This is a genomic window from Dyadobacter sp. SG02 (genome assembly GCF_900109045.1).
Taxonomy (GTDB): Bacteria; Bacteroidota; Bacteroidia; order Cytophagales; family Spirosomataceae; genus Dyadobacter.
In genome coordinates this window covers 173,014-288,356 of the sequence record NZ_FNYL01000002.1, presented here as the reverse complement: position 1 = coordinate 288,356, position 115,343 = coordinate 173,014, and the positions used below count along the sequence as shown (strand labels likewise).

At 50.0% G+C, this 115,343-nt stretch carries 75 protein-coding genes and 1 pseudogene (2 of these 76 only partly in view); 34 read left to right on the top strand and 42 right to left on the bottom strand.

Going from position 1 to position 115,343, the window contains the following annotated elements:
• The 8 genes from BMW93_RS04900 to BMW93_RS04865 form a co-directional block, all read right to left on the bottom strand.
• On the bottom strand, positions 1-1,273 hold the 5' portion of the coding sequence (locus BMW93_RS04900) for a CoA-acylating methylmalonate-semialdehyde dehydrogenase (protein ID WP_090374090.1). The gene continues 197 nt to the left of window position 1, outside the view; 1,273 of the gene's 1,470 nt are visible here — the first part of the coding sequence; it begins with the start codon at positions 1,271-1,273; its stop codon lies off the left edge, out of view.
• Positions 1,274-1,286: 13 nt separating this feature from the next.
• Positions 1,287-2,210 carry a sugar phosphate isomerase/epimerase gene (locus BMW93_RS04895; RefSeq protein ID WP_090374089.1) on the bottom strand — a complete coding sequence of 308 codons (924 nt, stop codon included), beginning with the start codon at positions 2,208-2,210 and terminating at the stop codon, positions 1,287-1,289.
• A 13-nt stretch (positions 2,211-2,223) separates the two neighbouring features.
• A complete protein-coding gene (locus BMW93_RS04890) occupies positions 2,224-2,667 on the bottom strand; it encodes a DMT family transporter (protein ID WP_090374088.1) in 444 nt (147 codons plus the stop codon).
• 30 nt (positions 2,668-2,697) lie between these two features.
• Positions 2,698-4,629, bottom strand: coding sequence for an FG-GAP-like repeat-containing protein (locus tag BMW93_RS04885; protein ID WP_090374087.1), 1,932 nt, complete (start codon positions 4,627-4,629; stop codon positions 2,698-2,700).
• A gap of 11 nt (positions 4,630-4,640) precedes the next feature.
• The gene (locus tag BMW93_RS04880) at positions 4,641-6,143 is read right to left on the bottom strand and encodes a RagB/SusD family nutrient uptake outer membrane protein (protein WP_177194010.1); all 1,503 of its coding nucleotides are present in this window, start codon (positions 6,141-6,143) and stop codon (positions 4,641-4,643) included.
• A 41-nt stretch (positions 6,144-6,184) separates the two neighbouring features.
• Positions 6,185-9,580: a TonB-dependent receptor gene (locus tag BMW93_RS04875; protein WP_177194009.1), complete on the bottom strand. Its 3,396-nt coding sequence runs from the start codon at positions 9,578-9,580 to the stop codon at positions 6,185-6,187.
• A gap of 280 nt (positions 9,581-9,860) precedes the next feature.
• Entirely contained in the window at positions 9,861-11,093 is a 1,233-nt protein-coding gene (locus BMW93_RS04870) for a FecR family protein (protein WP_090374084.1), read from the bottom strand.
• A gap of 123 nt (positions 11,094-11,216) precedes the next feature.
• Positions 11,217-11,789, bottom strand: a complete 573-nt coding sequence (locus BMW93_RS04865) for an RNA polymerase sigma-70 factor (protein WP_090374083.1) — start codon at positions 11,787-11,789, stop codon at positions 11,217-11,219.
• A gap of 432 nt (positions 11,790-12,221) precedes the next feature.
• Between BMW93_RS04865 and BMW93_RS04860 the strand changes: the two genes are divergently transcribed.
• The 7 genes from BMW93_RS04860 to BMW93_RS04830 all read left to right on the top strand — a co-directional run bounded on the left by BMW93_RS04860 (position 12,222) and on the right by BMW93_RS04830 (position 29,887).
• Positions 12,222-13,448 carry a serine hydrolase gene (locus tag BMW93_RS04860; protein ID WP_090374082.1) on the top strand — a complete coding sequence of 409 codons (1,227 nt, stop codon included), beginning with the start codon at positions 12,222-12,224 and terminating at the stop codon, positions 13,446-13,448.
• Positions 13,449-13,668: 220 nt separating this feature from the next.
• On the top strand, positions 13,669-14,313 hold the full coding sequence (locus BMW93_RS04855) for a response regulator transcription factor (RefSeq protein ID WP_177194008.1): 645 nt from the start codon (positions 13,669-13,671) through the stop codon (positions 14,311-14,313).
• A 152-nt stretch (positions 14,314-14,465) separates the two neighbouring features.
• Positions 14,466-17,636: a two-component regulator propeller domain-containing protein gene (locus BMW93_RS04850; RefSeq protein ID WP_090374080.1), complete on the top strand. Its 3,171-nt coding sequence runs from the start codon at positions 14,466-14,468 to the stop codon at positions 17,634-17,636.
• Positions 17,637-17,659: 23 nt separating this feature from the next.
• On the top strand, positions 17,660-18,292 hold the full coding sequence (locus tag BMW93_RS04845) for a response regulator transcription factor (protein ID WP_090374079.1): 633 nt from the start codon (positions 17,660-17,662) through the stop codon (positions 18,290-18,292).
• Positions 18,293-18,754: 462 nt separating this feature from the next.
• Positions 18,755-27,130 carry an SBBP repeat-containing protein gene (locus BMW93_RS04840; RefSeq protein WP_090374078.1) on the top strand — a complete coding sequence of 2,792 codons (8,376 nt, stop codon included), beginning with the start codon at positions 18,755-18,757 and terminating at the stop codon, positions 27,128-27,130.
• Between the two features lie 79 nt (positions 27,131-27,209).
• The gene (locus BMW93_RS04835) at positions 27,210-28,631 is read left to right on the top strand and encodes a hypothetical protein (protein WP_090374077.1); all 1,422 of its coding nucleotides are present in this window, start codon (positions 27,210-27,212) and stop codon (positions 28,629-28,631) included.
• Between the two features lie 35 nt (positions 28,632-28,666).
• Entirely contained in the window at positions 28,667-29,887 is a 1,221-nt protein-coding gene (locus BMW93_RS04830; protein WP_090374076.1) for a T9SS type A sorting domain-containing protein, read from the top strand.
• Positions 29,888-29,945: 58 nt separating this feature from the next.
• On the opposite strand, the gene BMW93_RS04825 is transcribed toward BMW93_RS04830, so the two are convergent.
• From BMW93_RS04825 to BMW93_RS04815, 3 genes are all read right to left on the bottom strand, one after another.
• Positions 29,946-33,269: a T9SS type A sorting domain-containing protein gene (locus tag BMW93_RS04825; RefSeq protein WP_177194007.1), complete on the bottom strand. Its 3,324-nt coding sequence runs from the start codon at positions 33,267-33,269 to the stop codon at positions 29,946-29,948.
• A 114-nt stretch (positions 33,270-33,383) separates the two neighbouring features.
• On the bottom strand, positions 33,384-34,085 hold the full coding sequence (locus BMW93_RS04820) for a uracil-DNA glycosylase family protein (protein WP_090374074.1): 702 nt from the start codon (positions 34,083-34,085) through the stop codon (positions 33,384-33,386).
• A gap of 172 nt (positions 34,086-34,257) precedes the next feature.
• Positions 34,258-36,195, bottom strand: coding sequence for a response regulator (locus tag BMW93_RS04815; protein ID WP_090374073.1), 1,938 nt, complete (start codon positions 36,193-36,195; stop codon positions 34,258-34,260).
• 394 nt (positions 36,196-36,589) lie between these two features.
• Here BMW93_RS04815 and BMW93_RS04810 point away from each other — a divergent pair, with 394 nt between their 5' ends.
• From BMW93_RS04810 to BMW93_RS04795, 4 genes are all read left to right on the top strand, one after another.
• A complete protein-coding gene (locus BMW93_RS04810; RefSeq protein ID WP_090374072.1) occupies positions 36,590-42,703 on the top strand; it encodes a DUF6923 family protein in 6,114 nt (2,037 codons plus the stop codon).
• 96 nt (positions 42,704-42,799) lie between these two features.
• Entirely contained in the window at positions 42,800-43,903 is a 1,104-nt protein-coding gene (locus tag BMW93_RS04805; protein WP_090374071.1) for a cytochrome-c peroxidase, read from the top strand.
• Entirely contained in the window at positions 43,878-45,662 is a 1,785-nt protein-coding gene (locus BMW93_RS04800) for a hypothetical protein (RefSeq protein ID WP_090374070.1), read from the top strand. The genes BMW93_RS04805 and BMW93_RS04800 overlap by 26 nt, the downstream gene beginning before the upstream one ends.
• A 16-nt stretch (positions 45,663-45,678) precedes the next feature.
• Positions 45,679-46,623: a hypothetical protein gene (locus BMW93_RS04795; RefSeq protein WP_143061592.1), complete on the top strand. Its 945-nt coding sequence runs from the start codon at positions 45,679-45,681 to the stop codon at positions 46,621-46,623.
• Between the two features lie 138 nt (positions 46,624-46,761).
• Here BMW93_RS04795 and BMW93_RS04790 read toward each other — a convergent pair whose 3' ends face one another.
• The 3 genes from BMW93_RS04790 to BMW93_RS04780 all read right to left on the bottom strand — a co-directional run bounded on the left by BMW93_RS04790 (position 46,762) and on the right by BMW93_RS04780 (position 48,753).
• A complete protein-coding gene (locus tag BMW93_RS04790) occupies positions 46,762-47,208 on the bottom strand; it encodes a hypothetical protein (protein ID WP_090374068.1) in 447 nt (148 codons plus the stop codon).
• Positions 47,209-47,489: 281 nt separating this feature from the next.
• On the bottom strand, positions 47,490-47,756 hold the full coding sequence (locus BMW93_RS04785; RefSeq protein WP_090374067.1) for a hypothetical protein: 267 nt from the start codon (positions 47,754-47,756) through the stop codon (positions 47,490-47,492).
• Between the two features lie 619 nt (positions 47,757-48,375).
• Complete coding sequence (locus BMW93_RS04780) at positions 48,376-48,753, bottom strand: hypothetical protein (RefSeq protein ID WP_090374066.1); 378 nt, start codon at positions 48,751-48,753, stop codon at positions 48,376-48,378.
• 534 nt (positions 48,754-49,287) lie between these two features.
• Here BMW93_RS04780 and BMW93_RS04775 point away from each other — a divergent pair.
• Both BMW93_RS04775 and BMW93_RS04770 read left to right on the top strand, forming a co-directional pair.
• A complete protein-coding gene (locus BMW93_RS04775) occupies positions 49,288-51,654 on the top strand; it encodes an ABC transporter permease (protein ID WP_090374065.1) in 2,367 nt (788 codons plus the stop codon).
• Positions 51,655-51,875: 221 nt separating this feature from the next.
• The gene (locus BMW93_RS04770) at positions 51,876-54,044 is read left to right on the top strand and encodes a T9SS type A sorting domain-containing protein (RefSeq protein ID WP_177194006.1); all 2,169 of its coding nucleotides are present in this window, start codon (positions 51,876-51,878) and stop codon (positions 54,042-54,044) included.
• A gap of 56 nt (positions 54,045-54,100) precedes the next feature.
• On the opposite strand, the gene BMW93_RS04765 is transcribed toward BMW93_RS04770, so the two are convergent.
• The 13 genes from BMW93_RS04765 to BMW93_RS04705 form a co-directional block, all read right to left on the bottom strand.
• Positions 54,101-54,481 carry a nuclear transport factor 2 family protein gene (locus BMW93_RS04765; RefSeq protein WP_090374494.1) on the bottom strand — a complete coding sequence of 127 codons (381 nt, stop codon included), beginning with the start codon at positions 54,479-54,481 and terminating at the stop codon, positions 54,101-54,103.
• A gap of 311 nt (positions 54,482-54,792) precedes the next feature.
• The gene (locus tag BMW93_RS35660) at positions 54,793-55,740 is read right to left on the bottom strand and encodes a GNAT family N-acetyltransferase (protein WP_218147657.1); all 948 of its coding nucleotides are present in this window, start codon (positions 55,738-55,740) and stop codon (positions 54,793-54,795) included.
• Between the two features lie 176 nt (positions 55,741-55,916).
• Positions 55,917-57,662, bottom strand: coding sequence for an ATP-binding protein (locus tag BMW93_RS04755; protein ID WP_090374063.1), 1,746 nt, complete (start codon positions 57,660-57,662; stop codon positions 55,917-55,919).
• Between the two features lie 18 nt (positions 57,663-57,680).
• On the bottom strand, positions 57,681-58,805 hold the full coding sequence (locus BMW93_RS04750) for a histidine kinase (RefSeq protein ID WP_090374062.1): 1,125 nt from the start codon (positions 58,803-58,805) through the stop codon (positions 57,681-57,683).
• Between the two features lie 102 nt (positions 58,806-58,907).
• Positions 58,908-59,993, bottom strand: a complete 1,086-nt coding sequence (locus BMW93_RS04745; RefSeq protein WP_090374061.1) for a porin — start codon at positions 59,991-59,993, stop codon at positions 58,908-58,910.
• A gap of 90 nt (positions 59,994-60,083) precedes the next feature.
• On the bottom strand, positions 60,084-60,644 hold the full coding sequence (locus tag BMW93_RS04740) for a K(+)-transporting ATPase subunit C (protein WP_090374060.1): 561 nt from the start codon (positions 60,642-60,644) through the stop codon (positions 60,084-60,086).
• Positions 60,645-60,700: 56 nt separating this feature from the next.
• Positions 60,701-62,740 (bottom strand): potassium-transporting ATPase subunit KdpB, encoded by a 2,040-nt coding sequence (kdpB, locus tag BMW93_RS04735; RefSeq protein WP_090374059.1) that lies wholly within the window; start codon positions 62,738-62,740, stop codon positions 60,701-60,703.
• A gap of 13 nt (positions 62,741-62,753) precedes the next feature.
• Positions 62,754-64,442, bottom strand: coding sequence for a potassium-transporting ATPase subunit KdpA (gene kdpA / locus BMW93_RS04730; protein WP_090374058.1), 1,689 nt, complete (start codon positions 64,440-64,442; stop codon positions 62,754-62,756).
• A gap of 59 nt (positions 64,443-64,501) precedes the next feature.
• Positions 64,502-64,579 (bottom strand): potassium-transporting ATPase subunit F, encoded by a 78-nt coding sequence (locus tag BMW93_RS36230; RefSeq protein ID WP_084599926.1) that lies wholly within the window; start codon positions 64,577-64,579, stop codon positions 64,502-64,504.
• Between the two features lie 285 nt (positions 64,580-64,864).
• On the bottom strand, positions 64,865-66,214 hold the full coding sequence (locus BMW93_RS04720; protein ID WP_090374057.1) for a sigma-54 dependent transcriptional regulator: 1,350 nt from the start codon (positions 66,212-66,214) through the stop codon (positions 64,865-64,867).
• 167 nt (positions 66,215-66,381) lie between these two features.
• Positions 66,382-67,608 carry a GTPase HflX gene (gene hflX / locus BMW93_RS04715; protein ID WP_177194005.1) on the bottom strand — a complete coding sequence of 409 codons (1,227 nt, stop codon included), beginning with the start codon at positions 67,606-67,608 and terminating at the stop codon, positions 66,382-66,384.
• A 39-nt stretch (positions 67,609-67,647) separates the two neighbouring features.
• A complete protein-coding gene (locus BMW93_RS04710) occupies positions 67,648-68,019 on the bottom strand; it encodes a hypothetical protein (protein WP_090374055.1) in 372 nt (123 codons plus the stop codon).
• A gap of 405 nt (positions 68,020-68,424) precedes the next feature.
• Positions 68,425-68,826, bottom strand: a complete 402-nt coding sequence (locus BMW93_RS04705) for a VOC family protein (protein ID WP_090374054.1) — start codon at positions 68,824-68,826, stop codon at positions 68,425-68,427.
• Positions 68,827-69,124: 298 nt separating this feature from the next.
• Here BMW93_RS04705 and BMW93_RS04700 point away from each other — a divergent pair, with 298 nt between their 5' ends.
• From BMW93_RS04700 to BMW93_RS04690, 3 genes are all read left to right on the top strand, one after another.
• Positions 69,125-70,777: a sensor histidine kinase gene (locus BMW93_RS04700; protein ID WP_177194004.1), complete on the top strand. Its 1,653-nt coding sequence runs from the start codon at positions 69,125-69,127 to the stop codon at positions 70,775-70,777.
• A complete protein-coding gene (locus tag BMW93_RS04695) occupies positions 70,774-71,526 on the top strand; it encodes a LytTR family DNA-binding domain-containing protein (RefSeq protein WP_090374052.1) in 753 nt (250 codons plus the stop codon). The genes BMW93_RS04700 and BMW93_RS04695 overlap by 4 nt, the downstream gene beginning before the upstream one ends.
• A 193-nt stretch (positions 71,527-71,719) precedes the next feature.
• Complete coding sequence (locus tag BMW93_RS04690) at positions 71,720-72,319, top strand: TetR/AcrR family transcriptional regulator (protein ID WP_090374051.1); 600 nt, start codon at positions 71,720-71,722, stop codon at positions 72,317-72,319.
• A 65-nt stretch (positions 72,320-72,384) separates the two neighbouring features.
• On the opposite strand, the gene BMW93_RS04685 is transcribed toward BMW93_RS04690, so the two are convergent.
• From BMW93_RS04685 to BMW93_RS04650, 8 genes are all read right to left on the bottom strand, one after another.
• Positions 72,385-73,215 carry a helix-turn-helix domain-containing protein gene (locus BMW93_RS04685; protein ID WP_090374050.1) on the bottom strand — a complete coding sequence of 277 codons (831 nt, stop codon included), beginning with the start codon at positions 73,213-73,215 and terminating at the stop codon, positions 72,385-72,387.
• A 69-nt stretch (positions 73,216-73,284) separates the two neighbouring features.
• Positions 73,285-74,697, bottom strand: coding sequence for an efflux transporter outer membrane subunit (locus tag BMW93_RS04680; RefSeq protein WP_090374049.1), 1,413 nt, complete (start codon positions 74,695-74,697; stop codon positions 73,285-73,287).
• A gap of 28 nt (positions 74,698-74,725) precedes the next feature.
• Positions 74,726-77,902, bottom strand: coding sequence for an efflux RND transporter permease subunit (locus BMW93_RS04675; protein WP_090374048.1), 3,177 nt, complete (start codon positions 77,900-77,902; stop codon positions 74,726-74,728).
• Positions 77,903-77,926: 24 nt separating this feature from the next.
• A complete protein-coding gene (locus BMW93_RS04670) occupies positions 77,927-79,066 on the bottom strand; it encodes an efflux RND transporter periplasmic adaptor subunit (protein WP_090374047.1) in 1,140 nt (379 codons plus the stop codon).
• 456 nt (positions 79,067-79,522) lie between these two features.
• Positions 79,523-80,146 (bottom strand): hypothetical protein, encoded by a 624-nt coding sequence (locus BMW93_RS04665; RefSeq protein WP_090374046.1) that lies wholly within the window; start codon positions 80,144-80,146, stop codon positions 79,523-79,525.
• Between the two features lie 82 nt (positions 80,147-80,228).
• Positions 80,229-80,810, bottom strand: a complete 582-nt coding sequence (locus BMW93_RS04660) for a Crp/Fnr family transcriptional regulator (protein WP_090374492.1) — start codon at positions 80,808-80,810, stop codon at positions 80,229-80,231.
• A gap of 90 nt (positions 80,811-80,900) precedes the next feature.
• On the bottom strand, positions 80,901-82,652 hold the full coding sequence (locus tag BMW93_RS04655) for an FAD/NAD(P)-binding protein (RefSeq protein ID WP_090374045.1): 1,752 nt from the start codon (positions 82,650-82,652) through the stop codon (positions 80,901-80,903).
• A 195-nt stretch (positions 82,653-82,847) separates the two neighbouring features.
• Positions 82,848-84,023, bottom strand: coding sequence for a S9 family peptidase (locus BMW93_RS04650; protein WP_229240209.1), 1,176 nt, complete (start codon positions 84,021-84,023; stop codon positions 82,848-82,850).
• Positions 84,024-84,241: 218 nt separating this feature from the next.
• Between BMW93_RS04650 and BMW93_RS04645 the strand changes: the two genes are divergently transcribed.
• On the top strand, positions 84,242-85,720 hold the full coding sequence (locus BMW93_RS04645) for a PQQ-binding-like beta-propeller repeat protein (RefSeq protein ID WP_090374044.1): 1,479 nt from the start codon (positions 84,242-84,244) through the stop codon (positions 85,718-85,720).
• A gap of 40 nt (positions 85,721-85,760) precedes the next feature.
• On the opposite strand, the gene BMW93_RS04640 is transcribed toward BMW93_RS04645, so the two are convergent.
• On the bottom strand, positions 85,761-86,417 hold the full coding sequence (locus tag BMW93_RS04640) for a hypothetical protein (protein WP_143061591.1): 657 nt from the start codon (positions 86,415-86,417) through the stop codon (positions 85,761-85,763).
• Positions 86,418-86,519: 102 nt separating this feature from the next.
• Here BMW93_RS04640 and BMW93_RS04635 point away from each other — a divergent pair, with 102 nt between their 5' ends.
• The 10 genes and pseudogenes from BMW93_RS04635 to BMW93_RS04590 all read left to right on the top strand — a co-directional run bounded on the left by BMW93_RS04635 (position 86,520) and on the right by BMW93_RS04590 (position 97,039).
• Positions 86,520-87,368 carry a hypothetical protein gene (locus BMW93_RS04635; protein WP_090374042.1) on the top strand — a complete coding sequence of 283 codons (849 nt, stop codon included), beginning with the start codon at positions 86,520-86,522 and terminating at the stop codon, positions 87,366-87,368.
• Positions 87,369-88,321: 953 nt separating this feature from the next.
• Positions 88,322-88,525: pseudogene (locus tag BMW93_RS04630) on the top strand (transposase); the annotation flags it as partial.
• 147 nt (positions 88,526-88,672) lie between these two features.
• Positions 88,673-89,023 (top strand): hypothetical protein, encoded by a 351-nt coding sequence (locus BMW93_RS04625; RefSeq protein WP_090374041.1) that lies wholly within the window; start codon positions 88,673-88,675, stop codon positions 89,021-89,023.
• A 296-nt stretch (positions 89,024-89,319) separates the two neighbouring features.
• Positions 89,320-90,099, top strand: coding sequence for an SDR family NAD(P)-dependent oxidoreductase (locus tag BMW93_RS04620; RefSeq protein ID WP_090374040.1), 780 nt, complete (start codon positions 89,320-89,322; stop codon positions 90,097-90,099).
• A gap of 99 nt (positions 90,100-90,198) precedes the next feature.
• On the top strand, positions 90,199-90,681 hold the full coding sequence (locus BMW93_RS04615) for a CinA family protein (protein ID WP_090374039.1): 483 nt from the start codon (positions 90,199-90,201) through the stop codon (positions 90,679-90,681).
• 710 nt (positions 90,682-91,391) lie between these two features.
• On the top strand, positions 91,392-92,216 hold the full coding sequence (locus BMW93_RS04610) for a hypothetical protein (RefSeq protein ID WP_143061590.1): 825 nt from the start codon (positions 91,392-91,394) through the stop codon (positions 92,214-92,216).
• 53 nt (positions 92,217-92,269) lie between these two features.
• Positions 92,270-92,755, top strand: a complete 486-nt coding sequence (locus tag BMW93_RS04605; protein ID WP_090374037.1) for a hypothetical protein — start codon at positions 92,270-92,272, stop codon at positions 92,753-92,755.
• Positions 92,752-95,133, top strand: a complete 2,382-nt coding sequence (locus BMW93_RS04600; RefSeq protein ID WP_229240208.1) for a TonB-dependent receptor — start codon at positions 92,752-92,754, stop codon at positions 95,131-95,133. The genes BMW93_RS04605 and BMW93_RS04600 overlap by 4 nt, the downstream gene beginning before the upstream one ends.
• Before the next feature lie 32 nt (positions 95,134-95,165).
• Entirely contained in the window at positions 95,166-95,996 is an 831-nt protein-coding gene (locus BMW93_RS04595) for a DUF4249 family protein (RefSeq protein WP_177194003.1), read from the top strand.
• Positions 95,997-96,232: 236 nt separating this feature from the next.
• Entirely contained in the window at positions 96,233-97,039 is an 807-nt protein-coding gene (locus tag BMW93_RS04590) for a hypothetical protein (RefSeq protein WP_090374035.1), read from the top strand.
• 141 nt (positions 97,040-97,180) lie between these two features.
• Here the strand turns inward: BMW93_RS04590 and BMW93_RS04585 are convergent, their stop codons facing one another.
• From BMW93_RS04585 to BMW93_RS04560, 6 genes are all read right to left on the bottom strand, one after another.
• Positions 97,181-97,711, bottom strand: a complete 531-nt coding sequence (locus tag BMW93_RS04585; protein WP_177194002.1) for a discoidin domain-containing protein — start codon at positions 97,709-97,711, stop codon at positions 97,181-97,183.
• Positions 97,712-97,724: 13 nt separating this feature from the next.
• Complete coding sequence (locus BMW93_RS04580; RefSeq protein ID WP_090374033.1) at positions 97,725-99,020, bottom strand: DUF3472 domain-containing protein; 1,296 nt, start codon at positions 99,018-99,020, stop codon at positions 97,725-97,727.
• A 43-nt stretch (positions 99,021-99,063) separates the two neighbouring features.
• Positions 99,064-100,566, bottom strand: a complete 1,503-nt coding sequence (locus tag BMW93_RS04575; protein WP_090374032.1) for a RagB/SusD family nutrient uptake outer membrane protein — start codon at positions 100,564-100,566, stop codon at positions 99,064-99,066.
• 12 nt (positions 100,567-100,578) lie between these two features.
• Entirely contained in the window at positions 100,579-103,845 is a 3,267-nt protein-coding gene (locus BMW93_RS04570) for a TonB-dependent receptor (protein WP_177194001.1), read from the bottom strand.
• A 242-nt stretch (positions 103,846-104,087) separates the two neighbouring features.
• Positions 104,088-105,197: a FecR family protein gene (locus tag BMW93_RS04565; RefSeq protein ID WP_090374030.1), complete on the bottom strand. Its 1,110-nt coding sequence runs from the start codon at positions 105,195-105,197 to the stop codon at positions 104,088-104,090.
• 123 nt (positions 105,198-105,320) lie between these two features.
• Positions 105,321-105,935 (bottom strand): RNA polymerase sigma factor, encoded by a 615-nt coding sequence (locus BMW93_RS04560; RefSeq protein WP_090374029.1) that lies wholly within the window; start codon positions 105,933-105,935, stop codon positions 105,321-105,323.
• Between the two features lie 449 nt (positions 105,936-106,384).
• On the opposite strand from BMW93_RS04560, the gene BMW93_RS04555 reads away from it, so the two are divergent.
• The 7 genes from BMW93_RS04555 to BMW93_RS04525 form a co-directional block, all read left to right on the top strand.
• Entirely contained in the window at positions 106,385-107,845 is a 1,461-nt protein-coding gene (locus tag BMW93_RS04555) for a BspA family leucine-rich repeat surface protein (protein WP_090374028.1), read from the top strand.
• A gap of 326 nt (positions 107,846-108,171) precedes the next feature.
• Positions 108,172-108,987 carry an AraC family transcriptional regulator gene (locus BMW93_RS04550; RefSeq protein WP_090374027.1) on the top strand — a complete coding sequence of 272 codons (816 nt, stop codon included), beginning with the start codon at positions 108,172-108,174 and terminating at the stop codon, positions 108,985-108,987.
• A gap of 38 nt (positions 108,988-109,025) precedes the next feature.
• The gene (locus BMW93_RS04545; RefSeq protein ID WP_090374026.1) at positions 109,026-109,823 is read left to right on the top strand and encodes an SDR family NAD(P)-dependent oxidoreductase; all 798 of its coding nucleotides are present in this window, start codon (positions 109,026-109,028) and stop codon (positions 109,821-109,823) included.
• A gap of 151 nt (positions 109,824-109,974) precedes the next feature.
• Positions 109,975-111,735, top strand: coding sequence for an ABC transporter permease (locus BMW93_RS04540; protein WP_229240207.1), 1,761 nt, complete (start codon positions 109,975-109,977; stop codon positions 111,733-111,735).
• A gap of 789 nt (positions 111,736-112,524) precedes the next feature.
• Positions 112,525-113,091, top strand: a complete 567-nt coding sequence (locus BMW93_RS04535) for a DUF4255 domain-containing protein (protein ID WP_090374025.1) — start codon at positions 112,525-112,527, stop codon at positions 113,089-113,091.
• A 9-nt stretch (positions 113,092-113,100) separates the two neighbouring features.
• Positions 113,101-114,162 carry a hypothetical protein gene (locus BMW93_RS04530; RefSeq protein ID WP_090374024.1) on the top strand — a complete coding sequence of 354 codons (1,062 nt, stop codon included), beginning with the start codon at positions 113,101-113,103 and terminating at the stop codon, positions 114,160-114,162.
• Between the two features lie 28 nt (positions 114,163-114,190).
• Positions 114,191-115,343, top strand: the 5' portion of a protein-coding gene (locus BMW93_RS04525) for a phage tail sheath C-terminal domain-containing protein (protein WP_090374023.1). It continues 599 nt past the right edge of the window; only the first 1,153 of its 1,752 coding nucleotides appear in the window; its start codon is at positions 114,191-114,193; its stop codon lies off the right edge, out of view.

Sequence of the window (115,343 nt, the reverse complement as noted above, 5' to 3'; positions counted from 1 at the left end):
ACTTCCGCGCATTGGCCCCGCTACCCGTAAAGAGGCAGGCCATATTGCCGTACCGGTTGCTGTTGATGAATGCGAGCACCTCGTCGACGGTGTTCAGGTGGATCAGGCTCATCACGGGACCGAAGATTTCGGTGCGGATGATTTCCCCTTCGAGCGGGAGGTTTTCCAGGATTGTCGGGTTAATGAAATTCCCATTATCAAATCCCGCTACTTTCGCATTTCGGCCATCCAGCAGCACTTTCGCGCCTTCGGCAGCGCCTTTCTGAATGAGTTGTTCGATCCGCTGACGGCTTTCCGGACTTATTACCGGCCCCATTTCATTAGTTTCGTCGAGTCCGTAACCCGTTTTGCGGCTACGGGCCGATTCGTAAAGCGCGTCGCGGATGTTACCGTTGTCGCCTACGGTAATGATATTCGAAGCAGCCAGGCAGCGTTGCCCGGCACAGCCGAACACACTGTCGGTAATGATTTTCACAGACATATCGATATCCGCGTCGGGCAATATCACCACCGGGTTTTTCGCGCCTCCCTGCGCCTGTACGCGCTTGCCGTTGGCGGCCGCGCGGCCGTAGATGTACCGGGCGACATTCGTGGAACCCACAAAACTGACCGCCTTCACGGCCGGGTGGTCGAGCAATGCATCCACCGTTTCCCTGCCGCCGTGGACGAGGTTAATGACGCCTTTCGGCAAGTCGAGGCGGTCGATGAGCGCGAAGACCTTCATCATGGTCAGCGGTACTTTCTCGGAAGGTTTGAGCACAAATGTGTTCCCGCAGGCGATTGCATAAGGCAAAAACCAGAACGGGATCATACCCGGAAAGTTGAACGGCGCAATGCAGGCGCACACGCCCAGCGGCTGGCGGATCATGAACTCGTCGATCCCCGGCGCGATATTTTCCGAAAATTCGCTTTGCATCAGCGACGGTATCCCGCAGGCGACCTCCACATTTTCGATGGCCCGCTGCAACTCCCCGCGCGATTCGGCCAGCGTCTTACCGCATTCCATCGTAATGGTCCGGGCAATGTCCTCGGCGTTTTCTTCGAGGAGTTGTTTCAATTTGTATAATGGCTGCACCCGTTTCATAGGCGGCACTTCTTTCCATTCGGCGAATGCATTTGCAGCGGCTTCCACCGCTTTTGCCACGTCCTGCGCCGTACCATTCCCGGAAGGTACCCGGGCCAGTACCTCCTGCGATGCAGGATTGACGACATCCGTAGTCCTTGTTTCGGCGCTCGGCCCCCAACCCCCGATATAATTATTCAATATTTCCATCAAGATCCATTCATTAAACTTTAAACTGATACCCCATCTTCGACAGGTAATCGCGCGATGCTTTCGCGGCTTCGAATTCCGTGAGTTTGGGTTTGTTCTTCTTGTCCGAATCGAGCTCGAACATGACCATTCCGGCCATTTTGCCTTTACGCGTTTCGAGCATAGTCAGTATCTCCTGCAAATGCACTTTCCCCGCCCCGAGTGGCGCGTAGCCGAGGTAACCGTTGTCGTTACCACCTGAGAAGTCTTTCAAATGCACATGCTCCACAAGCGAAAGGAAGTCTTTCACGACCTTCACCGGATCTCCTCCGCCCTTTTCGAGCTGGCCTACATCCGGACCGAATTTCATGTAGCGCGTATCGAGGTTTTCCATCACGAAATAGACTTCCTCTTCGGTTTCTATCGGCGTGCCCGTGTGCGGGTGCAATGCGCATACGAGGCCGTGGTCGGTCACGACTTTGGCATACTCGTTCATCGAGCTGATCAGGTTCTGTTTGTGCGCCTTGTAATCATAACCCTCTCTCTTGATTCCCGACGGACAGTATTCGATCACTTTGCCGCCGTTGGCTTTCGTCAACTCGCACCAGCGGACCAGCTTTTTCACCTCGTCCTTCGTCTTGGAAGGGTCCAGCACATCGGTATTGCAGAATGCCGAAATAATGGGCACACCGTGTTTTTGGACCAGTTCTTTAAACCCGCCCCGCTTTTCTTCCCATTCCTGGATCACATGGCCGAATGTTTCGAATGCGTGGTACCCCAGTTTGGACATGTCTTGCAGCGACGGTTCGAGGGCGTCGGCGCCGTAGCCCCACAGGATGAATGTCGCCCCGATCTCGTTCTTTTGCGCGAACCGGGCCAGCACGTGCTCCGGGTCGGAAAGCGCCAGCACGCCCGCAGCAACCCCGAGCCCGAGAAAATCCCTTCTCTTCAAATCCATAGTATTTCTGATTTTATTTTGAATACACAAAAACCGCTACTCCCGCCAGCAGCAGCGCCACTCCCGCCAGCTTGGTGAGCGTAACCGGCTGCACCGGCGACCCCAGCAGGCCGTAATGCGACATCAGCATGCCGGTAATGACCTGCCCGGCGATCATGAGCACAAATGCGGCCCCGGCGCCGATCTGCGGCATCGTCCAGGCGATACCGAATACCAGCAGGGCACCTATGGCGCCGGCGGTAAGCAGCCACCACGGCACCTCGCGGGTGCGGGAAAGTGCTTCCGGCTCGAACGATACGAGCCCCACGCAGACGGCCGTTAACGCGCCGATTACCCAGAAAACCGCATTGGCGACCTTGGGATTTTTAATGATAGCCCCTACCTGGGCATTCATGCTCAGGTGAAGCGAGAGTACGACGCCGATCAGCAGCATCAGCGCAAACAGGAATATTTTCATAAACTCTGCATTAAAGGATTAAGAATCATGCTATTTTTTCGACGGGCTTTTCCGGTGCTTGTTCCAGAAGATGAAAGTCCCGTGGTTGGTGGAAGTCAGTATTTCGACGGCACCGTCCTTGTTGATGTCCACGGCCGTGATTTCGGAACCTGCGCCGGAACGGTTATGGATCAGCTCGGGCACAAACTCTGCCCCGCCGGGCGCTTTGGGGTTTCGTACGGTGCGGTACCAGTACAGCACGGGAGCCCCGTAGGAGTCCGGGTCGAACATATTGTCGAGGTGCGTGAAGTACCGCTTGCCTACGATGTAATCCGGGATACCGTCCAAATCGACATCGGCGAAGGTTGCGCCGTGCGCCTGCGAGAATGTGACGCCGCCCTTGCTTTTAGCCGAATAATCATCGCTGATCATATGCCGCACGAAATCGATGCTGCCGTCGGGTTTCCGCTTTTGCTCGTACCACGCCAGGCCGAAGCCGTGCACATTCAGGTTGGTGACCACATCTGCCAGGCCATCGCCGTTCGCGTCGTAGACGGCCATCAGCGAGCCACCGATGTTGCTGCCGCGGCGGCCATACCGCCCGAATGCGACGGGGTGGTATTTCCATTGCGTCTGCTCGTCGAGCGGTCCGGCGGGCTGTTCCCACCAGCCATAGGCATTCAGGAGGTCAATCCGGCCGTCGCCGTTGATATCGCCCGTACCGATACCGTGCGCCAGCGCATAGCCTTTTCCTGAAATGGTATAGGCTTTCCAGGGTTTTCCGGGGTCGTTTTTATCGAATTTGGCATAGCGCATGTAGCCTTCCGCGCCATACACGAGCTCGGGCACGCCGTCGCGGTCGATGTCGGTGAAATGCGTGATCTCGCTCTGCACCGAGGGAAGGATATTGTAGCTTTTCCAGCGCCGGTTTTCACCCTTTGGATTGATAAAAAGCACTGCCGCCGAAGGACTCGTGAGCACATCGGGCCAGCCGTCGCCGTTAAAATCGTAGGTAAACTGGACATTGGTACTCGTAAATTCCTTCGAAGGCCCCACGGCCACGGCGGTAAAGATCTCCCGGTGCCGGGTAAAACCAGGTCCATAGTAAATCAACGGCCCGGCGACGATATCGAGGTGGCCGTCGCGGTTAAAATCCGCCGCGTCGGCACCCCAGGAATAATACATATCGCTGATACGCTGCATACTGAAATGCTCCGAAACCTTTTCCTTAGGCGTCACCCGCACGGCAATGTCTTTGAACATCAGCTCCCTGAACGCCACCTCGCCGGTACCGCCCACGTACAATGCCACCGGACCATATTCATCGAGGGCTTCCGTACCGTCGGCCACACCGCCCATTTCCCCACCGTCGTTCACGAAGCTGCGGATCACGTTTTCTTCGATAAATACTTCCACCTGGTTCCACTCGCCTGCGCGCAGGTCGGTATTCGGGCGGGTTACGGGCAGGTCGGCGGGAGCGGCCGGGCGTTGCGGGAAGTTCCGGGCCGGCTCGTCGCCTTTGGCCGGCGGGGCGGCCCGGTAATAGATCCCCCCGCCCGGCCGCAGCTTCTCACGGCTGATTTCCTTCCCCTGGGCGTCCAGTAGCAGCCGGTAGGCAGCCACATCGCCCGGTTTCAGCGACAGATAGATTCCTTTTAAGCCCTTATCCGTTTTTTCGGCCCGGAACAGGATGCCGGTTTCCGCCCCGCCCGTACAGCGGAACAATGCCCGGAAGCCCAGGTCCTGGTAAGCGCTGTCGAGGACGAGCCAGCCCCCTGCGGCGGTTTTCGGTTTACCGGTAATCACGCCGTTGGCGGCCCCCCAGCCGGCCTCGCCCAGCGTTTGCATGGAGCGGAGCGAGGATGCCCGGAAGGTGTAGTCGGGCAGGAACGTTTGCCCGAAGTTGGTTTGCCGGGAATCGGTCTGGGCAAAACAAATGCCCGTCATACCGGCAAGCAGTATGAATAAGTTGAGTAATCGCATCGGATAGTGGATCAGTAGCCGGGATTTTGTTTGATTTTGCCTTTGCTCAGGTTGATTTCCAGCTGCGGGATCGGGAATATCTCATTGATCCCGTCGCGGTAGCCCGCTCCTTTGGCCGTTTTGTATTTCTCCCCGTACGCGCGCAGGACCTTCCCGGCCCGGCCCTGGCGCACGAGCTCGAAGAAACGTTCATACTCCTGGCCGAACTCCACGCGCTGCTCATGCCAGATTTTCTCGCGCAGCGCCACCTTGTCGCGCTCCTTCACATCGGGCAATACGGCCGCATTAGTTCCCCTCGCCCGGGCGCGGATCTGGTTCAAGGCAGCGAGGGCAATGTCGGTTTTACCATTCTCATTGGCAGCCTCGGCATACCAGAGCAATACTTTGCCCAGCCGCATGTAAATATCGTCCCTGCCCGCCTGCAACGAGCCCGCAATGCGCTCGTACTCGGGCACGTAGGCTTTCTTGTTCAAAAAACCCGTGCTGCTGTTGCCTACATTGGCGGTGAGGCCGTCGGGCATGAGGTCGCCTGTTTTATAGACGCTCTGTCCCAAACGCGGATCGCCGGGCTCGAATGCATCCACAAAATCCTGGGTCGGGTTGTTAAAGCCCCAGCCATTCCGTGCGCGGCTCCCCATGACAATGCTGATCTGGTTGTTAGCCGGTTGCGCACCCTGGTCATTGACAAACTGGACCTGGAAAATATGCTCCTTGCTGGTCTCTCCCGCACGCAGGAACATGCCCATGTAGTCGGGATGCAGGCTGTACTCGCCCGTGGTGATCACTTTGCCGAACCATTCCTCGGCTTTGGGAAAATTGGCGAGGTACAAATATACTTTGCCCAGGTAAGCCTGCGCCGCGCCTTTGGTGGCCCGGCCGCGGTCTGCGGCGGCATATTTGCTGGCCTCGGGCAATACGGCTTCGGCTTCGGTCAGGTCTTTGATGATCTGATCGTAAACCTGCTGCTTCGGCGTCCGTTCGAGGTCGAAAGTGTTCTGGTTGGCCGAAAGTATCAGGGGCACGTCGCCGAAAGTTTTTACCAGATTAATATAATACCAGGCCCGCAGGAACTTCGCTTCGGCCAGGTAACGCGTTTTCACGGCATCATCCATGGCGATGTTCGGTACATTGTCGAGCACCAGGTTGGCGCGGCGGACACCAATGTACTCGGTCGACCACGCAAACCGCGCCGCGTCGTTATCCGACTGGATATTGAAGAGCGAGATCTGCTGTGCGTACAACTGGTCGGAACCCGATTCGCCCCCTTTTTCGGTATCGTCGGAAGCTACATTGCCCAGCACCCAGTGCATATAGCCGGTTCCCACATAAGAGCAGCACCAGTTGTTGCCGGCCAGCGGCGTGTAGGCGGCCGTGAGGGCTTTCGCGGCGTCATCGGCCGTTTCGTAAGCCACTTCGGCGCTGATCTGCCCGAGCGGCTCCTTGTTGAGGATACTGTCGCAACCGGCGGCGACAATGCCCAGGAATGTCAAAGCGGTAAATAACAAATGTTTCATAATCGATGGCATATCTGTTTGGAATAGCACAATGGCGCACATCAGATCCCGAGGTTCAGCCCCAGGGTGTAAATCCGTGGCAGGGGATAATTGGTCTCGTCGATACCGATGTACAGCGGGTTATTGTCACGGTTTGTACCGATTTCAGGGTCGAATCCGGGGTATTTGGTAAAAGTCAGCGCATTCTGAACGGAGGCATAGATGCGCAGGCTGCGGAGTTTCAGCACGCTGCGGGGTACTTTGTAGCCGATCTGAATGTTACGCACCCGCAGGTACGAGCCGCTTTCGATGTAATATTCCGACGAACGCATGTTGTTGTTCGGGTCGCTGGTGATCATCCTCGGTACGGTGTTGCTCGTTCCGGGGCCTGTCCAGCGGTGGTCCCACACATTGCGGGTATAGTTGAAGAAATTGGAACCTTCCGTCCGGAATTTGAGGGCCATGAAAATGTCATTACCATAGGTTCCCTGCAACTGGATTTTCGCGTCGAAACCTTTGAAAGACACATTACCACTCATGCCGTAGGTGAATTTGGGCCACGGGTTCCCGATGATCGTCTGGTCGTTGGCATTGATCACCCCGTTGCCGTCCAGGTCCTTGAACCGGATATCGCCCGGTGCGGTACCGGTGCTCTGGAATGCGTGAGCGGCCACCTCTTCCTTGGTTTGGAAAATCCCGTCGGTCTGCCAGCCCCAGAACGAGGCGATCGGGCTGCCGATCTGGGTCACGTTCGCCAGTCCTACGAAGCTGAGCTGCTGGTAAATGGAAGTACCCGCATTGCTGAGCTTGGTCACTTTGTTTTTGTTAAAAGCGATATTTCCCGAAATACCGAAATCGAAACCGCCGGGCGTGTTATTGTTTTTTTCATAACCCAGCATGAGCTCGATCCCCTTGTTCGTCACATTGCCCCCATTCACGAAAGGCGCCTGTTCGATCCCTGAATACTGTACCACGGGCACTTGCAGCAGCATGTCGGTCGTCTCTTTGTGGTAGGCGTCCACCGATCCGACGATTTTTCCGTTGAACCCGGTAAAATCGAGACCAATGTTGGTTTCCTTGGTCGACTCCCATTTGAGATCGGGGTTACCGAGGCTGGTGATCGCCTGCCCACGCACGACCGCCTGCGAGGTGCCGTAGGTGTAGTTGATATTGGGGGTTACCAAACTGGCGAATGCGTAGTTCCGAAGCGAATTCTGGTTACCCAATGCACCCCATCCGCCGCGGAGCATCAGGTTGTTGATCCAGGTCACATTTTTTACGAAAGGCTCTTCCGAAAGCTTCCATCCCAGCGAGAATGAAGGGAAATAACCGAATTTGTTGTTTTCCCCGAAGCGTGACGAGCCGTCCGCCCGGAAGTTGACGGTCGTGAAATATTTGTTTTTGTAATTGTAATTAATGCGTCCCAGGATCGAGAGAATGCCCCATTCGCCGGCACCGCCTCCCGCCCGGAAGCCCTGGGTGGCGAGGTCGAGGTAACGCAGGTTCTCATTGTCGGTAGCGCCCGGAGGCAGGCCAGCCGCGTAGGCGGAAATGTTCTGCGTGTAGGATTCCTGCGCCGTAATACCCGCCAGCACGTCGAATGTATGGTTACCGATGCTTTTCTGGTAGGTCAATGTGTTGGCCCAGCTTCCTTCGCGGAAACGCGTGGTATTCTCGGTCAGGTTGGCGACGTCGTTGAAGTTGGCTGTCGAAATGCGGTATGCCGGTGTGAAAACCTTGTTTTCGGTGTACCCGATGTTGAAATTGAACTGCGAGCGGAAAACAAGGCCCTCAAACGGGTTAATATCCACATACACATTGCCATTGACCACCGGCCTGCGCGTGTCGTTGTTGGTGTAATGAATGGAGGCCAGCGGGTTGGAGGAGTTCAGCGACGTTGGCGAATACCCCCAGTTGCCGTCCGGCATCTTTACCGGGATCTCGGGATTGGCCGTAAGCGTGCTTCCCAAAATCGACCCTACGTTGAATTCGGCGATCTGCTCGTACCTCGAAATGCTCGCGGAAAGGTTCTGGCCTACTTTAATATGGGGCGTAATGGTATGCGAAGAGTTGATCCGGATATTCGCCCGGTTGAACGACGAACCTTTGATAATCCCCTCTTGGTTCACATACCCGCCCGAGAAATAGAACCGGCTCGATTCGCTTCCGCCGCTTGCGGACAATGTAACGTCGGTCATGGGCGCTACCTGGAAGACTTCTTTCTGCCAGTCGGTACCCACGCCCAACGCGTCGGGATCGGGGTAGAGCGGCTTCTGGCCCGCATTGGTCAGGCCTTCGTTATACAGGGTGGCATATTCCCGGGCATTGGTCATCGGGAAGTACTTCCGGACCTGCTGCAAACCCTGCGACACGCTCAGGTCGAGCTGCGATTTGCCTGATTTGCCTTGCTTGGTGGTGATCAGTACCACGCCGTTGGCGCCCTGCGCACCGTAAATCGCCGCCGCGCTGGCGCTTTTGAGCACCTGGATGCTTTCGATCTGGTCGGGCGAAATGTCGAGCGGGTTGGCATTCGGGTTACCGTCGATGACGTAAAGCGGCTCGGAGCTGTTGACCGTACCGGTTCCCCGCACACGTATGAGCAGCCCGGACCCGGGCGCGCCCGAGTTTTGCGATACCTGCAAGCCCGGCACTTTGCCCTGCAATGCCTGCCCTACCTGGATCGCCGGCTCGTCCTCGATCTCCCGCGCGCTCACCGAACCGATCGCGCCGGTGACGTCGCTTTTTTTCTGGGTACCATAGCCCACCACCACCACTTCTTCGAGCACTTTGAGGTCGGCTTTCATCTGAACGTCGATTGACGTACGCCCGCCGAGACCGATCTGCTGGGGCATATAGCCTACGAACGAGAAGATCAATACTGGCGCGGCGCCGCCTTCCCCGTCGGCCAGCGTGAGGTGGTAGCTGCCGGTCGCGTCGGAGGCGGTACCTTTCTGCGTTCCTTTCACGAGAATGTTCACGCCCGGCAGCGGTTCGCCGCTTTCGTCGGTCACCTTACCTTTGATTTCCCGGTCGGCCTGGGTAAATTCCACGGGCTTGCTCATCAGCAGGCGTTCTACCTGCGGCCGGTTGCGGATCTCCTGAATGCTGCCGTCGAGCAGGCTCTTGATAAACGACCCCTCTTTCTCACCGGTAGCGGGTTCTTTTTTCCGGACGACGATCGTTTTGTTGATAATGGAATAATGCAACGGCTGATCGCGGAACACCTTTTCCAGCACTTTCTCGACCGGCTCGTTGCGGACGATGATCGAAACGTTGTTACTTTTTTGCAGCAAATTGGTCTGCATCCAGAAATGATAGCCCGTCTGCTTCTCAATTTTGTCCATGACCGTTTCAAGAGGGGCGTTTTTCTCGGATAAGGTGATCAACTGCGCATGTCCGGCCGCATAAATATGCAGGCAGGATACCAGCAAGAGGGTGGAAACCAGATTGATCGTCATGATAATTTTCCGTTTCGTGGCCGGCGGGACCCTGGTGATGCCGGCAAAAAATCCCGGCAAAAACTTGCCCCATCGCCTACATGTTGGTAGGCAAAAAGTATAATAATTCATACCTTCGTGAACATTTGGGTTAGTAAGAAATCTGAACGCAATGGATTTTCCCTGCTTGGTAACAGGCAGTACTGTCCCGGATCATAGCCGGAGGTGCTCGTAACACTTTCGGCTTTTTTAATGGGGATCAGCCTGGATCGGCGCCAGCCTGGCCGGCCCCGACGGTTTCTCAGGATTTAATGATGATTTTCCTCCCTTCTGTTTTGAAATCGACACCGCTGGTTTTTAAAATCTCGAACAACTGCGAAATAGGCACGTCCCTGGAAATCTTGCCCCTGAACTTGGTATCGGGCACTTTTCCCTGAAATTCGACTTCCACGTCGTACCACCGCGAAATCTGCCGCATAATCGTAGGCAGGTCCGCGTCCCTGAACTGGAACTGGCCGTTTTTCCAGGCGACGGTTTCCCCGGTATCCACCGTCTGCACCGAAATCTGCTTTGTCTCGCGCAACGACATGACAGACTGTTCGCCGGGTTTGAGCAATACCTCCATCTTCCCGGAATTCGGCAAATTCCCGGCATTGGTTACTTTCACTTTTCCTTCCAATAGTGTGGTGGTGACGGCTTTTTCGTCGGAATAGCTGCTGATGTTGAAGTGCGTTCCGAGTACTTCCACGGTATGCTCTCCCGATATGACATAGAATGGGATTCTTTTGCCATTCTTACCCTCCGAAACCCGGGCAATTTCGAAATAAGCTTCGCCGTTCAGCTCCACCCGCCGACTGCCGGGCTGGAACTTGGCCGGGTATTTGAGCGACGAGGCGGCATTGAGCCATACCTTGCTGCCGTCGGGCAACACCAGCCGGTACTGCCCTCCCCGGGGCGTTTTCAGCGTGTTGTACTGCACTTCCGGCCCGGTTTTCGCCGTCGTACCAGCCTGCCCGTACAACAATTGTCCGTTGCAAGTCTTCGTAATCACCGTTCCCGATTGCCGGGCGATTTCTCCCTCGCGGGCGTCGTCGAGCACGATGCGGCTGCCGTCTTGCAGGATCAGCACGGCTTTGTTTTTACCGGGCACGATTTCGGCCTCCGCCACCCGGTTGACCTGCTGTTTTTCCCAGTTGTTTTTAAACACATAAAGACCTGCCGCAACCCCGAGAAAAATAACCAGTACCGCCGCGAAACGCAACCAACGGTTATGGATATACGAAACCCGCGCCGGGCGGTAATGGCCGGTTGCCGCGACGATCTTTTCCCAGTCGGTCTCCTTGTCCTCAACCCGGAAGGTTTCCAGTTCCCGCCCGATGAAATGCGCTTCGGTCAGTGTTTCGAAAAGCGCCTTATGGCTGGGATCTTCTTCGAGCCACTTGTCCAGGTAAACCTTTTCCTGTTCGGTCAGCTGCCCGCGCAGGTGCCGGACGATGAGCGCGGCCTGTTCAAAATAGGACTGGTAATTTTGCATATTGTTGTTTTCCACTATAATGACACGTTCAGTTCCAAATAGGATAATGGAAGGATAAAATTTTCTTAAAAATATTTTCGGGGAGATTTTAACCGGCTGTGAGCGAAAGGAATAGGCTGCCTTTCAGCGAATGAAAAGCAGCAGCAGGGAGAAAAGTTCGGGCGTAAGCTTGATCCGCAGCAATTCCAGCGCCCGTTGTTTTTGTTTCTTGACCGTATTGACCGACATGCCCAGAATATCGGCGATCTCCTGGTTCTTTTTGCCTTCCATATACCCCATCACCGACACCAGCCGGTAGCTTTCGGGCAGGGATTCTATGGCCAGGTGGATTTCGGCGAGCACTTCCGCCGTAATAATCGACTCCATGACCGAGGCTTCCTCCATTTCTTCCGAGTTGAACCGCCCGGCATAATCTTCCACTACCTTATTGTGCCGGACGTGGTTGAAACTCGCATTGCGGACCGACACATAAAGGAAATTTTTGGCAGCCACCTCGCTGGAAATGATCGTTTCCTGATTTTGCCAATACCTGATAAATGCATCCTGTACCAGGTCGCGGGCAATGTCTTTGTCCCTGACAATCTGCATCGAGAAGTAGACCAGCCGGTCGAAGTACCGGCGAAAGAGAAAGTTCAGATCGGACGGGACAAACAATTCCTGTTGATCCTCCTTCGATACGATATCAGGTACACCCATTTCTGTCTCGACTTGGTTAATGTAAATTATTCAAATAAGTACCGGCCTGTCAGTTATTTACCCAAAACCGGCATTTGTAACCGAAGAAAACAAATGGCTGAAATTTTCCACGCCGCCGATGCAGGATTCCGGGTTGGAGCGTTTCGCGCAAATGGCCTCTGGCAAGGCATTCGGGCACGCCTGGCAACCGCGTGGTAAATCTAGATAAACGCGGGAAGAAATAGTAGTTTACGGTGAACAAATATTCCATTTTAGGTATTTGGGCCAACTTTCGACGGGTCCCGGGCCGGCGGCGGCGTTGGGTCACAGATGCAGAACTTCATTTATAATTTTTTATTCTTTTTAAAAAACTGTTAAAAAACGGGTGTGAGTCTTCGCGATACTTTTGTGCTACACAATTAAACTACTATCCATACTCAAATCCAATTAACGATGAAACAACCGTTTTTTAAATCAATAAGCCTGGGCATTTTCGTTGCCGCATTATTGTTTACAACTTCCTGCAAAGAAGATCTCATTCCGACAGAAGAATTGTCACAAACAGCAATGGGAGACGAAAACGCCAAGCTGGGAATCCCGACCAAATTTGACGCCAATGGCTTTGCAATCCGAATAGAAGAACTCCTGGAAGGCGAGGTAGGTTTTGGTTATGCAGTTTATAATAACGGCGTGGAATTTTACCGCGCCAATGGCGGCGACGGCTTTGCCAGAAAGCATTTCGAAGGAAGCTTTCAGCTGCACGGCGCTATCGTAAAACAGGAGGTATTGACCACTTCACAATACGTGACCGCTGTTGCCGTCCTGAAAATTCTCAAAAAATACAATTTACCTATTACGACAAAAGTTTGGAATTATCTTCCCAAAAACTGGGCGCCCAGTTCTCAATTCAAGGAGCTGGATTTCGAGCGGCTTTTAGCACACAAAACGGGGCTTATTTATTATCCAAATCATTGGGATAAAGTAAAATTGACCGTTGAAGGGCCCGTTGATGAAAGCATCTTTAATGCAAAAACAAAGCAAAATAACAATGTCAATTATTTGCTTCTGGGCATTATACTTCCTTATGTGGAAGCCACTGAATTGAAAAAACAGGGTAATGCCGCTAAATGGAACGAGTTGAATGCGACAGCCGAAAACTTCACGTTATATGGCGAGCATTTTCGCAACATCGTTCGCACGAATGTGTTTGTTCCCGCAGGGCTTGAACATGCGACAGTAATCGACTGGCAAGCCTGGGGGCAGAATCCCTGGGGACAAATGGGGCCTATCAGCGCAGGTTTGTCTACGCAGGGCTATCCGGCCAGAAATGGGGACGAGCCGGGAATCGACAAGGCAATCGTTCGTTGGGACTGTGGTGCTACCGGCTTGTACCTGAGCGCATCCCAATTTGGAAAGCTCACTTCAAAGGTTGCTCAAAACGAACTACTTACCGTGGCGGAACTTAACCTGATGAAAACCAAATTGCTTGGTTTCGATGGCAAACTTACCGGAACGAAGGGCAACTATTTTTATAAAACAGGGGTCGGCTACAATTGCGAAACGGTCTTCATCGACTTTGGCCCTGTGCAGGTAGCAGTATTTGCCAATTCACCTCAGAGCGACATTTCAGATCCGAAGATCATCGCGCAGATGTACGAAAATTCGTTCGTACCGCTTTAAGTGAAATTTTAAATCACGAAGATAAGTACCCCTTAAAAAACTGCGGCAAATGCATTGCCGCAGTTTTTTAAGGGGTTTGCCGTATTGAGCGTTCACCTTTACATCAAACTCGAATTTATTCTAACAATTTTAGATACATGGTTCGATTGCGGATTCGATCTCAAAGCGTCAGTTTTGTGCTAAAAATCGAATCAATCTCTTTATTTACCCACAGCACGCGTTGGAACGTATTGTAATTATTGACAGCCAAACCATTGTCAGGATTGGATTTGTGTCTTTGTTCCTGGAACAACTGCCAGGTTGCCAGATCATCGAATGCTTTTCCATCGACGAGGGCCTTCCCTATTTAACGAGGGATGTTGCCGACCTGATCATCCTCGACCTCAAACCCAAGGAAATCAAACGGCTGGCTGCATTTACGAAAACAAACCGCGGGACCAAAAAGCCGAGGATACTTGTTTACAGCTCCATGGAAGAAGAAAAATATGCATTGCAATGCCTGCAATGGGGTGCGGAAGGTTTCCTGGCCAAAGAAGCCACCCGCGCCGAGCACCTGCACGCGATCCGGGCGATGATCCGCGGGCAGCGATATGTGAGCCCGAGGATTGAGCAGCAGCTATTCGCCCAGGTCGTTTCCGAACCTTCCTCCGAGACACCCGGTAAAAACGAAAAACTTTCCGCCCTCGAAAGTGATGTCGCAAGATTATTAATGAAAGGTATGGCTGTGCCCGAAATCGCAGAGTGTCTCTCCACGGACATCAGGGCCATCAAATCTGTCAAAAACAGCATTTTCGCCAAAACCGGGGCAGGCAAAACGCTTGAACAGGTGCAACAACTCAATCAGAACCGGCACGAGCACAGCTAGCAATTCCACGATTTTTGTAGCGAAATTGCCACCTCATAAAGTACACGAAGGTTACTTGCACTAAACTCAAAATATAGAAATAGTTCTAAATTTGCAGACGCACACACCCAACCCGACCTATGTGACCTGATAAGAATAGCCCGCTTCTGAAATTGATTAAAAACTTCTCCCTTCTTCCACCTTTCATCCTGCTTTGCCTGCTCCTGCTTTTTTCCCTGCGAGGCGCTGCCGGAAATGATATGGTTTCGTCCGCCGACATCTCACGGTTCAACGTCCGCCATTACACCAACGATAACGGCCTGCCTCAGAACAGCGTGAAAGACGTGGCAATGGACAAAGAGGGCTTCATATGGCTTGCCACGGAAGCAGGCCTGGTACGGTTCGACGGCAGGACATTCAAGGTTTTCGACAAGGCCGACCTCGGCACGCCTACCAGCCGGTTTTTCCGGTTTCATCTGAGCATGACGCCCTCCGACGAGAAGCTTATGGTCGTATTAGACCAGGATAATTTCGTCAGGCTCGGGAAAGGTAACGCCTACACCGACCAAGGTTACCATACCGCCGAACTGGGCCGTATCCCGACGTTTACCAAAGGGATAAGACATACGACGTTGGCCTCGGGCCTTCCCAACGGTTCCGAAAAAGTCCTCTTTCCCATGCAATATATCGTTCCGTTGCATCCCGGCACGGGCAGATATTACCTGTGCGATTCAGGGAGGATCGAATATTTTGATCAGTGGAAAAAGCGATCGGCTGTCAAGGTCAGCGGGCTGTCGTTCTGGGACATGTTCCCGCTGGATTCCACACTGTTTGCGAGGGATAATGCGGGCCGGTTTGTTCGCATCGAACCGGATAGCCGGACGGCCGATACGCACGTCCGCATTCTTGGAGACATGCTCCTGGACCACACCTACCGGAAATCACCCGGCCTTGCCCGCATTTATTGGAATGCCGGTTCCGGGCAAGTCTTTTTTTACCTTCAAAAGAAGTTATACGCCGTGGAAGCCACCCGGGAAGGGGATTTGCATACCAGGCTCATTCTCTCCGGCTTCGACTTCGACGACCACGAAATTATCCGCATTTTTTACGAGACAGGGCACCAGCGCATTTTTCTGGGCAGCCCGAGCCAGGGGCTTTTTGTGCTGAGCCGCACCAGTTTCAGGTCCGTTGTCACGGCACGGAAGGGCATTCCCAATGCATTTTATGCGCAAACGCCGCTGACCAGCTCTTCCTTGCTGCTCCCGGAGGGCCTCATCGCCGACATCCGGGATGACCGGGCAGCTTTTACCGGCAAGGCCGCATTTATATCCGGGCTTAACCTTTACCAACGGAACCTGCTGATCAGCCGCGACAAATCGATCTGGGGTAGATTTCATGATCTTGTGTACCGGCTCTCGCCCGATGGTAAACAGATCATCGATCAATGGCATTTCCCGGGTGAAGTGGAGGTGCTTTACGAACATACCGACGGCCGCATTTGGGTGGGCAACGGCGATGGATTACTTTTCTTGCTGGACCCGAAACTCCCTTCGATTCCGCCCGAACTCGTTATGAAAGGGCTTCGGGGCCTTCACTATCTTTTGCGCAAGGGCGATCAATTCTGGGCCGGGACCGACAAAGGGGTTTACCAGCTCTGGCCCGACCGCAAAAAGGCCATGCTGATCGCCGGAACCGGTAACTTCATCATCAGAAGCCTGCATATTTCCAACGACAACCACCTGTGGTTCACGACCTACGAGAATGGCTTTTACCTTTACAAAGACAATAAGCTTACCCAATTTCCGCTGGACAAGGCCCGCGGACTGGCAATACCACATTGCATTATCGAAGACCGGAACGGGTTCTTCTGGATTTCGACAAACAATGGCCTTTTTCAAATCCTGAAATCGGACCTTCTCCGGTTTGCACAGGACAGCTCTCATGCTCCCTATTATCATTTCTATTCGAAAGAGAACGGCTTCGCTACCAACGAATTCAATGGCGGCTGCCAGCCTTGCGGGGTGACGATGGATAATGGATTCGTATCCCTGCCCTCCATCCTGGGCCTGGTGGTATTCCGGCCGCAAGATGTGAAACCGGAAATACCCTCCCGCGGCATATTCATCGATGGCGTCCGTGCCGGCGGCAATGCATGGCCCTTTTCTTCGGATACGGTCCGTCTCGAAGCCTCGCCGCCGGTGGTCGAAATCGAAGTGACCACACCCTATTTTGCCTCGCCCCATAACCTGACATTCGAATATGCACTGGCCGAAGAAGGCCGGACGACACCCAAATGGCTTCAGGTGGACGATGGCCAGCGCATTCTACTGTCCAATCTGAAGTCCGGGAGCTACATCTTGCTCGTCCGCAAAAACAATGGGTTTGACGGCTTGCCAATGACGGTCCGCAAACTCGTAGTGAAAGTAGAAAAGAACTGGTACGAGACCTGGTACGCCAAAACGGCGGCGATACTGCTGGCCGCATTCCTGTTCTGGCTCTACGGCCGGTTTCAGAGCCGCCGGCTTGAAAAAAGGAACCGGAACCTGGAAACGCTCATCGAAAAACGGACGGAAAACCTGATACAAACCCTGGAAGCCTTGCAGGAATCCGAAAACCAGCTCACGCGGCAGGTACAGATCCAGACGCGCATGATCGCGTCGCTCACGCACGACATCAAATCGCCGCTACAAGCGATTATCACCGTTTCGAAGGGTATCGGCAATTTGCTCAATATGGGAAAAATCAGCCAGGTAGCCGAATTGAGTAATGCCATTACCGACAGCACGGTGCGCGTCTCGAATCTCCTGGAAAACACGCTGGATTATATTAAACTTCAAATTTCGGAAAGGAGCCATCCGCTCGAACGCTTTGATTTGCATATGCTGGTAGCGCAAAAAACAGACCTTTTTGCCATGGCTGCCCGAAAAAATCAGAACCGGTTTATGAATGCGATCCCGCTAAACCTGATGGTAAGCGGCAATGCCTATTTGTTTGGGATTATTATTAACAACATCATCGACAACGCCAACAAACATACCAAACAGGGTGTGATCAAAATCGAATGCGATTTGGAAAAACCCAGGCTGACGCTCACCATTTCCGACACTGGTACAGGTATGCCCGCCGGTATTCTCAATTGGCTTAACGCACAGGTAGATAGCAGAATGGAATATGCTTCCCTGGAAAATATGCATGGTGTAGGGCTGTTGCTGGTGAAAGAATTCACGCGTGTAGCGGGAGGAGAATTACGTGCAGAAAACGATCAAAATGGTTTCAGGATATATATATCCATTCCCGGGCAGTGGGAGTTTTCGAATATAAAAAGTGAATTTCAAACCAAATAAAATATAACCAGCTAATTCGGGCAATGTTAAAAGCACATATTATTGACGACCACGAAGTTGTAAGAATGGGAATGCAAATGGTATTGACGGATTGCTTCCCGGATATTCAGGTTTCCGATTCCACGACATTTCCGGAAGGGCTGGCAACCATTGCCATCGAGCAGTTCGACCTGATTGTCCTGGATATCAATATCCCCGGCGGGGAGGAAACCAAAATGGTGGACCTGATCAGGCTGCACCAACCCGATGTAAAAATATTGGTATTCAGCGCATTGGATGAAGAAAAACACGCCTTGCGCTACTTACAGGCGGGAGCCAATGGTTTTTTACACAAAAATTCGGGCAAGGAGCAATACGAGGCAGCTATCAAATCGGTGCTGCGCAACGACCGTTACCTGAGCTTTACCATGCAGCAGGAGTTGCTGAACCGCGTCGCACAGCGCCGCTCCCTCACCTCATTGAAAACATTGGAAAGCCTGTCGAACCGTGAAATCCAGATCGCGAAAATGATCGTCGAAGGCAAATGGACGAAAGAAATTGCGATGATCCTCGGACTGAAAGAGAACACGATCAGTACCTTCAAAAAGAAAATATTTGAGAAAACAGGCGTATCCAATGCCATAGAACTAGCCCGGAAATTCAACGAGGCTTACTAATCTACCCCTACCAAACTAGCGGCGTATTCCAATAATCCGGGTTATAATCATAGCCCGGCCAAATCCCTTTTGCGTTCTCGTTCCCTCCCCGCTTCACCAGCCCGTCGTTTTCACAGCAGGCGTTTCCATTGCGTCATATTCTTTCAAATAATAGAAGTAATTCTATTCATAATCGATCATCGACTTCTATTTATTTCTATAACACCTGATCTAGTTTTGATGCCGAGATCAAACCAGTTCATGCACCCATTCTTCTATACCCAATCAACATGCCACTGACGCCCGGCAATGTAAAAAACTCGGAAATTCTGACTACACCCGAATAAACATCAACCCAATAAGTACCTGATTTTTAACACACTTACACACACGACATTCTTTAAATGTCCACCCAAACCCCGATGCCTATGACAAAATAAGAAGCAACTCCAAATCCATTTGTTCATTCAAAATCAAACGATTATGCAAAAACAACTATTAATGTTTTTGGCATTGTTCGCTGTGGTCTGTTTTGGGGCGCAGGGACAAAACCAAACATCAATTTCTGCAAATGCGACTATTCCCGCAACTAATGCGGTCACGGATAAATTTCAAAGTGCCCAGGTTCGGGCATTTGCAGAAAACAAAGGCCAGATCGTCGACATCGGCGGTAAGGCTAACAAAAATGTCAGGTATCTTTTGAATATGCCGGGGCTCAATGTACAGCTTCGCCAAACCGGTTTCAGCTACGATGCCTATAAAGTACAGTCCGCTGGCGGGAATGCCAGCCGTAAATACCATCGCGTGGACATCGAACTGGAAGGTGCTAACCCGGCAGCGAAAATCGTCGCAGCCAAACCGGCAGGCGGCACCCAGAACATGATCAACGAACGGGGGGATTTCCTGGGCATACGCCAGTTCGAACAGGTTACCTACCACGACATTTACCCCGGCATCGACCTTGAATTCGTAGCGGGCCAGGGTAATGGTAAACCGGTGGAGTACAACTTCGTCGTATATCCCGGCGCGGACGCTTCGGCGATCAGAATGCGCTATAAAGGTGCCGATAAAATGGCGCTCAGCAACGGTAAAATCGTGATGAACCTGCGCCATGGCAAGCTCAGCGAGCAAATCCCCGCAAGCTGGCTGACCCAGACGAAAAAGTCGGTGAATGTAAGTTACAAGGCGCTGGACGGCGATTTGTACGCATTCCATGTTCCGGCTTACGACAAATCCAAAACGCTGGTGATCGACCCTACTCCCAACGTGGAATGGGCCACTTACTATGGCGGTACGGGAGAAGAACAGATCCGCTCGGTAGCGACCGATCCCGATGGAAACATCTATGTGACCGGTACCACTACCAGCAACAGCAACATCGCCACGGCCGGAACGTCGCAGACAGCGCCTGGCGGCGATATCGACATTTTCGTTGCCAAATTCAACAGCAATGGCGTGCGCCAATGGGGAACGTACTACGGCGGCGCCGGCAAGGATGAAGGTAACAGCATTACTTATTCCAACGGCCAGGTATATATCGCCGGCGAAACAATTAGTGCAGGCATGGCAACTGCCGGCGCATTTCAGGATAGTCCGGGTCCCAATGGGGTTAGCGTCAACTCTATTATAGCGCGGTTCAACGTCGCTACGGGTAACCGAAATTGGGCGACCTACTATGGCGGCGGCATGACTTCATTCGCAAGCCGGATAAGTGTCGACGCGAATGGAAATATCTTCGTTTTGGGCGGGACTGCGGTAAACCTCTTTCCGCTTTCATCCTGCGCGCCGGGCAATATTGCTACGGCCGGAACGTACCGTCAGGGAAATGGATGTACTAACAGCTGGCTCGCTAAATTCAACTCCGCGGGGGCTAGGCTCTGGGGAACTTTTGTGGCCGGTTCGGATCTCAAAGCAATCGCGAGCAGAAGCAGCTACGCGCTTGACGTTGACGCTGCCGGAAACGTATATGTGGGCGGATCGACTGCGCTAAGCGCCACTTACGATGCCTCCCTGGCATTTGGCGTAGGCGAGGGCACGGCCATCACTACCGACCGTGGCTACCTGATGAAGTTCAACGCCAACGGCGGCCGGGTTTGGGGAAGATTCTACGATGGAACCTTCACGGATCTGAAAGTTGACGAAGCCAATAACCGTATCCAGACGGTCGGGTACACGACGAGTGCGACGGGCATTGCCTCTTCGGGTGCTTACAAAACGACCAAAGTCCCCGCAACCGACGGTTTCTGGGTAACCTTCGACATGAGTGGCCACTACCAGAAAGGGACTTACCTGGGTGGACAGGGCCTCACCTACGGGATGGGGGTAAAAGTCGATAATACCGGCGATGTGATCGTAGCCGGACACAGTACCGCTGCCGGCAACGAACTATCCACCAATTGCAGCTTCCAGACGAGCCCGGCGGGCAACGTGGATGCGTTCATCAACAAATTCAGCGCGTCGTCAGGCCAACGTATCTGGGGCACCTACTATGGAGGCCCGGGATTCGATTATACCGGTTATGTGTCACCCGGCGGAACCTTCGGGATGGACCCGGCTTTCTCTTCCCCGCTGGCTATTACGGAGGGTAACAAACCTGTTTTGGCGGGTTACTCGGGTGCAGGAAGCCCTAACCTGGCTACCGAAGGATCGCACCAGCGCGTGCATGGCGGCGCTACCGACGGCTGGATCGCCAAATTCAATACCGGCGAGCTACCTGCGGGATTCGCCGTAGCTTCTTCCTCATTAAGCCCGATGTCGCAAAATGCCTGTATCCTCGGTATTCCGGGTATTATTACCGGTAATGCCGTGGGCGCAACGGCCCCTGCGAATTACAGCAGAAAGCTGTTCTATCAATGGCAGTCTTCCTCATCGGCTTCCGGTCCGTGGACGGACCTTGCGGGCGAGGTTTTCAAAGACCTGCAACCGCTCGCTTCGCAGACCACCACTTACTATCGTCGTTTGGTAAGGGTCAATACTGATTACTGTAACCAAATCACGGTCGACTCTTCACAGGCTGCGGCTGTGCAGATCAACGCGAATGCATCACCGATCGCCAATGCCGACGGTCCGCAATGGTATGTCTGTGGAGCAGGCTCCAACACAGTTGCTTTGAATGGCGCCGCAACAGGCGGTACGCCTTCCTATTCTTACCAATGGTATGAAGGAAGCACCAGCAATGGTACGCCCCTGGCGACCACCGGCGCATGGACAACCCCTGCCATTACCCGCGCGACTACGTACACCTTGCAGGTAACGGACGCGGCGGGCTGTGTGGATATCGACCAGGTGACGGTCGTTCCGGCTGTTGCCAATGCCGGTGCCGACAAATCCATCTGCCAGGGTGCAGGCGGGGTACAAATTGGTACGGAGCCCGTGGCGAGCCCATCCGTACAATACAGCTGGTCGGTGGTTTCAGGCGGCGCGCTCTCTACTTTGAGCTGTACTACCTGTGCCCAGCCCATCGCCAACCCCGCTGTTGCAACAACGTACCGTTTGACGGTAACCGTAACCCGCAAGGGAGGAACTACCTGTACATCGTTCGACGACGTCACCGTAACGCCGATCACTGCGCCGGGCAACACGCTTGCATTCGCAGGTGCGGACAGGACCGTTTGTAAAAACACCACCATTACCATTGGCGGTACAGCGGACAACACTTATGCCTATACCTGGACTCCGGGTCAATATTTGTCGGCCTCCCAGGTTGCTAACCCTGTTTACAGCTCGGGAACCGCGCTGGTCACCGGCGGGTATACCAATTACACCGTATCGGCGGTAAAAGCGGGTTGCACCTTCACCGACGAAGTGAAAGTCTACTCGATCAACAACCGCATTACCGATCAGGACGAATTGAACTGCGGCCCGATGTGGAGCACCCATCTCGACGAAGAGAATGCCCCGGGCGCAGTTTACTCATGGAGCGTTGTTTCAGGAAACGGTGTGATATTGCAGACGGCCAAAGAAGGCAGGAACGCTTACCTGAAAAGCAACAGTGGTGTCACCAAATTCCGCCGTACCGTAACGCTGAACGGCGTTTCCTGTATTGCCGAGCTGGATGTGGAACCTTGTACTGTTGGCCCTGCATGTGATTTCGACATCGTAACACTGTCGGATCAGGCTTGCCCGAAAGTGTTCGGCCCACTGGCTGCATTGAAGCTGGGTACTACCCTACCTGCTTCGGATTATAACTTCTCATGGAGCCCCGCCAACCTGGTGGACAATGCCCATGCTGCGATCGTAAACATTACTTCTACCGCCCCGGCCACCATCACCGTTACGGTCACCAACAAGTACGATGCATCCATCACTTGCCAGGAGTCTATCGTGATCAACCCGCCGGGATGGTCGCTGCCGGCATTTGTTGCACCGGACAAATATACTTGCCCGGGCACGTCGATCCAGATCGGCGGTACGCCGGTTTCCGGTTTCACCTACGCCTGGACGCCCGATCAGGCATTGAGCGCCATCAACATCGCCAACCCGGTTGCCAATGTGACTGCAACCCAGGCGTTTTATGTGACGATCAAGGAAACAGCATCGGGATGTGTGAACAAAGACACGGTGAATGTAGTCGTTCCGCCTGCGCCTGTGGCCAATACCGGAAACGACCGTGCGGTTTGTAACGGTTCTACCGTAACGCTCGGCTCCCCGGCTCCTGCCGGAACCAACTGGGTGTACTCGTGGGAACCTTCCAACACGGCCTGGACCAATGGTACGGGACCAAGCGATGCGCAACCACAGGTTCAGTTCGCATTCTCGACGCCTCAGAGCTACATCCTCACCGTCACAGACCCATTGACCGGCTGTATGGACAAGGATACCGTGGTGTTGAGAAATACCGTCACTACCGGAGAATATGCCGGTAATGCATTGGCTACCTGCCAGGGCGTAGCTGCGCAACTCGGCCGCGAGGCGGAGCCATTTGCGCAATACGAATGGTTTATGGCCGACGGCGTTACGCCTGCAACCGGTTTAAGCTGCATTACCTGTGCCAACCCGATTGTAACAAACCCCGCGCTTACCACGACTTACACCGTCAAAGTGAGCTACCCGGGCTGTAACACGCCGATGACCGACCAGGTAACATTGACCGTGAACCCGGTACAAGGTTTGGAATTGATTGATAAAAATGTCTGCCCAGCCGGCCCGATCGCGATCGGTTACGGATCAGCTGGCAACCCTGCCGCTCCGGCGGGCGCCACTTACCAGTGGGTACCTGCAACGGGCCTGAGCAGCGCAACAGTCGCTAACCCGACCGCTAACGTTACCCAGGAACGCATTTACTCCGTCACGGTAACACTCCCCAGCGGCTGTACTTTCACAGACGAGGTAAAGGTGACACCTTCTGCCAATGCCGGTTCCGACGCCGTACTTTGCCCAGGCGAGTCTACTACCGTAGGCACACCCGCGATCGCGGGCGCTACCTACTCGTGGACAGGCGCAGGCATCGTAGGCGCAGCCAACGTAGCCCAGCCGACCGTGAAGCCAACGACGACGACGACTTATTCCGTAAGCGTGACTTTGAACGGCTGTACCACCACCGACCAGGTAGTGGTAACTGTGAATTCTCCTGCTGATTTCGCCATCACCGGTAACACTGCGATTTGTGAAGGCGGCGTGGCGACCCTGTCACTGGCTGGTGCCGCTCCTGCGAATACCACATGGCAATGGAGCCCGCTGGCGGGTGTAGCCAGTCCGAATGCGACTTCCACCACCGTTGCTGCCGCTTCTACCCAGACTTACCGCCTGACACAGACCAACCTGAACACAGGTTGCAGCAATTACAAGGAAGTAGTAGTCGTGGTTAACCCAAACACCATTGCCGCTACGGTTGACAATGTTGCCCTTTGCCAGGGTACCTCGGCTGCATTGCCTTTGAATGTGACTTCTTCGGGTAACTACTCGTACGTTTGGGCTCCTTCTGTGGGTCTTTCAAATGCATTTGTTGCCAACCCAACCGTTTCGACTGGTTCTCCAAGAACCTACACCGTGACGGTAACCGACAACACCAGCCAATGTCAGTTGGTGAAACAGGTGAATGTCGCTATCAATGCACCTGAGGCTTGTTTCGCACCGGTAACTCTGACCGGTAATGTGTTCCACGACGCCAATGCATTGAAAGATGTGACTGTCAACAGCACGGCTACCGACCCGTCTATCCCGACTGGTTTGTATGTGACTTTGGTGGATAACACCGGCGCGGCTGTGAAAACGGTTGCCGTGAATGCAGATGGCACTTATGATTTCGGTGTAACTAATCCGGGTGATTATAGCATCGTGTTGCATCAGACCTCGACCGGCTCCACCGTGCCAAGCCTTCCTGCGGGTTGGGTGAACACAGGCGAGAACCTGGGCGCGGGTGTAGGTAGCGATGCAGCTGTAAATGGCATCCTCACCGGCGTAACCGTTGCAGGCACCAATGTGACCAATGCGAACTTTGGTGTACAACAACCTCCTGTAACGACCGGCGGAACTGAGCCTACCCAGCCAAATCCGGGCGGCACGACCACCGTAGATCTGACCTCGCATTTCGGCCTGACCGATCCTGACGGAACCGTGACCAGCATTACGTTTACCGAATTCCCGGCGGATGTGACCACGATCACTATTAACGGCACGACCTACGTAGCTCCGGGCACGACGCCTGGCGCAGGGCAGCAGGTATGGCCGGCTGGCAACCTGACAGTTCCTGCAACGGGTCTGTCTGTGCTGGTTGATCCTGTCGATGGCGGTGCGGAAGTGGAGATTCCATTCTTCGTGACCGACAATGGCGGCCTGGAAAGTAACGTCAGCGTCGTAACGGCTGATTTCACTATTCCAACCGTAAGTCTTTCCGGCAATGTATTCCACGATGCCAATGCATTGACGGATAATACTGTCAACACAACAGGTTCGGTGACTACGATCCCGACAGGTCTGTTTGTGACGTTGGTTGATAATGCAGGTAATCCTGTGGCAACTGTTCCCGTGAATGCAGATGGTTCATACGACTTCGGTGACGTAGAACCGGGTACTTACAGCGTCGTATTGCACCAGACAGCAACCGGCTCGACGGTACCAAGCCTGCCAACCGGTTGGAATAACACGGGCGAGCACCTGGGCGCGAATGCGGGTAGCGATGGAACGGTGAACGGTATTTTGCCAAACATCACGGTAACAACTACCGATGTGATCGATGCAAACTTCGGTGTGCAGCAGCCGCCGGTAACGACCGACGAAAACCTGCCGTCTTCGCCAAACCCTGGCGGTACGGTAACCGTGGATATTTCGGACGATTTCAATTTCACCGATCCGGATGGAACCGTGGAGACGATCACGTTTACAGAATTCCCTGAAAATGTGACTACTGTGACCATTAATGGAACAACCTATGTAGCTCCGGGCGAAACGCCGGGACCAGGAGAGCAGGTATTCCCGGTAGCGGGCGTGACTGTTCCGGTAACCGGTCTGGAAGTATTGATCGACCCGATCGATGGCAACCCGACCGTGGATGTACCGTTCAAGGTAACCGACAATGGTGGTTTGGAAAGTAACGAAAGCTCCGTTACCAAACCGTTCACGACGCCGGTTGTAAGCCTTTCGGGTAATGTGTTCCACGACGCTAATGCATTGACCGACAACACCGTCAATACCACTTCGGCCATCGCGATCCCAAGCGGATTGTATGTGACGCTCGTAGACAATGCCGGAAATCCGGTTGCGACCGTCGCTGTCCAGCCAGATGGTTCATACGACTTCGGTAATGTGGAACCCGGCACTTACAGCGTGGTATTGCACCAGACAGCAGCCGGCTCGACGACGCCAAGCCTGCCAACCGGTTGGAATAACACCGGTGAGCACCTGGGCGCCAATGCAGGAAGCGATGGTACTGTGAACGGTATTTTGCCAAACATCACGGTAACAACTACCGACGTGACCAATGCGAACTTCGGTGTGCAGCAGCCTCCGGTGGCCGATCCGAAGGATTACCTGATCGATCAACCGGTGACGGATGCGATTCTGCCGCTCAACGGATCGCATGTGAGCACGGGTGTGGGCACGACCTCGCCTGACCAACTCACCGGCGCTGACCCTGAGGACGGCACATTGAATGGCGATGATAAGGACCGTACCGTGGTAATCACTACCCTGCCGAACAATGGCGAGCTGTATTACAACGGCGTGCTGGTAACACCAGGGCAAGTGATCCCGAACTACAATCCTGATTCATTGGCCATCAAGCTGACAGGCACAGGTTACACCAGCACCACTTTCGAGTATGCTTATGTGGATGAGGCCGGTGTGCAATCGCCACCTGCGCCGTACACGATCCGCTGGGAAAAACCACTTCCGGTAACGCTTGTATCGTTCACTGCCACTGCGCGTGAAAATACCGCTGAATTGAATTGGGCTACTTCGGAAGAAACCAACTCGGACCGTTTCGAAATTCAGCGCAGCATCGACGGTAAAGCTTGGAAAGAGGTCGGCAGCGTGAAAGCGGAAGGTGAAAGCAAGGTGAGAAAGACGTACTCATTTGTCGATCGCCAACCGGAGATTGGCGATAACCTCTTCCGCCTGAAAATGGTAGACGCCGACGGCACCTTCGCATTCAGCGCCATCAGAAGCGTCCGTTTCGAAAGCAAACTCGAAAGCAGCATTTACCCTAACCCTGTGAGCAACGAGCTGGCGCTCAAAGTGACCAGCTGGAAACAGGTGAAAGCCATCCGGATCGATAACCTCGCAGGTTTGCAAGTTTACAGCTCCGGACCGGTTGATTCGGGTAAGGTAGATGTAAGCAAACTCGACGCGGGCGTGTACATCCTGCGCATCACACACACTGACGGGTCTGTTCACACACACAAATTCGTCCACATTAAATAGTACATAACGCTAACTAATGCAGCGAGACCGCGGTTGGAAATCACTCCACCGCGGTCATTGCTGCAAAATCCGACTTTTTATGAATAGATATTTTTCCAAAAAAATTGCCCGGGGAATCTGTTTCGTCTCAGGCGCACTCGCGCTCTCATTGCAAGTTAAGGCGGACGGGATCGGCTTCCCGACCTCACGTCCGGGAATGATCGGCGCATTAGGTATACAAAAGACTGCCGCCTTCGTGGAACCGCTCAATCAATATGCGTATGTGTATCTCAAAGAAGGAGAATCGCTTAATTACCAGATACAGAAGGCAGGTGGAAACTTGGGTAGCAATGCATTGATATACTCGATTTACTCTCCATTAGGACAGGTAGGAACGGATGTGACCATTCCAAATGCAACCAGCGCCGTCCAGACCGGTACAGTTACCGCAACGGCGGAAACGGCAGGTATCTGGATCGTCAAAATGAACCTGTTCGGCAACACCAATTATTGGAGGTTCGATGTCAATGCCATGGCCGCCGACGGCACCACCCGTATCGGCGGAAGGGTTTACACCGACTTCATATACCCCGTTCAGAACAATCTCGCCAATATTCCCCTGTTCGTACAGACGCCATCCGGTCACCGTTACGATGTAGCCCTGAATGGATACAATGGCGTCAACTCACGGCTTTCATCCGACCAGTACGGTCTTACGTCCGTTGCCAACTGCAGCGAATCGCTCTATCGCAGTGCCGAGATCACCGACGCTTCCGTCAGAAGCTATAATGAGCTTAGTTGCGGCGTTCAAAACAAAATGTTTTTCAGCGCCATCGACGTAACAATGCCCGCAACGGCACCCATGTGGAATCTCACATCCAACCAAACAATCAATGAGTGGCTCAACCCTGCGCTGACCGGACCTGTGGTAAGCGAGCTGGCCTACACCGCCGTCAGCGGTTCCAATCCGATGGCCGGCAATTTTACGTTAAAGGTTGCCGACCACGTTGGTCAGGCGACATTGCTGCTGGACCTGGATAACGACGGGATTTACGGCGGTGCCAATGACAGAAGCATCCCCTTCGGTGTTGCCAATGCGAACACCATCACCGTTCCTTTCGACGGATTAGGCGCAAACGGCTCTCCGCTCGCCGCCGGCAGCACTATGAAAGCGAAGGTTCTGGTCGACAAAGCCGGTGAAGTACATTTCACCATGATCGACGTGGAGGTTCTTGCAGGCGTCAAAATCACCCGGACCACGGGCGAAGCAACGGGTAATACCCTGCTGTACTGGGATGACGCCGCATTATCGGAAGATGGCAGGGATTCCATCACACCCATTAAGGATGGCAGCGCGGGGGTCGATTCCGGCTCCGGGAGCGGTGTACACGGTTGGGGCGGCGGGACCTCTCAATGGGGGAACAACCGCCTGATCGACAACTGGGCATATGCAGGTGCGGCGGCCACCCAGGAGATCACCATTGAAGGCTGCGCGGCCAATGCGGGAACGATCAGCAGATAATCAGCCAATTACCAACCCATTTAAACCAAACATCAATGTACCCAAAACGACAATTGGTGGGCGTAAGGTTGTGGCTTTCGATGCTCTGCCCATTTGTGCTCGCCGCATTGCTGCCGCTGGATACCAGTGCGCAATGCAACTATAACGAGGGCGTCAGCCCTACTTTCAATATTTCGGGAAATAATACGGCCTCAGGCTATACCACCGTGGTCGTCGCGGCGGACGAGGTGGGCAGCATTGCCTACATTTCCGCTGCGGGTAGTGCGAAACTGCCCGCATTGGCAGTCGGAAAATACAATGTGTACTCCTTCAACTACCAGGGCGCGGCCCCTTCCTCGCTGGCTGTGGGCAGTAATGTCTCGGGTTTGCTTTCCGGCGAAACCTGCGCGGCATTGTCTTCGCCGATCAGCATCGGAGTCTGCAAATGCACGGATGAACTGCCGGCATCAGGCCCATTGACTTTAAGCCTTAATGCTTCCGGTCACAATGCGACGGCCGGTTATTCGCAGCAGTATATTGTATTGGGGCCCGATGGCAAAATCGCCAACATTACCAGCTCGCCCAGCTTCGGGTTTACCGAAGTAAATGCCTATACGATTTATGGGATTAATTATAAAACAGGAGGACTTTCGGGGCTTGCGGTAGGCAATGATTTGTCGGCATTAACCGGTGACTGCTTCGATTTGACGGCGCCGGTTGAACTGAATGTTTGTCCCGCCAACGCTATGCCGGTGACACTGATTTCCTTTGAAGCAACCGCCGTCGAAAACGCCGCGCATTTGAGCTGGGCCACCTCCGAAGAAACCAACAGCGACCGCTTCGACATTCAACGAAGCCGCAACGGCAAAGAATGGAAGGTAATCGGCAGTGTCAAATCAGAAGGGGAAAGTAAAGTCATCAGACCTTATTCCTTTATCGATGTAAAACCTATCGCCGGCGCCAATCTCTACCGCCTGAAAATGATCGACCGCGACAGCACATTCGCATTCAGCAGCATTAAAAACGTCCGGTTCGACAATCTGATCGCCAGCAGCATTTACCCCAACCCGGTGACCGATATGCTTAGCGTGAAAGTGGCCGATTGGAAACAGGTAAAAAACGTGGCGATCACCAATCTGGCGGGCCTGAAAGTGTATAGCTCCGGTCCCGTGGAATCCGGCACGATCGACGTTTCCGGGCTCGAACCGGGCATTTACATCCTGCATATTACTGCGCTCGATGGTTCGGACAGCACGCACAAATTTGTTCATCATTAAAAATTTGGGTGTTTCAAAAACATTCCGATCCGATACCGGAATGTTTTTGAAACACCTTTTACTCTTTTACAAGCTTGTAAGTCTCGCCGTTACCCACCTTCATCAGGTAAATGCCTGCGGGAATAGCGGAAACGTCCACAGTTTGCGTACCGCTTGCCGGTAAATGTCTGGTTAACAAGATTTTCCCTGCCTGTGATATGACCCGGATCGTCTGTCCAACGCCGCTTTCGGATACATTAACCTTGACAATATCCCTTGCAGGATTGGGATAAATAGCTGAGGTTACGGAGGTCCCATTTTCGAAGGCTAAGATGCGGCTGTACGAATAGGTGCGATCCCAATCTTCCATTTTGAGGCGGTAATAGCTGCGGCCCGGTAACAGTTCCCGGTCGGTGAAATTATAGTCGTGCACACCTGCCTCGTTGATCGCCGCGATGGTGCCTACTTTCTGAAATTGCCTGCCGTCGGCGCTTCTTTCCAGATCGAAATGACTGGTGTTCTCTTCTTCCGTGGTACGCCATGCGGCAAAGGCCGCGTTACCTTCGTTCCGAACGGTAAATTCCACGAGGCGAAGTGGCAACGCGCCCGCGCGGCTCAGCGTCACATCTCCTGCCGAGGGTTTGTTGTAGACCAAAGCCCAGCCGGCGGGGAGGTTATTGCTTTCGAAAGTTCCCGAGAGCGCGGTCGATTTCAGGATCGTGATCGCGTCCGTATTGCCCGGCACGTAGCCGCCACCGAATGTAACGTTCAGGATGCCCGATAGCGAGGCCGTACCTGTTACACTCACCTGGTCAAATTCGGTACAGGCGGTTTTACCGTTTACTTCTATCCGCAAGGTGGCTCCCGGCAGCATGGTAAGCCCGTTTTCAAAACTGGCGCATCCCGGGCTGTTTCCCGGCACCAGATTGGCCTTGTTACTAAATAGCGCGCCTTTGAATACGCCGCTGCCCTGGTAACGGTTATTATTGTTAAACACATCAGCCGCATTCCAGGTGCCATTATTGATCACAGCATTATTATTGGTAAAAGTCGCCTGGGTGCTGAATGCACCGCCGTTGGTAACCGTTCCGTTGTTGGTGAATGCGAATGCGAGGGTCACCGATCCGTCGGCATTGTTCAATTTGCTCGATGCGCCCGGGCTGCTCACAAGTGCCTGCAAATTCATTTTTCCACCCGGAAGGGTTTCAAATACGTTGTTGTTGCGGAATGGAAAAGTGGGATCGGTATTGTAAAATCCCCGCCCGGCGATGTTGCCGAATCGCACCGATCCGTCGTTGGTAAAATTACTTCTTGGCGTCGCGCCCGTTACCGCATCACACACGATCGCATCGCCCGTTAAACTACTGAATTCCAGCACAGACGTTTGTCTGTTTTCAAAAACACCCCCATTACTCAGCTGCAATGCCGCAGTACCCTGGAAAGCAGCCGCATTGCCCCATACGATCTTACCGTCGTTCTCAACCCGGCTACCCGCTTTTACGACCAGTCCGGCCGATCCGCCAGTCACTTTGTTCAGATACAGCTCTCCGCGCGGCCTGTTTTTAAAAACTACATTACCGTCGAGGTAAACGCTCTCTTTGGAAAATACGCTTCCCAGACCGGTTTTAATCGTTCCATCATTGCTCAGTTGACTTTCACTGGCGGCGTAGAATGGCGACCCGGCTACATTATAAAATTCGAGCGCTCCGTTGTTCACAAACTCGCTTTCGTTCAAAATCATAAGGCCATTTTGCTGCGTGTTGCCCACTTTGATCAGTCCCAGCTTCTCATTGGCCAGCGACGCGTTTTGATCCACCTGAATGGCGTGGTATGGCAAAGGCGACGTAGCTTCACCGATGGAAAGCGAAGCATTATTGACAAACCTCGATCCGGCGTCGCGAATGTATAGCGCAGGTAACGTAGATATGAGCGAAGGCCTGTTCAATGTAATGCCGGCGCCTGGCTGGTTTTCAAAACGGGAGCCCTCCGTAACGGCAATACCGCCGCCGTATGTCCCATCGCTTGCCGAAGCATCCAATATACCCGAATTGGTGAAGACCGATGCGTTTTGCAGCAGCACCGGGATGGTGTCGGTTTGAATAAGCCTCACGGTTCCCCGGTTATCGAACTGGCCTTTTACGAGATGTACACCGCTTTTTTTAGCCTTATCCAGCTTTACGAAGCCACCTGCGGCATTGGTAAACCTGGAATTATCGAGATAAAGTGCATCATTTTTCGCATTATTGGTACCGCCTGCATCTGTAATGCCCGCATTCGTGACGACGGAGCTTCCCGACAGGCGAATATTGTGGCTGCCGCAGTTGTATGCCTGGATTACGCCTCCGCTCTGGTTATCGATGACCGAAGAACTCAGTCCGAACGCAGAACCGCCGATGCGGCCCGTTTTTCCGATAAGTATGTTTTTTTGATTGGTGATATTGACACCCCCGAGGTTGATAGCGTTACCGCCTGTGTTATCGATCAGGATGTCCCCTTGATTGGCAATCAGGGAAGTGGATCTCATCGAATAGACCCCCCGGTTGCTGATCGGTCCCGACTGCCCTATTTTGATCTGGCCTGTATTGTTCAGTTTAGACAATGCGAAACCGTCGCGTGCATTGTCAATCAAAATCAGCCCTGCATTAGACGCGGTGTCGCCTACCACTAATGCGTCACCCGTGATTCTGGCCCGCTGCCCGATCCTGACCTCGCCCGTATTGAAGAGCCCGGGGCTAACCGCAATCCCCGTATTTCCCTGCTTTCCGGGAAGGGCCTGCACGTCGTCGACCGTGATGATGCCCGTGTTTGTAAAACTGGCACCGCTGGTAAAGATGCCTGCACTGATAAGGTTTTCGCCCTCTGCGAAGCCTATCGGGCCAAACTTACCAATCTCGATCGTGCCGTGGTTCGTAATCGATCCTCCGGAGAACAGGAAAATGCCCGCACCCGTCGTGTTTCCTATTGCAATCGATCCGGTTTTATTCACAATAATATCCGGCTTCGCGCCTGCGGGAAAACTTCGGTAATAGCTTGCCGCGATGCCGTCGCCATACAGTGGATTGGTATCTCCCATGATCAGTTTACCGTTTACAATGAGCTGGCTCCTGTCGAACATCCGGATCGCACCATATGTGCCCGAATTGTTGACATGCAATGTGCCGGTCTCCCCGATATTGATTTTCCCCTGTTCGTCCACGTAAATAATCCCCGCGAACACCTCGCCGGTAACGATTACTTCACAACTCGAGTTGATCCCGACAGTCTGGTTGCGGCCCGGTACCTGGCCGGTAGACCACCCGGAGGCATCCGACCAGTTGCCCGACCTTTTCTCCCAAACAGGATATTGCGCGCAGGCGACGAATGCGGAAAGTAATAGCGTGACGATTAGTAAACAGGATTTCATGGTGCATGCTCCGGTTAGTTCAGGAATGGACATACAAAGCAAGCTCAACCATGGTAGGAGCACAATAGCAAATAATTGCTATGTCCGCCGGATTGGGATCATATTATGGTTTATTTATTCGGGATCGGTGGCGCCAAAGGCCTTTATATATTTCTCGATGTACAGATCCTTTGCGGAGCTTTTGTATTGCATGATGAACCTCGGGTGTTCCAGGGGGATTATCTCACCGAAAAAACCATGGTCCCTATTGAGCTGCTCCAGAAACCTGGCGTTCTTTCCCGTCCCGAGGCAAAAGCAGGTGTCCGTAGCGATTCCAAGATCAATTAATTGCCGCATGCTCTTGACTATAAATGGATAAACAGCTTTCGTGAGCGCTGCACTGTCGTAGTAATTATAGTTGACCTCTTTTCCTTCCGGATTGGTCTTCGTGATCGCCAAAGGGAATGGCGAGTTGATATAAAATCTGCTGTAAAAATTACTAACGCCGCCAAATGCATGGATCATCTCGTAGATAAACACCGAAGAAATTTCATGTGTCGGCTTTCCGTTGTAGGGAATCTTGCACTCGCTGACGAGCCGTTTGGTGTCGGTAAAGGGAACGCCTGTTACGCCGGCACCGAACCGGCTGGGGTTGATGCCCAGAATGATGTGGCGCCGGTTGTTATCGTCGAGATACTTTTCCGCGAATGCTTTGAGGTTATCCAACGCCGTCGTTGGCCCGATAAATGGATTGATAACACCGATGCCATCCGGTAAGGACGGACCGGAATAGGCCAACTGCTCATGAAATCGGATTACTTTCTGCCCAAAGGTCATTAATACGGGACTATCTTAGCGTTTCACTTTTTTTATGAAACGAAGATAGTACAAGCCGGCGAATGAACGATCCGCTATTCGCTCCGCAGGCTCTTCACCGGGTTTACCAACGCGGCCCTGAGGGCGTGGCTGGTCGTGAAAGGTAATGACCTAAACCCTATCATTGGGAAGTTCATACCGAATGCTCGTTCGTGAATGACATGGACCAATCTTTCGGCAGCTTTCCGAACTGCTTTCTAAACTCCCGGGAGAAGTATTTCGGGTCTTCGAAACCGACCATTTGCGCGACTTCGCCGACGGTAATCCCTGGCTGTTTCAGGAGTTGCGAAGCCTTTTGCAGACGGACCATTTTGACGAAATCATTGACTGTCATACCCGTTAGCGCCCGTAGCTTTTTGTACAACACACTCTTGCTCATTCCAATGCGCGACACGAGTTCGTTAATCGTGAATTCGCGGTCGCCGATCTGCTCCCAGACGATCTCATGCAAATCTTTTAAAAACGGGTCGTCCTCTTCCCGGGGTTGTGGTTCGTCGGGTTCGGACGCCAGTGACTGCGCATATTTCTGCTGATCGGCCTTCCTGGTTGCGATCATGTTCCTGATTTTAAGTTCAAGTATTTCAATGTGGAATGGCTTGGGAATGTAATCGTCCGCCCCGGCCGACAGACCTTCGATATGATGGTTGACCATGCATTTGGCCGTGAGCAAAATCACCGGAATATGGTTCGTACGAACGTCCGACTTGATATTCCTGCAAAGCTGGATGCCGTCGATGCCAGGCATCATAATGTCACTGATCACAATGTCGGGAATATGCTCCTGTACTTTTTCCCAGCCCTGAACTCCGTTCGACGCCTCGAACACAATGAAATTGGATTTCAACACCTCGCTGCAAAAATCGAGCAATTCCCTGTTGTCTTCCACCAGCAGCACGGAATACTTCGCCGCTGCATTCAATGTCCTCGACACCCCGGCTTCCCCAATGGGTTGGCTGACCGGTTGCACGTCATCCAAGCCATCATTGAAAACAGTTAGCGCGGCATTGAAATGGGTGATACCTTTAAAAAGTAGTACCGAAAACGCGCTGCCCCGGCGCGGGCCCGACGTCGAGCTCCTGACATTGATCGTGCCTCCGTGCAGCTGTACGATCCGGTTGGCCAACGCGAGCCCGATCCCATAGCCCGTGTTGCGCGAGTCGCGCTCGTAAACCTGGAAAAAATTAACGAACAGGTTTTCCAGATGCTCGGGCGCAATCCCCACGCCGTTGTCCGCAATGGTCACCACCACGCACCCCGGCTGCTCGGTTAACGAAACGTCGACGTTACCGCCCTCCGGCGAAAATTTATAAGCATTCAGCAGCAGGTTATAAAACACTTTTTGAAGCTGCCCCGGGTCGTACCATATCGATAAGGTCTCCGCGTTGGAAGTGAACGAAGTCACCACTTGCTTCTCGTCCGCCAGCTGCTCGAACGACGCGACACAATTTCTTACAAATGCGATCACATCGCCCTCCCGGACGTAGATCATCGCCTCTTTCCGCCCGATCTTTCTGAAATCCAGTAACTCATTCACCAGCAGCATCATCTGATCGATATTCCTGCTGGCCGTTTTAAGCAGTTTCACCGCGTCTTCATTAGGGTGGACGGCCCCTTCCAGCCGCTGCACCGGAATGCCTATCAGCGTGAGGTGCGTCCGGATTTCGTGCGAGATATTGGTAAAAAAGTCGACTTTCATCTGGTACAGCTCATTTTCCTTTTTCAGAATTCCCCGAAGCCAGAAAAAGCGGGTAGTCACCCACACCAGCAGGCTGCTCAGCGCTGCATAGCCAACGTAAGCCGGCCACGTATTCCACCACGGATCAAGCACGGTAATATGCAGTTTCCTGGCAACGCTGTTCAGGGTACTGTCCTTACCGGCGGCTTTCACGCACACCACGTACCTACCCGGAGGCAAGTGCGTGATCGGGTAAGTTGTGCTGTGAGCGGCACCTGCAATCGCATGTTCCGCCAGGTGGCCGAGCGGCGCCAGGGGATGAACGGGCAGAGAATGGGCAAATACGCTGTGACAAAATAATAGGGCAATGCAAAACACGGTCTTAACGTGCTTCATGATAGGTCGGGTTTTAGGAAATGATAACTCGAAAAATTTGTGTAATTACTACTACAAATAAAAGTCGATCGAAAAGTAAATAATTCTATCTTTTCTAAGAACGAATTCATGTAACCGAAGGAAATTAAAATCAATTTTCTACCTTTTTATAATCGATTTTCTACTGTTCGATATGAATAAATTCAAAATATTTGCCACTGATAGCAGGCATTAATTCTACACGGCCAAAACATCCGGCAAACCTGTTATCCGAACCCGGCCTCAAACTCAACGGGGCGCACTCCATGCTCGATACCATCTGCGACAAGCACTTCCATCCTATGCATTGTCCTGAAAAACAATACCCTGAAAACAATCGCACGCTTAACTAGTATCAACTTTAAATGAAACCAGCATGAAAACTTTTTATGGAAGGAAGCGAAGCATGCGGGGAATGGAACCGTCGGGTCCGCCCCCGAAGTTCATCTCTCGTATGCGCATGATCGTTCGGTCGATCACCAGGAAACCGCAACGTATCAACGCGCGGTCCGCCCGGTGGGCGGCGGTAGCGTCATTACTCACCATCACGACCATCGCTTTTTCGGTGACCCGTCCTGCCCTGCTGCGTCCGGTGATCAACAGCCTGGAAGCCGCCATTTCTAAACCCCTGAAAAAACTGATGCCCGGGAAGGCAAAACCCTCGGGCGATCCAACCGCACCCGACCCGCACCGGACGATGGCGCCGCAGGGGGCATTTCCGTTGCAACGCGGAATGGCGCTGGTGAGCCGCCTGTCGAACCCGAATGCCGGCGCCCCCGGACAGGGTTCCGACAGGAACGGCTTCGTACTCGGCGTTTACGACGCCCGTAACCCGGCCGGCAATGGTGCCCCGGCAGCATTAGCTAACTGGAACGATGTTTCCAATACCATATTCCGCCATCCCGACTGGACCAATGCCAAAATGGGCGAAGTGTTCGGGATCGAAATCGACAACTCCGTACCGGCCACGCCTCAGGTATTCGTAGGTAGCACGGGAACATTCGTGGGTTATATCAATGGCTCGGCGGAATATGCCGGCCGGACGATCCCCGCGGTGGGGTCCGAGGGCGGTGACGTATTCCGCATCGATGGCAATACCGGGCTCGTTTCCACGATCACCAACGCGATTCCGAGCACCGGTTACCACACCTCGGGAGGCCGCGGCGCCACTGCGATGACGGTGCCGCTCAATACGACGGCCGGTCGTGTCAAATCCGTAGCGATTAATGCGGGGGGCTCCGGATATGCACTGTTCGACCCGCTCGTATTCACAGGCGGGGGCGGAACGGGAGCCGCCGGGTATGTAACGGTTACGGCCGGCGTTGTTACCGGCATTGTGCTGACCAACCAGGGTACCGGCTATGGCCCGGGGCCCGTTACTGTGAGCGTAACGTCCGTAGGTGGCGGAACAGGCTTCACCGGCACGGTAACGATGGGTTATCCTTTACAAACCGGCATTATCGTACCGACTTCCGGCGGTGCAAACTATCCTTTCCTTGGCGCCACGATCATGGGGGATGGCATCGGCGGCGGCGTAGCCACCGCGTTTGCGGGCGGATCACTTACCCAATACAACATCAACGCGGCCGGTCTGGACTACACTTATGCCCCTACCGTTACGATCAACAACCGGTACACCGGGGTCGGTAATGTGGGTTATAATTATGCAAAAAAGGTGGTTTACACCTCCTCGCTCGACAATGGAAACATCTATGCGATCGACGCGACTACGGGGACATTCCTGGGCACGCCCTTCGACCACCAACCCGGCATTGCAGACCCGTCGCTGGCCGTAACAGACCTGCGGCGCCTGGCGGTAGGTATGGCCTGGAATCCGAGGGATAACCGCCTTTACTTCTCCCGTCCGGACGCGGTAGGCTATACGACAGCCGGAACCAGTTACAATTTCACCCATAATGAAATTGTTTCCATCGGATTAAATGCGGACGGCTCGATCAACACGGCAGATGTGATCAAACAGGAGGTGCGCCTGCCGGTTACCGCCCTGCAACTCGATCAGCGTTCACTGATCACCGACATTGAATTCACTTCGGATGGTACTATTGCATTGCTGGGTGAAATGTCGACAGGTAACTCCGCATTCCGCTTCACCACATCCGAAAGCCGCTTTACCAAGGGGTCACATAATGCGATCGCAAGGGAATACCGCTTCGACGGCACGGCATGGAGCATGAACGAGGAGTACCACGTGGGGAATACTTACAGTGGCTACAACAATACCGGTGGTGCCGATTTCGGCTACGGGAACTCCGAAAACCCCGAAGCATATTACGATGCGGCCGTTCTGACCGGCGACTATATCGAAGGCTCCGGCGTGGTATATGGTATCCAGGTCAGCCCGCTTTCGCAGGGCAACTACCCGACCAATAGTCCGTTCAGTCATTATGTAATCGATGACAATACCCCCTTTCTCGGATTGTTTGTCGAAAAAACGGGGATTGGCGATGTCGACGTTTTCAGTGGGGTCGATTATCCTTCCCAGGACATTGTGCTGGCGCTGGGCGTCATTACCCAGCCAACCGACTGCGGTACTTCCAATGGTATCATTACGATTACGGGTGAGGGCCTTTTACCCAACACCCCCTACCCTGTTACATATGTGAAGGACGGTGGCGCACCGGTTTCGGTCAGCATCGTGAGCAACGCGTCGGGGATTATCGAGATCACCGGGCTACCGGCGGGGGCCTATACGGGTATACAGATCAACGACCCGCCCACATACACGAGTAACATACTCGCGACCACGCTCACATGCGTGACGCCGACGCCATTTACCTGTCAGGACATCACATCCTACCTGCTTAGAGACGACGATTCGCAACTGTATACTGTGGACCTCCGTACGGGCACCCAGACATTGCTTTTTGACGCTGCGACACTGGGCAACCGCGACCTTACGGCGCTTGGCTACAACCCGGTCGACAACTTCCTGTACGCATCCGTAAGCGGCACAAACGATATCGTACGAATCCATGCCAGTGGTGCAGTGCAGGTGATCGACATTCCGACTTTACCGGCTGATTCCTATGAAGCAGGCGATTTTGCTCCGGATGGCACTTTCTACCTGTATTCGGCATCGGCGACTACGATGTATAAAGTCAATGTATCGACGCTGGCCGTTACAACCATCAGCGTGTCGGCGGCCAATGCCCAGGATATTTCGATTACGCCCAACGGACAAAACATCCTGGCTATTTCCAACGGGAATGGTACGCTCGTGAACTGGCCAATTGCCGGGGGAACGGCCACAACCACCGATGTCGGCCAGAATGGGACAGCCCTGTCCGCGGCTACATTCATCGACGCAACCGGAGATCTGTTCCTGGTGAGTGCGGGCAGCGGCTCCGTTTACGAAGTTCCCGGACCTACTTACCCCGTACCCGGATCATTGACGAGATTGACGCCCAACCTGGCCACGCCATTGACCAATATCGACGGTGCCCGCTGCCCTTCATCGCTGGCAACCACAAACAGTCCGTTGAGCTGCGCTCCTAACCAGGCTTATCTGGTAGTGGGTGACGAAGGTTACAATGGCGCCAACTGCGGCGGCATGAATGCGCACACTGTACTGTCGACCTATGATATCATCACAGGCTCCACAACTACCAGTGCCCAGCTCTTGCAGGACTTCAATGGCCCGCGCACGACCATCAATAACCTGGGGTACAACCCGACCGATAACTATCTCTGGGGCTTCCGTTTCGGGACAAACCAGCTCGTCCGCATCGGGGCCGGAAACGTAACCGATCTTTTCGCCATCGAGGGCTTGCCGGATCAATGCCCTACCGGCACCCAGCAGGACCCCGAGAACAATTTCTTCCATGCAGGCGACGTGAGCCCGGACGGTATTATGTACCTGCTCAATGGTCAGAATGGTACCCAATTGTACCGCGTCGACATTAATCCCGCATCGCCCAATTACCTGAAACTGGTTACGCCCACGCTTTCATTGTCGTTGAGCCCGGGCGCAGGGACTTTGTCCGATGTACCGGATCTTGCGATCAACCCTGTGGACAACCAGCTGTATTCGGTTTCGGCCAACCAGAACCTGATCCGCATCGACGTGAACACGGGTACGGTGACCAATCTCGGCCCTTTGAGTGGCCTTGCACCGCTGGCCGGAGCAAACAGTTACGTCGCCCAATATTTCGACAATACAGGCAACATGTACATTCAAAGCTCCAATAGTGATGATTTGTACAAAATAGCGAATGTCGCCGGTGGCGGTCTTGCCGCTATCCTTTACGACGGCACTTCCGTGGCGATCGGCGGAGCAGGCGATGCAGCACGATGCGCGCTGGCACCCATTGGCGGAATTTCGATTTCGGGTAATGTGTTCAACGACCTAAACGGCAATGTAACCCTCGACGGCAGTCCCGAAGCAGGGACTGACGCCTCGTCGGCTTCGCTGACCGTATACCTGGTAGATGGCACAGGTAATGTGGTCGACGCGGCAGACATTGCCGCCGATGGCAGCTACAACTTCCCTGCCGCTCAGGAAAATACCGCTTACACCATCGTCCTCAGCAACACCGGCGGTGTAACTCCGGGAAGCCCGGCACCGGCTCCTTCCCTGCCCGATACCTGGATAAACACCGGAGAGCGATTCGGAGTTAACAACGGCGCAGGTACCGGAACGGAAACTGCCACGCCGGGAGTAATTGCCGTCACCACGGTCACTTCCGATATCTCAGGGGTCGATTTTGGTATCGAGCAAGGTCCTGAAACAGCCGTTAACCTGCAACCGTCGCAGTCCAATCCGGGCGGCACAACCAGCGTGACGGTTCCCGTACAGGCATTCGTGACGAGCAATGTGGGTGCTAATCCAAACACAGGCGATCCCACACCGGGAGCCGTAACCGGCATCGTTATCACGAGCTTCCCGACAAATGCTACCAGCATTACGATTGATGGAAATGCCTACACCAACGTAACCGACATCATCGACGACTATCCGCAAGGCATCCCGACCGATGCAACCGGCCAGCCGACGGTAACGATCGGGATTGACCCCGTCGACGGGGCTGTCAGCGTCGTAATCCCGATCGCGGCGATCGACGCGGCGGGCGTGCAGGATGCTACCCCCGGAAGCATTACGTTGCCATTCACAGTCGCAGCGACGGTGTCGCTCAGCGGAACGGTATTCAACGATGTCAACGGCCTCAACCCTACCCCGGCCAATACCGTGGACGGTACGCCGGTCCAGTCGCCATCGGGAACGCCGCTGCATGCGAACCTGTTTACCGAAGCCGGCGCGTTCATAGCCACGACGCCGGTCGATGCTTCGGGTAATTACATTTTCAATAATGTAACAGCTTCGACTACGTACCTGGTGACGATCAGCACCACGCCGGCTGCCAGCGGTTCTACGCCGGCAGGGTCTATCGGCTTGCCCGCCAACTGGGTCAACACTGGTGAAAATGTAGGGCTTACCGCCGGAAGCGACGGGACCGTCAATGGCATTTTGCAGGCTGTCGTAACAACGACCGATCTGTCGGATGTAAACTTTGGAATACAGCAAGTACCGGAATCGGACGACAAATCGGCACCGCTGGCCAGCCAGCCGTCGACCGACGCGCTCATTCCATTGGACGGCGGCCTCGCCCCTGCACTTACGGGCAGCGATCCCGAGGACAATACCACCGGTGGACCGCTTCACACCCGGACCATCCTGATTACCTCTCTGCCGACGAATGGCGAGCTCTGGTATGGCGGTACGCAAATCACCGTCGGCGACGACGGCGAGAACCCCGTATCTCCGACCAACCCATTCACCATTACAAACCTGGTATTGGCAGATCTTGAAATCAAACTGACCGGTAGCGGCTATACGAGTACCTCGTTCACCTACGCATACGTGGATAACGCAGGCTTCCCGGACCCTACCCCGGCAACTTACACCCTTACCTGGGAGAATCCGCTGCCGGTAACATTGGTATCGTTCACCGCCGCCAGAGAGGGTAATGTAACACAACTCGCATGGGCTACTTCCGAGGAATCCAACAGCGAATATTTCGAAGTACAACGTAGTTCCGACGGCAACGCCTGGACGTCGCTGGCACGCATAAACAGTGTCGGTGAGAGCACGCAGCTGCACAACTACACGTACACGGACGCGCAGCCACAGCCCGGACAGAACCTTTACCGGTTGAAAATGGTAGATCGCGCCACGGGCGGCAAGGATGGCAATTTTGCGTTCAGCGTAATCCGGTCCGTCGGTTTCGAAAGCGCGTTCAACGCTACATTGTCACCGAATCCGGTGTCGGATATGTTGAAAATAACTTCCGCAAACTGGTCATCGGTCAAAACGGTGAGAATTTTCGACGCGGCGGGCAGGCTCGTTTACGACTCGGGAAGCAAGCCGCAGCAGACGATCAGCATTCGCGGACTCGTGAGCGGCACGCACGTAGTGGTGATTGAGCAGACTGACGGAAAACTGCATTCGCAACGCATCATTGTGATGAGGTAAACGGAAAAATGTCCCGGAGCAAATCTCCGGGACATACAGTAGAAACTATGCACACACTATTTTATTACCCGGGTTTATTCAGAAGACTTATTTAACATGCCCCTCAGTTTACGGAAGAGCTGGTATTTGCTGCTGTTCCTCTCAATATCGGCAGCGGTCCTTTACGGATGGCCTTCCGATCGTACACACACCCGAAAAAGTGAGCCCGACAGCCTGCGCTACCGGGTCGGCGAAGCTCTTTTTTTTGACAAAAGACTTTCCATTACCAATACCAAAAGCTGCGCCAGCTGTCACAATCCCGAGCTGGCTTTTACGGATGGTTACCGCAAATCTCCGGGTGTATTTGCCGATCTCCACGCCCGGAATACACCAACACTGCTCAACATTTCCCGCCAGAATTATTTGAACTGGGCCAATCCCGGCATTACTTCGCTGACCGACCAGATGAATGGGCCGCTATTTGGTAACAAACCCATTGAAATGGGCCTCTCCCAAAGCGACACCGCGCTTCTGGCAAAACTTTCACGGGACCCGCTGTATGCCAGGTATTGCGCATCGCTACCCGATTCCGCCGGAAAGCGCCTCACCTGGGATGCGGTAAAATCCTTGTTGGCTTCGTACCTGCTCACGTTGAACAGTTTTTCGTCTCCATACGATCGTTACGCGGCCGGTCACAAAGACGCCATTTCCGCTTCCGCCAGGCGTGGCGAGCAACTGTTTTTCTCTAACAGCTACGGCTGTGCGCATTGCCACAGGCCACCGACATTCGGGGCGGATTCGACCATGCCCATGCAAGAGCAGTTTGCCAATATCGGACTTTACAATCATCAAAACGGCAATTATCCTTCCGATGACCAGGGCTTGTATGATGTTACAGGAAACGACACCGATAAAGGCAGGTTCAAAATACCTACTTTGAGAAACCTGCGATTTACGACGCCCTACTTCCATGACGGCAGCGCGGCAGATCTGAATGAAGCGTTAACCCTCTTTCAGAACGGCGGAAGAAACATTACCTATGGCGACTGGGCTGGCGATGGGCGGAAGAATCCGTTCAAAAGCCCTTGGATTAAACCCATTTCCATGAACTCCGAAGACAAACAGGCGCTGATCGACTTTTTGCAGAGTCTTAACGATACGATTACACATTCTCCCAAACGCATAGTATTACCTCATGAGGAAATTTCAGGTATGTTTTAATGGCATATTCATAGGGTTATCTGCCCTGATTGCATTGCTTTCTGCTTGCTCGGACACCAAAAAACGGGTCACATCCGCACCTGCGGACGCATACGCGCAGTCGGCCCAGCTGATCGAAGAAGGCGATTCTGCCGATGCGGTAATCAATGAATTAATTGAATATCAGAACCTGATCCGGAAAACATTGAAAGAACCTGTTCCCATTCTGCCTTTGCAACGGGTTTTGAGCGAGGAAGAAAAACAGGTGCAGAAGATCTGTATGCAGGACGGCACTTTTCTTCAATTTGTGAAGGACAGTACGGGAAAGGCGTATCGCAATGAAGTGTTCGGCATTTACCCGGCCCGCGAAAGCGACCTGACCACGGCGCACAAATCCATTCTCTCGCAAGGTCCCTGCTACCGGGTCGAGATGTATAATTTCGCCAAAAATATTACGACGATCGCGCTGGTATCCGTCCGGCAGGCACGTGTGTTCCAGGCGGCACATTATGTAGCCATGCAACCCGAATTACCTGCCCATTTGAAACAGCTGGCCATTAAACTGGCCGTCGCCAATGCCCGCGTCCGGAAAGCCCTGGGTGTGAAACCCGAGGAAAAAGATGCATTGATGGCCGACACCAAGACGGCATTGAACCAGAGCCGGTGCGAACGCAGCAAACACCTCTGTGTTGCCCCGACATTCGTCAAGGACCAAAAGGCATTGTGGACGATTGTCGACCTCACCGACCTCCGGATCGCAGGTTTGAGATGGACGAATCTGGGCGACACCCCTACCGTCACCACCACATTCGCTTCGGAACGCAGGGTACAGAACGAGGCCATTACCAATTGTTTTTGTAAAACCGAAACCCGCCTCCAGCGCAACGATTGGACCTTGAATTACATGATCACCAGCAACGACGGCCTTCGGATTTCCGACGTCGCTTTCAAAGGCAGAAAGGTACTCGATAATGCCAAACTGGTCGACTGGCACGTCAGTTACAGCAATACCGACGGCTTTGGTTACAGCGACGCCGTGGGTTGTCCCTATTTCAGCTCCGCGACGGTAGTGGCGGTGGAAGCGCCCAAAGTCGTCGAACTGACGGAACAGGGCAAGCGGGCAGGCTTTGCCATCGAACAGTATTACCGTAGTGAAGGCTGGCCTTCTCCCTGCAACTACGAGTATTTCCAGCGCTACGAATTTTACAACGATGGCCGGTTCAGGGTTGCCGCGGCAAACATCGGTCGCGGATGCGGGAACGACGGTACCTACCGGCCTGTCTTCCGGATCGCGCTAGCGGGCAAAAGCAATGCTATCTCCGAGTGGGACGGCAATGCCTTCCGGCCCGTTTCCAAAGAAGGCTGGCGGTTACAGGGGCCGGAGACCCGCTATACCAACGGTGCAATGCTCCGGATCGGAAGCGACAATGCTTCCATGCGCCTGGTACCCGGCAACGGACAGTTCGGCGACGGCGGCCGGGGAGATCACGCCTACATTTATTTTACAGTCGATAAACCCGGAGCCGACGAGGGAGCAAGTGACTTGCCGACGATCGGGCCATGCTGCAATATCGACTACCGCCAGGGGCCGGAGAAGTTCATCGAACCTCAGCCCGAACTGCTCGCCAACCGGCGTGTGGTCGTATGGTATGTTCCTCAAATGAAGAATGACGACACCAAAGGAAACGAGTATTGCTGGGCCAAAGCCCGGCTGGTCGACGGTGTTTATCAAACCGAAGCCTATCCGTGCATCGCAGGCCCGATGTTTATCCCCGAATGATCCTATGCTGCATAACATGAGACGATTTATAATTGTGATCGCAGCTGCAACGCTGTTGGGAAACGCCGGATGCCGGAAAAACGAGACGACGATCAATGAAACGGGCATTACCGTGATCGCCGAATGCAAAGGCGCGCCCGGATACCTCCCGCGTGCGGGATTCCTGCCCGGTAAACCATTTGGTTTCAGCGTGGCCGAAAAAGGGACGACCGGGCTTTCGCTGGTACAATTCCCCTCACCCGGAGTACCTTACAAGTCGTTCCGCCTGCCCGGATGGGATGCAGCCGGGCATCTCGGAGCGGTCGTCACGGATCGGCTGGGCAACAGCTACGTGATTCCCAGGCCTTTTATCAATACCCTGAAAAACGACCCCGGAAAGCAGAATACCATTTATAAAGTGGATAGTCAAACGGGAGAAATGTCCGCCTACATCACGCTCTCGTCCGAAAAACAGCCCCATTCGGGTAATCCTTACGGACTGATGGGCCTGGCTTACGATTGCGAAACCGACATCCTTTACGCGACTTCCGTCGCAGGCAGCGACGTGCGTGAGGAAGCGGGAAGCATTTACGCCATTTCAATCGGCAGCGGCCCCGAAGTCATCGCCACACTGGCAGGCATCGACGCGATGGGAATCGGATTATGCTACCTCGACGGCCAGAAGGCATTGTTCGTAGGACGCGCCCGATCCAGCGAAATATACAGCCTCACCCTCTCCCCCGACGGAGGATTCGAGGGCGAACCGGTCAAAACCCTCACGCTCGAAACACTGGGCGACCGCGGCGACGACAAACCCCGCAAGATCCGGTTCGACACCCGCGGCAATATGCTCGTCAGCGGCATCAGCTTCAACTTCAACCTGGCCAACTCAGCTGATAAAAAGGAGAATATTTACACGTTTGGATATGATGCTGCGGTGCGGCAGTGGAGGCTTTTGAATATCAGGAAGGGAGTTTTGTGAGGGGGCTTTGCTCCCACCCTGCGCCTGATCAGAGCTACCTCAACACTGCGTAAAAGCTATTTTCTAATTGGACTAAGTTGCTAAATTACTATTTGTCTATTTTTAATACGTCACGCCTCACCCACTTACTTTCTTAAATCACAGGTCTCTAACAACTAACAAAGCTTCTTCAAATTCATCTAAATCGGAATCATTTGCCCATACTTCACCATTCCTCATCGCATGAAACTTAACATTCATTCCAAAATCTGTTTCGCTAACTATTACTTCTAAAATAGCGTTAGTCGACAGCCCCTTCCATTCTTGAAACAACAGGCCCGTAAAAAGCAACGATTGAATCAAAAAATCATCTTCAATATAGTCATCGACATGAAAAGAATTCACAAAGCATTCAAATCCGGTTTTATCCTCAAATTCTCGTAACTTAATATGCCTATTATTTTCATACAAACTTTTTAGGATATAACAATCATCGACCACCACAAAACCACCAGAAATCAGTTCTACCAAACGATCATCAATAGAATTGCTTATCGTTAGCATTTGATTAACCAAATAAAACATTTTTCTATTTAATAAATTCATGGTCTAATATCCTAAATATTTAATCCTTTCTTCCAGTAGCACCTGGCAATAGGCGATAATTACCCCTTCCTACATATGAAAAGCCCTCAAATCCATCCATTAGGACACACTTTTAGGGCTTCTTGTTTTCTCGCTTTTTACACATTTTTACAAACGAACCGCATTTACGAGCTGTTTGAGCACTTTACGGGTGGAGTCGGCGCTTAGATAGACACATATCGCTTCGTATCCCACAAGGGGCTTGTATCGCTCGCATTCTCGTTCCAACGGACTGTTTCTACTTACTCATGTAGATTATGGTCTCTAAGATATGCTATTCCCAAATCGGTAACATAATAGCCCCACCAGTTTTGGGCATCTGGCTCGACAAATTCAGTATAACCTAAATATTGCTCATCCACAAGTTTTTCTATCGTCTGCCTAAATCGTTCGCCCTGATCCTCAATCATATAATCCCAATAATTTTGATCCATCCAAAATCTTAGAGTGCGATAACTCACCCTATTCTTTTTTGACAGCACTAGCGGCAAAATCCTTTCTATATCCATCTATTAATCTGACTTTCAGTAAAATTAACCATCTGCCGCTATTGCTGCCTCAATTGCATCCGGATGATATAATAAATTTTCATACCCCCTAACATACAACCCATATTCTTGTAATGTAGATCCATGTGCAGCGTCATACGCAACGGAGTTAAATCCATTTCCATTGACACAACCGTTTGAAGCACCGGAAATCCGCTCCTAAAGTATTTGCAAGTGACCGTTCGCCAAGTACTTTTAAAGAGTTTTCACCAGCACTTTGCAGCAAGTTCCGACCGCTCTTCGCTACGCCAAATTCACCGGTAGGATTTAATGCCTCCAAGCGAAAATTTAAAACCTTAGCCGGTTTTAAAGGGGTAGTGAAGCAGGAGCCAGGATCGCAAATTCAATTTGTACAGGAGAGACTGCGCCGGATGCCAATGTCTGACCATTGGGACCTGTTGGTGGCGCAACCCAATTAGTCTCCATTGCCCGCCTCCATTGTAAACCCAGCTCCCGGCCTCTTTATTACTTGCCGGGTATTGCCAAGGTGGTCTTTAAGATAATATTCGAATGAGTAATCATTGGTAGTTGCGCCGAAGGCAATCAATAGGCCCCAAATAACTATGTAACAAAGCTTTTGTCAATAATAACTTCTCGAAAAATCGAGAAAATATTTTTGGAGTTTTTCACTTAGAGCATCAGACACCAGTTTTCTGTCTATATTTTTACTTGTGTATAATATTTCAAGAACTCCAATTTTTAATATATTTATAACCTCCAAGTTACTGCTTTCCCCGATTTTATTTATAAAAGCAAATGAATTATTTACAATGTCGCTAGTAGGACTTTTCTCTATTTCACCGCTTAAAAATGAAGCAAATTCATTCATAAATAAATACACTTCACCGGGAAAGTTATTTTCAAATTTAAAAACACATCGACATTCAGGAACCATATTAAATAACAAATTCACTAAACTTTGGCTAATAAAATAATCAATCTTATTTAGTTCATCCATGTATTTTATTTTTAGTTTTTTCCACTTATAAGCAGTTCAATTAGATAAATGTTAAATAATTTCAAAAAATATTTTCAGTTACAAAGTACTTGCTTATTCGAGACCAAAACAACTATTTCAATTTTCTTTTTAATTAATTGTATTTAACATCGCAAAAACCGGCAAATTACTTCAAATCGAGGTGTGCCTGCTTACTGGTAAATCTACCTCAGTCGCAGGTTTCGTCCTCATGACCCATACAGCACCTATTTTAAGAAGGAGGCTACATTCGAAAAATGCCAATAAAGACGTCGATATATATTTAGTTCGGAGTTAAACTAACACCAGGGGATCGCGGTATGATGCGGCAGTGGCGGCTTTTGAATGTGCGGAAAGGGATTTTGTGAAGGGGGCTTTCTGAACCTTCTGCCGAACAACCCTGTCCGAAAACGGACGGTAAGTCTACCTGAAACAGCCCCAGGAGGCGCAGAACGCTGGTTTGAGGTTTGGCATAGTACTTTACTCAAAAACTGACAGGTTCCAACCGCTGCCGTTATGCTCCAAAACTACTTAAAGATCACCTGGCGTAATCTGACTCAGAACAAGACGCTGTCGTTTGTCAACATATCCGGCCTTTCCCTCGGGATAGCTTTCGCGATTCTGATCGGCATGTGGATTCAATATGAAACGAGCTATGATACGTTTCACAAAAATCTCAACCGGCTGGCCATGGTGCAGCGGCATCAGATGATCAATCACGAGAAAGTCACCGCGAGCGGCGTCATGCTGCCGCTCTACGACGAGTTGAAGGCAAACTATCCTCAGATAAAAAGCATAACAAGGTCGATCAGTACGGAGTCGGGCCTGGTCGCAGGGACCAACAAATTCAATAAAAAAGGGAATTACGTAGATCCCGATTTTCTGACCATGCTAAGCTTTCCGCTGGTGAAAGGGAATCCGGAAACTGCGCTGAATGATCCTAACTCGATCGTCCTGACAGAATCGCTCGCGAAGGCGCTTTTCGGCGCGGCCGACCCGATCGGAAAGATCGTCAAGGTCGATAATGCATACAATGCCCAGGTCACGGCTGTCGCAAAGGATGTTCCCAAAAACTCGTCGTTCTCCTTCGAATACCTCATTCCTTTCGAGTTTTTGGTGCGGAACAACCCGTACGTTCGGGACAATCGGACGAACTGGGGCAATAGTTTTCTTCAGACCATGGTCGAACTCAAAGAAGGCGTTTCGATGGATGCTTTTTCGAAGGAAATAAGCCCGTTGCTAGCCAATAAAGAGACGAAAATCAAGCCTCAGTTCCTGTTCCTTCACCCGATGGCGAAGTGGCGTTTGTTTGATGATTTTAAGAATTGGACAAGTGCGGGCGGGCGGATTGCTTACGTGCGGCTTTTTGGCATCATCGGTGGTTTCATTTTGCTGATCGCCTGCATCAATTTCATGAACCTGAGTACAGCCAGATCGGAAAAAAGGGCCAAAGAAGTCGGTGTCAGAAAAGCTATCGGCTCGTTGCGGAAGCAATTGATCGTTCAGTTTTTAACGGAATCGTTGTTCACCACGTTTCTGGCATTCCTCCTGGCGCTCGGTTTAATCTGGACATTACTCCCGTATTTGAAGAACATCGGTCTCGAAAACATCCGTTTCGATTTCAGCAACGTACAGTTATTGGCGGCAGTGTTTATGGTGTGTGTTGTCACCGGAATCGTTTCGGGAAGTTACCCGGCGCTGTATTTGTCCTCTTTTCTGCCTGTCAAGGTATTAAAGGGCCCCGGGCAACAGGCGGCCGGTGCCGTGAGTTTCCGAAAGGTTCTCGTCGTGTTCCAGTTTGTCATCTCTATCGGGTTGATCATTGGTACGGTCATTGTTTTTCAGCAGATAAATCATGCCAAAAACCGTTCCGTAGGCTATGACACGAACAATTTGATCACTTTGACTGCCACTAATGGCCTTCTGACCCATTACAACGCAGTGAAACAGCAACTTTTGAATTCAGGACACATACAGGCCGTGGCGAAGGTGTCGAGCCCCATGACCAGGGTGCAAAACGACTGGAACGGTTTCACCTGGGAAGGGAAAAATCCCAACGAATCTCCTTTGCTGGACCTTATTTTGACCGAATGGGATTATGAAAAAGCGGCTTCGCTGAAGTTTATAACCGGAAGGCCGTTTTCGCGTGAATTCGGAACTGATTCAAATGCTGTGATCCTCAACGAAACAGCCCTCAAACTGATGGGTTTCAAAGACCCGATCGGTAAGACCATCAGAGACGGCGACCGCGTGCTAAACATTGTCGGCGTCATTCAGGATGTTGTCATGCGCGATCCGTTCAAGCCCGTTCCGCCCGCAATCATCCAGTTTTCGCCGGATTATCATCAGGTGGTGCTGGTACGGTTGAAACAAGGCGATGATTTGAAAAAGACGCTCGCAACCGTCCGGCGAATCATTGAAAAATACGATCCGGCATCTCCTTTCGAATACAGTTTTGTCAATGAAGAATTTGACACCAAGTTTGCAACAGAAAATCAGGTGGCTACACTGACCGGTATTTTCGCCGGACTTGCCATCCTGATCTCCTGCCTGGGATTGTTCGGATTAACGATGTTTATGGCCGAACGCAGATCCAAGGAAATAAGTATCCGCAAAGTGCTGGGGGCCTCCGTTCTCAATTTATGGCTCATGCTCTCACGGGAATTTATATGGCTGGTAACGATCGCGTGCCTCATCGCCTCGCCGCTGGCCTGGTGGGCCATGAGCAGATGGCTTGAAAAGTACGACTACCGCATTGAAATTGGCTGGCCGGTCTTCGCGATCGCCGGAACGGCCGCTGTCGCCGTCGCCCTCGCTACAATCAGTACACAAGCCATCAATGCAGCCATCGCGAACCCGGTCGAGAGGTTAAAGGCCGAATAGAACCTTCTTCGACAGCCGGTAATGGATATACGATCCATTGCCGGCATGCTACGGCGTGATGATGCCTTATATAAAAATGCCTGATATTCAGAATCTTTATCCCCTAATTCGCAACGTTTTCAAAGACGGCATTGTCTGTACAATAGAGACATTTAAAGTTTTATTTGTCTTTTCCGGAGATTACTGGAATGTCATATCCATTCACATTTTCCCAGCTTGCTATGAAAACTTTTACGCTTGCAATTTGCCTTTTGTTTTCAGCGCTTGTTTCCTATGCTACCGTTCTTAAAAGCGGTTATCCAGGTAAAGTTATTAAAGCTTCCACCGCAGTCGGTCACCACAATTCCGGGGATGATGCCGGCGCCTTCAAGCTGTGCTTGGAGGCAGAAGATGCCGACGGCACAGGGCCGGTAAGTGAAGACCCCAACGCCTCAAACAGCAAAACGCGCGGGGAGCGTGACAACTGGGATTATTACGTTGATTATACGCCGAATGATGTCCCTGCCGGAAAATATCAGCTTACGATCCGTTATTATGCCGAATCTGATGCAACAGTGAATGTCGCGGTTAATGACGGCTCCACCTTCGCGGTTAATCTGCCGGCTTCACATTCCTGGAATATTGCCTGGGCAGAGCATACGATTGAGCTGACGCTCAATGAAGGGCATAACAAAATCCGCATCCAGGAGCAGTATGGTTATAACGTCCGGCAGGATAAAATCTGCCTGACCAAAGTCGGCGAGCCGGTAACGTGCAATTACTCGATAGGGACGATCGTCAGCAACAATCACCCTTCTTGCGGGCAGGGAGTGGGCGTAAGCGCTGATTGTTTCGGTGCCGGTTGCCTGGGCCTTAATTACAAATGGAGCGGGCCGGGCGTCGATATTTCCGGTACAAATGCAAACTATATAAACTTCTACGCCCCTTCCACCAACGGCACACATACCTATACCATGACCACATCCAAGCCAGGTTGTGCGGAAAGTGTCCGTGAATTTTCGATCACGGTTAGCGGTTGCACGAACGTGCCATTCACTGCCTGCGTGGAAGCGGAAAACTCGAATGGCAACGGGCCGGTTACCGGGGACCCCAATGCGTCGAACGGAAAAACCAGGGGTGCGGAAGATAACTGGGACCATTACGTAGAATATGCTGTGAACGGCGTACAAACAGCAGGCTTCTATGAACTGACGTTACGCTATTATGCGGCCGGAGACGGAGCGGTGGACATTATTGTCAACGAAACAGACTTGGTGCCCGTTGTCGGATTACCAGCCACGCATTCCTGGAATATCGTCTGGGGAGAGCGTACCGTGACTGTGCATCTGGCCGCGGGGGACAACAAAATCCGCGTTGCAGGGTTGCCGGGTTACAGCCCTGTTCGTCAGGATAAAATTTGTGTAGTTCCCAGCGACTACCCCGGTACGTCTCCGTCCTGCGACTTCAATGTTGAAGCCAAAGCCGTCAGGATATCGGAATCATGTCAGGACGCCGTCGCGATTTACCCGCTTTGCTCCGGTCCTGACTGCGAATCGGTTACTTATCGCTGGCGCGGCCACGGTATCGATGTGGAAGGAGAAATTGTGCGTCTGCCCCCTCCGGGAATGAATGGCACATTCGTCTATACCGTCACTGCCACCAAAAGTTTGTGTGTGCCCAAGACCGCCACAGTTGAATTTACCACCACCGGCTGCGACGCCGGCGAACCATTCAGCGCCTGTGTGGAAGCGGAGCACTCCGCCAGTAACGGCCCGGGTTCCGACGACCCTAATGCGTCGAACGGCCAAACCAGGGGAGCAGAAAACAACTACGATTATTACGTCGATTATGCGATCAACGATGTTCCGGTCTCAGGCACATACCCTGTGACACTGCGGTATTACGCGGCACAGAATGCCCGGGTAAACGTTAATGTGAACGACGTTTTTTCGGTGCCTTCGCTGTCACTCCCTGCCACCAACAGCTGGAATATCGTTTGGAGGGAAGAAACATTTCAAATCACTTTGTTAAAGGGGAACAATGTCGTTCGTATCCAGGGACTTCCCGGCGCGGCTTGCCGTCAGGACAGGCTTTGTGTACATCCTGCCGTTTCCAATATGCGAATGGCGGCGCCAGAGGGCATTGAAGCGCAAAATCAAGATCCGGCGCTACAAATCTTCCCTAACCCCGCACCAGGAGAATTCAAGGCCACATTCTATTTGAAAATCGGAGAACCTGGCACAATCCGGGTCACCGATGTCCAAGGCAAAATCTGGCATACACAGCATATCAAGGGCAAAGGCTCGCACGAAGAACGCATCAACCTCGGAAATGCGCCATCAGGCATCTACTTGCTGCAAGTGAAGAAGAACGATTCAGTGGAAACGAAAAAAATACTTGTCGTGCGATAGTTTTAAAACGCGTTATACGCAAAGCCCCTTCAAAAAGCCTGGCTTTTGGAGGGGCTTTATGATAATTGCATAAAACTTGCACCGACGACTTTCAACCCGTCGCGAAAGCGTTTCCAAACTCTGAAATATCTGAATTTCCCCTCTAATGGTGTTCCCATCATTTTTCCTTTTGCTGTCATTGTAACGATGGTAAGTGCGGTGTCTCCAATTATTTTAATCTCATCAATGATGGTTGAAGCGTCTTCAATAATCATTGTTTTTGCTTTATGTGAATCCAAGTCCATTTGTTTGGTCAGGACTTGTCCTGTCGGCGCAACTGCAATTAAATCATCGTGTAGCAGTTGGTCGAGCATGTCCACGTCGCTCACAAGTTGAGCCGAAAAAAGTTTGTTTTCAGCCTCAATAACTTCTTGGCTGGTAATTTCTATTTTTTCCATATTTCGATTTTCAGTTTTTTTCTTTGAAACTTTCTGTACCATTCCGGATCGTGGCAATTTGAATTCGGTACCACGATTCCACATCTCATAACAAAACCGTTTGAATCCATTTGGCATGGCATCGTTTTTCGCGAAACAAAAGTATAGCGGCTGATGAAAAATGGTTGTCGGTAAAACTTGAGATTTTATCTGATTTGCTGACCAGAATTTTGAGAATATCTGCACTTTTTGATTACATACGCACAAAAAGAAAACCCTGCAAATAAATCACTTGCAGGGTTTTAACATCTTTTGTCTATGTAGTCAGTACGCTAGGACTGGTCCCCGCTGTTCTGCTTCGGTTCGAAAAGCATCGCTGTACAAAAGCAGTTCTTGCAATTCTTGCTGAGCAATGCAGCGTGGTTCACACAGCTTTTACAACCCTCCCAAAACCTCGGGTCCTGTGTTATCTCAGCGTAAGAAACAGGTTCGAACCCAAGTTTAGAGTTCATTTTCATGACTGCGCTGCCAGTCGTAATGCTGAAAATTTTAGCGTCCGGGTAAAGAGTTCTTGAAAGGTCAAAGATCCGTTGTTTAATCTCCCAGGCCACGCCGCGCTTTCGATACGCCGGCGAGACGATTAGACCGGAGTTGGACACGTACCGGCCGTTCTCATATACTTCAATATAGGAAAACCCGACCCATTCATTGTCCTGATTAATGGCGATAACCGCCTTTCCTTCCCTGATCTTCTGAGCCAGTTGCGAAGGCTCCCTTTTTGAAATCCCGCAGCCCCGGGCAATAGCCGAGTCATACATTTCCTGACAAATTTGCTCGGCATAAACCAGGTCAGCCTCCGTGGCCAGCCGGTAGACGATTTGATCTTCCGCAGCTTTCTCCGGCTCGGTACCGGACACTTCAGTCGAGGTATTGCCGGTTTGGGGGCTTAGGAAAAGATTATAAAAGTCGGCAGGTACAAATGATCTCAACCGCTGCCTGCTCTGGTCACTCTCTGGCAAAAATCGCCTGAACGACTTGATAAAACTCAGTTTCGTAAACAGCCTGATCTTTGGATTTCCGTGGTGAAGCAACACTTGCGCAAGCGCGAAACATTTTTGCGAAAGTTTCAGGTCGTTTTGATCGACGGCCAATTTCGCAACGCAAAAAAGGCGCTCGATGGAGGGGCGGACTTCACCGGCTATGGTTTGATGAAGATTCTCTGAGCGAAAATGGGCAACCCTTCCAAACATCAACGGCAGCCCTTTACCTAAATAGTCCATTGTTTAGTAGTTAAATGTCAACCTTGATACTACAAAACAACGGCCCCAAAACACACCAAATCATAACACGCAATATATCAATCAAATACAGACACCTTCAATTAAAAAGCCACTTTACCGACCAGATCAAAATGATAAATTATCTCATTTTAGAAGGCCTGCCGCCGGCCTTCGTTTCAGGCATTTTCGGTCACTTCTGCCTCCGCCAGCTTGAAGAAGAAGGTACTCCCCGCACCCACCTCGCTTTCTAAGCCGATCGACCCGCCCTGTGCCTCGATAAATTCCTTGCTGATGGCAAGACCAAGTCCGGTTCCGGATTTCTGGCTGCCTGGCACCTGAAAATACCGGTTGAAAATCTTTTCCCGGTATTTTAAATCAATACCCTGTCCGGTGTCCTGTACCGAAAAGTTCACCATATGCTCATCCAGACCGATCAGGATAGCTATCTCTGCCCCTTCTGTCGAATAGCGGATAGCATTGGTCAAAAAGTTGATCAACACCCAGGCAGTTTTTTCCAGGTCAGCTCGAACAGCAGGTACACCTGGCTGAATATGCGCGATCAGGCTGATGCCCTTTTGCTCTGCCTGTAACCGCACGGCTTCCAAGGCATATTCACAGATCGTTTCCGGCTTTGCCGTCTGTATGTTCAATTGGATGTTACCGGTCTCCACCTGGGACATATTCAAAAGCTCGCCCGTAATTTTCAGCAGCCGCTCGCTATCATCCTTAATGGACTCGATCAGCTGTGCCTGCTCGGCATTGACTGTTCCGATGCTCGGCGATTGCAGCAGTTGGAGGCTGATCTTAATGGCAGAAATAGGTGTTTTAAGCTCATGGGAGACAGTCGCGATAAAGTTGGTCTTAGCCGAATCGAGCTCCTTGAATGGTGTGACGTTTTTCAGCAGGATAACCTTGCCAATGCAAACACGTTCTTTTTCTCCCGTCGGTACGATGCTGATATCGATCACCTCCTTCTCAAAATAGCTTTCCTTCTCGTCTGCATATATTTTCAGGGTATGGCCGTCTTTCAAAACCGCATCTTCCCCTGCTTTACCCTGCCCGGCAAGCGTCCTGACAAGGTCGTTTCTTTCAGAAAGCTCCTGCACCGAGCGCCCGATCATTTCGCTCATTGAAAGGCCTGTGATCTTGATCGCTTCCTGGTTGGCAAACAGGACGATACCTTTCTGGTCCAGCCCGATCACCGGCTCGTGCATATTGTTAATCAGCGCTTCGGTCCTTTTCTTTTCGATCAATAGCCGGGCCAGGTTGCTATCGTCATACTCTTCGAGCTTTTCGGCCATAGCATTAAAGGCCTGGCCAAGTTGTCCGAATTCATCCTTACGGTCAAAACGGACCCTGCGTGAATAGTTCTTGGCCGCGATCTGTTTGATGCTATCGCTGAGTTCCATGAGGGGATTGGCGATATTTCCAGGCAGGTTTACAAACAGGGTCAGCGCAATGATCGTGCAGGCCGTCGCGGTAAGCACAATCCAGAGGATAGCCGAGTTGACAGTCCCGTTGGCAACATCGTTTTTGGCCCTTATCGCCTCCATATTGATCTTGATCAGTCCCAAAATATCTTCGCGTAACAAAGCGGGCAGCGTGTCGGCATGTGCGCCCGCGCGCAGCAGATTAAAATGCCTTTTCACACGCTCGGTCGCCTGCTGCTCTCCGGGTTCTGTGATATTGCCGAATTGTTTTTGAAGATTTGTCTCGAAGGAAACCTTTGCCCGGGGTTCATCGATATGGTCCAGGGCAAGCATCATGTTCCGGGAATATTCCAGCGTATTGTAATTATCGGCAAGGATATTGGCCGTCTCGTCTTTGAGCTTGTACACGTTGCGCGAGGCCACCAGCGATTGCAGCACGATCAGCACAAACAGAAGCCCCAGGCCTAGTCTTAATTTTGGTTTAATACTCATTTTCTTAACAGGAAAGGCTCACGACAGAATGACAAGGTCAATGTCTGAGCTGGTTAGTTTTTTCAACAGGTTATTGAACAAGTTGGTCGCCAAAATCACCCTGATCAGGGTAATGTGCGGTTTTCCGATACAAATGGTGGTGACTTGCCGCTGCTCTGCGGTCTCGATGATGGCGCGGGAGACGTTCGAGCTGGAAACGCGGATGATTTCGGCCCCCATCTCAGTGGCCAGTTTGAAATTATTGATCAGGTGCCGCTGCTTGTCGAGCGGTATCCGGTCGCGGCTTTCGGCGGGCGTCTGCACGTACAAAAGCAGCCATTTGCTGTTGTAGTAACTGGCCAATCTTGCCGTTTTACGGATCACGTGTTTGGCGGTGACCTCATTGGAACTGATGCAGGCCAGGAATTTTTCCCTTCGCTGCGCGACCAGCTTCGGTACTTCGGTATCCACCTTACGCTCGACCTGGCTTGCCACCTCCTTCAACGCCAGCTCGCGCAATTGCAGAATATGGTCGGAGCGAAAGAAGTTGGTCAGCGCGGTCTGTATCTTATCCTGCCGGTAAATCCTTCCCTCCTTTAAACGGGTGATCAGTTCGTCGGCGGTAAGGTCAATGTTAACCACCTCGTCGGCCGCGGCCAGCACACTATCGGGAATGCGTTCCCGTACTTCCACACCGGTGATTTGCTTGACTTCCTCGTTCAGGCTTTCGATATGCTGAATGTTGACCGCACTGATCACATTGATACCGGCATCGAGGATTTCCATCACATCCTGCCAGCGCTTTTCGTTCTTGCTTCCTTCGATATTGGTGTGGGCCAGCTCGTCGACGATCACGATCTCCGGCCTCAAACTGATCACAGCAGGCATGTCGAGCTCCTCCAATTCCTTGCCTTTGTAAAAAAGCTTACGCCTTGGAATGACCGGCAAACCTTCGAGCAGATCATGCGTTTCCTTGCGGTTATGCGTCTCAATGAAGCCGATCTTGACATCTATCCCGTTTCTGAGCAGGGTATGCGCTTCTTGCAGCATGCGATAGGTTTTACCCACGCCGGCACTCATCCCGATGTATATTTTAAATTTTCCCCGCCGGGATTTTTTGATCAGGTCAAGGAAATGCTGGGCATTAGGGTTGGTCTCTGACATAGCTGAATTAAATGGAGGTTAGAAACAAAACAACCTTTCGGGTGTTTGCCCGAAAGGAATTTGATTATTAAGCTGTTGCTGGCAGTATTCTATGTTAATTTACTAAAATGAAACCGCGAGTGAGGTGGTTACGAAACTATTGTTCTTACTGGTCGGGCCGCTGCGCTCAGTAAAGATGGCATCCTTACTGCTCAGCGTACGCGCCTCGATTCTCCAGAGCACATTCTGCATGACGGCATAGTCCAGGTTGGCCGAAAATCCCCAGGTCTTGAAACCCTGTGGTGTCCCTGTGGCAATGATCACACCCTTTTCATCCTGAAAATATTCGCCTCTGGCCGCCACGTTGATTTTTGAAGTGGGTGAATACCGGACGATCATCACCGGCACCAGCCAGTGATTGGAACTGCTGCTACCTTTCTCTTTGCGCTCGGTACCATAGTCAAAACCGGCTGTTACGCCCCACTGCTCGCTCAGCTGGAAAATACCGTACACATTGTGATAATAACGCATCTGACGAACGCTGTCCGGCTTGTCGTTGCCTATGAACGTACTGTAATTGAGCGTTACCGCTGCCGATGGCTTGTAGGTAACCTGGGTACCTAATGCGGGTGTGGTATTGCCATCCACCCTTTGAATGCGCTGCCAGCCGTTCAGGTAGAGGGCAGCGAGGTACAACTTACCGTCGTCTGTCGTATAATTCAGCTTGGCGCCCGACTCGAAATAAGGCGAGTTTTCGGCGACCAGGCTCCGGGTCAATGCCCAGTTATCCTTGCCGATAGCGCTCTCAAATCCGATATGGGAAGGCATAATACCCGCATCCAGCCACAGGTTTGCCTTTTTGGCAAGCTTAATCCCGGCATTGGCCTCATAGATGTTGCGCAGCACGCCCGGCTCGGCGGCATAGTTGGCGTTCATATAGGTACCCACCGCAAGCGCGAGGTTAGCCCGCACGCGCTCACTCGTGTAAGCACCCTTGATAAAACCCAGGTTCAGGTTTACTTCCCCCGCGCGGTTGAAATTGTAAAGAAAAGACGGAGCCGTATTGTTCTTGGGACGATTAAAATCATGGTTGTAATAGGCTTCCAGGTACCCGCTTACGGTAAAGGACGGGGCAGTACCGGTAGAATCCTGGGCTTGCGCAGTCTGAAAAAAGGCCAGCACCGAGGCCATTAAGAGAAATTTTTTCATCGATTGGTATGGAATGGGTGGACCGGAAAACCTTGCGGCATTTCCGGCCACAGAATTGTCAAATGCTGCGAATGCCTGCCAGCAACAGCATTACTTGATCTGATCCAATGCCAGGTTCAGCTCCAATACATTCACGTGCGACGGACCGAACATCCCCAAAAACGGACCCTGGGTATGTTTTTCAATGAGGTCTACGACCGCGCTTTGAGAAACCCCGCGCACTTTGGCAATGCGCGCTGCCTGTACCTTTGCACCGGCCGGGGAAATGTCCGGGTCCAGGCCACTACCGCTGGCAGTGACCAGTTCAACGGGGACATCCTCTTTTTTCACGCCCGGATTGTGTACCAAAAACGTATCCAGACGTGCCTGAACGGTTTGCAGGTAATCCGGGTTAGATGGCCCTTTGTTACTACCGCCGCTACCAGCCGCATTGTAATCGACTGCCGACGGGCGCGAGTTGAAATACTTGTCATCGGTAAACTGCTGGCCGACGTTGGCATAATACTTCTTGCCGCCGGCTGTTATCACTTCTCCTTTTCCATTGTTGGGGGCAAGTTGGGCTATCGCCCAGACGATCGCAGGGTAAACCACACAGAAAAGAATAAGGGTGGCTACGGTAAGCCTGATTGCAGGCAACATATTTGTTTTCATTTTCTTGTATTCTTAATCTTTTAAGAAGACCGGTCCCGTTTGGACCGGCTTGACTATTAAATCCAGATGCTGACGACCAGGTCGATGAGCTTAATGCCTACGAACGGGATCAATACGCCGCCCAATCCGTAGATCAGCAGGTTCCTGCGCAGCAATGCACTTGCGCCGATGGGCGTATACTTCACGCCTTTGAGCGCCAGTGGAATCAGGATCGGGATGATCACCGCATTGAATATGATCGCTGAAAGAATTGCGCTTTCCGGGCTGTTCAGGTGCATGATATTCAGGCCTTGCAGCGCGGGAATGCTCGCGATGAACAGCGCCGGGATAATGGCGAAGTATTTGGCCACGTCATTGGCAATCGAGAAGGTGGTGAGCGTTCCGCGGGTCATTAAAAGCTGCTTGCCAATCTCGACGATTTCGATCAGCTTGGTCGGGTCGTTGTCCAGATCGACCATATTCCCCGCTTCTTTCGCTGCCTGTGTACCGCTGTTCATGGCCACGCCTACGTCAGCCTGCGCCAGGGCAGGCGCATCGTTGGTACCGTCGCCCATCATCGCAACCAGCCGGCCTCCCTCCTGTTCTTTTTTGATGTAATTCATTTTATCCTCAGGCTTAGCCTCGGCGATAAAATCGTCCACACCGGCTTTCTGCGCGATAAACCGGGCTGTGAGCGGGTTATCGCCGGTTACCATGACGGTTTTCACACCCATTTTCCGCAGGCGCTCGAAACGCTCGCTGATACCCGTTTTGATAATATCCTGCAACTCGATCACCCCGATCACCCGCTCATTTTCGGAAACCACCAGCGGCGTACCACCATTGTTGGAAATTTCCTTCACTTTCGATTCGATTTCCTCAGGGAAACGGTTGCCAGCACCTTCGGTCAGCTTCCGGATCGAATCAAAGGCCCCTTTTCTAATGCGGATGTCGTCGAAGTCCACCCCCGAGCTGCGGGTTTCTGCGGTGAACTGGATGAATGTAGGATTGTTCAGATTGTAGCTGGAAGGCGTCGCATGGGCCAGTTCGAGGATAGACTTACCTTCCGGTGTCTCGTCGGCAATCGAACTCAATGCGGCGGATTTGATAAAATGCGCTTCCGTAATGCCGCGTGCCGGGTAGAAGTTGGTTGCCTTACGGTTACCGATGGTGATGGTACCGGTTTTATCGAGCAATAACACGTCGACGTCACCTGCCGTTTCGACGGCTTTCCCGGATTTCGTAATCACATTGGCCCGTAGCGCACGGTCCATACCGGCAATACCGATGGCCGAAAGAAGCCCGCCGATCGTGGTTGGGATCAGACAAACAAAGAGCGAGATAAATGCCGCGATTGTGATCGGCGTATTGGCATAAGTCGCAAATGGCTGCAAGGTGGTACATACGATCACGAATACCAGGGTGAAGCCTGCCAAAAGGATCGTCAATGCGATCTCATTGGGCGTCTTCTGACGCGTTGCGCCTTCCACGAGCGCGATCATTTTATCGAGGAAGCTTTCGCCTGGTGCCGTGGTCACGCGGACCTTAATGCGGTCGGAAAGCACTTTTGTACCGCCGGTTACGCTGCTTTTATCGCCACCCGCTTCGCGGATAACTGGCGCGGATTCACCAGTGATCGCACTTTCATCGATTGTCGCAAGCCCTTCGATGATCTCGCCGTCCATAGGAATGTTGTCCCCGGCTTCGCAAATGAACACGTCGCCTTTTTTCATTTGAGCGGACATCACCTCGCGGGTGGCCACGTCAAATCCCTGGGCATTGTTCACGACCAGCCGGGCGAGTGTCTCCTCGCGCGTTTTGCGAAGGCTGTCGGCCTGGGCTTTACCCCTCGCTTCGGCGATTGCCTCTGCGAAATTGGCGAAAAGCAAGGTGGCAAAAAGGATCAGAAAAACGATAAAGTTATAGACAAAGGAGCCTTGCGCGTTTTCACCCGCCAAAATCCAGAGACTAACGATAAGCATTACAACCGTTCCGATTTCCACCGTGAACATCACCGGATTGCGGAACAACAGACGAGGATTCAGTTTAACGAACGATTGTTTTATCGCTTCGTTGACAAGCTCCTTTTGGAATAAGGATGCACTTTGATTTTTCATTTCAATATTAATATTACTTCATGGAGAAATATTCAGCGATCGGGCCGAGTGTCAGGGACGGGAAGAACGAAAGGGCCGCTGTGATAACGATCACCGCAAGGACCATCAGGCCGAATGTGGCCGAATCCGTTGGCAGGGTACCCGCACTTTCAGGGACATATTTTTTCTTCGCCAAAAGACCTGCGATGGCCACCGGGCCGATAATTGGCAGGTAACGCGAGAGGATCAGCACGAAACCGGTCGTAATGTTCCACCATGGGTTATTGTCTCCAAGCCCCTCAAAACCACTACCGTTGTTGGCGGCCGACGAAGTATATTCGTACAGCATTTCGCTGAACCCGTGAAAACCAGGGTTATTCAGGTTGGCCGAGGTAATCGCGGGGAATGCGGCCGCGAGGGCCGTTCCAGCCAGGATCATCAGCGGGTGCAGCAGGGCGACGATCATAGCGATCTTCATTTCGCGCGCCTCGATTTTCTTACCAAACAGTTCGGGAGTACGACCCACCATCAGCCCACTGATGAAGACCGCCAGGATGACAAAGACGAAGAAATTGAGAATGCCCACGCCACATCCACCATAGAACGCGTTGGTCATCATAGCCAGCAGCTCGGTCATTCCGGAAAGCGGCATGGTGCTGTCGTGCATCGAGTTGACAGAGCCTGTCGAGATAACGGTCGTCGCTATACTCCAAAACGCGGATGCAGCGCTGCCAAAGCGGACTTCCTTGCCCTCCATGGCGCCGGAGGAGATATCAACCCCCATTTTGCCAAGTGCAGGGTTGCCATTCATTTCCCAAACCATCGTGGGAATTGTCAATAGCAGAAAACCAACGGTCATCACCCCGAAAACCATCCAGCCAAATTTCTTTCTGATCAGGAAATACCCGAATGCAAAGATCATCGCCAATGGAATGATCATCTGCGAGAACATTTCCAGCATATTGGTAAAGTAGTTCGGGTTTTCGAGCGGGTGCGCGGAGTTCGTACCGTAAAAGCCACCACCGTTCGTACCCAGGTGCTTGATAGCCACAAAACCTGCTACCGGACCCGTCGAAACCTGGACGGTATCGCCTTGCATATTGATCATAGTATCCTTTCCCTGAAAAGTCATCGGGGTACCGTTGAATGCAAGGATACCGCCTACCAGGATCGACAAAGGCAATAAAATCCGGGTACATGATTTGACGAGCAATGCCCAGAAGTTGCCCAGCTTCTCGGTGGTGCGGTTTTTCAATGCGATAAAAATGATCGCGGCCGCGGCCATACCTGTACCTGCACTGACGAATTGAAGGAACATCAGAAACAGCTGCGAAAGGTAGCTTACGCCACTTTCACCAGAGTAATGTTGCAGGTTACAGTTGACTATAAAGGAAATGCTCGTGTTAAAAGCGAGGTCGGCTGTCTGGTCGGGGTTGGCATCCGGGTTGAGCGGCAGCCAACTTTGGTTCATTAAAACGAAAATCCCCAGCAGGAACCACACTACGTTGATCGTCAGCAATGCGAACATGTGCTGCTTCCAGTTCATTTCACGTTTTTCATCGATACCGCTCACTTGATAGAGCAGCTTGTCAAGAGGATTAAAGACCGGGTCGAGCAGTGTTTTGTCCCCGGCGTAAACTTTTGCGATATAAGATCCGAATGGGATTGCCAAGACCACTGTAATGGCAAACATGGCAATGACGCCCAATAATTCTGTATTCATTTATCAGAGATTTAGTCCGGTTTTGGCCTTAGTTTCCTTCGTAGCCATTTCCGGTCAGGTTAAAATTTTTCTGGTTTGACAAGTACATAGCACATGTACACAAACACGAGGATCGCGACGATAAATAGCGCTGCCATAATCAGATTTTTTCAAAGTAGTTTACCGAACCGTAGAAGAGTGCGAAGCATAAAAGCCCGGCAAGAATTAAGAGGATTGTTAACATGATAAAAATGGATTGGATGAATATTATAAGCATTTCGGTTTCGATTAGTTAAGCCGTTGTTTCCTGTATTTACCAAGGTTGTGCCAACCAAAAGAACAAATCATAATCAATTGTTTTACAGATAATTAAGTGAATTTATCAGCATTAAGATGTTTAGGAAATACTATCAAAATGATAGGCCGCTATCAATCTGAAAGCCCTATCCGGTCTCCACGGTGATCCGATATTCCTGGATTTTACGGTATAATGTCGCTATCCCGATTTCAAGCAGCCTGGCCGTCTCGCTTTTATTACCCTTGCAATAATTGAGCACTTTCTGAATATGCAGCTTTTCAACGCTGGCCATCGAGAAGGCGGACAGTTGCGGATTACGATAAGACCTATGATTCTGTATATCCGGTGACAGGCATTCACTGGTGAGTTTGCCGTCGCTGATGATCACAGCGCGCTCAATGGCGTTTTTCAGCTCGCGGATGTTGCCCAGCCACTCATAGGTCTGGACCGTTTTTAGAAAGCCCGGCGTGTATCCGAGGTTTTTCTTGTTGGTCTGAGCGCAAAAATGGCCCAGGAAGTGGTCGACCAGCAGCGGCAAATCTTCTCTCCGTTCCCGGATAGCGGGCAGGTGGATCTCAAAGACGTTCAGTCTGAAATACAGGTCGTTGCGGAACCTTTCATTTGCTGATTCCAGTTTGAGATCGCGGTTGGTGGCCGCGATCAGCCTGAAATCCGACTTGGTCGGTTTGGTGTCCCCCAATTTGATAAATTCGTGGGTTTCAAGCACGCGCAGCAGTTTTGCCTGCATGTCCAGCGGCAGCTCGCCGATCTCGTCCAGAAAGAGCGTTCCACCATTGGCTTCTTCCAAAAGCCCTTTTTTGTCACGCATCGCGCCGGTAAACGCCCCTTGCTTATAGCCAAACAGTTCGCTCTCGATAATATCCCGGCCCAGTGCGCTGCAATTCAGGGAAACAAAATGCCTGTCTGCCCGGCCGCTGCCATAGTGAATAGCCTGGGCGAACACTTCCTTTCCGGTGCCGGTTTCGCCCGTGAGCAGCACGGCGGCATCTGTCGCCGCGACCCGTTTCGCAAGCGCCAGTATTTCGCGGAAAGGCCGCGAAATGCCAATAATCGAATCAAAGGAGAACTTATTGCCAACAAGCGATTCGAGCCTTTTAACCTTGTGGCTCAATTGGCTGCGTTCGGCCGTTTTGGCCAGAAGCGGCAAAATTTTGTCGTTGTCATCGCCCTTGACGATGTAGTCGACCGCGCCATTTTTCATCGCCTGAATGCCGTCGGCGATCTTGCCGAAAGCGGTCATGATGATTACCTCGATAGCAGGCCTAAGTGTTTTGATCGTTTTCACGAGCTCTACGCCATTACCATCCGGAAGCCTGACATCGCTCAGAACGATATCAATTTCCTGGTTTTGGATCATCTGAACGCCTGACTTCACATCCCCTGCCTGATAAACCTCGTAACCCTCGGCTGAGATCACCCGCGCAAGCAGCAACCGCAGCTTATCCTCGTCATCGATCAGCAAGATTTTTTTCATTTTCCATTGGTGTTTGCCAATTCCTGAATGAAAAATTATTCCCGATCGGACACGCAAACCTCAACACATTCAAATGCAATGGATTACCATTGAGCCGCCCTGATAACGGGCCCGCTGCCTCCTATCAAAATGATAGGGTAACACCATTTTTGATAGGGCGGCCCGGCTTAATGAGGGGTGTCCTGGAAAAATTGCGCCGACAATGGCCTGTCAGGAAAATGTTGTTGGTGTATCTGACGGATCAGTGGTTTGAGCACCGATTGCAGCCAGTCTATATTGGTTTTAGTTGTCGCGGATACGTAAACAACGGCTTTGGGCCAGAAGCCTGGGGGCAGCGTGGTAAGGGCTCCTGACATACTGATCGTGAAGGAATGATCACCCGAAGATTCCAGCGCCGTAATCTCTTCGCATTTATCCACCTTATTGAATACCAGGATTGTGGGAATATCCCCTGCCCCGATATCCTGCAATGTCTTACAAACCACGGCTAAATGCTCGCTGCAAGAAGGACTGGAAACATCCTCGACCAACAGGAGTACGTCGGCCTCGCGGACCTCGTCGAGGGTCGATTTGAAAGATTCGATTAAAAGTGGCGAAAGTTTACGGATAAATCCCACCGTGTCGGAGAGCAGAAAGGGCACCCCCCAATGCTCTACCCTTCTCACGGCCGTGTCCACAGTCGCAAAGAGCTTATCCTCGGCATTCATGGAGACCTTCGAGATTACATTCATCAGTGAGGATTTGCCGACATTGGTGTAGCCCACCAGCGCCACGCGCACGGTCCTGCCCCGCTCCTGACGCCTTATCTGCGCCTGCAAATCCACCCGCCTGAGCTTTTCTTTCAGCACCGCAATACGGGTTTTGACAAGCTGCCGGTCGGTTTCCAACTCGGTTTCACCCGGGCCGCGGGTGCCTGACGTTCCTCCTCCCTGCCGCCCCAGGTGCGACCACAGCCCGGTGAGCCTGGGGAAAAAGTAGCGGCAGCGGGCCAGCTCCAAAGCGAGACGTGACTGCTGGCTTTGAGCCCTGGATTCAAAAATCTGCAAAACGAGCAACGTCCGGTCCATTACCCGCACCGGCGAAAACAATGTTTCAAGGTAGCGGAACTGCGCCGGCAGCAAATCGTCGTCGCAGATCACCACGTCCACATGCCGACTGGCCAGAAATATCCTGATCTCTTCCAACTTGCCTTTGCCCATGTAGGTTCGGCGATCGGGCTGCGACAAGCGCTGCGTAAATCTGGCGACTGTTGTAATTCCCTGCGTCCGTGCCAGAAAGTCCAGCTCGTCCAGGCATTCATCTGTCTTGCCGACCGGCTGCCGGCCCGTCGCGACTGCGACCAGCACGGCAACCTGCATGTCGGCTGAGACTTTATATAACGTTGAGTAATCCATAGTTAAAAATTGGAATGGTTATGATGACAAGCCGGCCGATCACGGCTGCTGAACCGCCGAAAGGTTTGACACGATAATTGTGGCGACGCACATTAAAAGCCCGAACTTGAACCAGGCAGTGACCATCTGCGGCTTGATTCGACGGATAGGCCGGTCTATTTTGAGCCGGTCGATGGCCAGCTCGATCAGGGTGAACGTTGCATAGAGCCCTGTCAACAATGCCACATCCCGCCAAACCGCCGCTTTTTCAAGTTTGACCGCCTCCTCGTGAAAAATCCCGGGATCTACCCAGAAGGCGTCCGGCAGCGCAGGCAGCACCGACCAGCAATAGCAGATTGCCGCCAGCACAAGCGCGGCCGACAGGCCGTCAAGGGTTCTGACCTGCCTTCTGATGCGTTTTTTTACATTCATTTCGGTTACTGTTAATGTTCACCTTCCGACTCGTTTTCTATCTCACCCGGCTCCTCGGAAGGCTCCGGATCATCTTTACCGGGTAAATACATAACTATCATATGTTTGTTTTAAACTTTTGGGGACGAGCTTTTCCCAGCGCGTACGATCTTTTTCAGCCCCGTTTCTCTTAATGGAAGCCAAACTCATGCCGGAAAAAACAAAAGGAAAAATCGGCCTGTAAATGAAGCTCTTAGACTTTGCAGCTAATTCTAAAAATCTATCAAATTGATAGCCGGTTATCAAAAAAGAGTGACCAATTGTAAAAATTGATCACTCTCTTTCGTGGTGCATCCGAGGGACAAAATCGAACCTTTGGCTCAAAGATTTGAGGAGACTAGTGGCGTTAATTGATGGTATATTGCCCTAGCGCGCCCGCGCTGCCGCCTCCGGTGTCACAGGCGTAAAGAAGTTGACCAGATTGCCGTCCGGATCGCGGAAAAGAAGCGAACGGTTTCCCCATGGCATGGTCGTTGGCCCTTGCACGAGTGCTTTGCCGAGGTATTCAGCAAGTCGCCCGTAATGCGCGTCCACATCGTCGACCAGGAATTCGAGGATTACCGATCGGTTTGTCGACGGCATGGCCACGCTTTCTCCACCAAACAACTGCAAAGTGCGCGTACTGCCAATGGCGAGAACCGCTACCGGCGTGCGAAACTCGGCGAAATCCTCGTTGTACCGGACGGCAGGGAAGCCGGTAATTTCCTGGTAAAAATCAACAAGCCGATTGATATCGGTGGTAATGATTCGTGTTGAAATGAATGTCATAGACTGGCTTGGTTAGTGTTTGATTTCCAAAGAAACAATCACCAACTGACAGCCGTATGTCAGTAGCTGATTCCAAAAAGCGATGGCGTCGTTACCGGCAGGTCTGATAGCTAGGCGGTAGATGGTACCGTATTTTTAATCTGCTGCACACCGATACTTCCTGAACCGAAACTTCTAAGTGAGTCATTAGTTTTGATGGGACATTGCATTTTACACATCAGTAGCCGTCATCAACACATTTCCAATATCATACATCAAGATGCCTTCCCAACTTTGTTCTGAACCAAACCAGAAAGGCATGAAAAACTGGAAACACGCAGTGTTACTGTTTCTATTTCTAATCTTGATCGCCCATGTTAGAGCGCAAACACTCGGCCTTGACCCGGCAAGCAGCCGTTTTCTCATTAACCCGACAACCAATGAACCTTGCCTGGACCTGATCGTTCACTCTTTTGCAGAGCATGAAAAACGCATTGCTCAACATGCGGTGATGGACACCGTTACAAAGCCAAAAGTGCATAATATCGCGGCCAAAGTTTACCATATTACGGCTGGCAGAATGGCCGAACGGCTAACACTGGTGATTCGAAATCCGGCAGCCTTATCGCCAGGTTATGCGTTGAAAGTCGATGGCCAACTGGTGAATACCCGTGAGGATATTCCCGATATCGCTTATTTTCAATTGAACGGTGAAAAATGTAATGCAGCGGCTTTGCTTCCATTCCGGAGCGATTCCACGACAGTTTCATTGTTTGATCATAACAAACACCTGATCAGCCAACTGCGGATCTCATGGATTTATCCGAGGCCGGAACTGTTTTATGTCGATATCAGGCACCATTTTGCCGCCGGCATTCAGGATACTGTCGAGATCCGGAAGTTTATGCATTTCTTCAACAAAGCCCCCAATAAATATTCCCATCCCAATGCCGTGCCCGATTCACTATCCATAGCAGAAAACGAGCTCGTCTTCGGGTTCAAACGGGCGTACTACGATGGGAAAGTCAGGCCATCACGCATTTCTTACAGGGTCGGTGAAAAGGGGCAATGGGTAGGCACAACCAGTGAGATTACACCTAACTTCTTGCTAAGGCATGTGAAGGGTAACTGGCCCTGGCTCGTGGACGGACGATACGAAATCCAATACAGCTATACCGGGAATGCAAAAAGTTACAGCAGTTATGCATTTACGATAGACCACACATGGCTAGGCAGTTTCATTTATAATGCTAAATCACTGCTCTGGCTGATGGGTATGGTCATGATGAGCAAATTATGGTTTACGACTATTCTGGCATGCCTGGCGATGTATTTTTATTTCCGAAAAAGACTGCGAAAATCGCGTGATCAGGCGCGGAAAACCAACCTTGAATTACAATCCATTCAATCGCAACTCAACCCTCATTTCGTATTCAATGCGCTCGGTTCGCTGCAAGCGCTGATCAATCAGAACGATGTCGATCGGGCCAACAATTACCTGACTGGATTTAGCCGCCTGCTGCGGAATACGCTTCAAAATTCGGGGCGCGAAATGGTGCCCCTGGATGTGGAAATGGCGAACATTGAAAACTACATCCAACTGGAACAGCTCCGTTTCGGCTTCCGTTACGAAATCATTGCGGACGAAGGTGTAAGGCACATGCAATTAGAAGTGCCTTCACTGCTGATGCAACCAGTAGTGGAGAATGCGGTAAAGCATGGCATTTCGGTACTTGGGGCAAAGGGAATGCTGCAAATTATTTTTAAAATTGAAAACACAAATCTGGTGATCACTATCCGCGACAATGGACACGGATTTGACACCAGCCAACCAACCACGGGCAAAGGCCTCTCGCTCACGCATGAGCGGATCAAGCTTTTGAACAAACAAAAATACCCCATCACCATGCAAATGATTTCCGCGAAAGAAGGAACGGTGGTGATATTGACATTCAAAAATTGGCTCAAATGAACGCGATCATCATCGATGACGAAACGAACAATATCGAAAACCTGCGGGAATTGCTAACACGCTATTGTCCCGCCGTGACAGTGGCCGGCCATGCAGGAAATGCCGACGCAGGTATTGAATTGATTCTGAATGCGCGGCCTGAGCTGGTTTTCCTCGACATTCAAATGCCTGGTAAAAATGGCTTTGACTTGCTCAAATCGCTTCCGACGTATGATTTCGAAGTCATCTTCGTCACCGGTTTCGAACAATACGGCATTCAGGCTATCCGCTTTTCAGCCATCGATTACCTCTTAAAACCGATTGACCCGCAGGAGCTGCAACACGCCGTTCGGCGTGCGGTCGGAAAGATTGAGCAGAAAAAACAGAACGCTCAACTACACAACCTGATGAGTCTGCTTATGGATTCCAGACAGAAGTCAGATCACCGGATCGCACTTTCTTCCGCCAAGGAAACGCGATTTGTCAAAACTTCGGAAATCATCCGATGTGTAGCCGAGAATAATTACACCACATTTTTTCTGCGGGGCGGTGAAACTTTGCTGGTATCGAAACCCATGTTTGAATTTGACGAAACCCTTACCGGATATGGTTTTCTTCGCTGTCACCATTCCCATCTGGTAAACAAGATCTACATCAAAAGTCTGTTAAAAGAAGATAGCGGTTATCTCCTGCTGGAAGACGGCACAAAGGTGCCCGTCTCACGAATGAAGAAGGATGCGGTTCGGCTCGCCTTGCAAAACGGGTTATAACGGCCCGAAGAATTGTCATTGCTAATACAGTTTTAACCATAATTAGTGGTAAACATCAGCTTTGAAAAGGGCAAGGCTAGGCGGAACATCTCAGGGCGCCGGTTTACGTAAAAATATACCTTATTTGTGTAGAAATATACAGGTTCGTTTCCTCGGATAGTCGCGATCTTTGTGTTGTAATAAATAAGTCAACATGAAAAATCCGAAGCGCATGAGCATTCTCAGGAGTGCGACAAGGAGCAAGATTCTGAAAACCGCATTGGAAATTGTTAAAAGCGATGGCTGGTCGGGGTTAAGCATGCGGGGGATCGCTGAAAAAATAGCATATACCCCACCCGTCATATACGATCACTTTGAAGGAAAGGATGCCATAATTGCCGAGCTGACCGCCACCGGGTTCCGCAAACTTTACGCAGCTATCAAAAAGGCCCAAGCCCTTGCGCTACCTGCTCAACAGCGACTGGAAGCCATGTGGAAGGCATATTGGAATTTCGCTGTTTCGAACAAAGAGCTCTATCGAACAATGTATGGTGTGGAGGTGAGTTGCAGCGCTATGAAAGAGGGTTTTCACAAAGCTTCTGAAATTCCGGGGCTATTCAGCGAGGTAATCAGAGAAATCTTGCCCGCCAAAACGGCATCGGACGATCTGGTCGACGCCAAATACTATATGTTTTGGTCGACCGTCCACGGCCTGATCGCTATTAACCTGGTTAACAAGGGAATGTCCGAGCAAATCAACCAGATAATACTGCACGAAGCACTCCGGGCACAACTGGCGATGGTGAATGCCTGATCTAAAAGCTGAATAACAAAAAGACCGTCGATTACGACGGTCTTTTTGTTATACAATGCATGGTATCAGCGCCTGCGAAACTCGGAAGGCGTTACGCCATTATTCCTTTTAAAGAACTTATTCAAATGGCTTTCATCGGAAAAACCCAGTTCGTCGACGATCTCCGAAATACGCATCGTACTGTGTAGCAACCGGTTCTCTATCAACTTGGTCTTATAGCTGGCGATATAATCCTGCATCGTTTTTCCGGTATGCTTTTTAAAATACCGTCCCAGGTACGCCTGGGAGATCCCAAACTCTTTCCCCACATTTTCCGCCTTGATCAGGTTGGGCGAGTAAATGTTCGCCTGGATATACTGTAAAATATCAAAGGCCTTTTCCTCTTTGTCATCATTGAGCTCCTCCGGCAGGTACTTCTCGATATTTCTTGCCACAAATGCGATAAGTGTATTCACGAGCTGCAAGTTAATCTTATCCCAGCACACATCCCGGTTGACCTGTTCGCGTATCATTGCTTCAACGGTGGCACGTACAAAAGGTTTATCAGTCTCATTCTTGATAATCGGGCCTGGCCGGTGATTGGCATTCATGAGGATATACTCGAGTCGCTGGATATTATCCTTGATTATCCCATTGGTTTTCAGATAAATATCATTAAAACGCAGAAAGAAAAAACTCGTAGATTCCTTGATATCAAAGCAATGAGAGTCGTGCGGGGCAATCAGAAAAACATCACCCGGCTGGTATTCGAATTTGTTTTGATTGATCCGCTGGAAACCAGTGCCTGAAATCACATACACCAGCTCGAAAAACGTGTGCTGGTGCTCATGTACGGGATAAGTATCCAAGGTTTGGACGCTTATTGAGTACGGTTCGAACAAATGCTCCTTTTTCATAGTACAAATTTACCACAAATGGAATATTTTTACAAGTAAAAATATTCCATTTGTATCATTCGCAATCACTTATTTCCAACCTCCGCCCAGGCTTCGGTAGAGATCCGACAGGGCAGCCAGCTGCTGTCTTTTAAGCAGCGCTACGTCCAGCTCACTTTGCAGTACATTTCCCTGGGCAGTAATGACTTCGAGGTAACTGGCTGCTCCGTTATTGAATAGCAGGCCGGCATTGGAAACAGCCTGTCGGAGTGTTGCAGCCCGATTGTCGGCGAAGGCCTGGGACGCGCGTAGCTTCTCGATTTGCACCATCGCGTCCGACACCTCCCCTACCGCAGTCAGCACGGCTTTTCTGAATTGCAGCACGCTTTTTTCCCGTTCGGCCAAAGCAATTTCGTAGCGGGTCCGCAATTCGCGCCGCTGCAATAACGGCTGCGTCACACTTCCCGCCACTATTCCAAACAACGAGGCCGGCATATTGAACCAGTCGCTGGCTTTGAGGGAATTCAGGCCGCCGCCCGCGGATATGCGCAGCGCAGGATACAGCTGCGCTTTGCTTAACCCTACACTCGCATTGGCCGCAACCAAACCCAGCTCCTCTTTCCGGACGTCGGGCCTGCGGCTGACAAGGGTCAACGGCAATCCTACGGCAATGCCCTGCGGAATTTCAATCGCGGCCAGCGAAGTGGTTCGGGTGATTTTGTCAGGAAATTCGCCCGCCAGGACGCGGAGGGCATTCTCCTGAACGGCGACAAGCTGTTCCAACCCGGGAATGAGTTGCTGTACTGCATTCAACTGCGCCTGTGCCTGCTGCACGGCCAGTGAGCTGACCTGCCCATTCTCGAATTGCAGGCGGATCATACGCAGGGTACTATCATTAAGTGACTCGTTTTTCCCGGCCACCGCCAACTGCTCGTCCAGCATCAGCAAGTTATAGTAACCATTCGCGACGTTCGCCACCAGGTGGGTTTGAACGGCCTTTCGCGCTTCTATACTTTGCAGGTACTGTGATGCGGCCAGTTTGTTCTGGCTACGTATTTTACCCCACACATCGGCCTCCCACGACAGGTTGAGCCCGATCGAAAAGTCTTTGAGGTGATTCGTACCCAGGAACTGCCCGGCCGTCAGGCCACTCAGGCTATTGTCCGACGGGTTGGTCGTGCTGGCCCCGATACCCAGATTTACCGTGGGAACATTATTCCATTTAGCCTGTTTAACGAGCAAGCCTGCCGCTTCGATATTCGTGAGGGCTATCTGCATGTCGTAATTTTTGACAATAGCCGTATCGATAAGCCTTTGGAGTAACGGGTCTGAAAAGAAATCTTTCCAGGGCAATTCGGCGATGCTCACCGTATCGGTTGTGGAAACATCCCTGAAACTTTGCGGAACAGCGTCCGCGGGCGTCTGCATGTCCTTGGACACCCTGCATGCGCCCAGTGCCGCTGCGATGAGCAGCACCAGGCAGACATTCTTATAATTAGCCATGATTTTTCTAGTCTGAATTGCCCGGCAATTAAATCGCCGGCACCGGTTTGTTTTCCACTGATTGTTGGTCTCCCGCGACCCGGGTAGCACCGCTTACTTTCTCATGCAAAGCCTGGAACACCACAAAAAGCACGGGAATAATGAACAGGCCTAATACCACCCCGCTGAGCATACCTCCCGCAGCGCCGATGCTGATGGAATGGTTACCCATCGCCGAAGGCCCGGTTGCCCGCATCATCGGCGTAATACCGACTACGAAAGCAATGGAGGTCATGATGATGGGCCTTATACGCAGCCGGGCTGCTTCCAGGGCCGAATCGATGAGCGAATGCCCTGCGTGCCTGCGCTGCACGGCGAATTCGACGATCAGTATCGCATTTTTGGCCAGCAACCCAATGAGCATGATCAATGCGACCTGGACATAAATATTGTTTTCGATACCGGCCAGTCCGATAGCGGTAAACACTCCGATAATGCCCGTTGGAATGGAGAAAATAACAGCCAGCGGGAGAATATAACTGTTGTATTGCGCCGCCAGAAGGAAATAGACAAACATCAGCGACAAAATAAATACCACGATCGACTGTCCACCCGAAGCGATTTCCTCCCTGCTCATGCCCGAGAATTCGTAGGCATAGCCCGCAGGCAACTGCTCGGCAGCAACCTCCCGCACGGCATTGATCGCATCCCCTGAACTATAACCCGGTTTAGGTATCGCATTAATACCGATGGAGTTGAAGAGGTTGTACCGCGTAATCGTTTCAGGACCGAACACCCTTTTCAATGTCAGCAAGGTATTCACTGGCACCATTTGCCCGGCCCTGTTCCTGACATATACTTCATCCATCGAGGACGGGTCTTCACGGTTGGCCTTATCGGCCTGCACCATCACGCGGTAATACTTGCCGAAACGGTTGAAATCAGACACCTGCGCACTGCCGAAATAGGACTGCATCGTGCTCAGAATTTCCCGTTCGTCCACGCCCACCTGTTCGATTTTTTCGTGATTCAACACCATTTCGATCTGTGGGTAATCAGCGCGGAATGTCGAGAATGCTACTGCAATTTCCTTCCGCTTCATCAATTCCGCCATGAATTTGTTGGCAATCCCGCTGAACTTGTCCAGCTTCCCGCCGGTTTTATCCTCCAACACAAAATCCAGCGCGTCCACATTACTGAAACCGGGTACTGTCGGCAGCGTAAACACGAAGAATTGTGCACCCTGAATGGTCGACAGCCGTTTGTTGATTTCGGCCATGATCGGGGCAATATCGTTCATTGCGCCGCGCTCCCCATCTTTTTTCAGCCGGAAAAAGGCCACACCGGCAGACGGGCTGCTGGATTGCGTAAGCATATTGAATCCGGCTATCTCGTTGAAAATCAATTTGGATTCCATATCGCGTAGCTTACCGGCCGCTTCGGTGAATATCTTCTGCGTCCTGGCCATCGACGAGCCCGGCGGCAGCGACACGGCTATTGCGATAAATCCCTGATCTTCCGACGGTATAAAACCGGTCGGGGTTTTTCTGATAAGCCACACCGTAGTCAGTATAACGACCACCAGCCCTGCCAGGCTTACCCATTTGAACCGGATCAGCTTTTGTACGGCATTTACATAGCGCCCGGTAATGGTCTCGAACCCTTGGTTGAACCCGTAGAAAAAGCGCTGCTTGAATGTGGTCGGCTGGGACTTATCGCCATGACTAACGTCCTTGAGAAACAGCGCACACAATGCCGGGCTCAGCGTCAGCGCATTGACGGCCGAAATGACGATTGCGATAGCCAGCGTAAATGCAAACTGGCGGTAAAACACCCCGGCTGAGCCTTTCATAAACCCTACGGGCAGGAACACGGCGGCCATTACGAGTGTGATGGAAATGATAGCGCCGGTAATTTCATGCATGGCCGATGTGGTGGCCTCGCGCGGCTTCATATCACTATGTTCCAATTTCGAATGCACCGCCTCCACCACCACGATCGCATCGTCAACGACAATACCGATAGCAAGAACCAACGCAAACAATGTCAGCAAGTTGATCGAGAAACCGAACAGCGACATGAAAAAGAATGTACCCACCAGCGCGACAGGCACCGCAATTGCAGGAATCAAGGTAGACCGAAAGTCTTGCAAAAACAGGAACACTACGATAAATACCAGCACGAACGCTTCGATCAGGGTGTGTTCCACCTGGCCTATCGACTGGTCGAGCGCATCCTTCGTATTATAAAGCGGCATTTGCTTCACGCCCGGAGGAAAATCTTTTTCAGCCTTTTTGATCAGTTTTTCAATCGCAATCTGGATTTCCCGCGAATTGGACCCGGGCAATTGCAGCACGACGATGGAAATCCCTTGCTTGCCATTGACGGTATTGAACGTGCCATAGGTATACGACCCCAGCTCAACCTTGGCCACATCCTTCAAGCGCAGCAGCGAACCGTCGCCGTTCGACCGGATGATCAGATTCGCATACTCTTCCGGTTTGCTATACTTCCCTGCATATTTGATGATGTATTCAAATGCCTGCTGGCTCATTTCGCCGAAGCGACCGGGCGCAGCCTCCTGGTTTTTATTCCGGATAGCCGCCATCACCTCGTTCGGTGTGATGTTATATGATGCCATTTGCGCGGGGTTCAGCCAGATACGCATCGAATAATCCTTGCTTCCACCGAAAATATTGGCCTGCCCTACCCCCGAGATACGTTTGATCTCCGGAATGATGTTGATCGCCGCATAGTTGGTCAGGAAGGTATGGTCGTAAAGCTTCGGGTTTTCGCTGTAAAGGTTGATACCCATAATGATGGCGTTCTGCACCTTCTGCGTTGTGATCCCCGCCTGAACGACTTCCGCCGGCAGAAACCCGGTCGCCGAAGCCACGCGATTCTGCACATTCACGGCCGCCTGATCGGGATTTGTACCCAGTTTGAAATATACCGTAATGGACAACGTACCATCATTATTGGACGATGAGCTCATATAACTCATGTCTTCCACGCCATTGATCGCCTCTTCCAACGGAGGCGCAACAGCCCTTAGCATCGTTTCGGCATTCGCACCCGGGTACGCGGCCAGCACCTGGACCGCCGGCGGGGCTATATCCGGAAATTGTTGAATTGGCAGACTTGCAAGGCCCACTACGCCCAGTATCACCAGAATGATCGATACCACCGTAGCCACCACGGGCCTTTCTATAAATACTTTAAACATGATTTTTGTTTGCTAATGAAGGATTTAATTCTGCACTAAGTCCGCCACGGGCGCTTTGGGCGTGATTACCATGCCTTCTTTAAGGGCATCCATCCCTTTAAGCACGATCCGGTCGCCGGCTTTTAATCCGCTGGAAACGACATACCGGTTGCCCACGGCAGCTGAAATGGCGAGCGGCACTTTCCTGACTTTGCTACTATCCCCTATGGTATACACGAAGGTCTTGTCCTGTATCTCAATGGTGGCTGCCTGCGGAATAGATATCACGTTACTCTGCTTGAAACCGAGTTTGACTTTGCCGGTATTACCCGAGCGCAGCAGCCCCTGCGCATTGGGAAAGGTAGCGCGCAAGGCTATGGCGCCGGTATTTTTATCGAATGCGGCATCGATCATATCCAGCTTGCCGGGATGCTCGTAGTCAACGTCTCCTGCAAGGACCAATTTAGCCGCCGGCGCATTGGCGAGCTTTTCGCCGATGGATTTACCTTCCAGGGCCTGCCGGAATTTCATAAAATCGCCTTCGCCGATCGTGAAATAGGCGTGCACCGAGCGGTTATCCGAAATATAGGTGATCTGCTCGGCGTCGTTAGGCGACACCAGACTGCCTGTCTTCTTGAAAATCCTGCCGATGTAGCCCGTCACCGGAGCTTTGACAGTCGTGTACCCGAGCGTAATGCGGGCGCTCCCCGCCTGCGCTTCCGCCTGCTTCACACGCGCCTGGGCGGCATCGTAGGCCGATTGCGCGATCTTCAACTGAAAACCGGACAACACTTTGTTCTCGACCAGGGGTGTGAGCTTCTCCAATTCCAGCCTGGCCGTCGTGACAGCCGCTTTCGCCGCCAGCAATTCGCCCTGCGCATTGTTGTACGCTTCGGTATACTGGCGTGGGTCGACCTGAAACAACGGCGTACCTTCTTTTACATATGCACCTTCGGTAACGAGTATACGTTGCAAAATACCTGCTACCTGCGAGCGCACTTCAACATCGGCCAGCCCTTCCAGCTTGGCAGGATATTCCGAGAAAATGGTGGCCTCCCCGGCGTCGACAGCAAGAACTTCAAACGCAGGCGCCGGCCCGGTTTGCGGACTTTGTTCCGGTTCGGAAGAACATCCCGACACAAGCAGGATGATCAATGAAGAGAAATATACTGGGATCTTTTTCATACTAGGTTCATTTTGTGGCGTGCAGTACCTGCAAATACATGTCGTCTTACTGGCAACACCTTTTTGTACATTCTAACAACGACACAAAATTAACCTGGTTAACAACGATAGGTCTGGTATATATTTTCCAAATAACTGTACAAATTATCACTCACAGCCAACATAGGCTCCCATTTACCTAAGAAGCGCGCGCCCCGACCAATTCTCAATCAGCCCGAAACACCTCTACGGAAGGCCTCAGGGGATATAATCTTAAATTAAAGGCTCGAAGCCATTACAGTGCAGGGTTGAATTATGTCAAATAACCCTATCCAATTAAACAGCTATATACTTTTCTGTATTAAAATATACAAACCGATCGAGCTGCAAAGTAGAATACAAAGGACCGTCACACCCCATCTTTCGCCCGGTCAAATGCTCGAAAATGGCCCTTGTAAGATGTAACCTCCCTTTTCGCTAAAAATTTACCCCAAAATGAAGGCCCGGCTGCCAGAAGAAGACTCTGGGCCATCTATCATCAACCTGTTTGAAAGAATCAGGCATTGTTGATTGATAGGGCCGATGAGTCATTGCGATTGAAGGTTGAAAAAAAAGCCTGTCCCTGAAAAGCTTGATGTGATAGCCAATGGAGTAAGTGTTAAAGATTTGAAAACCTTTGTCAATCTTCTTGCCATGATCATTTATAAAAGTTTGAAAAGCAGGCATCACGTCGACTTGCGCAAAAAGACCGTTCCATAAAAACCTTTGATAATTAAGTGAAACTCCGTGCTCACGAATATAGCCTGGAAACCCCTGCCCTTCTGCTTCATAAGATTTCCCAAAAGGAATCCCTATTGGCCAGGCATATTTCCAGGTTTTAAATTCAAGTGAAATTACATCCTTTCCTGTAATGCGATAACCCAAGTTCAGATAAATCATTTCAGGGGGATTGTTATCAGGTATTACATTAGCAACCATAAATAAGGTACTGCCTATGAAATACTTTCTGTAAGTACTGTCTTGTTTGGAATATTGAGCTTCAACTTGCAGGCTGACTGCCATCAACAAAATCAAGGCATAAGATAAAATTTCCTTTTGCATGTCTTCCTTTATTGTTAAGTGATACCACGAAATTAGGTCGGGAAGTGGCCTAAAAACGTTCACTTAAGTTAAGAAATGACTCCTAGCCTTTGTTTTTCTCCAAAATCCTTGCCCTTAACCGGCTTAGTGATTGTGGTTTTATACCGAGATAGCTTGCTAACTGGTGTTGCGGAACGCGTTGAATCAGGTCGGGCCTTTTTTGAAGTAGATTCAGATACCGCTGTTCAGGTGAAGAGGTCTTAAACTCGTCAAAATTAATCTGCTGTTTCGCTAAAAACTCTTCTGCCAATATTCTGCAAAGGGTTTCAAACTTCGGAAACTTACTAAATATTTCAGCTTCCATATCAGGGTCCGAAACGATCAGAATTGTATCTTTCACACAAGATACGTAATATTCGGAAGGGGCTTTATTGACTACACAATGCGGCGTAAACGCTTCCATTTCCGTGTAGAAAGCCGTTGTTTTTTCTTCTCCGTCTATTATGTAATATATCCGGATACAACCTTTAAGAACAAAGTAACCGTCATTGGACTTTTCTCCTTCTTTGAGTAAAATTGTTCCTTTTTTTACTGAGCGAAATATGGCCAAAGAAATGATTGCTTCCTTTTCGTCCTCTGTCAGCGAAATGTATTTTGATATAAAGTCAAATAGTAAATCTTGCATCATTGTATGTTGACTTTCGTCTTTTACACTTGCCACCTACTCCTAAATGTATGAACTTTTCGGTGTTCACAGCAACACACCGGTTTTTCTTCAACAATCGGCATGCAATGGCGGATGGGTGGCATCCAAAACCTGTCCAAGCTTTTGAACAATGCACCGGGATGCCTGCTCGCAAAAGTCGAGTCCGGAATAATCGGGGTTATGGCCTCCGATATACGGCACAGCCATCATGTAAATCCGCTCGTTCGGAATGTTGTACTCGTTGACGATCTGGAAATGATCGGTGATCGCTATGCCGGACACTTTCAACAGATAGTCGCCATTGGCGTTTTGCATGATCAACTCGTTACCCTTCGCAAGCAGTCTTTCGGCCTCTTCGTTGGATTTAAAACGCAATACGGCCTGGCTCACCGATTTCCGTCGGAGCAGTCCCGGAAAAGGGAGGTCTTCGATCGACAAATGCGGCTGTCCCGAGCAATCAACGTAGGTGTGGAAGCGGATCGCATGCTTTTTGCCGCGCTCGTCCGCGTAGTGATAACGTATGCCGCCTTCTTTCAACGGCTGCACACGTCCGTCATGACCCACCGGAACGATATCCAGCCGACCTGCGTCGCGCAGGGCGAAAAGCTCCTCGCAGGAAGATTGCGGCACAAAAGCGATGACGATCGAAACGAGTGGTAAAAGAACGTTTTTCAGCCGCAACATATCCTCAGCCGACAAATATTTGGCAGGGTAGTTCATTGTAAAACTGAGTTCTGCCAGCATTTCTTTCCAGAAAATGGATCGGCGTCGCTCGATCGACTCCTGGGCTTCCAGGTATTCCTCCCGGAAAAGTTCAAATGGTTCCTTATCCTCGCGCATGGACATGACCAGATCCACAAATGATTCCAGATTATGGCTTTCAATGCGCTTGTAAAATGTCGGATCGCTTTTCTTAAAACGTTTTTTGAAATTATGGTCGAAAACAAAATCGAGCGACAGGAAACCTCCGTTTTCACGTTTATTCTTTTCAATTTCCGCCTCTGTCAGCAGCGAATCCTGTGAAAGCTCCGGATCGCGTAAGTGAAACCGGATCGCAGGCAACAAGCCGTTTCGCGAATGCATGACCAGTTTGAATTTCTCGCTACCTGGCGCAGCAATGAAACGGAGTTTTCCGTTTTCCTGCTCAAACGTACCGTTTTTTCTTGCCAATGTACGGATCGCGTCGATGGCTGTAAGCGAGGAGCCTTTGATAGCAACCGCGTGGTTGAGCCGCAAAGCGAGCTTGGATGGCGGATAGGGCGAAAGAAAATATCCCTTGCGGCTACTTTCCCCCTTTTCCGGCCAACGATGACCCGAGCAAACAACGGCAAAATCAAAGTGCATTGTTTTGCCCGATCCAAGTATAAGCTGCACCTTTTGCTCCTCATGACAGTCGATCACATCGACGACTTCCGCATTCAGGTGTACTTTGATCGGTTTGTTCCGGGAAGCGGCCTTTTCACGCAACAGGTTGAATTGCGCCCGCAAGTATTTGCCGAACAGCAGCCTGGGTAAAACATGGTACTGCGTAAAATTATCCCGTTCGAGAGCGAATTGCCCGGGCAGTTGCCCTGCCATTTCATCCAGCCATTGGGTTAGCGTCGTTACCAGCGGCGGGATTTCATTTGCGGAAACATTGGTGATGTGCTCGGCATTGGCACCCTGTTGACTATACGGCATTCCGGCGCCGACTACATCCGTTTTTTCAAAAATCTCAATCCTTAGCTCTTTTTCAAGTTTAAGAAGGTTTTTAATCAGGTACAAGCAGCTCGGGCCAGCGCCAATGATCGCTATATTCTGTGGTATGGTGTTCTTATGCATCTATTCGACAGGGTTTTCCACGACGGATGTCGTCAGCCGTACAGCTATAAAGGTCGTGCCAGGTTAATCGCGAACTAAAACCCTGAGAGTGCCGGTATTCCCGAGAGACATCCGTCGGCCGGGTGGGGCCTGATGGATAATCCGGCGCGGAAGTTAGAGCGATTGCAGGAGGAGCGGCTAATCGGACAACTGATTTTACCGCGTAATCTCTAATATCCAGGTTGATATTTCACCCAATGCATTCGGAGAGAACGTTTGTTCCAGTTTGGCATACTCCTGCGGTGTGCATTCCTTACATTCTTGAAAGAAATGATTTAAGCCCGGCATTTCCTTGGTAGTTACTTTATCATTGAGATTCCTCAGAGAACGGGCGATCGCCGCCAGGTTCTCCCTGGAAGTGACTTGCACGTCCCTGTCCCCATTCAAAGCAAGAATCGGACACGTTACTTTCGCCATTGATAAGACGGGGTCATACTTCAAAAAAAATACCCACCAGGGAGTTGTTACCGACGCCACCTGCTGACTTACAAACTCGTCTTTTGAGATATTCGGCGGCATTAACTTCTTCGGAAAGTCTTGAAAAGCATTTTCCGCCAACGTAGCCAGCTTCGTATTCCGCTCCGCCGCATCTTCCGTATTTTGAACGATTTGATAAGCTTTGCGGCTTATATCTTTCGCATATGCAATCTCCGGGTCTGAAAGCCCCATAGTCTTTGCAACCAGGCCTATTTGAATAAGCATTACCGAGTCACCCCTGATTCCAGGAGCCGCAAGCAGCGTGATAAAATCAATGTCCTTCGAACGGCTCGCTACTATTGCTGCGATTGTCCCTCCTTCACTATGGCCGATAAGGCCTATTTTGTCCGTCTCAATTTCTTTTCTGGTTTTCAAATATTCAACTGCACTTTCCACGTCGTCAGCGAAATCCATTGACGAAGCTTTTGCGAAATCACCTGTCGACTTCCCCACACCTCTATCATCAAACCTCAGAACTGCTATCCCCCGCCTTGTGAGATGATCGGCCAAAACAAGAAAAGGCTTGTGTCCGCCACCTACTTCTTCATCCCTGTTCAGTGGGCCGCTGCCCGTGATTAGCACAATAGCAGGAAACACGCCTGTTTTTTGGGGCAGCGTTAACGTGCCAGCGAGTACGTCGCCCGTTTTTGAATTTGTAAATGCAACATCCTCACTGTAATAAGGATATGGCTTTTGCGGCTCTTGAGGACGCTTACTTTGGGAGGTATTTTCCTGCGGATTGCAGCTAACCAGAAAGATCGCAGCGAGAAATATTAACACAACCGGTAACGCTGTCTTTATCGTTTGCATATCAAATAGATACAATGCTTCCTGTGAGCTAAAATCCTTATACATCCATGAATTAAAAGACTTTCGATCGCTTCACTTACCCAGGTGGTCGATTTCTAATTTCGTCTGGCATACAAATTGTTCAGATCGCCAGAGCTAAATGTAAAATGGAATATCCGCGAATAGCTCCGCCATACAGCCGCCCCATAACCAATGTTGGACGCAGATGAAAGTATAATTCAGTGACATAATGCCTTATATAAGTATCCCGGCGTTTCCTTAAAATGAAAAAAAACCTGTTTGTACTCATTATCGCATGCATAGGTGTGTTGTGGTTTTTGCTTGCCCAAAAACAGCAAAAGGTTTTATGGACAAAAACACTTCCTGGTATCGGCACATTCTCGTCCCCGCGCGTTGAAGATGTTAATAAAGACGGTGTACTCGATGTGATTATCGGTGCCGGCAAAGCTGAATTTCAGCATTCAGATTCGGCTATGATAGCGCTGGACGGCAAATCCGGGATGCTTGTCTGGAAGAATGCCGCCAACGACCAGATGTTCGGATCAGCCGGCATGTACGATATCAATGGTGACAGTGTCAAGGATGCGTTTTTTGCAGGCCGTTCCTCGGAGTTCCTGGCAGTTGATGGCCGGACGGGGCACACGATCTGGAAATTTGACACGACCGCCTATTCCGTCGGCGGAGAGCGCTGGTTTAACTTTTACAACCCGCAGTTTATCCACGATGTCGATGGTGATAGCCTTCGTGACATCCTGGTTTCCAATGGCGGCGACATCAAAGTGCCACCTTTCAATCCCAACCGCGCTGCCGGGCGGCTAGCAATTATGAGCAGTGCGAATGGAAAAATACTGGCAGAAGCGGCCATGCCCGATAATAAGGAAATCTACATGTCTGTCGCAGTCAACTTTGATCCCGAACATCCGACCGATTCAAAGATTATCTTCGGAACAGGGGGCGAAACCGTCCCCGGCAACCTTTTTGTGGGTACGATCGGGATGGTTCTAAAAGGTGACCTTTCTGCTGCCAGCCTGATTGCAACCGGACCTAAAAAGGGCTTCATCGCACCGCCAGCCTGGGTAGAGCTTACCGGTGACGGCGTTATGGATATAGTTGCCAACAGCGTCGATGGACGGGTACTAAGCTTTGACGGTAAAACGCTCGGCCCCCTTTGGCAGGTAGCGTTGCCGCGCACCGAAGCGTACACCTCCATGGCGATCGGACGCTTTAATGATGATGAAACCCCCGACTTTTTCATATCCTTTGCGAAGGGGCGTTGGCCATATCTTAGCGCTACCAAACAAGCCATGATCAATGGTAAAAATGGTCACGTTGAATTTCTGGACTCCCTGGGTTACTACCAGACAAGCAGTCCGATCGTGGCAGACCTGAATGATGATGGTGTAGATGACATCATTTTAAGTGTTGACCACGAGCTGCTCCAGGGACAAGATAAAGTATTCAACACAGCCATATACAGCATTGACTTCGCAGCTGATAAAGTAGACATGCTTATCGAACCGGTTGCGGGGCATAACCTGTCTTCCACCCCTTGGATTGGCGACCTGGATGGCGATGGTTACCTGGAGGTGATTTTCTGTAACAGCACTGATACGCACAACCAACTTTCGGAATCCTTTGAAGGTATGCAGGTACATTGCATATCCACTGCGACGCAGGTCCACGATAACCCAGTCAAATGGGGCGCATATATGGGTAGCAACTACGACGGCGTTTACCGGTGACTTGCTCCTGCCCGTTCAAATTCAGGCGTTATGAGCCTTTTTAATCCTGAGCATTGAATTTTAACATCGCATCGTGATTTCTGATCCAAAATGCCCTATCACGCACGCTATTCGCATAGGCAGTTCCCCAGGAAGATACAACGCCTACACCAATTGATGTCCACATAAGACCTCTCAAATTATCACGATTCTTCGATGTAGTCGCAAAAATGGTCCCGATTGCTCCGGCAAGAGACAGCGTCATGGTGAAGTTTCTGATTTTCCGGGAACGCACATATAATTTCATGCCTGTTGGAGATATAGAAAATTCTTTTGACAGCGCCTTTCTACCGGTAAATGTCGTTCCATTTTTGACAAACGTGTTGCCGCCAACGAGGAAAATGGTCTCTTTCTCATACCATTTCGCTGCTGTATTGACGACGGTGTCAGCACCCGGCAATTGCAGAGTGGCGGCGGTACCGGGTCCGGCAGGTACTTGGGCGGCCGCCGTGAATGCGACTAAAGAGAGAACGAAAAAAAGTCCGTTTTGAAAAGAACGACAAAGCTGGATGTTGGTGGATGAGCGAAATTGCATTATATAAAAGCGTTGATGGTGAATGCGGCAAAATTCGCTTTTGTATATTTTGTACATGTCAAAAACCGACAAATCAGCACTTTTGCGGGATAAAAATACGTTTTGGCGTGATAAACGAGTCAATCAGGGTTAATACCGAATGGTGGTCGTGTGCACCAATCGGAAACGTTTTTAACTTAGATTGCAATCTCAGCATTAATAAATTACAATCTCACCATTAATAATATGAGCACCTGGGGAACATCAATAGCATCAAACGATACCTATGCCGATGTTCGTAAAGATTTTTTCGATTTGTATGACGAAGGTGTGGGAGTTGAAGAAATTTCAAGAAGGTTGGTTATTGGTTACCAAGAGACGATTCATGACAATGGTGACTGTCATAATTTTTGGTTCGCCCTGGCGAAAGCTCAATGGGAATGCAAACAACTTGACGGAGAGCTATTTGAAAGAATTAGAACAATTATCGAATCGGGGGCCGATCTGAAAATCTGGAAAGAGTTAGGATCAAACGAAAAGGATTTAAAAAGACGAGAAAATGCGCTGGATAAATTCCTGGTTGAATTGCAATCAGAAAGGCCAAAAGCGAAGTCACGGAAAAAGGCCCTAATCCGGCAAGCTTTGTATGAGAAAGGTGATTGCCTGACCTTTAAGCTTGAAAACGGGAATTACGGCGGAGTAGTTGTCTTGGAATCAATTAATGATAGTGAATACGGATATAATTTAATTGCCGCAACCAGGATAAACCAGCCTAGTCGACCTACGAAAATAGATTTTGAAAATTCGGATGTCCTTGTACTTAATCATGCCGATTGGGCCGACAAAGTTCACGTGGTTTGGTATCTTCCAGCTCGACACAGGCGGATAGCACATCTCATTGAAAAGGTTGAAAACATTGAAGTGCAGGCAAAGTTTGACATGGAAAATTCCGTGTACGGTTCCGTATCTGACTTTGAGGTATGGATATTACAAACTATTAACAGGCAGCTAAAATCGGAAGAGAAAAAACCTCGATCACTGGTAAAGCAGACGATCAAAGAATTATCAAAAAGGAAAAAATGGAAATTTTGGTGATTTATGTCATGTCTTAAATAATGCTCCTTCCCTACGACGATAATGGTATGGTAACCTAACCTTACAAACAGCTTTTTAATATTTAATTTATTTACATATTTGATTTTGAATTTTAGTAGTCAGTCATGAATCAAAGAGCTGCGACGATAACTTGTCTGTTATTCGTTACCGTACTAGTCATTCAATGTAACTTCCGCAACGAAGTATCGCACTACCCTAGTGACTTTCGATTTAAAATTGAAGCATGGGAGTTTAGCTATACATCTAGAAATCAGACTTATGTAAGAAACTTTGTTAATGGAGACACAACTATCTTCTTGCCGTTGGACAAAATGGAACTCCAACTTATATGACCTGGTAAACGAAATGAAATTCCTGAATTTTCCGGACCATTTTGAATGTGCTGAAAATTCTTTTTCCTTGGAACCATCTTTTCCAAGCCGAATAGGAGTCGGATACAGCGGCAGGTACAACAAGTGTTACACGACAGGCGACTGCTTAAAAACAGAAATTGATCGCCCAAAACAACTCGAAAAGCTTAAAAATATGATTGTCAAGATCTTAAATTCAAAAAGCAAAGTAAGAAACCTTCCTAAAACGGATCTGGTAGGCCAATAAATCCCCATCTCCCGCCCGCCACTTTGTGACTAAGCCTTTCTGATAATATTTTTCTGTGCTTAAAAATTTCTATGAAAATGCAGCATGACCAAATATTTGCTGCTCTTGATCGGAATCACTTTTTCTCTTTCCACAAATGCTTGTGTATGTAGTCACTACAAGTTCATGGATAAGTATGCACTGTCCGACTTCGTCGCGCGGGTTTCGACTGTAAGAAATTTCCCAACCTATCTCAGCTAGCATCAGATCACATTATTAACTCAAAACATTAACCTGTAAGTATCCCGAAACGACAGACAGTTTGAAATTAGAGAATATCACTTAATTTTAAACTGATGAAAAAGACCAAATTCACCGAGACACAGATCGTCTCGATCCTCAAACAACAGGAAGCTGGCATTCCAACGAAGGAGATTTGCAGGCAGCATGGCATTTCCAAGGCCACATTTTATAATTGAAAAAGCCGTTACGGCGGCATGGTAGCATCTGAGGTCAAACGCCTGAAAGATTTGGAAGAAGAAAATTCACGCTTGAAAAAGCGGCCGCCGCTGCGGTTAGGCAATTGACAGCAGAATGGCTCGAATAATACAATGAGCGACGACCGCATGAAGGCTTAGGGAACAACACTCCCAGTGAATGGAGGTTAAATCTGGAAAAGACGTCATAATCATAAAATCGACTTATACATGGATTGGAATTTTGTTACCCAAGAACAGAAAGCGAAATGCCAGGCACTAGGCAGCGAATTCTGGCCAATCGAATTAGATCAAAAAATCGGTATATCTTCAAATGTTAAGGACGGTATCGTACCAATAAACGGATTACGGCATCTACCGGAAGCAGACACAACTGGTTGGTATATCTGGGCGGGAGAAGAAATGGATACAAGCGACGATTTCTTTCTGCCTCTTCATGTCAAACACTTGGGTAACTGGAATTCCGAAGTCCTGAAATTCTTAGCTCTACCTCCCGGCTGGCGTTTTCTTAAAGCCGGAGACTATGAAGACGTATGGTTCGATGGCTCGCTATTAACCTGATGTAATAAGCAAACCGTCAGAGACAATATACTTCTCCTGAACGAACGTAAGCCCGACTCTGAAAAATTCCCATCCTTGGCCACTGTTAATCGAGGATGTAGAGCATCGACTTGTGCAGATATGAGTTCATATTCAAATGAGTTCACGTCATCAGCATTAACCTCTTCGAGTGTCGGGCAGGCACAAGAATTGATAAAGGTCTGGTTCGTTGCAAGGCTTAACAACGCCAGAAAAATGTTTGCAAGATGTTGAATAGTCTGCGGCCTGCGCTTAACAGTTTATAAACCTTCAATCGAATGAGCGACATCCGCAAAAAACTGGCCGAAAATTTCAGCTTGAAAGGAAAAACTGCGTTGATTACGGGTTCCAGCCAAGGTATCGGCAAGGGAATTGCCCTGGCAATGGCCGAGTATGGTGCTGATATTGTCTTGCATTACCGGCAAGGCCATGATGAAGCTAAGTCGGTATTAAAACAAATTAAAGAGCTTGGGGTTCAAGGTTCTGTCATCCGCGCGGACCTGTCCAAAACAGGTAGTGTTGCTGCCATGGAAAAACAGCTCAACGGAAAGCCGCAGCCTGACATTCTGGTCATCAATGCTTCCTTGCAGATCGCCAAACCGTGGGAACAGATCACCCAAGCCGACTTTGATGCCCAGATGCATGTAAATGTAAAATCGACCATGCTACTTATGCAGCGATTTTCCCCCGCGATGATCCAAAAGGGCTGGGGCCGGATTATTACCATCGGCAGCGTTCAGCAGGTCAGGCCTCACCCATCCATGCTGGTGTATGCGGCCAGCAAGGCAGCGGTGCTCAATATGGTCCAGAACGTGGCGATGCAACTGGCCGACAAAGGGGTTACGGTCAACAACCTGGCGCCCGGTGTGATTGGCACTGCCCGCCTGAAAGAGCATGTGCCGGCAGTCGAAGAACGGATCACAAAAAGGCAGGAAACACCACTTGGTGTGGTGGGAGAGCCACAGGATTGTGCGGCGATGGCAGTTCTGCTCGCCTCAGATGCAGGAAAGTTTATCACCGGCCAGAATATTTTCGTCGACGGCGGAATGAGTCTTTAAAGCATGCTTTTGCGTGCCCACGCCTAAGGCAGTAAGTTCATTTGAATTGATCCGGAAATACAATGCAAATTATGCCGACATTAAATTTAGATAGATACCATGCCCTCGAGAATTATCCAGAAATGCGGTTCACTACTTAAAGAAAAAGGTTTTACGATCGCATTCGCCGAAAGTGCCACCGCAGGCAGGCTAGCGCATGAGTTTTCGCTCACGTCTGTGTCGGGAGATGTGCTCAAAGGCGGCCTGGTGTGTTACGATGCCCAGGTAAAAGAGGATGTGCTGGGAATCTCCCCCGAGTTTATTGAGCAATATACCCCCGAGTCGGCCGAAGTGACCCGGGAACTGGCCATACGCCTGGCGCGGCTTATTCAGTCCGACGTACAGGTAGCTGTCACCGGGCTTACCACGCCTGGCGGAAGTGAAACACCTGACAAACCGGTAGGCACTATATTCCTGCACATTGTCGTCGCAGGTCGACACCTGGCGCTTAGAAAAGTCTTCGATGGCAGCCCCGAACAAATCGTGCTGATGACGGCGGATCTGGCGGCGCAGGTCATCGTTGAAGAATTGCAAGGGTTTTGAGTGTCCTTAGCTCCCGGCCGACGCACTGAAATGTCATACCGTATATAGCATTCGCGGTAAGAAGCCGCGGCCGGGCCGCAAACCGAAGTTTGAACTTCGGCGGTATGAGAATTTAGCTCCGCTTGGAGATGACAAGTCTTTTCAATCCCAGCTATCAATATTCAACATTTAGTCTAATTGAATTGGCTCCCAAATTGTGCCAAATCTAAGTTTGAATGCAACAAAATGGTTGAGAATAATATATCCAATTGAATACTTGATGATTCTAATAACCAATCGTTGAAGCGCCAAAAAATCAATCAAATAAAAAAAAGTAACCAAAAATTACAAAATGTAAATTTGATTGCTTATTCTTGTACAAGAAAATTACACACACATTGAATAACCTCTACTCTTTATAGCACCCGCAAAATAAGTTAATATAAGACGTAATGTTGTAGATTTACCTGCAACCTTTACGGATTTACTGTTGCGTTCAAGTTTGGCTTCCAAACACATATTGTACGCAGGCACAAGCATCAATCTGGCACCTGTTAGTTATTTCAAATCATTGATAAGAATGAATTTCGTATTCGTGCTTCGAATCAAATCGAAGCAGGAATTCACATACCCCATTGCACCGCATTGGTATCCTGACTTATTTCATAAAAGTTCGAGACTATATATTAACGGAATATTAATTTCTATTCTTTCATATTAATCCAAAAACAATGAGCAATTCTACACGTGCCGTTGCGATGTCACTAGCTGTGGCAGCATTGGTGATCGGGTGCAGTCAACCTGACGTCACATCCACTTCAAACAAAGCCACGCCTTCGAATGAGCAATTCGAAAGTGAAATTTCCCTTCTGGAAAAGGAATCTGGCAAGACTTATTTTAAAAAAAATGTAGTTTTGTCTGATAAAGAAGGTAAAAATCAAGTGACAATACAATTCGCTTCGGAAGATCAGATCGTCCTAAATAATTACCTAGACGAAGTCCAGTATGAAGTGATCCCCGTATACAGGGGCCAAAAACCGCAGGTGTCGTCGCAAAATACTAATCCGTCGAATTCGGCAAATACGAACCAGACAGTTCCCACTCCAAACAAAATTCCTGTATTTACAGAGGAACTATCGAGAACCCTACAGGCAGGTGTGATTGGTTTCTTTCTTAGCGTAAAATCGAAACCTCAGCCGGGTTCGAAAGTACTTGCCCGCGAAGGGTACGCATATACGTCAAACCATATATCAGGTGAAGACTGGTCTGAAAAATTACACTTCATCAGAAATCACAATGGGCCCAACAACAACATTCACTACTTTCTGAAATGCAAAGACGGAGGCCTTTTTGCAAGTTGGTATACGCCACCTACTTTACACAACATACTAAACGGTCCAGGCGGACAACTACCAAATGACTTCTTCCTAACCTATCCGAGCGGCGTGTTCCCAGGGGTCGACGTTGTATACGATATCGACGGCCCCAAAAAACACCAATTAGTAGTAGATCACAACGGGTATACCGATTATAGTTATTACTTCGAAAATTATTAAATATGCTGAATGCCCCCTAACTTGGGCACATACACTATTAAAAGACAGTTCGTATGAGAAAAATATTCATGTTTGCTGTAATGATTGCCGGTTTAGCAGCCTGTGACAAAGATAGCGCGGAAGAAAAAATGGTAAACGCTGAATTTTCGAAAATTCAAGCAAACTGGTCCTTCTCATCGTTTAAGTTGGCTGGGCAGGTTCCAGACACACTACAATTCAACTTTAACTCCGGAAACTTTCGCTGGGCCTCCTGCAAGTATACTGACGAAGGCAAGTACAGCCAGTTATGTGGTGGAGATATCGCCATAAATGGCCTAGATGGCTATTTGACCTACTTGTATGATGTTGATCACAAGCAATATCAGTTCGGATTACTTGAAGGAGACAACACAAAGGATAAAATGCAGTATTCTCTTTACAGGAAGATTTTAACCGGCAAATGGACTATTGAGGTTGTGGGTGATGTATTAAATGCAACTCAAATTGAAAATGACAGTATTCCCGGTTTGAAAGCTTCGTTTGTTGCTAACAAGCAATGACGAAGCTTTCCTATCGAAAAATGTATGCACTTCACACATTTACGATGATCAGATTATGTAGCCTATTGTGTTTTTTAACGACATCAATTTATGCGCAGGTAACTACTATCAGTGGCTATGTACGCGAAAAGGGAAGTCTTGAAAAATTGCCGGGGGTTGTTGTTAGCGTAGAAGGCTACTCTCAACATACTGTTAGCAACACATACGGGTTCTACTCGCTTAGTTTGCCTTCGGACAAGAACTACACGATAATATTTTCTTCTGTTGGTTACGAAAAAATTGAAAGGCGGGTTGATCCAAGGACCGAAAAATTTCTATCGGTTGATCTGCCAACCAACGTAACCCATCTAGACGAAATAATAATCAAAGACGAAAAACCGACGGAACCAGGCGTGACAAGGATGCCAATTCAGCGAATTAAACAAATTCCAACACTACTAGGAGAAAAGGACGTAATTAAAGCATTACAACTCCTACCGGGAGTCCAGAAAGCGACTGAAGGCTTTACCGCATTATACGTCCGCGGTGGTGGACCTGATCAAAACCTTATCTTGTTGGACGAAGCCACAGTATATAATGCGAACCATCTATTCGGCCTCTTCTCAACATTTAATGGCGATGCAATAGGCAATGTCTCATTTTGGAAGGGGGGATTTCCTGCCAGATACGGCGGTCGCCTATCATCCGTAATAGATTTAAAAATGAAGGAAGGGAATAAGGAGAAATTTCACGGTGAAGGTGGGATCGGATTGCTTTCATCCCGGCTTACGGTTGAAGGACCAATACGCAAAGAAAAATCTTCATATTTAATTTCAGCCAGGAGAAGCTATTTTGATTTGATATCGAAACCATTTATGCAAAAAAACTCCGCTACGCTATATAACTTCTACGATATCAACGCGAAAGGCAATGTAGAGCTAAGTCCGAAGGATAACCTATATCTAAGCGGCTATTTCGGTAGCGACAAGTTAGTCAATAATGAACAGTCAATCAACTCCACATCGATTGTTCAAACAAAATCAAAGCTAATCTGGGGAAATGCTACTGGTACTTTGCGATGGAATCATCAATTAAATCCAAAGCTATTTACTAATACCACATTACTTTTTACCAACTTCAATTTTGATTTAACAGAGGATTTTCATCGGAAACGCGATAGCATAATCACAGGTACAAGCACCTCATTCCAGTCATCGCTGCAAGATTGGGGGTTTAAAACCGATTTCGATTACTACCCAAATAATTTTCATACAATAAAGGCCGGATTTCAGTTTACACGCCACAGGTTCAAGCCAAGAATATATGCATTCGAAGATGTCACCCAGAAAAGTGCCGAAGAAAACACAGAAAAGTACGTAAGTGTCGAGTACTCGTTATACGCGGAAGATGCTTTTAAAATATCAAATCAATTTAACGTCATTGGCGGCCTAAGAGTTACTGGCTTAAAATCCGATGGCGATGAATATTTTTTCGTTGAACCGAGATTGGCTCTAAATTACTTGCTGGCGAAGAAATGGAGTCTATCCGCCTCCTACTCTCGCAGTAATCAATTCATTCACCTTCTGTCGAACACCGGTATTGGGTTGTCTACCGACTTATGGGTGCCGACCACCAGCCAAACTCCGCCTCAACAATCTGATCAAATTGCGGCTGGAATCAGCCGCATATTTCCGAGGAATGGATTGGTGTTCACAGTAGAAACATTTAGAAAGTGGTTACGAAACATCATAGCATACCGCGAAGGCGCCTCATTTCTTGCTATTTCGGACGGGGTACAAGAACTTAAATGGAAAGACAATGTCACGAACGGAAAAGGTTGGGCATACGGCACTGAATTTCTATTACAGAAGAACACAGGCAAGCTTACCGGATGGATAGGTTACACGCTGTCCTGGACGATTCATCAGTTTGATGATCTCAATAATGGTAAGCGTTTTTTTCCACGATATGATCGCAGACACGACATTTCGATCGTCGGCAGTTACAAGATAAGTGAAAAGGTGAGGCTGTCCGCTAATTGGCTCTATGCCACCGGAAACTCAATCTCGGCTCCACAAAGCTATTCATTTATCAACTACGACTTTTCCGCGAACCCAACCGGAGGGGTTATCAATACGATTGACTATCAGGGTAGTCGTAACAGCTTCAGGGCTGAACCATACCACAGGCTGGACCTAAGTGTACAACTTTTAAAGAAAAAACGACGGGGGGAGCGGTCGTGGGAATTCGGGTTATACAATGCTTATTCGCGAAAGAATCCGTTTTACTATTACTTAAAAACTCGTAATGATTTCGTAGAGAAGGGGCAAAGGACTGAACTTGTAAAAAAATCTCTGTTTCCGGTTATTCCATCAATTACCTATAATTTCAAATTTTAATGATGCAAATACGGTACATCGCTAGTTGGACCATGATCTGCGCTCTCATGATCTGCGGATGCAACACTGGCGTTCAGGTCGAAGATATTCCACCAGAAAGGCTATTGGCGATCAGCAGTTTTGTATCTCCCCAGGATTCAATGATTTCAGTTTATGTATATAAAGGACAAAAAGTAGGGTCAGTTATTAAATCAGATTCCGCACGTATTAGCGACGCGGTAGTAATAGTTTCAAATGGAAGTAAGGAAATTAATTTATTGTATAACGATTCTACAAAAAGATATGAGGCAGAAAATGTGTTCCGCAATTCGGAGCCGGGTACGATACTGTCATTAAAAGTTACAGCGCCAGAACAGTTGACAGCCTCTGCGACGGCGGTTATTCCGCCCAAACCGAATGCAGTGTCCGTACAAGGGGCCCGCGTGGGCAAAGATTATCTATTCTCGGTCATCTGGGAGAATTCCAGCTCATACAAGTTCTATAACGTTTGGGCCGAAGTAGAAGGCGAAATTCGTTCATCAATTGGTATTTTCCCATTAATCACCTCGATTGATATTCCCGACAACAGCTTTTACTTTCCATCAGACAAACAAGCATCCGGCCGTAATTCAGAAACCGGAATTGTAAATTCGGCTTACGATGCTACAAGCGAAAGGGTTGTATTGGCAGTAACCGTGGCAAATGTTGATGACACATTCTTTAAATTCTACAAGTCGTTCCGTGAATATCAAACCTGGCTTGATAATACATCAGACAACCTACCAAATTTCAAAGAGTCCGTTCCAATTTACTCAAATATCATAAACGGAACCGGATATTTTGCGGCGTACAATTCTAGCAAAGAGATAGTGTACATAAAATAATGAAACAAATAGAAATCAGCACCTCTAAATCATCTCTGGTGTTCAAAACAACCATCAAGTATGCATCCAAAGGCTTGAAGACCCACCGGCCTTCTTAAGCCCGAGTAAAAAAGGACTTTGCTGAAACGGTACCGAGCTATAAATGGCTTGGGTGGGTTTATACTGTCTATCAAAATCAAAAATCAAGCGTTTCCCATGTTTTCTTTCCATTTTTTTAATCTTCAAACTTCATTATTATGAAAAAGTTTACCTTGCTGTCTTCAGCGCTGTTCTTCTGCATTTCTTCCTTTATTGGATGCAGCACCCCCGACGTATCAGCCCCGTCGGTTGATAAAAAGTCCGAAAAGGAAGAGCCATTTCAAAGTGAAATCTCGCTTTTAGAAAAAGAACTTGGTGTCTCATACTTCAAAAAGGACGTAGTAATCCATGATAAATCAGGAAACAACAGCATAACCATGCGCTTTGCCTCCCTTTCGAACGAAGTGTTAAACAACTATCTGGCCGACGTAAAATACGAAATTATACCTGCTGACGGTAAGCAGTCGACAGCCAACAATCAAGAGAGCAAGTTGCCCGAAACGTCCGGTGGCCCCACCCCTACTACCTTCAAATCCGACATTATAACGGAGATTCTGTCCAAGGATCTCCAAAAGGGAATAACTGGTTACTACGTTACAGTGATGCCAAGTAATCATAAGTCAGCAAGAACGACTGACGATGGCCCATATTCTACCAGCCACATGTCGGAAGACTGGCCCGAGCGTATGCATTTCACCTTGAATGCACCTACTAATTACATTAACGATAGGGCCGACTTCTATGTTAGAATTAAGAACGGCGGCTTGTTTTCCACTTGGCAAAATATCCCGCAATTGGACAAGATCTCTCCGGCACCGGCAGGTATGGTCGCTAACCATGTGTATCTCACCTATAACACCGCAAATATAGACTGGGTTTACAACGTTGATGGACCTAAGAAAGTAGAGTTGTTCGTTAATTTTACAAGAATCGGAGGGTATAGCTACTGGTTCCAACAACTCTAGACTTGAAAGCCCTGAAAGGCAACTAGATTCATAATGCAAAGCCATTCTTACCGACGTCCCTGCATATCTGGAATTCGGTAAGAATAGGCTTAGCCCTTCGAGGAACCTAATGTCGATTCGTCGCCCGGCAACAACCGCTATTTACTCATTCACGAATACTTCCATTTCAGCAAGGAACGTATGCACTGCGAGCCCTTCCAATGCGGTAAATTTCAGGTATTGGTATCCGGTAGCCGACGAAACCGGAAAACTCTGCGGTGTGATGGTTGCCGGAACGAATGTAAATTCCCCGAGATTTGTCCATGATTCGCCATTGGCGCTTCCTTCTAGTTTGAACCTGGTGAAACCGTTCTTGTTGTTTTGACGGGCCGTCAGATCTACTGAAATCATCTTGTTGGCCCTCTTCATGTCCACGACAAACCAGTGTGGATACCCCGGATGGTCGGGATCATATTGTGTGTGCCAAATGGTGTTCAAATCCCCATCCAGCACTGCCGAAGCTAAACCTGTATTCTCCGAGCCATCTCCCTGTTCGCTGGACACCGCTGAAATGGCCCAACCCGAACGGTCGGCTTTGGCGGCCAGGGGATAATCTATCTTATCATCGGAGCAACCTGTAAAAGAAGCGGTTGCTACCAACGCCATCATGAGTTGAAATATATTCTTTTTCATTTTTTCTCCATTTTTAAGGTAAACTTTCGATATCAACTTGTGGCAGTTGTCCTCCTGCCGGACGTGTGAAAGGAGTTCCTGCCTCCACATAGGTATTAAAGAAACCGCCGTTCCTGAGGAAAAACCGGCCGTTTTCTACACCTCCTCCGAAATCCATCCTTTGTTTGTTTTTACCCGTGGCATCAACACCCATCTTGAAGCCCGTTATCTCGGTCCATTTTCCGTTTACGTCTCTCACCCACTGATTGCCCCAGGTCCCTTTCCGTTCCAGGTATCCTTGTTCAGGGATGAAATTTTCCAGGAACGAATGCATTCTGGCCAGATAAGTTGCCGTCAGCGGCCGCTTCCAGGTGGCCATAAATTGCCACTTATCATGCTCTGGCCCGCGAAACCATGCCGAATAAAGCGTGTTTCCATTGCCATCCGGCTTACCCTTCGTCAGGAATTTATAGGTATTACCAGCTTTCCAGTTGTAGACAAAATAGCTCTGCCCTCCTTCACCTTCACCACCGAAACGTTTTGTTACCACGCCTTCCCCCGATTTGACGGGGACGGTTGTTCCGCCGTCGGGGTCCCAAACGGAAAACAAAACCCAGCGCTCCGATTCGGATTTTACCTGTATACCGAAATATCCGTGACTGAATCCATTGCACATGAAAAAGGAACCGATCGGGTCCTGCTTTTCGGGTACTACCAATTCATTGTAAAAATATTCGATATCACCGGCAGGAATGGTATAATTGACATGCGTCGACGGACCGCGTCTTGACCAGTAGAAGTTCTCGGGGTCGTTGGCGTAAATCGCGCCGTTGGCTGCGACCCCGCCGATTTGAATATCGGACACATCGGCAAACGAGGGGCCCGACTTACTAACGCCCTCCAGATCCACTTTCACATAACCTTCTGCCGTTATATTCACCTTTCCGGCATAGTAGGTTTTTGCGTCCGCTCCCGTTAAACTAACCTCAAAAGAAGCTCCGTTCACAGTCAATTTCACCTTGCTTTTCCCGCCGTCGGCAATGCCGGCTTTTAGAAACACCTTGAGTTCTCCCGGCTGCGTGGCACGGAACCAGGTGGTTGTCACAACGCCGGATGTGGTCCAGTTGACAAGCCCTTTGTTGGTGATCTTTTCAGATTGCCCGGCAGCACTTTTGGTGATATAGGCGTTCCCAGCCAAAGGAATACTCACTTTGGGTGTTGGATCAGGCAGTACCTCCTCTTTTGGGGTAGGCTTGGCACCATCAGAGCAACCATAACAGCACGTCAGTGCGCAAAAAAATGCGGCAGTGATCAAACACAATTTATTCATAGCATACAGATATTGGCGCCCGTTTAAAATGAGGCGTGGACAGTTACGGATTTTGGGTCAGTTTGCTGTTCTTGTCTATTTCCGACTGCGGTATAAAAAATATCACGCGGGCATCGGTAGCCGGCACCGTCTGATTGACATTCGTAGTCGGGGTATTGTTCAACGAATGCGTTCCGGGATAATTCCGGGTCATTGGACGATTGTTACGGAAAAGATCGTAGGAACGATGCCCTTCGAATGCCAATTCCATCCAACGCTCCTCCAATACAATATCGAGCGCCGTTTTACCCGCAGGGAGTGACGTATAAAGCGCATCGTTCAGCCCTGCCCTTGTTCTGATGATGTTCACGTCCGCAAGCGCCGCCGTTGTTTTACCCAGTTTGGCATTGGCCTCGGCACGGTTCAGATACATTTCCGCAAGACGCAAATACACAGGCGAGCTGAGATTGATAATACTCTCCTGAAGATTGTATTTGTTGATATAATACATGGGCGTTTGCGGTGTCAGTTTCAGGTTCTTTTGCTGAACGCCATTTAAAACATAAGGCGTGATAAAACTTTTCCGCAGATCCTTGGGATGCAGTGCGTATTGGTTAACCAGCTTTTCGGAAGCATATATTTCGCCCCAACCGCTAACGCCCTGTCCGGCGGGATTGCCGGCCACATCACCGCTGAAATACATCGAGCCAATCGCCGAGAAGTCCTGGTTTTGAACTTTGGTGTGACGGATGCACATAATAGTTTCAGGATTTGTTTCAGGGTCCATCTTGAAATATCCCTGATAATTAGCGCCATCGAGTAGCGAATACCGCCCCGAGTTGATCACTAAATCCGCATATTTAACCGCATTCTCATTATCTTCCTTATACAGGTACACCCGTGACAAGAGCGCGTATGCCACCTCTTTGGAAGCGAAAGAATTGCCTTTGTCAACCGACATGAGGTCAGCCGCTTTCAACAGATCCGCGATCACAAAGTCGTATACCTCTTTCACAGAGCTTCTGGAAAGGCCCGTTGTTTCTTCATCCGAAAGACCGTCTCTCAATATAGGTACACCCGGACCCGCGCCGCTGCCCTGCGGATACGGCCGCCCGAAAACGCGCACCAGATTGTAATGCATCATCGCGCGCAGGTACAGATTCTCTCCTTTGAGCTGTTTCAGATCCGCAGATGCATCGTCTGCCACGTAGGCAATGATCTTGTTCGCTGCGGCTATTACCTTGTAGGCCTGCCCCCAGAAGTTGGTACAGTGTGTGGAGGTGTTAATATGGGTATAGCGGTAAGCACGCGTAAGGTCGTCGGAAGAGGACTGTCCCTGAGCCACCTCGTCACTGGGGAACTCCGTCAGAAAATGGACGCTCCTAACATACGACGGATTTCGCAGAACCGCATAGGTACCGATGGTTGCCGTTTCGACATCCCCCGCGTTGGTCAGCGCCGAGGTTTCTTCGATCGCCGTCGAAGGAGCAAAAGTTTCCTCACAGGCCGACGCTCCTAAAATCAACAGGCCGGACAGGATATATTTATAAAAATCGTTCGCTTTCATCGCCTATCTGATTTAGAATGAAATATTTACTCCGCACAGAAATTTCTTGCTGATCGGATATTTGAAACTGGAAACCCCGGAGCTGAGATCGGTTTGGGTAAATGATACTTCCGGGTCAGGGCCTGAGAATTTGGTTGCAGTCCAGAGGTTATCCCCGCTCAGGAATATATTCAGATTAGAGATTCCCCTTTTGCCAAGCCAGGCTGCCGGCAAGGCGTAACTCAGTTTGATGTTTCTCAAACGAATATAGCTTCCATCTTCCAGGTACCTCGACGACGACTGGTTGGAGTCATGATTTCCGCCGACGATCGGTTTGGGATGTGTGGCGATATCGCCGGGTTTTTCCCATCTGCTCCACCCTTTGGCCAAAACCATCGCATTGTAGCTCTCGTATAAACCGTCATTATCGAAATACGCCCGGCTGTTGTTGTAAATCTCGTTGCCGTAGACGAAATTAAAAAACGTGCTCAGGGATATGCCTTTGTAAGAAAAGGTGTTACTCAACCCACCCGTGAATTTCGGAGCTGCCGAGGTTCCCGTAAACTGCCGCGATTGCGCCGTGGCCACCGAGCTGTAAGAGTTGGTTAACACCTTGTATTTCGCGCCGTCTGCATCGGTCACGATCTTCTCCCACAACGGATCTCCGTTGGTTGGGTCCACACCTGCCCAGATAGGCAGGTTCCATTCATCCATGTTGTGCCCGACGGCGATCGGCTGGCGTGCACCGGAGTTAAAAACGGCTGCTCCATCGCTGAGCTCCAAAACCTTGTTGCGGTTAAACGACACATTCAGGTTCGTTTCCCAGTTGAAAGCGCCGACGATATTTTTCGAAGTTACACTAAACTCCATCCCGCGGTTTCTGACGGCCCCCGCATTTACCCAGCGATAGCTGTAACCGGTCGTAGCCTGCAAAGGTTGTTTGTACAAAAGAGCGCTTGATTTTTTCTCGTATGCGTCAACGGTCAGATCGAGCCGGTTGTTGAATAAACCAATTTCCGCGCCAATATTGCCAGTTTTCATTTTCTCCCATGATAAATCGGGGTTGCCCTTCTGCGAGGGGGCCGCTCCCGGAAGTCCGGCATAGCTGGCGTCCTGCGAGATGCTATATAGCCCTAGCGCCGCGTAATTTGAGATCCCGTCGGCATTACCCACCGTTCCGTAGCTGGCGCGGAGTTTCAAAAAGCTGATGGTTTTCCATTGCTTCATGAAGTTTTCATTGCTGACGATCCACGAGCCGCCCAACTGATAAAAGTTACCCGCTGGATTATTGCTTCCGAATTTGGAAGAATATTCATGAACAAAAGACGCGATCGCGAAATAACGGTTGTCAAAATTATAGTCGGCCTGCGCAAGGTATTTGCTGAAACTGTATTGGTCATTGCCGCCCGTCGGGTTATTGATGATATCGGTGGCCACCGACATCACATCCCTTCCCGGAGGAAGCCCCTTGCCCGAAATAGCCGCGTCGTCGTAATAATTGCGTTCCGCTTCGCCCACTGCGAGAACAGCCAGGTTATGCAACCCGAAACTCTCCTCGTAACGTAATCTGTTCGAAGTCAGAATACGGCTGGTATAAGACCGGGAATTGTATAATTCGCCCCCGTTCGCACCTCCCTGCTTGGTTCTTTTATCGTAATAACTGGCGTCTTTAAAATCGAAAAAGCGAACGCGGTTATAAGTCGAGAATGTCAGCTTGGGCGTGATCGCGTAATCCAGGTTGACGTCCGTATTGACATTCAGACTTCTTGCTTTCGAGTAGTTGTACGGAAGGGAGTGTAAAAAGTTTTCGCGGTCTCTTCCTTGCCAGTTTGCCGCAGTCCGGCCGTCGATGGGGCTTCCGTCCGCATCATATGCCGCATCGAAAGGCATATTTACATAGGCGTCGTAAAGCGTACCGCTGTTTTCGTAGTTGTCCTGCGTGAAAATACCATTGAGCAATACGCTCAATTTCAGCTTTTTGGTTAACTGCGAAGTAATATTTGACCGGAAATTATACCCCGTTTTGTCATTTTCCAAAACGGTCCCCTGCTCCTTGTAATAGTTACCTGAAACATAAAACTGGGTCTTTTCTGAACCTCCCGACGCCGACAAGGTATAGCTATTGACGAAACCCTTTCTGAACGCAAGGTCCCACCAATCGGTATTGGTATTCACGATGGACGGATCGCGGTTGTAAAATGTTTTCTGATAATCATATAGCTGCTGGGAATTCATCAGTTTGAAATTCCCGGTTGTCGCCTCGGCAAAGCCCAAAGTGGTGCTGAAATCAATTTTTGTCTTACCGGCCTTTCCCATTTTGGTCGTAATGATGATAACCCCGTTCGCGGCCCGGGACCCATAAAGGCCGGTGGCGGCAGCGTCTTTCAAAACAGTAACAGACTCGATATCCGTAGGATTATAGGAGCCTCCGATATTGCCGTCCACGATGATCAGGGGGGCTGTGCTTGCCGAAATCGTGCCCGCCCCACGGATCAGAATATTCGACCCGCTGGTTGGATCGCCCGAGCTGGTAGATACCACTACGCCCGGCGCTTTACCTTGCAAAAGGCTCGACAGCTCATTCGAAGTGACATCCCGTAATTTCTCATTGGGTATCACCGCGACAGAGCTGGAAAGGTATTTCGCCTTTTTCGACCCATAACCTGTTACGACCACCTGCTCTAACAGGTTTACCGACGGCTGCAGGGTAATGTCAAATGTCGTCTGCCCACTGGCCGGAACTTCGGTGGACTGGTATCCCACGAAACTAAAAACCAGGACTGCGGTACTCACATCCGCATCTGCCAAATTGAGCGAAAAACTCCCCGCCGCATCCGTAACAGTTCCCTGGTTCGACCCTTTCACCATGATCGTAACGCCGGCCAACAGGTCGCCTTTTTCGTCTTTCACGGTTCCTTTAATCTGCTTGTCCATCAATGTGGAATTGTTAACTCCATCGGTCGTCAGGCCGGGCTCACTTTCCTCCTTTTTCAGGATCACTTGCTGGCCGTCTACCTGATAGCTTACCTCCAATGGAGTCAGCAGTTCATCCAAAACCTCTCCCAGCGACTTGTTACTCACCTGAACACTTACCCGATGCCGGGCCGGAAAAATCGATGGTGCATAGGTAAAATGCACGTCACAAATTTTGTCAAGCTCTTTCAGTACACTTTTAATCTCCTGATTTTTAACATGAATGGATACCTTTTGCTTCAAAAGCTCTTGCGCACCGGCGGTGTTCGCGAACGAAACCCCCGCGAACAAACCGGCCAGTAAAAGTTGGTAAAATGAAATTCTCATTGCTATCAGTAACAGCTGAGGTCTTTGTCGACGTTTTTTCATACTTTTGAAATGATTTGTTCTTTTCAGAATCGGACAAATTGCTCCCGTGTCCTTTTTGCGAAGGACGCTTGCACAGCTCCGGGAAAAATGGAAGTCAGTAGTGGGGCAAACACTGCTGGCTTTTTTTGTGAATAAGACTAATTCATAGGCAGGAAAGCGGTTTAGAGGTTACGACATAGTTAGGTAGTTGATTCACTTTCTTATTTACAACCTTTGGCTAAATGCACGGCAACTTTCTCACCCTTTACACTATACGTCGCGCCGATTGCCGTGCAGGTTGCATGTAACCTTTGTTTCAGTCCTTCTTCCCTGAAAACTGTCGATACGGTACAGGAAGACAACCGGGCTTCATCATAATCAATTTCAATCCCGTACTTCTTTTCAATACTGTCAAAAACCTCTGAAACCGGCCGTTCTTCGAAAACAACGTCCGAATCATCCGGTAAGCTTTCGAGTATCGTCAGGTCACGGATAACCTCCTTTTCATTCTTCCTCGCCTTTGTGCTAAAAACAACTCCTTCGTTGGGCGTCAATACAACACTGGTCGCCGAGTCGACGCCATCATTCCTGAACTCATTTTGATTGTATACCGACACTTTTCCGGTTTTCACCGCCACCAGCACACCGCCATCCTCTTTGTTGGTTCTAACCCGAAAGCTAGTGCCCAGCACCTTGGTTACTGTTTGGCCCGCAAAGACCAGAAAGGGCTTTCGTGCATCTTTGGTCACATCAAAAAATGCGTCCCCATTTAAATACACCGCCCGGTTGCTGCCTGAAAAATCAGCAGGATAGATCAATTCCCCTCCCTTTTCCAGCATAACGACGGAGCCATCACTCAATAAAACCGTCAAAGTCTGATCGTCGCTATTTACTTTTTTAAGCCATTCCGTATTTTCCGAGCCTGTATAAGTCTGCACGATACCCGGCACTTCGGTCTTTTTCATTTGCGAATACCATAGCCCCAGGCTTCCCAATAAAATAAATGAGGCAGCGATCCGCCAGAAGTAACCTTTTCTCAAAATGTGACGTGAATGCGGGATGGCCGAAGTCCGGATGTTCCCGTTTTTGACGCCATCGACCAACTTCCTGATATCTTCCTGCACGGTTTGCTCATCGGTGATCTCCCCAAACTGTTCTTCCAGAGCGAGGACAAACAACCTGGCCTTTTTCACCGCTTCTTGTCTTCTTTCGTCCTCTTTCATCCAGCCCTCCCAAAAAGACGCAGAAGGGTCCCCCGGGTTTAGAATCCACTTGCGAAATGCATGGTTGCCCGCTAACTCTTCAAATCCGGTATTGCTTTCGTTACTCATAAATGGTGGCTGGACAAATTTTCGATGTGCACGAACACACTCTTTTGGTATGATTATCCGCGAATCACCGGTTTATCATCATTATTTTTCAAAAAAATTTTAAAAAGGCCATTTAAATGCTACCTAATGCCCTTTTAGCCAAAGAAAATAGCAGCCGAAAAGCAAAAGATAAGCTCCCCATTGTTCCCGCATTTCACGCAGGGTTTTGGACAGGAGATTAGCCACGCCGGGTTTGCCGATATCCATAATTTCAGCAATCTCATCGTTGCCGAGTCCTTGATAATAACGAAGGTAAACAACCTCACGCTGCCGTTTGGAAAGCCCGGAAATAATTAGATTAAGTCGGTTCAATTCCATGTTCTGAAGTTCGTTTTCAATCAAACTGCTCTCGATTGTACCCGAAGAATCCTCAGGCTCGAACAGCAATTCCGAAGACTCGCCAAGGCGTTTCAGGCGAACACTTTCCTTGAAGATTTTATTACGTAACGATTTGAACAGGTAAGGTTTAACCACGGTATCCTCGGCAAGAAAAAGCTTTCTTTCCCATAGCTGGAGATATACGTCCTGAATACAATCGCGGATAAATTCCAGATCACGGGAGAATTTGGTCCCGTAATTTAGCAGGCTCCTGTGATGGATATCTGCCAGTTGCCCCAAAGCATCAGGATTGCCGGCTTTGAATTGACTCCAAAGCTCATCACTAATCTCCCGTTCCTGTGCGGAGTAGATAAAATCCATTTGTAAGTGCCCCCTTATCTTGGACAGTCGTTAGGTGTCGAATTTCCTTTTTTTTAAGCCACTCCCGGGTCCACAGACGGGTTAGCGTAGTTTTTCCGGTGTTTCCCGATGTAAATTAACAAATTCTTTTGAGGCCGTCCGCGGCTGCGGTTAAATCATTCCATGCGCCGTTAGGCGGTCGCATTTCCAGCCCGGTAATGCGACCGTATTTCGGCCGCATCAGGCTTGGTATAGCACAATGGTCGTGGTGGCTCCGGAATTCCTCCACGCCACGGAAGGCGTGAGCGGCTATGCGAGCCCGTTAAACGGCCCTGACATGGAGATGGATTGACTGGACTACTTATCACGTTTTTTCTACAATCATGTAGTTGAAATCAATACATAATCATTGCTGAAAAGTTGAGAAATTCGGCGGCGTTAGGCTCGGCCTTCAAATTCACCCAGAGATTATGTCAAACTTGTACTTTTCTATCCTGAATAAATGCCACCGATACCGCCTTGTGGCTTTGGCCCTTTTTTCGCTCCTTGCCGGATCACAGCGTGCCCATGCGCAGATTGAGGCAACTGATTTTGTGGTCACCATCAACACGAGTGAAACTTTTGTGCTTTTCAGTGGTAACGGGATTTCTTCGGTGTATTACGAGAGTATTCCGGGTGGCCTGTCGGGTTTTGCGACAGTCGGACTTGCACCCAGTATCCTTTATTTTGAGGTGCCGGCGCCCGGCAAGTACCGTATCGCCTTCAAACCGGGCACACCCGGTCAATTCGGGCAAATCCGGTTCGATCTCAACCCGCTGCTGTTGCTGACAATCGAGCAATGGGGCACCAGCCTTTGGGATTCGTTTGCTTTTTCGTTTTTCAGCTGCGTCAATTTGTCTGCAATTCCAGCCACGGATAGCCCCAATTTAACAAACGTCTCCTCTCTGCAGGCCATGTTTCTAAATTGTACTTCATTGAGCAGTGCGCCTAATATTAAAAACTGGGATGTCGGTCAAGTAACCAGTATGCGTGATATGTTTGGAAACTGTCCGCTGTTCAACGAACAGCTTAATAGCTGGAATGTAACCAACGCCATTGATATGTCGAATATGTTCCAAGGGGCGGCCGCATTCAACCAAAGCCTGGGCGATTGGACATTGAATGCGACTGTGAGTATGGACAATATATTCGCAGGTAGCGGCGTCGACTGCTTTAATTACAGCAATACGTTGATAGGCTGGGCGGCTAATCCATCGATTCCAGCCTCGCGCTCGCTGGGCGCACCCGGTCTCAGCTACGGACCGGATGCCCTCGCTGCAAGGGATTTTCTGGTGCAAACCAAAAATTGGACGATCACCGGCGATACTTTCGACAATACATGCATCAAGCTACCCGTGAAACTTGTTTCCTTCGACGTGGAAAAGGAAGAGTCTGCCGTGTTACTGAACTGGTCGACAACCGAGGAAATACACAGCGATTATTTTGAGATTCAACGGAGTATTGACGGCCAGAAGTGGGCATCGATCGGGCGCCAGACGGCGCATGGGGAGAGCACGGTGATGCAAACCTATCTTTACCGGGACCTCTCTCCTGCTACGGGAATCAATTATTACCGTCTAAAAATGGTTGACCATCCCACGGAGAACAATGTCGTTCGTTTTTCGTACAGCAGTATCCGGCATCTCATTTTTGATGACGCCCGTGAAAATCTCGTGTACCCCAATCCGGCTGGCCAAAAGCTTTTTTTAAAAGAACTCGGAAGGGTAAGGAATGCGGCTATCTTCACAGCCACGGGTATTAAAATGGTTGAAACCGACCGGATCAGCTCCGAAGGTATCGATGTAAGCAGGCTTTCGAACGGTGTGCATACAGTCGTACTTCATTTCAATGATGGCACCAGCCAGTCGCATAAAATCATCGTTCGCGAATAGGACTCCCCCTCGCTAGTTCTCTTATTAGCAACAAGTTAAACCAGACGCCGCGAATCGTAACCGGAGGTCAATCTGCCACTAGGAATGATGTGGCCTGCCGCAACAGAAGTAACGCACCTTATTTCGAGAATCCTTTTTCAAATTCGGTTCCAGAGGTCCAGTAATTAACTGGACGAGACTCAATGTTGGCATTTCCGAACATGATTTTAAGAGGGTGAACTTTTGAACAAACTACATTGGACCATCTGACAAAACTGAGATTCGTCTGACCGGCGAACTTTGTATTCGAAATCATTCCTGATTCAACATCGACAATCAGCATTGAAATGGATACAAAAAAATTGAAGTCTTTAACATCACCGCGCATAGTTTTTAACAGCTATACCGACGAAAATGTCGAAGGAGAAGCATTTGTCCAGGACCATATATTCAGCTACATCATTTCCGGCAGTCATGATATCTGGGTCGGTGACAAGCGATATTCCTTCCACGCAGGCGACTATCGATTCTTCCGAAAAAACCAGCTGACCAGATCCATTAAAAAGTCGGACAGCGAAGGTTTCAAGTCTGTTGCCCTCCACCTGGATCAGCACACGCTGGAAAACATCCGGGACGAGTACGCCCTGACCGCCGATGGGCACTCTTATCCGGAAAGTGTATTGCTTCTCAAACCCAACCGGTACCTGGAAAGCTACGCCGACTCTCTCTTGCCATACGCAAATGCCCACGACGGTTTGAGCGCTTCGATAGGCGGGTTGAAAGCCCGTGAACTGGTGCTGATCCTGTTGGAAACCAACCTATCCCTGAAAAATATCCTGTTTGATTTCAATGAACCGGGCAAAATCAACCTGGAAGCATTCATGAACAAGCATTACCGGTATAATGTGGGTATTGACCGGTTCGCTTATCTGACAGGCAGAAGTCTTTCCGGCTTCAAAAGGGATTTTGCAAAACTATATAGCATGACACCCAGCCGCTGGCTAACCAGCAAACGGCTGCAAGAGGCGCATTATCTGATCGAAGAGAAAAGACGAAGACCATCCGACATATACCTGGAAATAGGCTTTAACGACCTCTCCCACTTCTCTTTCGCATACAAAAAGGCATTTGGAAACGCGCCCACAAGGGGCAACGGCATCTGATCGCCCACTACTATTAATTCACAAAAGCAAAAATAAAAATGGATTTACAATTGAAAGGAAAACGCGCCCTGGTGACCGGCGCCAGTTCTGGCTTGGGCGAAGCAATCTCCCGGATGCTCGCCTCGGAAGGCGCGGAAGTGATTGTGCACGGCCGAAATGCAGATCGTACACAACAGGTAGCTGATGCAATCCGGGAAGCAGGAGGCTTGGCCCAAGTGGCGCTCGGTGACCTCGCTACCGATGCCGGTGCAGATCTCGTAGCTGCCGCGGCGCTAGACGGAGGCGCAATCGACATTCTCGTAAATAACGCCGGTGTGGTAAGCCATAAAAACTGGTCGGACGCAATGGCCGATGACTGGATGGAGCTATACAATGCCAATGTTGTTTCCTATGTAAGGATGATCCGGCGCATCGTGCCCCAAATGAAGGAGCTCGGCTGGGGCCGGGTCGTAAATATCGGTGGCGGGCTTGCCATACAGCCGATTAAGGAACAACCCCACTATAATGCAACGCTGGCAGCACGTCATAACCTGTCAGTTTCCCTTGCCAGGCAGTTGCAGGAGACGGGTATCACCTGCAACGTTGTTTCTCCCGGCGCGATCATGAATCCCATGGTAGAGCAGTGGCTCGTCAACGCAGCTCCCAGGTTTGGTTGGGGCACTGAACTGGAAGAAATTAAGCGAAAGGCAGTAAAAGAGCTGATACCCAACGATACCGGAAGGTTCGGAAGACCAGAAGAGATTGCCGGAGCGGTGCTTTACCTGACCAGTCCGATGGCGGATTACATTAGCGGCGCCATTATCCGTGTGGATGGAGGGACAATGAAGAGTTTATAGTACAGGTTAGCTTGATTCAAAACGCCAGGTGTGATAATCCGGCGTTTTGGATCGTACGGTTGACAAAACAATTGCACGCTTCAACAATTCTCATCAGGAAGGCGTATTGGTCTGTAAGCTAGACTTTTCCTAAACCAATACTGCGATAACGATGCTGGAAAACTATTTAAAAATTGCAATTAGAAATATATGGCGCAGAAAGTTTTACGCTGCTGTAAATATCGGGGGATTAGCGATCGGGCTGGCGGTTTGCCTGGCCATTGTTTTTTATGTCAAACATGAATTTACCTATGACCGCCATCACGACAAGTCGGACAGGATTGTAAGAATTACAACGAAATTCGAAACTCCTGACAAACCGATGCTAATTGCCAACACTCCGGTTTTGCTGGCTTCCTACCTGAACAAGGATTACCCCGAGATAGAAAAAACGGCCCGCCTGCAAATTACAGAGGCGACTGTAAAACATCACCAGCAATTACGGAATGAGCAAAATGTTTACTTTTCCGAACAATCAGTCTTCAATATATTCTCGTTCCCATTTCTTGAGGGAAACGCGACAAATGCGTTAGCAAAACCCGATAAGGCGGTCGTCACCCAGAAGTTTGCGGAAAAATATTTCGGGAATACCTCTGCTTTGGGAAGGATTATCCAGATCAATCAAACACATTACGAAATCACGGGCGTAATGGCAAATCAACCGTCAAATTCAGACTTGAAGATATCGGTCCTGTTGTCGCGCGACTTTTCTGGTACCAATGATTGGCTGACAGATGATTTTCCAGTTTACACCTTTGCGCTTTTTACGCAAAACCCTGATTTGAAATCTCTTGATAAAAAACTTCAGGCACTAAGCCAGCGGTATATTCAACCGGAACTTAAAGCGCAAGGCGCGGACGGATACAAACTTATTTTCCAGACTGAGCCGTTGAAAGATGTGCATTACAGTGTTGGCAAAATGGGCGATACGCCGAAGGGAGACAGGCGATATGGTTACCTTTTCTCATTCCTGGCCCTGTTCGTGCTCATCATTGCCGTTTTGAACTACATTAACCTGCTAACCGCCACTGCTATGGAGAGATCCCGGGAAGTGGGCGTCAGAAAGGCAAATGGTGCCAGGCGGGGCCAGCTTGTCTGGCAATTTCTTTTCGAGTCCCTGATCATCACCGCAGCCTCAGTGATAATTGGCGCTCTAATCCTGAAAATGTCAATTCCGTTTTTAAACAGCCTGCTTCAAATCGTCCTGATCGTAGCATGGAGCGATGTCATCGTCGTTGGTGCGCTGAGTTTGGTGATCATTACCGTTCTTGCGGGCGTGTATCCATCATTTATACTGTCGTCTTTCAAGCCGGTTAAAGCTTTAAAAGGTGCCTTGACATCAGGCGGACAGTCCGTATGGCTCAGAAAAGGGATCACCCTTTTTCAATTTTCCCTTGCGGTCGCTACGGTTTTCGGCGTTCTGGTTATCCATCAGCAAATGAAATTCTTGCGAAATCACAATCCGGGTTTCGACAGAGCGCAAATAATGGCAATTTCCAGTCCCGACGATTCTGCGGGCCGCTCAAAAATGAAAGCTTTTGCGGCAATGCTGCGTCAACAAAGCTACGTGCAGCAGGTCACAGTTGGTTCGAATGTGATGTCGGTTGAAGAGATATATCCCGCGGGCACCACTATTTTTAAATCCAATGGAAAAAGAAAAGAGGTGATCAGCAATTACTTTTTTATTGACGAACATTTTCTTCCCATGCTGAACATTAAATTATTGCAAGGGAGGAACTTGTCATCAGACCGAGTTTCGGACATTAATGGCGGCTTTATTGTCAATGAAGCATTTGTAAAAATGTCGGGCTGGAAAAACCCGGTGGGGGAACCGATCGATGGCTCGGCAGCTTTGCCTATCACATTCACATAAGCTGGTGGTTGTGCGTGCTGGCCGGACTTGTGGCTCTTGGTGTGGCCTTGCTCACGGTCGGCTTCCAGAGTATAAAGGTAGCGCTGGCCAATCCGGTCAAGTCTCTGAGATCGGAGTGAATTTCAGGCACGCAATCTCATGTAATTGTAACGGCCGGCGAGAGTACTAAAAATCCGAACCTGGCGCCATTGAACTTGACCCCTGAGATACCAAGTTCCCTCACCAATTCAGTAGAATACATTTCTCGTAAAACCATGACAATTAGACACCTGCGATTTGCAAGCATACTTTACCTGCTTGTACCCACCTGATTTTCTTCTGCTTCTGGACAAGTGGTGTCACCTCCTTTGTCGGATTGCTGCTTAATTCCCCCAACACATTCTAAAAACTGGCTCCGGGCAAATGGGTGCGTGTGCACATCTGCCCGGCATTCGCCGTTTAATAATTTAAACATCAGTTTATTACCATTTATTATATATTTGTTCTGATGCTAATGCACACATTCATGTAGCGTCGTATTCTTCCTCCTGGCGTTCAATACCCAACCTGCCCATCCAAGAATAAAATCAAAATTGCGTATAGTGCTTTGCAAATTGTTTTTAAAAACCTGTCAAACTATTTAAGGTTCAATTTCAAATTATTTTATCAACAGCTATTTTGGTTTAAGATACAAATTCGACTTTTGAAGCATTTGTAATTCTTCATTTATTAATTATTTATTCGTGCAAACGCGTCCGCCATGTACCAGCCGGAGCTGGATATTTATTATCAAAACTTAACGTAAATGCCATGTTACATCCCGTTCTAAAAGATATCGCGATCCGATTCAATAGTTCGCAAATTGTAGCAAACGGAGGAAAAGGGCTGGTGCTTGGCGATATTGCAAAGCATGAAAAAGAAAGGGATACACCCGGAGGCGGGGATACGATTCAAAATAATCTGGTACTGACATTAGTAAGTGTTGAAGAAGAAAGCAGTCTGAAAAATAACTATCCGACACGCCAGGAGGACGCAATTTCTTTCAGTCAGAAACCGACATTGTTTCTTAATTTATACCTCCTTTTTTCCGCCAATTTCGACGACTATGAAGAGGCCCTCAAACATTTGGGATACGTCCTTTCATTTTTCCAGGCCAATACCCGGATCAGTTTCTCGGACGCGTCGGGCGACACCTACAACCTGAATTTTACGCTGCATAATATCGGTTTCGAAAGCCTGCATAACCTCTGGACGGTTTTGGGAGGGGCTGCAAAGCCTTCGGTGGTTTACAAGGCACGGTTGATCTTCATCCAGGGATCGCCGCTCAATGGCGCTGGATTAGTCACGCATATTCAAAGCAATGAGCATTTAAAATAACCTTTTGCCATGCTGGACATTCTCTATGATATTCGGTGCTCAATCGTCTTCGAACATCACTTTTACAGTGAAGGCATTTGCACGGACATTCGCCTGACGCCCACCGGAACTACTATCCAAGCGTTGGAAGATCACGGTTTGCTGGTCAAAAACACCCTGGGGAAAACGCATATTTTCCAGCAGATCAGCGCCGGAGTGCCCGAAATTCCTTTTACGGAGCCGGTTTGTTTTTCATTCCTGGCCTCCCTCACTAATTCAGCCATATACAATGTATTTGACACAGGCGGCATCCGGCAATTTCATTTGACCAATCTGAACAGCGACGGGACATTCAGGGACACATTGACGCAGGACGAATATATATCCCAACATGAAATATTACCCCGGCTAACACCCCAAAAATTCAACTTTGAATTGGAGAAAGGATCGGTATCTAAATTAGTTATTGATTTTTTTGACACTACGGGTTGGAGCACGGTATCCACAGAAGATATCGATCCGAAAGCGGAAGGAATTGAATTAACTTTTATAAAATCCGGCAAATACAGAATTACCAAACAACCACTTCCGGCAGGCGAAACACCGTTAATATTAATTGCCAGTGACGACGCATACCAAAGCACGCCGTTTTTTGCATTGATTGATATATGGTTGCAAAATGATATTGCATTCAAAACATTATATACCGTCAAAGCTCCCGGGCGGATGTTCAAGTTTCAATATGTTTTTACAGACGTAGAAAGTAGGCAAATTGATTATGACATTCCGATTATTGTAAGAGGTAAAAAACATATTCTTGATACAATTACGACAGACGTTGATATTACATTCTCCGAATTAGAAGTAGCCGACCCACCCGAGTCGAAAATAGATATTGTTGTTGCCCAATTAAAGAAAACCGGTTCGGATAAGATCTATGTTGTCGAGTCAGTTTCATCTTTACCTGTGCTTGAAAACAGGCCTCCTTCCATCAAATTAAAGGCAGGCGCAAACGAAGTAATATTACCGGTCCCACTCCTCAATGATTTGCGAATCATCGACAATAAAGCTGTTGTTTTTTTCAACATTTAAATCTTTAACCTTTTAAATACCATTAATTATGGCAGCATTAGTTGATACCCGAATGCCTGGCGTTTATACGGTAGAGGTTCCCACACTTCCGCCTTCCATTGCGCTGGTGCCGAGTGCCGTGCCGTGCTTCATCGGCTACACGGAAAAGCATGAGAAAAATAGCGAATCCCTCCTCCGAAAACCCACCCGCGTCCGTAGCATGCGTGAGTATGAAGACTGGTTCGGAGGGGCGTCCACTGCGCAGATCAAGGTGACTGTGGTTGACAATACGGGTATCGGCGGCGTGCTGACCGTCAAGGCGAGAAGCGAAAATTTCAAAAACCGGATGCACTATGCCATGCAATTGTACTATGCCAATGGCGGCGGCCCCTGTTTCATTTATTCGATAGGCACCTACACCTTCGACAAGACTACCGAAGTGTACGACGAAACATTGTTCAACGGCTTGAAAAAGGCAAAAGACATTACCATACTCGTGATGCCGGACGCCACGGACAGCGACAAATACAGTAATGCCGTGCAGGAAGCGCTCAAACATTGCTCGAAGGCTGTCAACCGCGTCGCGCTGCTCGATGTGAAGAACAGCGAAGATGAAATCGACGATTTCCGGAACATCGTTCCGACGCAGATAGACCAGAAAAAATACGGCGCTGCTTACTTTCCGTTCCTGAACACCACGCTCGTGTACAAGTATGAGATGGATGAAGTGGTGATCGAAAGCTTTTTCCGGAACAACCAGGCTATGAACGCCGCCGATGCCACAGCCGCAACCAACGCCGCAGCCGATTATCAGACAAAAAAAGCAGCCCAGGCGAAGGCCGAATCAAATCAGGTGCTGTATGTGAGCATCAAAAATGCCGTCGGCAAGGCGCATGCCGCCGATAATGCGATCGCTATCGCCGATTTGCAGGAAGTCGCGAAAAGAGAGGCCAAGCGCATTACCGGAAGTGCTACCCTGGACGCAAGTCTGTCGGCGGCGGGTGTAACGGATTTCCCGACACTCGATGCGGCTATCGACACTTTGACTACGGGCCTGGACGTGCAGGGAAAAACCGATGCCGCGAACGCCGCCCTGGCCGCCGCTGCTGTAATTGCAAAATCCGGGGACTTGCAGGGCATGACGCTGGACATCCTGGAAGATGCCAACAACGAACTGGCCTCGAAAATCAAACAAGCGATCC

What these genes read in the sequence shown, in the direction of transcription:
- BMW93_RS04765 (WP_090374494.1), bottom strand. Translation starts at nt 54,481, where the DNA reads ATGGAAAAAATAGAAATTACCAGCCAAGAAGTTATTGAGGCTGAAAAC.
- BMW93_RS04570 (WP_177194001.1), bottom strand. Translation starts at nt 103,845, where the DNA reads ATGAGAATTTCATTTTACCAACTTTTACTGGCCGGTTTGTTCGCGGGG.
- BMW93_RS04635 (WP_090374042.1), top strand. Translation starts at nt 86,520, where the DNA reads ATGAGCACCTGGGGAACATCAATAGCATCAAACGATACCTATGCCGAT.
- BMW93_RS04615 (WP_090374039.1), top strand. Translation starts at nt 90,199, where the DNA reads ATGCCCTCGAGAATTATCCAGAAATGCGGTTCACTACTTAAAGAAAAA.
- BMW93_RS04710 (WP_090374055.1), bottom strand. Translation starts at nt 68,019, where the DNA reads ATGAATGTAAAAAAACGCATCAGAAGGCAGGTCAGAACCCTTGACGGC.
- BMW93_RS04885 (WP_090374087.1), bottom strand. Translation starts at nt 4,629, where the DNA reads ATGCGATTACTCAACTTATTCATACTGCTTGCCGGTATGACGGGCATT.
- BMW93_RS04685 (WP_090374050.1), bottom strand. Translation starts at nt 73,215, where the DNA reads ATGAAAAAGGAGCATTTGTTCGAACCGTACTCAATAAGCGTCCAAACC.
- BMW93_RS04775 (WP_090374065.1), top strand. Translation starts at nt 49,288, where the DNA reads ATGCTCCAAAACTACTTAAAGATCACCTGGCGTAATCTGACTCAGAAC.
- BMW93_RS35660 (WP_218147657.1), bottom strand. Translation starts at nt 55,740, where the DNA reads ATGGACTATTTAGGTAAAGGGCTGCCGTTGATGTTTGGAAGGGTTGCC.
- BMW93_RS04535 (WP_090374025.1), top strand. Translation starts at nt 112,525, where the DNA reads ATGTTACATCCCGTTCTAAAAGATATCGCGATCCGATTCAATAGTTCG.
- BMW93_RS04795 (WP_143061592.1), top strand. Translation starts at nt 45,679, where the DNA reads ATGAGACGATTTATAATTGTGATCGCAGCTGCAACGCTGTTGGGAAAC.
- BMW93_RS04590 (WP_090374035.1), top strand. Translation starts at nt 96,233, where the DNA reads ATGAAAAAGTTTACCTTGCTGTCTTCAGCGCTGTTCTTCTGCATTTCT.
- BMW93_RS04815 (WP_090374073.1), bottom strand. Translation starts at nt 36,195, where the DNA reads ATGAAGCACGTTAAGACCGTGTTTTGCATTGCCCTATTATTTTGTCAC.
- BMW93_RS04860 (WP_090374082.1), top strand. Translation starts at nt 12,222, where the DNA reads ATGAAACAACCGTTTTTTAAATCAATAAGCCTGGGCATTTTCGTTGCC.
- BMW93_RS04840 (WP_090374078.1), top strand. Translation starts at nt 18,755, where the DNA reads ATGCAAAAACAACTATTAATGTTTTTGGCATTGTTCGCTGTGGTCTGT.
- BMW93_RS04695 (WP_090374052.1), top strand. Translation starts at nt 70,774, where the DNA reads ATGAACGCGATCATCATCGATGACGAAACGAACAATATCGAAAACCTG.
- BMW93_RS04890 (WP_090374088.1), bottom strand. Translation starts at nt 2,667, where the DNA reads ATGAAAATATTCCTGTTTGCGCTGATGCTGCTGATCGGCGTCGTACTC.
- BMW93_RS04565 (WP_090374030.1), bottom strand. Translation starts at nt 105,197, where the DNA reads ATGAGTAACGAAAGCAATACCGGATTTGAAGAGTTAGCGGGCAACCAT.
- BMW93_RS04790 (WP_090374068.1), bottom strand. Translation starts at nt 47,208, where the DNA reads ATGAATTTATTAAATAGAAAAATGTTTTATTTGGTTAATCAAATGCTA.
- BMW93_RS04805 (WP_090374071.1), top strand. Translation starts at nt 42,800, where the DNA reads ATGCCCCTCAGTTTACGGAAGAGCTGGTATTTGCTGCTGTTCCTCTCA.
- BMW93_RS04830 (WP_090374076.1), top strand. Translation starts at nt 28,667, where the DNA reads ATGTACCCAAAACGACAATTGGTGGGCGTAAGGTTGTGGCTTTCGATG.
- BMW93_RS04550 (WP_090374027.1), top strand. Translation starts at nt 108,172, where the DNA reads ATGGATACAAAAAAATTGAAGTCTTTAACATCACCGCGCATAGTTTTT.
- BMW93_RS04645 (WP_090374044.1), top strand. Translation starts at nt 84,242, where the DNA reads ATGAAAAAAAACCTGTTTGTACTCATTATCGCATGCATAGGTGTGTTG.
- BMW93_RS04810 (WP_090374072.1), top strand. Translation starts at nt 36,590, where the DNA reads ATGAAAACTTTTTATGGAAGGAAGCGAAGCATGCGGGGAATGGAACCG.
- BMW93_RS04780 (WP_090374066.1), bottom strand. Translation starts at nt 48,753, where the DNA reads ATGGATGAACTAAATAAGATTGATTATTTTATTAGCCAAAGTTTAGTG.
- kdpA (WP_090374058.1), bottom strand. Translation starts at nt 64,442, where the DNA reads ATGAATACAGAATTATTGGGCGTCATTGCCATGTTTGCCATTACAGTG.
- BMW93_RS04705 (WP_090374054.1), bottom strand. Translation starts at nt 68,826, where the DNA reads ATGACATTCATTTCAACACGAATCATTACCACCGATATCAATCGGCTT.
- BMW93_RS04800 (WP_090374070.1), top strand. Translation starts at nt 43,878, where the DNA reads ATGAGGAAATTTCAGGTATGTTTTAATGGCATATTCATAGGGTTATCT.
- BMW93_RS04770 (WP_177194006.1), top strand. Translation starts at nt 51,876, where the DNA reads ATGAAAACTTTTACGCTTGCAATTTGCCTTTTGTTTTCAGCGCTTGTT.
- BMW93_RS04745 (WP_090374061.1), bottom strand. Translation starts at nt 59,993, where the DNA reads ATGAAAAAATTTCTCTTAATGGCCTCGGTGCTGGCCTTTTTTCAGACT.
- BMW93_RS04675 (WP_090374048.1), bottom strand. Translation starts at nt 77,902, where the DNA reads ATGTTTAAAGTATTTATAGAAAGGCCCGTGGTGGCTACGGTGGTATCG.
- hflX (WP_177194005.1), bottom strand. Translation starts at nt 67,608, where the DNA reads ATGGATTACTCAACGTTATATAAAGTCTCAGCCGACATGCAGGTTGCC.
- kdpB (WP_090374059.1), bottom strand. Translation starts at nt 62,740, where the DNA reads ATGAAAAATCAAAGTGCATCCTTATTCCAAAAGGAGCTTGTCAACGAA.
- BMW93_RS04680 (WP_090374049.1), bottom strand. Translation starts at nt 74,697, where the DNA reads ATGGCTAATTATAAGAATGTCTGCCTGGTGCTGCTCATCGCAGCGGCA.
- BMW93_RS04665 (WP_090374046.1), bottom strand. Translation starts at nt 80,146, where the DNA reads ATGCAAAAGGAAATTTTATCTTATGCCTTGATTTTGTTGATGGCAGTC.
- BMW93_RS04870 (WP_090374084.1), bottom strand. Translation starts at nt 11,093, where the DNA reads ATGCAAAATTACCAGTCCTATTTTGAACAGGCCGCGCTCATCGTCCGG.
- BMW93_RS04750 (WP_090374062.1), bottom strand. Translation starts at nt 58,805, where the DNA reads ATGTCAGAGACCAACCCTAATGCCCAGCATTTCCTTGACCTGATCAAA.
- BMW93_RS04820 (WP_090374074.1), bottom strand. Translation starts at nt 34,085, where the DNA reads ATGACCTTTGGGCAGAAAGTAATCCGATTTCATGAGCAGTTGGCCTAT.
- BMW93_RS36230 (WP_084599926.1), bottom strand. Translation starts at nt 64,579, where the DNA reads ATGGCAGCGCTATTTATCGTCGCGATCCTCGTGTTTGTGTACATGTGC.
- BMW93_RS04880 (WP_177194010.1), bottom strand. Translation starts at nt 6,143, where the DNA reads ATGAAACATTTGTTATTTACCGCTTTGACATTCCTGGGCATTGTCGCC.
- BMW93_RS04895 (WP_090374089.1), bottom strand. Translation starts at nt 2,210, where the DNA reads ATGGATTTGAAGAGAAGGGATTTTCTCGGGCTCGGGGTTGCTGCGGGC.
- BMW93_RS04670 (WP_090374047.1), bottom strand. Translation starts at nt 79,066, where the DNA reads ATGAAAAAGATCCCAGTATATTTCTCTTCATTGATCATCCTGCTTGTG.
- BMW93_RS04650 (WP_229240209.1), bottom strand. Translation starts at nt 84,023, where the DNA reads ATGTATAAGGATTTTAGCTCACAGGAAGCATTGTATCTATTTGATATG.
- BMW93_RS04575 (WP_090374032.1), bottom strand. Translation starts at nt 100,566, where the DNA reads ATGAAAGCGAACGATTTTTATAAATATATCCTGTCCGGCCTGTTGATT.
- BMW93_RS04875 (WP_177194009.1), bottom strand. Translation starts at nt 9,580, where the DNA reads ATGACGATCAATCTGGTTTCCACCCTCTTGCTGGTATCCTGCCTGCAT.
- BMW93_RS04610 (WP_143061590.1), top strand. Translation starts at nt 91,392, where the DNA reads ATGAGCAATTCTACACGTGCCGTTGCGATGTCACTAGCTGTGGCAGCA.
- BMW93_RS04585 (WP_177194002.1), bottom strand. Translation starts at nt 97,711, where the DNA reads ATGAAAAAGAATATATTTCAACTCATGATGGCGTTGGTAGCAACCGCT.
- BMW93_RS04655 (WP_090374045.1), bottom strand. Translation starts at nt 82,652, where the DNA reads ATGCATAAGAACACCATACCACAGAATATAGCGATCATTGGCGCTGGC.
- BMW93_RS04690 (WP_090374051.1), top strand. Translation starts at nt 71,720, where the DNA reads ATGAAAAATCCGAAGCGCATGAGCATTCTCAGGAGTGCGACAAGGAGC.
- BMW93_RS04720 (WP_090374057.1), bottom strand. Translation starts at nt 66,214, where the DNA reads ATGAAAAAAATCTTGCTGATCGATGACGAGGATAAGCTGCGGTTGCTG.
- BMW93_RS04580 (WP_090374033.1), bottom strand. Translation starts at nt 99,020, where the DNA reads ATGAATAAATTGTGTTTGATCACTGCCGCATTTTTTTGCGCACTGACG.
- BMW93_RS04785 (WP_090374067.1), bottom strand. Translation starts at nt 47,756, where the DNA reads ATGGATATAGAAAGGATTTTGCCGCTAGTGCTGTCAAAAAAGAATAGG.
- BMW93_RS04835 (WP_090374077.1), top strand. Translation starts at nt 27,210, where the DNA reads ATGAATAGATATTTTTCCAAAAAAATTGCCCGGGGAATCTGTTTCGTC.
- BMW93_RS04825 (WP_177194007.1), bottom strand. Translation starts at nt 33,269, where the DNA reads ATGAAATCCTGTTTACTAATCGTCACGCTATTACTTTCCGCATTCGTC.
- BMW93_RS04700 (WP_177194004.1), top strand. Translation starts at nt 69,125, where the DNA reads ATGAAAAACTGGAAACACGCAGTGTTACTGTTTCTATTTCTAATCTTG.
- BMW93_RS04660 (WP_090374492.1), bottom strand. Translation starts at nt 80,810, where the DNA reads ATGCAAGATTTACTATTTGACTTTATATCAAAATACATTTCGCTGACA.
- BMW93_RS04865 (WP_090374083.1), bottom strand. Translation starts at nt 11,789, where the DNA reads ATGGGTGTACCTGATATCGTATCGAAGGAGGATCAACAGGAATTGTTT.
- BMW93_RS04740 (WP_090374060.1), bottom strand. Translation starts at nt 60,644, where the DNA reads ATGAAAACAAATATGTTGCCTGCAATCAGGCTTACCGTAGCCACCCTT.
- BMW93_RS04545 (WP_090374026.1), top strand. Translation starts at nt 109,026, where the DNA reads ATGGATTTACAATTGAAAGGAAAACGCGCCCTGGTGACCGGCGCCAGT.
- BMW93_RS04620 (WP_090374040.1), top strand. Translation starts at nt 89,320, where the DNA reads ATGAGCGACATCCGCAAAAAACTGGCCGAAAATTTCAGCTTGAAAGGA.
- BMW93_RS04595 (WP_177194003.1), top strand. Translation starts at nt 95,166, where the DNA reads ATGATCTGCGCTCTCATGATCTGCGGATGCAACACTGGCGTTCAGGTC.
- BMW93_RS04560 (WP_090374029.1), bottom strand. Translation starts at nt 105,935, where the DNA reads ATGGATTTTATCTACTCCGCACAGGAACGGGAGATTAGTGATGAGCTT.
- BMW93_RS04605 (WP_090374037.1), top strand. Translation starts at nt 92,270, where the DNA reads ATGAGAAAAATATTCATGTTTGCTGTAATGATTGCCGGTTTAGCAGCC.
- BMW93_RS04540 (WP_229240207.1), top strand. Translation starts at nt 109,975, where the DNA reads ATGCTGGAAAACTATTTAAAAATTGCAATTAGAAATATATGGCGCAGA.
- BMW93_RS04600 (WP_229240208.1), top strand. Translation starts at nt 92,752, where the DNA reads ATGACGAAGCTTTCCTATCGAAAAATGTATGCACTTCACACATTTACG.
- BMW93_RS04530 (WP_090374024.1), top strand. Translation starts at nt 113,101, where the DNA reads ATGCTGGACATTCTCTATGATATTCGGTGCTCAATCGTCTTCGAACAT.
- BMW93_RS04555 (WP_090374028.1), top strand. Translation starts at nt 106,385, where the DNA reads ATGTCAAACTTGTACTTTTCTATCCTGAATAAATGCCACCGATACCGC.
- BMW93_RS04625 (WP_090374041.1), top strand. Translation starts at nt 88,673, where the DNA reads ATGGATTGGAATTTTGTTACCCAAGAACAGAAAGCGAAATGCCAGGCA.
- BMW93_RS04755 (WP_090374063.1), bottom strand. Translation starts at nt 57,662, where the DNA reads ATGAGTATTAAACCAAAATTAAGACTAGGCCTGGGGCTTCTGTTTGTG.
- BMW93_RS04845 (WP_090374079.1), top strand. Translation starts at nt 17,660, where the DNA reads ATGTTAAAAGCACATATTATTGACGACCACGAAGTTGTAAGAATGGGA.